Here is a 115,343-nt window from a genome sequence, read left to right as displayed (position 1 = left end):
AGCGCCAGCAGACCGCCGGTAAACTGCTCGCTGAGCGTCAGGCTCAGCTGCCGCTCCTGCAGGCAGCGTGCAATCTGCGCCGGTAACCCTTCAGTGCCTTCGAAAATCAGGCTGTCGCCAGCCACTTTACGCACTTCCGGCCACAGGGCCAGCATGGCGTCACGCTGCTCAGCCGGTCCGGTCAGCTTCAGCTCAATGATCGGCATCGACGAGCGGTAGCCCATCACTACGCCAGGCGGTAACGTCAGCGGATTGAGGTTTTGCGCCAGCTCGCTTTCCGAGCGGCCAAAAGTGGTCAGCCGCAGGCATACCGGCGGTTCCGGCAGCGTAAAGCGCTGGCGCAGGCGCGGTAAAATCTCCTGCTCGACCATCACTTTGAATTCAGAGGGAACGCCGGGGGTGAAAAACATCAGGCAGCGATTGAGCTGGATGGCAAAGCCGCAGGCCGTGCCCACCGGGTTATTGATCATCTCGGCGCTGGCGGGGATTTCCGCCTGCTTACGGTTGCTTTCCGCCATCGGCCGCCCGCGTTCAGCAAAGAAGCGGGTCATGGTTTCCAGCCACTCCGGATGCAAAATAAGTCCTTCGCCTTTCGCGGTGGCCGCGGCCAGCGCGCTCAGGTCGTCGCTGGTTGGGCCGAGGCCGCCATTGACGATCAGCACATCCGCCTGTTCGCTGCGTTCGCGCAGCATCGCCACCAGCGCATCGAGATCGTCGCCGACGGTATTACGGCGCGTTAATGGTAAACCCTGATTAAAAAAGAAATCCGCCAGCCATGCTGCATTGGTGTCAACGATTTGACCATGCAACACTTCATCGCCAGTGGACAGCATTTCCACATTCAACATTGCTCACTCCTTGCCTGCCAGGTGGCAAATACTATAACGCAAAGCGGGAGGCTGACGAGGAGGAAAATCTGGCGCGGCAAGAAGAGACCGCGCCGGAGGAGATTAGAAGCTGGCGCTGGCGCCGATGTACGGGCCGTCGGCGATGGTGTTATCGCGGTTGCCATCTTTGCCCGCCAGGTTCAGATAGCGATAGCCTGCCTGGATGCTGAGCGGACGCATAATGGTCCAGCTGGCGCCGACGTTGGCTTCCTGATAGCTGTCAATGCCGCTGGAGAGGGAATCTGGAGAGTAGTAGTAGTCGCCATACAGACGGAAGCTGTCGCCGATTTTCCACTGCAGGCCGCCGCCGACCGCGGCCGCATAACCTTCATCACCCTGTTTCGGGTTGGTGTATACCCCTTTACCGCCCACGGTCGCCAGGAACGGCCCCAGCGGAATATTCAGGCCCAGGCCTAAACCCGCGGCGTCGCCGTCGTTATCGCTGTGCAGCCAGTTACCCGAAACAGCCAGACCGGTGGACTCGGTGCCGAAGCCGACCCCAAGGTTGGTGTAATGCTCGCCTGCTTCGCCGGTAACGCTGATCGCATGGGCCGCCGAAGAGACCAGCATGACGCCAGCCAGCGCCATAAAAATGCTTTTTTTCATTATTTACTCTATCCAGAAAATTAAAATCAAAGAAGTCCCGAAAAAACCTGAAAATTCTACTGCGCACTCGTCAGGAATCAATGACCTGGCGAAATGATTTTTCACAAGAGTGTAACCAGTTGCGTCTTTTTACAGCAATACCGCCGCGCATTTGCGAAAGAATGTAAATTTCACCGCATTCATATTCAGTAGAATTATATTTAATTAGGTTGTATTGATTGAATAAATCTATATTTACCTGCGCAATCGCCATTGCGCAGGCTGTTTGAAGGAAGCAGAAAAATTAATGGGCGAGCAGGGCCAGGCGCTCCGGCGCAAGCCCCGTCAGCTTCGCCACCAGCGCCAGATCAAGCCCGTTTTCCAGCATCGCCTTGGCAATACGTTGCGCAGCCAATTGTTCTCCTTGTTCAAGACCTTGCTGCAGGCCCTGCTGATGGCCGCGTTGTTCCAGAAACTGGGCAATGTTCATTAGCGTCTCCTTATGCAGCCGTCTGGGGACATTTTGCGCAAGATTACGTAAAAAGGCGACCGGATCGGCGGCATTTCCTGCCTGTAATAAATAGTGAAGCAGCGTCCTGAGCTGTCTGCGGCTAGTGTATCCCAGCGCCAACAGGCTGGCTAGTTGCTCCTGCAGTTCCATCATATCGCGTTGCCGGATATGCTTTTGCAGCAACTCAAGCATCGCGACCCGTCGGTGCTGCATTATTGTATCGTCAGGAAGCACCGTGATATCGATTAAGTGAAAATCCTGATTGTATACTTGCCGCGCGGTTTGCGGATGAGCAAATCCTTCCAGCCAGCACATGGGATACGGCCAGGGCGAGACTTGCCCATGATAAAAAAGCAGCGGGATCACCAATGGCAGTTGCGTATGTCCTTTATCCAGATGGCGCTGCATCGCTGCTATCGCATAACGCATCAGGCGAAATGCCATATGACGGTCCGCAGAGCTTTGATGTTCGATAAGCAGATAGATATATCCGTCCCCCGCCTGGGTTTGCAGCGAGTAAAGAATATCGGAATGGCTGGCGCGCAGGTCTTCATCGATAAAACTTCCGGACTCCAACTGCAGCGTTTGCAGATTGCATAATTCTCGCAAATGTTCAGGAAGGTGAATGTCCAGAAAATCCCGCGCCGTCGCCCGATGCGACAGTAGGTGTTTAAACACGGCGTCATGTGGGGAATGGGTGGTCCTTTCCATGGTGGCTCTCCATACGATAATTTTCGCTTAACTTATCACTCTGTAAAGCCAGCGCCGTATTTCCCTTGCGGTTTGCCGAGGCGCCTCGCAAACTGTTTCCTCGATACCCGGCCCGACTTACTGCGAAGGAGAAAAATCATGCGTCAAAGGACGATTGTTTGCCCGCTAATCCAAAATGATGGCCATTACCTGTTGTGCAAGATGGCTGCCGACCGCGGTGTTTTTCCCGGACAATGGGCCTTGTCCGGCGGCGGCGTGGAGCCGGGGGAAAGTATTGAAGAGGCGCTGCGACGCGAAGTCCGCGAGGAGCTTGGCGAAAAACTGCAGTTGGCCCGTATCACGCCATGGAGCTTCCGCGACGATACCCGCGTGAAAACCTATCCCGACGGGCGCCAGGAAACGATCTATATGATCTATCTGATCTTCGACTGCGTTAGCGCCAATCGCGACGTAACGATCAACGAGGAGTTTGACGATTACGCCTGGGTGAAAGCGGATGAGCTTAAAAACTACGATCTCAATGCCGCCACCCGCCTCACCCTGAGCATGAAGGGGCTACTCTGACGCCACGGTCAGCAGGCGCAGCGTCGCCTTCAGTCCGCCCAGGCTTTCGCTGCGCGAAAGCTGCAGGTGGCTACGATGCAAACGAGCAATATCGTTAACCAGCGCCAGGCCCAGCCCGGCGCCGGGAATCGCGCCCGCGTTATCGAGGCGGCGAAACGGCATCAGCGCCTGGTGTACCTGGTGGTCGTCAATTCCCGGACCGCTGTCTTCCACGCTAAGCAACACGGCGTCGCCATCGCGATGCAGGCTAAGCGTGACCGTTCCATATTCCGGGGTATAGTGAATGGCATTGTCGAGCAGGTTAGCGCACAGCTCCCCCAGCAGAACGCTATCGCCTGCCACATATACCGCCGACTGCTCGCCCTCGTAGCCAAGATCGATATGTTTGCTCCGCGCTTGCGCGATACGTGAAAAGCAGCTGTTGCGCACAATCTCCGGCAAGTTAATCACCGCAAACGCCTGCTCCCGCTGTTTTACCGTCGCCAGCTGCAGCAACCGCTCCGTTAACAAGACCGTATCGTCCAGCGTGGCGCGCATCGCCTGCAGACTTTCGCGCCACAGTTGCGGATCGTCGCTGGCCAGGGCTACCGAAGCCTGCGTTTTCAGCACCGCCAGCGGTGTTTTCAGCTGATGGGACGCATCGGCGCTGAAGCGCTCCTGGCGGGAGATCATCACCCGCAGACGGTCGATGTAGCGGTTGAACGCGACAATCAGCAGCCGCGTTTCCGACCAGGGCAGCAGCTCCGGCAGCGGCGTCAGCAGACCGGGTTCACGGCGCACCATCAGCGCGGAGAGCTGACGCATGGGCCGCAGCACGCGGCGCAGCAGCCAGGCTGCCAGCACCAGCGTCAACAGGACCAGTAACCCCTGCGACACCCAGGATGAGAAGAGTAATTGTCCGGCCAGCCAGCGGCGGGACTGCAGCGTTTCGGCAATATATATCTCCGCCATGCCAACGATGCCGCCTTCGTTGATGGGCTGCAGCAGGCGCGCCACGCGGATTGCCTGACCGCGATATTCGGTATGATAAAACCACGCCAGCGCCGGATAGAGCTGAGTTCGCGAGGTGGAGGGCGGCATCGCGGGCAGATCGTCATAGCCGGAAATGACCTTCCCCTGCGGGTCGAGCACCTTGTAATAGAGACGATCGTTCATATTGAGCTCGAAGCTGTCCAGCACCACCCAGGGCACATTCACCTCCAGTTGCCCTCCGCGAACCACCAGCTGCTCGGCCACCGTCCGCGCCGACGACAGCAGGGTACGATCGTAGGCTTGCGTCGCCGCCTGCAGCGCGCTGACGTAGCTGTTAAACGCGGAGAGTCCCCACAGCAGGACCAGCGGCAGGCCGAGAAACAGCAACAGTTGGGCATAGAGCGATTGCGGCTTACTCCATCTCATGGCGCTCGCACTCAAGCAGATAGCCTAAACCGCGCAGGGTGGTTATACGCACATTGCTCGCCTGAAGTTTCTTGCGCAGACGGTGAATGTAGAGTTCGATGCTTTCCGGACTGACGTCATCGCTGAGGCTGAACACCTGTTCGAACAGCTGCTGACGGGAAACCGGGCGAGTGCGGCGAAACATCAGCACCTTCAATAGCGCCAGCTCGCGCGGCGTCAGAGACAACATCTGGCCGCGGAGTAAAAAATAGCCTTCGTCACAATACGCCAGCTCGCCAAGCTGCTGCACCTCATGCACCTGCCCTTCGCTGCGCCGGAGCAGCGCCCGCAGGCGGGCGTCGAGCTCTTCCAGCTCAAAGGGCTTAGGTAAATAGTCATCCGCGCCGGCATTTAAGCCCTTCACCCGGTCCGCTACCGCGCTGCGGGCGGTCAGCAACAGCACCGGCAGGGTCTGCCCGCGCTTGCGCAGCCGCTGCACCACTTCAAGGCCATCGAACCCCGGCATACCGATATCCAGCACCGCCAGCGCATATTGCTCGCTTTGCAGCAGATGGTCGGCCGCACGCCCGTCAGCGACGCAATCTACGGCAAAACCGCCCTGCACCAGCGCTTTTTCCAGCCAGTGAGCCAGCTCACGATTATCCTCGGCTAATAAGAGACGCATATCACATCCTGTAACGTTGCTGCTGCATTGAAAGGGAAATGAAAGGTAACTGTTTTAACAATCATGCAACCGAATCGCCATATGTCGGTTCACATAATCAAAAAAACCTGCCCTGTACCTGCTGAGGAAGCCTATGAAAACGCCATTTTTCCGCCATCTGAGCGCCATCGCGCTGTGCCTTTGCACCACATCCGCCTTCGCCGCGGAGGCCCCGTCCCGCACCGAATGTATCGCGCCCGCTAAACCCGGCGGCGGCTTTGACCTGACCTGTAAGCTGATTCAGGTGAGCCTGATGGAAACCGGCGCTATCGAGAAACCGATGCGCGTCACCTATATGCCCGGCGGCGTGGGCGCGGTAGCCTACAACGCCATTGTCGCCCAGCGCCCGGCAGAGCCGGGGACCGTCGTCGCCTTCTCCGGCGGCTCGCTGCTGAACCTGTCGCAGGGTAAATTCGGCCGTTACAGCGTCGATGACGTGCGCTGGCTGGCGAGCGTCGGCACCGACTACGGCATGATCGCCGTGCGCGCCGATTCGCCATGGAAAGATCTGAAGTCGTTTATGACCGCGATGGAGAAAAATCCCTCCAGCATCGTGATTGGCGCCGGGGCCTCCATCGGCAGCCAGGACTGGATGAAAGCGGCGCTGCTGGCGCAAAAAGCCAACGTCGACCCGCATAAAATGCGCTATGTCGCCTTTGAAGGCGGCGGCGAGCCGGTGACCGCGCTGCTCGGCAACCATGTGCAGGCGGTCTCCGGCGATCTCAGCGAGATGGTGCCCTATCTGCAGGGCAATAAAATCCGCGTGCTGGCGGTCTTCTCCAGTGAACGATTGCCGGGCGCGCTCGCCGATGTCCCTACCGCTAAAGAGCAGGGCTACGACCTGGTCTGGCCGATTATTCGCGGCTTCTTTATGGGCCCGAAAGTCAGCGACGCCGAGTACCAGTGGTGGGTCGATGAATTCACTAAACTGCAGCAAACCGAAGCGTTCAAAAAGCAACGTGAACTGCGCGGCCTGTTTGAATTCAACATGAACGGCAAGGAGCTCGATACCTACGTTAAGCAGCAGGTCAACGACTATCGCGAACAGGCGAAAGCCTTTGGCCTGGCAAAATAATCCGCGGAGGCGCTAATGAGCGATCGTATTTTTGCCGGAGTGTGGCTGTTGTTATGTATTGGCGGTCTGTTTATCGCCTGGCAGATCCACAGCGAATACGCCTATGAACCCGTCGGCCCGCGTCCCTTCCCGCTCGGGATCATCGGCCTGATGCTGCTGTGCTCGGCGTTAATGTTGCTGCGTCGCCCGGACGCCGTCGAGTGGCCGGGACGGCATGTGCTGCAGCGTCTGCTGACCATGGTCGTGGTGCTGGTGGTCTACGCCTGGGGGTTTGAATGGCTCGGTTTTCCGCTGGCCACCGCGCTGCTGACGGCGATCATTGGTCTGCTGTTCGGCGCGACGCTGCCGGCAGCGGGCATTGCCGGCGTCGCGATGGGCGTGTCGTTATGGTACGCCTTCGACACCCTGCTCGATGTCACCCTGCCCCTTGGCATCTGGTTTAATTAACGGAGGCGTTTATGGATACCTGGATCTATCTCTCGCAGGGCTTCGCCGTCGCCATGACGCCGGAGAACCTGCTGATCGCCCTGATCGGCTGCTTTGTCGGGACTATCGTCGGCCTCCTGCCGGGGCTGGGGCCTATCAACGGCGTGGCGATTCTGCTGCCGCTGGCTTTCGCCCTGCATTTACCCGCGGAGTCGGCGCTGATCCTGCTGGCGACGGTCTATATCGGTTGCGAATACGGCGGGCGTATTTCATCAATTCTGTTGAACGTGCCCGGCGATGCCGCCGCCATTATGACCGCCCTCGACGGCTATCCGATGGCCCAGCAGGGTCGCGGCGGCGTTGCGTTGTCGATTTCCGCCGTCAGTTCCTTCTTTGGCTCAATGATCGCCATCGGCGGTATTATTTTGTTCGCGCCGCTGCTCGCCCAGTGGTCGCTGGCGTTCGGTCCGGCGGAGTACTTCGCGCTGATGGTCTTCGCCATCGCCTGTCTTGGCAGCATGATGGCGCAGAACCCGCTGAAGTCGTTCCTCGCGGCGTTAATCGGCCTGGGTCTGGCGACGGTAGGGGTGGACGCCAATACCGGGGTTTACCGCTTCACCTTCGACAGCGTCCATCTCTCGGACGGCGTACAGTTTATTGTGGTGGTGATCGGCCTGTTCTCGGTTTCAGAGATCCTGTTGATGCTGGAGAGCACCAGCGGCGGACAAACGCTGGTGCGGAAAACCGGACGGATGCTGTTTAACACCAAAGAGGCCGCGCAGTGCGTCGGCGCGACCCTGCGCTCTTCGGTGGTGGGTTTCTTCGTCGGCATTCTGCCCGGCGCCGGGGCGACCATCGCCAGCGCCATTACCTACATGACGGAGAAAAAACTCAGCGGTAACAGCGATAACTTCGGCAAGGGCGATATTCGCGGCGTGGCGGCGCCGGAAGCGGCCAATAACGCCTCCGCCTGCGGTTCCTTTATTCCCATGCTGACGCTCGGCGTGCCGGGGTCCGGCACCACCGCGGTGATGATGGGCGCGCTGACGCTGTATAACATCACCCCCGGCCCGGCAATGTTCACCGAGCAGCCGGATATCGTCTGGGGGCTGATTGCCGCCCTGCTGATCGCCAACGTGATGCTGCTTATTATGAACATTCCGCTGATCGGCCTGTTCACCCGTATGCTGACCATTCCGCTGTGGTTTCTGGTCCCGGCCATCGCCGCGGTCTCCGCCGTCGGCGTCTACGCGGTACACAGCACCACTTTTGACCTGCTGCTGATGGTGGGGCTCGGGGTGCTCGGCTACATCATGCGCAAAATGCACTTCCCGATGTCGCCGCTGATCCTTGGCTTCGTGCTGGGGGAGATGCTGGAGCAGAACCTGCGTCGCGCGCTGTCGATCAGCAACGGCAATCTGGCGATCCTGTGGCAAAGCGGGGTGACCAAAACGCTGCTGGTGCTGGCTATCGCCGTGCTGGTGGTGCCGCCGCTGCTGCGTCTGCGACGTAAACAGCGCCAGCGTCGCGCCGAAGCCAATATCGGCTAAGCCGGCGAATTGACCCATTCGCGCAGCGCCCGGCGCGAGATCTTAATCCCACCGTTCTTTAACGTTTCCGGCAGCCGCAGCCAACGCACCGGCTGCTGGAAACGCGCCAGCCGTTCCGCGCTCCATGCCGCCAGCACGCTCATTTCGCAGCCGTCATCGCATTCCACCACCGCTACCGGACGCTGGCCATATTCCGCATCGTCCAGCGGCACGACAAACGCCTGCTGTATCTGCGGATGCGCCCCGATGATCCGTTCCACCTCCTCCGGCTGGATCCCTTCCCCACCGCTGAAAAAGAGATTATCCAGGCGCCCGAGGAGAGTAAGCCGTCCATCGATGATCTCGCCGCGATCGCGGGTGGCAAACCACCCTTCGTCGTTGGTCAATGGCAACAATTGACCGTCGCGCCAGTAGCCCGCGGCCATGCTCGCCGCCCGCAGCCAGACCTCGCCGGCAACGATTTTCATCTCCCGCCCCGGCAACGGCGCGCCCACATCCGCCGCGCCGTCGGCCTCTTTAGCGCAGACGGTGGAAGCGAATTCGGTCAGGCCGTAGCCGCAGTAGGTGCGTACCCCCTGCCCCCGCGCCCGCTCGGTCAATTCGACCGGGATCGCCGCGCCGCCGAGCAGCACCGCCTTGAGGGTAAGCGCAGCATCGTCATTCAGCAGGCGCCACAGCTGAGTCGGCACCAGCGAAGCATGGGTACAGCCCTGCAGCATCTGCGCCAGCGGCTGTTTATCGCGCACCGTCAGCCGCGCGCCGGCCAGCAGCCAGCGCCACATAATCCCCTGGCCGGAGACATGAAACAGCGGCAGCGACAGCAGCCAGTCATCTTCTGCGGCAAACGGCATCAGCGCCAGCACGCCGGCGGCGCTGGCCAGATGGGCGCTGGCATGATGCACTGCCGCCTTCGGCAAACCGGTCGACCCCGAGGTCAGCGTCATTGAGGCGAAACGATCCCCACGCCACGGCACAGCATGGGTTCCCGCTGTCGCCTGCAGGGTTAACGCCGGTAAATCCCCCGGCAGCGCATCGCCGTTAAGCACCAGCTGATGCTGGACGGTCAACGCTGGCAGCAGTTCCTGCAGCAACGCCGTCGGCAGCTGCGGATTCAGCGGCAACACCCGCGCGCCGCATTGCAGCAGCGCCAGCCAGGCCAGCAGCGTCGACGGCTGGTTAAAAGCCTGCAGGGCCACCCCGTGACCTTCGGTTACGCCCTGCGCGGCAAACCCGGCCGCCAGCACGTCAACGCGGGCGCACAGGTCGCGCCAGGTCAGCGGCTGGTCATTCAGGCGCAGCGCCTGCGCCTCTCCGCGCCGCTGGCGCCAGTGGCGCCAGGGCCAGTCGCGAAAGGTCACAGCAGCGGCTCCAGCGTATCGATGCTGATCATCGGCAGGGTGCTTTCCGGCCACGCCCGCACCAGCTGGGCGCCCATCAGCGACAGGGTGTCCAGTCCGGGGATGGTCTGCGGCGTCAGCCAGGCGGCAACCCGCGCCAGCTGGGTTAACCCGAGGCTGGACTCGATCGACGAGCTGATCACCGCGCTCAGCCCCAGCGCATGGGCCGCGGCGACCTGCTGCTGAACCCGGTGTAAACTGCCGGTTAGCGTCGGCTTGATCACCACCGCGCGCACGCCAGGCTCGGCGACGAAGCGAAAATCCGCCTCACGCAGGCTTTCATCCCAGGCGATAGCGATCCCGGTTTCGCGGCTAAAGGCCCGCGAGTCCTCCCGCGTTTTACAAGGTTCCTCAAGAAAGGCAATGCGCTGGCGATACACCGGATCGACATATTTCGCAAACTGCTGCGCTTTCAGCGGCGTCCAGGCCCGGTTGGCATCCAGACGCAGCTGCAGGTCGGGGATGGCTTCCAGCAGTAGATTAACCACCATGCCGTCGCGGACCGCCTCCCAGAGCCCCACTTTCACCTTAGCGACTTTCTCGCCGGGCATCGCCGCCAGTCTGGCGAACAGCTCATCCGGATCGCCGGAGCAGAGCGGCGCCGCGCGATAATCCGCGGCCTGCGGCAGCTCGCCGCTGAGCTCCGCCTGCGCGCAGCTGATGCCAAAGGCGACAGAGGGCAGCGCAGGAAGCGCCGGCTCCGCGCCGTCGCGCCAGGCCTGAGCCCAGGGCAGCAGCGCCGCCTGCGCCTCCGCCAGGGTCTCTGCGCTGAATCCCGGCAGGGGAGAAATTTCCCCCCAGCCCTCCCGCTCACCCTCCCGCAGGTGGATGAACAGCCCGTCGCGGGTTTTTAACCGCCGTTCTCGCAGCACCACGCCCGCGTCCATCGGTATCTGCCAGCGGTAAACCTGCGAAACGCGCATTAGGGATTCCGTTTAAATTTGCTGAAGTCCGGCTGACGTTTCTGGTTGAAGGCATTGCGGCCTTCCTGTCCCTCTTCCGTCATGTAGAACAGCATAGTGGCGTTGCCCGCCAGCTCCTGCAGACCGGCCTGGCCGTCGCAGTCGGCGTTCAGCGCCGCTTTCAGGCAGCGCAGCGCCATTGGGCTGTTCTGCAGCATTTCACGACACCAGCGCACCGTCTCTTTTTCCAGATCCGCCAGCGGCACCACGGTGTTCACCAGCCCCATGTCCAGCGCCTGCTGCGCGTCATACTGACGGCAGAGGAACCAAATTTCGCGCGCTTTTTTCTGCCCGACGATGCGCGCCATATAGGAGGCGCCCCAGCCGCCGTCGAAGGAGCCGACTTTCGGCCCGGTCTGACCGAAGATGGCGTTTTCCGCCGCGATGGTCAGATCGCACATCATGTGCAGCACGTGGCCGCCGCCGATAGAGTAGCCGGCCACCATCGCTACCACCGGTTTCGGGCAGGTGCGGATCTGGCGCTGAAAGTCGAGTACGTTGAGATGATGCACGCCGGAGTCGTCCTGATAGCCGCCGTAATCGCCGCGGACTTTCTGATCGCCGCCGGCGCAAAAGGCTTTCTCACCTTCCCCGGTCAGGACAATCACCCCGATATTGTCGTCATAACGAGCATCCGCCAGCGCCTGGATCATCTCTTTGACGGTCAGCGGGCGGAAAGCGTTGCGCACCTGCGGGCGATTGATTGTGATTTTGGCAATGCCGTCGGCCGATTTGTGATAGCGAATATCGGTATAGCCTTCGGAACAATCGTGCCATTCAACAGGGGCATAGAGCATTGCTTCATCAAGAGAGATCATAGAATGTCCTTCAGTTAACTTGCCAGAATCTGCGCCAGACAGGCAATCACCGCCGCCGGGTTGTCCCGGTGCGCGTTGTGTCCGGCATGGTGAATAAGATGGAGATCCGCCGCGAGCGCCTGCGCGATGGCGCGAAACTTCGCGTCGCGCTCGCCGCACAGGTAGTGAAAGGGGAAATCGCGCGCCTGCAGGGACGCGCGCAGATCGGCCTGCCCGGCAAGGGAGGTCGCCTGCAGCATCTCGGCCAGCGTCGCGCCGTTGTTCCGGCTGCGTAAGGCGACCAGCGCCGCGCGCTGCCCGGCATCCAGTGAAGCGAAGACCGGCTGCTGATACCAGTCGGCAAAGACCTGCGCCAACGGCTCATGGCGAAAACGTTCCGCCCAGGCGCTGTCGTTGCTGCGCCGCGCCTGCCGCGCTTCGGCATCCTGCAGCCCCGGATGGCCGCCCTCAACGACGAGGCCGCGCAGGCCCGCGCGCGGCTGGCAGGCGAAGTTCATCGCCACCCGGCCCCCCAGCGAGTAACCGATCAGCCAGTAGTTAAGTATGTTGTAACTATTAAGCGTAGCCTGCAGCAAAATATTGACCCCGGCAAAGTCCTGCACCGCGATATCCGCCGAGCCGCCGTGGCCCGGCAGATCGAGATACAGCCGCGGCCAGGCGCGAAACGCGTCGCCTACTTCCCGCCACTCATGGCGGTCGCCGGAAAAACCGTGCAGAAAGACCAGCCAGGGATAACCCGGCTGGCCATGTTCGACTGCAGCGCTGAGGGTCACAGGCGACTTACCTGCGCCAGCAGCTGCTGGAGGGTCTGCGTGCCGTCGGTCTCATTGACCGCCAGCTCAATCACCGTCGCCCCTGCCCTGCGCCAGGCGCCGGCCAGCGCCTCATCCAGCGCCTGCCAGTCAGCCGGGCGATGATAGACCAGGCCGAACATCGCCGCCGCGTGGCTGAAATCAACGTCCTGCGGCATTAAGTAGAACTGGCGCCGCTCGTCCTGCGGCGTCGGCAGCATGGAGAAAATCTGCCCGCCGTTGTTGTTCACCACGATCAGCACCAGCGGCGCCGACGCCTGGCGCAGCAGGGCCAGCGAGTTGAGATCGTACAGCGCCGAAAGATCGCCGACGATAGCCAGGGTTGGCCGGGCGCTGGCGCGCTGGACGCCGGCGGCGGTGGCGATCAAGCCATCAATGCCGCTGGCGCCGCGGTTGCTGTAAACCGGGTAGCCAGCCGGCAGCTGCGCCAGGGCGTCGATCAGGCGCACCACCAGGCTGTTGCCGACAAACAGTTGCCCCTGTTCCGGCAGATAGCGCCGAATTCGCTGCGCCAGCTGCGCTTCGCCAAAGGGTTCGTTGCTGGCGACCGCCGCCTCCCACGCCTGTCGGGCCAGTTCAGGAATAGCCGTCGCCCACGGCTGGCGTTTCTCCGCCGGGTGAAGCTCAAGCCAGCGGTCAATGCTGGCGAGCAGACGACGGCCGCGGTGCTGCGCCGGATCGAGACGGCCGGGCAGATTATCCACCAGCCAGTATTCATCAGGCTCGCAGGTGGCCTGCCACTGCAGGACCCGCTTGCCGGTCAGGCTGCTGCCGAGCTGAACCACGATCTGCGCCTGCGCCAGCTCGCTCACCGCTTTGCCGTTGCCCAGCCACAGGTCAGCGCACGGCAGCGGCTGCCCGGTCTGCGACAGGACATCGCCGATCAGCGGCCAGCCGAGGGTTTGCGCCCACTCGGCCACTTTTTTCCCTTCGGCGGCGCTCATTCTGCCCGCCACGACCACGCCGCGCTTTTGCCGCCAGAAGAACCAGTCGCGCTGTTTCTCACTTTCCATCTGCAGCGCCTGACGTAACCAGGGTTTATCGCTCTGCCACCAGTTGCCGAGCTGCTGCTGCCACTCCACGCCGGTATCATCCATATCGCCATACAGCGGTTCGGCGAACGGGCAGTTGATATGCACCCCGCCGGCGTGCAGCTCGCCCAAGGCCTGGTCGAGGGTCGAGACCAGCCAGCGGGCGGAAATATCCTGCGAGGGACGCGGCAGAGAAATCGTCTGCGACGGATGGGAGGCGAACATCCCCGGCTGACGAATCGCCTGATTGGCGCCGCAGTCGATCAGCTCCGGCGGACGGTCAGCGGTCAGGAGAATCAGCTTTTCCCCGGTAAGCCCCGCCTCAATCAGCGCCGGATATAGGTTCGCGGTGGCGGTCCCGGAGGTCACAATAACCGCCACCGGCTGACGACTGGCTTTCGCCAGACCGAGCGCCAGGTGGCCAAGGCCGCGTTCGTCAAAATGGGTATGATGGATAAAGGCGCGGTTTTCCGCCGCCGCCAGGGTTAAGGGTGTCGAGCGCGAGCCCGGCGCAATGCAGATATGCTGCACGCCGTGGCGCGTTAAAGCTTCCAGGATCACCGCCGCCCAGCGTCGGTTAAATGCGCTTACTGACATGAAATTGTCCGGTATCAAATATTGATGCTAAGTATAGATAAGGCAAAGTGACGGCGTTTTGATATGCATCGTCATTCCCGTCTTATGGACACAGCAGCGAGCGCAGCCCGGCCGCTTTGTTGTCAATCTCCTGCCACTCCTGCTGCGCATCGGAGCCGCTGACGATCCCCGCCCCGGCATACAGTCGCAGAGTGTCGTTGTCCACTTTCGCCGAACGCAGCGCCACGCAAAACTCGCTTTGCGCCAGCGACAGATACCCGGCGGAACCGGCGTACCATTCACGGGAAAAAGGTTCATGGCGCTGAATGAATGAGAGCGCCGCCCGCCGCGGCAGGCCGGCCACCGCGGCGGTGGGCTGGAGCTGCAGCAGACAGCGGCTGTCGTCAGGCTCCGCCAGCTCGGTCCAGATGCAGCGTCGGAGATGCTGCACCTTGCGCAGCCTCACCACCTGCGGCGGCAGAACGTCCAGCGTCGAGGCCTCACTTTGCAGGCGCTGGCAGATATCCTCCACCACCAGCATGTTTTCCCGCTGATTTTTGTCGTCTTTCATCAACCAGTCGGCCAGCTGCTGCGCCTTCGCGTCATCCTGATGATTAGCGACGGTGCCCGCCAGCGCTTCGGTGCGCAGCAGCGCGCCGCGCCGGCGCCACAGCCGCTCCGGCGTGGAGCCGAAAAACGCCTGCCGGGCATTGAACGCCATCAGGAAATGAAAACAGTTAAGATTGCGGCTGCGGCTGGCGGCCATGATGCTCACGGCATCCAGCGGGGCGGCAAACTGCAGGTCGGTTGCCCGCGCCAGCACCACTTTATCCATGTCGCCGGCGGCGATGGCCTGCGTCGCCTGGTCTATCATTGCCTGCCACTGGGGATAATCGGAGGAGTGGCGCTCGCTCAGCAGCGGCGGCACGCCGCCAGGGGTCGCCTGGGCGGTGGTCAGACTGGCGAGAAAATCACCCGCCGTCACGGCATCGTCGCGCAGGGAGAGGTCGCTGTGCAGCACCAGCCGCATCACGGCCCTGCCGCCGCACCGACGCCACTCCAGACGCGGCAGCACCAGCCGGCCCTGCTGCGGGGCAAACGCATTCAGGCCGCAGATGCGCAGATCCTGCCGCCCGGCCTGGTGTAAAAAGCGGTTTGCGGCGTCGAGCGAGGGAAAGCTTTTTACCGCCCCCAGCGCCGCCAGCTCCTCGTCGCCATTGCGCTGCTGCCAGTAGAACTGCGGCCACTGCGGCTGCTGGCCGCACCATAGCAGCGGATCGAAGGCATCATTCAGCGGAAAGGCAATATCGATAATTCGCGTGCCGGGTGAGTCAGGAAAGGGCTCACTCAGGCCGTCACGTAAACGGGCCAGCGCAGTGGAAACAGACAGCACGCAAACCTCCACGGTAGTAAAACCCCACATTATAAGGGGTTCAACGGCGGAATAGCAGTACCCATGACGAGGGAGCGGGTTTTAACTCACCCGCTCGCCGGCCCGGAACAAGGTTGGGACGCGAGTGTTCAGGGGTCAGAGAGCGCGGCTTTCCCGCGCCATGCCGATGTGCGGAATGCCGTCCTCATCATAGACCTCAGTCACTGGCGTAAAACCGAAGTGGGCGTAAAAGGCTTGCAGATGCGCCTGCGCCCCGAGGTAAATCGCCTTTTGCGGCCAGTGCCGCTGACAGCTGGCCAGCGCCTGCGCCATCAGCTGATGGCCGAGCTTTTCGCCGCGCGCGGCGGGGCTGACGATAACCCGGCCAATCACCACCGGATCGTACGTCTCTTCGCTTTTAAGGATCCGCGCATAGGCCACCAGTTCGCCATCGCGCCAGCCGAGCAGATGGCGATTTTCCCCGACCAAATCATCGCCGTCGACATCCTGATAGGCGCACTGCTGCTCCACGACAAAGACTTCGCTGCGCAGCTTCAGCAGCGCATACAGCTGGGCAACGGTCAGTTCACTATGATGGAGATCCTGCCAGGTCATCATCTGCTGCTCCTTATTGATATACTGATACTTTGCGACTCGCCCTGAGGACACTGGACGATGGAATTAACTTTTTTGGGGACATCCGCCGGGGTGCCGACCCGCACGCGTAATATGACGTCGATAATACTCAATTTGCAACAGCCAACCCGCGCCGAAATGTGGTTGTTTGACTGCGGCGAAGGGACCCAGCATCAATTTCTGCATACGCCCCATCATCCTGGCAAACTGAATAAGATCTTTATTACCCATCTGCACGGCGACCATCTGTTCGGCCTGCCCGGCCTGCTGTGCAGCCGCTCGATGCAGGGGAATTCGCTGCCGCTGACGGTCTACGGACCAAAAGGAATAAAGGAATTCATTGACACCGCGCTGCGCCTCAGCGGTTCGTGGACCGATTATCCCCTGACCATCGTCGAAGTCGGCCCCGGTCTGGTGTTCGACGAAGAGGGCTATCGGGTCACCGCGTTCCCGCTCAGCCATCCGGTGGAGTGCTACGGGTATCGCATTGAGCAGCATGACAAGCCCGGCGCCCTCGACGCCGCCCAGCTGATTGCCGACGGCGTGCCCCCCGGACCGCTGTTTCACCGGCTTAAGCGCGGTGAACAGGTCACGCTGGCGGATGGCCGGACGATCGACGGCAGCCGCTACCTGGGGCCCGCTACGCCGGGTAAAACGCTGGCCATCTTCGGCGATACCGCCCCCTGCCCGCAGGCGCTGGAAATGGCGCGCGGGGCGGATGTGATGGTGCACGAAACCACGCTGGAGCAGGCGATGGCGGAGAAAGCCAATAGCCGCGGCCACTCTTCCAGTCAGCAGACCGCAGCGCTTGCCAAAGAAGCGGGGGTCGGCACGCTAATCGCCACCCACTTTAGCTCACGCTACGATGCCGAAGGCTGCCTGCGGATGCTGGCGGAATGCCGGGAGATTTTCCCGGACACCCTGCTGGCGGAAGACTTTATGGTCTACAGGGTGGCGTAACATTCCGGGCATAAAAAAACCGCCATTCCGGCGGTTTTTTTATTGAGGCAATCAACTTACATCAGCGGCGTCGCCAGCTGCACGATGCTAATCAGCGGCTGCGGCCAGATACCGAGCACCAGCACCAGCAGGGCAGAGATCAGCACCACGATACCGCCCGCGCTGTACTGCCAGTTCGACGGCGCATCACGGTTCAGCTGCTCCGGCGCGCTCAGGTACAAACTCACCGCCACGCGCAGGTAGTAGTAGAGACCGATCGCCGAGCCGACAACCACCGCGGCAACCAGCCACCACAGATGGGCGTGAACACCGACGGCCAGCACATAGAACTTACCGATAAAGCCGAGCGTCATTGGGATACCGGCCAGGGAGAGCATCATCACCGTCATCACCGCCGACAGGATCGGACGGTGCCAGAACAGACCGCGGTAGGAGAACAGCGAGTCCGCGTCCGGGCCACGGTATGGACTGGACATCAGGCTGACCACGCCGAACGCGCCGAGGCTGCTGAACAGGTAGCCGGCCAGGTAGACGCCAACGGCTTCCATCGACATTTCGCCGCTTTGCAGGGCGATCAGCGCCACCAGCAGATAGCCGAGGTGGGAGATAGAAGAGTAACCGAGCAGACGTTTGATATTGGTCTGGCTCAGCGCCATCAGGTTACCGAAGATGATAGAGGCGAAGGCGATCAGCCCCAACACCACGCGCACCGCTTCGCTGTTGCCCACCGGCATGTACAGGAACAGACGCATCACCACGCCGAAGATAGCAATCTTGCTGGCGGTCGCCAGGAAGGTGGAGACCGGCGCAGGCGCCCCCTGGTAAACGTCCGGCGTCCACAGGTGGAACGGCACCAGCGACAGTTTAAAGCCAAGACCGACGATCATCAGGCCGAGCCCTGCCAGCAGCAGCGGCTCGTGCAGGGTGTTGTCCGCCAGGCTCTTGCCCAGCGCAAGGAAGGACAGGTTGCCGGAGTTCGCATACACCAGCGCCATACCGAACAGCAGGAAAGAGGAGGCTGCCGCGGAGAGGATGGTGTATTTGATGCTCGCTTCCAGCGAACGCTTCTGGCGGAAGGCGTAGCCGACCAGGCCGAACAGCGGCAAGGAGATCAACTCGATGCCGAGGAACAGCGCCGCCAGATGATTCGCACCGGCCAGCAGAATGCCGCCCAGGGCGGCAATCAACACCAGCAGGTAGAACTCTTCTTTGTTGTCCTTGTAACCCTCAAGCCACGGGTAGGCGAAAGTACAGGTCGCGAGGCTCGCCAGCAGCACCAGCCCGGTATAGAGCATAGCGTAGCCGTCAACGCGGATCAGCGGCGTGACGTCCATCGCCCCGTTCTGGCCGACGAACCAGAGCGAGACCAGCGCGGCGTTAAGCCCGAGAACCGACAGCGTGGCATTGAGAAAATGATTGCGTCGCCACGCAATGGAGAGCATCACAACCACCACCGTCAAGCCGACGATCAGCAGCGGTAGCAGTGCGATCAGTTGTTGTGGAGTTATTGTCATGGCGAATTACGGCCTTGTAGTAGAAACAGAATTAACAAACCACTGCTGAATGTTGCTCATCGCAGCATGCGAGGTGTCGAGGATCGGCTGCGGGAAGAAGCCCAACAGCACCAGCAGCACCACCAGCAGCAGGATGATAGACAGTTCACGCAGGGACATCCCCGGCAGCGCTTTCGCCGCGATTTCGCTTTTCGCTTTACCGAAATAAGCGCGATGCAGCATCGACAGCGAGTAAACGGACGCGAATACCAGACCAAAGGTCGAGATTACGGTGATCACCGGCACCACTTTATAGCTGCCGAACAGGATCATAAATTCGCCGACGAAGTTACCCGTGCCCGGCATCCCCAGGGTGGCGACGGCGAAGAACATCGACATCGCCGGCAGCCATTTGATTTTGCTCCACAGACCGCCCATCTGACGCATGTCACGGGTATGCAGACGTTCGTACAGCTGGCCGCAGAGAATAAACAGACCCGCCGCGGAGAGACCGTGAGCAATCATCTGGATCACCGCCCCCTGATACGCCAGCTGGCTGCCGGTGTAGATAGCAATCAGCACGAAGCCCATGTGGGACACGGAGGTGTAGGCGATAAGACGTTTGATATCCGTCTGCGCAAAGGCCATCCACGCGCCGTAGAAGATCCCGATCACGCCCAGCCACATCGCGATGGGCGCAAACTCGGCGGAGGCGTTCGGGAACAGCGGCAGCGCAAAGCGCAGCAGACCGTAGGCCGCGGTTTTCAGCAGGATCCCCGCGAGGTCGACGGAACCGGCGGTCGGCGCCTGGGAGTGGGCGTCCGGCAGCCAGCCGTGCAGCGGCACCACCGGCATTTTCACCGCGAAGGCGATGAAGAAGCCGAGCATCAGCAGGTATTCCACGCCGTGGGACATCGGGGTTTTCAACAGCTCTTCATAGTTGAAAGTCCACACGCCGGTGGCGTTGAAGTGGACGAATGCCAGCGCCAGAATGGCGATCAGCATCACCAGGCCGCTCGCCTGGGTGTAGATGAAGAACTTAGTGGCCGCCGTGATACGCGTTTTACCGTCAGAGGCTTTGTGGCCCCACAGCGCGATCAGGAAGTACATCGGCACCAACATCATTTCCCAGAAGAAGAAGAACAGGAACATGTCGATGGCGAGGAACACGCCGATGACGCCGCCCAGGATCCACATCAGGTTGAGGTGGAAGAATCCCTGGTATTTTTCGATTTCGCGCCAGGAACAGAGCACCGCCAGCACGCCGAGCAGGCCGGTCAGCACCACCATCAGCAGCGACAGGCCGTCGATCGCCAGATGAATGCTAATGCCGAAGCGTGGGATCCACGGCAGCACGAACTCAGACTGCCACTGCGGAATACCCGCGGATTGCGTCAGAGAATAGCCGCCCTGCATCCACAGCTGCAGGCCAAGCGCCAGCGTCAGTCCCATAGTAATCAGCGCGATCCAGCGCGGCACTTTCACGCCAAAGCGTTCGGTCTGCCAGCACAGGAAGCCGCCGATAAAGGGGATTAATATCAACCAAGGCAATAACATGGTGATTTTTATTCCTTATTTAAGTCCGGTTCAGGCTATCTTACTCGTCATAGTGAACTCCGGCTGTGCTCACAATCCTCACGTACTTTAATACGCTCCGGTTGCTCCGCGCAGGCGGCGTCCACGTTGACTTCGCCGATAATGCCTGTCCTTTACGACCTGATTTTCAACGAATTCTCACAGAAAATTCACTTCGGTTTGAGGCTTGTTTTGTCGGGTGGCGCTAACGCTTACCCGACCTACGGTCCCGTAGGCCCGGCAAGCAGCGCGCCGCCGGGCAACACAATGGTTCTCAAACTCAACGCAATACCATCAGCAGCGCCAGCACCACCACCGCGCCGATGCTCATTGACGCCACATACCAGCGCAGATAGCCGTTCTCGCTCACCAGCAGGCCTTTACCTGCGAAGCGGGAGAGGATCGCCGGGATGTTCATCAATGCGTTCAGCGGATCGCTCTTCAGCAGCCAGGCAATGCCGAGGAATGGCTTAACGAAGACTTTGTCGTATAACCAGTCGAAGCCCCAGGCATGGAACCACCAGGTACCGAAGAAGCGGCCAGGCGCACTGTTGGCGATAGAGGTCACCAGGGTGCGTTTGCCCAGCCACAGCCATGCGGCGATCAGGATGCCGGCAATGGCGATGATCCCGGAGGCAATCTCCAGCGTCATCACGTTGCCATGCGCCAGTTCAGTGGTCTGCGGCAGGACGCCTTCCAGCGGCGGCACGATCAGCGCGCCAACGAAGGTGGACAGCACCAGCAGCACAATCAGCGGCAGATGATGGGTGATCCCCTTCCCTGCGTGCGCGTGAATTTGCTCTTTACCGTGGAACACGATGAAAATCATGCGGAAGGTGTACAGCGAGGTCATAAAGGCGCCGACCAGGCCCGCCACCATCAGGTTGATATGGCCGTTGGCCATCGCCCCCGCCAGAATCTCATCCTTACTGAAGAAGCCTGCGGTAATGAGCGGCAGAGCGGACAGCGCCGCGCCCCCCACCAGGAAGCAGACGTACACCAGCGGAATAGATTTGCGCAGGCCGCCCATCTTGAAGATGTTCTGTTCGTGATGGCAGGCGAGAATCACCGAACCCGACGACAGGAACAGCAGCGCTTTAAAGAACGCGTGGGTCATCAGATGGAAAATCGCCGCATCCCATGCCTGCACGCCCAGCGCGAGGAACATGTAGCCAATCTGACTCATGGTGGAGTAAGCGAGAACGCGTTTGATGTCGGTCTGCACCAGCGCGGCGAAGCCCGCCAGCACCAGCGTTACCGCCCCGACGATCCCGACCAGATGCAGCACTTCCGGCGTCATCAGGAACAGACCGTGGGTACGGGCGATCAGGTAGACGCCCGCGGTAACCATGGTGGCGGCGTGGATCAGCGCGGAGACTGGCGTCGGACCCGCCATCGCATCGGCAAGCCACGTTTGCAGCGGCAGCTGGGCGGATTTACCGACCGCGCCGCCGAGCAGCATCAGCGTCGCCCACTGCAGCGTGGTGCTGCCGTTAGCGAAGTGCTGCGGCGCCAGCTCAACCATTTCGCGGAAGTTGAGGGTACCCAGTTCGTTATAAAGAATGAACAGCGCGAAGGCGAGGAACACGTCGCCGACGCGGGTCACCACAAACGCTTTCATCGCTGCGGCGCCGTTCTTCGGATCGGTGTAGTAGAAACCGATCAGCAGGTAAGAGCAGAGACCCACCCCTTCCCAACCCAGGTACATCAGCAGCAGGTTATCGGCCAGTACCAGAACCACCATGCTGGCGATAAACAGGTTGGTGTAGGCGAAGAAGCGGGAATAGCCCTCTTCACCGCGCATATACCAGGAGGCGAACATATGGATCAGGAAGCCGACGCCGGTCACCACGGAGAGCATGGTCAGCGACAGGCCGTCCAGCACCAGGTTGAAGCCGATGTTGAAATCCCCAACCGACATCCAGGTCCACAGCGGCACGCTGACCGCCTGTTTGCCGTTAGCGAAAAAGTCAACGCCGACGTAGGCGGTGACCAGCGCCGCCAGGCCTACCGAGCCCATGCCAACGGTGGCGGAAAGGTTTTCCGACCAGCGCCCGCGGGAAAAGGCCAGCAGCACAAAGCCAATTAATGGCAAAAGAATGGTTAAGGCAAGCATGTTCATCCACGCAACTCACTTACTGAATCGATGTTCAGGTTCTGGCGGCGACGATGGAGCTGCAGCAGCAGCGCCAGACCGATACTCGCTTCCGCAGCCGCGAGGCTGATAGCGAGGATATACATAATCTGACCATCAGTCTGGCCCCAGTAGCTGCCCGCCACCACAAAGGCCAGCGCGGCGGCGTTAATCATGATTTCCAGGCTGATCAACATAAACAGCAGATTGCGGCGGATCACCAGCCCCGTCAGACCAAGCACAAACAGGATGGCCGCGAGGATCAGTCCATGTGTTAAGGGGATCATGCGTGTTCCTCCGTTTTTCTTTTGTCGCTGTCGTTCACGCGGTTGCTCAGCACCTCGCCGGCGCGCTCTTCGCGGCCGATATGGAAGGCGACCACCAGGCCCGCCAGCAGCAGCATGGAGGCCAGCTCCACCGCCAGGACGTACGGCCCAAACAGCGCAATACCCACTTCTTTGGCGTTGATCGCCGCGCCGTCGATACCCTGGTCGTTAATCCCCAGGATGGCGTAAACGATAACCACCAGCAGCACCGCGGAGAGGATGGCCGGGCCAATCCAGATCCCCGGCTGCAGCCATTTGCGTTCCTGTTCGATTTCGCTGCCGCCCAGGTTGAGCATCATCACCACGAAGACGAACAGCACCATAATGGCCCCGGCGTAGACGATAATCTCCAGCGCCCCGGCGAAGTAAGCGCCCAGCGAGAAGAACACCCCGGCAATCGCTAACAGCGAAATGATCAGGTACAGCAGCGCATGCACCGGATTGGTGTGGGTGACGACCCGCAAGGTTGCGAGGATGGCGATCAGGCCACAGATATAAAAAGCGAATTCCATTGCCCTCTCCTTACGGTAACAGGCTCTTGACGTCGATCGGCTTAGCTTCGTTTTCCGCTTCGCCCTTATCTTTGCCGTCGATTGCCATACCCGCCATCCGGTAGAAGTTATATTCCGGGTATTTGCCCGGACCGGAAATCAGCAGATCCTCTTTTTCGTACACCAGATCCTGACGCTTGTATTCACCCAGCTCAAAGTCCGGGGTCAACTGGATCGCCGTGGTCGGGCACGCTTCTTCGCACAGACCGCAGAAAATGCAGCGTGAGAAGTTGATGCGGAAGAACTCAGGGTACCAGCGGCCGTCTACCGTCTCTGCTTTCTGCAGAGAAATACAGCCCACCGGGCAGGCTACCGCACACAGGTTACAGGCGACGCAGCGCTCTGCACCGTCCGGATCGCGCGTCAGCACGATCCGGCCGCGATAGCGCGGCGGCAGATAGACCGGCTCTTCCGGGTACATCCGGGTTTCACGTTTGGCGAAGGCATGCAGGCCAATCATCCAGATACTCCGGACCTGGGTGCCGAACCCCACCAATAATTCTTTTAAGGTCATGTTCAATTCACCCCTTATTGCGCCTGCCAGAGAATGACAGCCGCCGTTACCAACAAGTTGACCAGCGTTAACGGCAGGCATACCTTCCAGCCAAAGGACATTACCTGGTCATAGCGCGGACGCGGTAATGATGCGCGGATCAAAATGAACATCATCATGAAGAACGCGGTTTTCAGCGCGAACCAGATGAAAGGAGGTAACCACGGGCCATTCCAGCCGCCGAAGAACAGCGTGACGATCAGCGCTGAAACGGTGACGATACCGATGTATTCACCGACGAAGAACAGACCGAACTTCATGCCGGAATATTCAATGTGGTAACCATCGGCCAGCTCCTGCTCCGCTTCCGGCTGGTCGAACGGGTGACGGTGACACACCGCCACGCCGGCGATGGCGAACGTCACGAAGCCGAAGAACTGCGGAATAACGTTCCACAGATGCGCCTGGTTGTTGACGATATCGGTCATGTTGAATGACCCCGCCTGCGCCACCACGCCCATCAGGGAGAGGCCGAGGAACACTTCGTAGCTCAGGGTCTGCGCGGAAGCACGCATCGCCCCCAGCAGCGAGTATTTGTTGTTGCTCGACCAACCGGCGAACAGCACCGCGTATACCGCCAGGCCTGCCATCATCAGGAAGAACAGGATCCCGATGTTCAGATCGGCCACCACCCACGTCGGGCTGACCGGCACAATGGCGAAGGCCAGCAGCAGCGAAGTAAAGGCGATCACCGGCGCCAGAGTAAAGATCACGCGATCCGAGAAGCGCGGAACCCAGTCCTCTTTAAAGAACATTTTGATCATGTCGGCGACCAGCTGCAGCGAACCGCCCCAGCCCACCCGGTTTGGCCCGTAGCGGTTCTGGAACAGACCGAGCAGACGACGCTCGCCGAAGCTCATGAACGCGCCGCAGGTGACCACCACCAGCAGAATGACCACGGCCTTCAGGATGCTTAACAGAATGTCGATAAGATCCGGCGTTAACCAGCTCATGCTTGCGCCTCCTGCAGTGAATCAATACGCGATCCGGTCAGTACCGGCGCAATGCCCGGCATGCCCATCGGTAAGCCAACCTGTCCTGCGGTCAGACCTTCAGAGATAACCAGCGGCAGACGCAGGGTCTGGCCTTCCACGCTAAAGGAGAGCATCGCCCCGGCGTTGACGCCAAGCTTCGCGGCATCCGCCGGGTTCAGCTTGATGTACGGCTCAGGCATCCGGCTCTGGAACACCGGCGCGCGCTGTGACAGCTCATCGCTGCCAAACAGGTGGTAGTACGGCGCGATACGCCATTTCCCGTCTTCCGCCTGGAAGCTGGCCGGCACCGCCGTGAAGTATTCCAGCCCGCTGGCGGACGCTTCAAACAGACGGACGCCCGGATCGCCGTGGCGCAGTTTCCCGCCCACTTCATCCTGGAACTTGTTCCATGCCTGCGGGGAGTTCCAGCCCGGCGCCCAGGCGAACGGGATCTGCGAACGCGGGGCGGACGGCTGGTTGTTCCCTTCCATGGAGAAGGCGAACATGGTGTCTTTATCCTGCGGCTGACGCGGTTCGTGGACGCTGATGTTGGCGCGCATCGCTGTGCGGCCGCTGTAGCGGTGCGGTTCACGCGCCAGCTTCTGACCGCGAATGCGGAAGGTCGCATCCGGCGCGGCGTCTTTAATGCCCGCCAGCTGCGGCAGGGCGGCAATCGCGGCATCGATGACGTGGTCCAGCTGCGTCCAGTCAACCTGACGGTTGTTAACGGTGCTGTGCAGGGAATGCAGCCAGCGCCAGCTTTCCAGCATGACGGTTTTCGCGTCGTAGTAGGCCGGGTCGTAGACCTGGAAGAAGCGCTGAGCGCGGCCTTCGTTGTTGACCACGGTACCGTCGCTTTCCGCAAAGCTTGCCGCGGAGAGCACCAGGTGCGCTTTGTCCATAATCGCCGTGCGCTGATGGTCAACCACCATCACCAGCGGCGCTTTGGAGAGCGCTGCGTCGACGCGGGCGGCGGAAGCATGACGGTGAAGGTCGTTTTCCAGCACGATAACCGCGTCTGCGGCGCCGCTTTCCAGTTCGTCCAGCGCCTCTTCAAGCGAGCCGCCGCCGATCATACCCAGACCGACGCTGTTCACCGCGCGGGCAACCATCGTCACGCCGACGTCGGCGCCGCGGCCTTTCAGGGCTTTCGCCACGTTAGCGGCGGCCTGGATGATCTCCATGCTGCCGGCGTTGGTCCCGGAAATAATCAGTGGTTTTTTCGCCCCGGCCAGCGCCTGGACGATGACATCGACTTTCCCCTGCAGTTCACGGCTCAGGCCGTCAACCACCGGCGCGCTGTCGTCCAGCGCATGGGCGATGGCGAAGCCGAGACGCGCCTGATCTTCCACCGGCGCGCGGTAGGTCCACGCGGCGATGTCATCCAGGCGGGTGTCATCGATGTTGGTGACGAATAGCGGGTGTTTGGCGCGCTGGCCGATGTTGAGGATCGCGGCGATCTGCCAGTCGGCCACTTTCTGCGCCGCCGCCATTTCGCGTGCTTTCCCTTTCACCGCCTGACGCACCGCCAGCGCGACGCGCGCGCCGGTCTGGGTAATGTCTTCCCCCAGCACCAGTACCGCGTCGTAGGATTCGATATCGCGCAGGCTTGGGGTGTGGATCCCACCTTCGCGCAGCACTTTCAGCATCATCTGCAGGCGCGCTTGTTCGCCTTTGGCGATGCCGGTATAGAAGTTGTCGGCGCCCACCAGCTCGCGCAGCGCGAAGTTGCTTTCAATGCTGGCGCGCGGGGAGCCGATGCCGATCACTTTCTTCGACTGGCGCAGAATATCCGCCGCGCCCTGCATCGCCTGCTCGGCGTTCAGGGTAATCAGATCGTCGCCGCGGCGCTGAACCGGCTGACGCGGACGGTCTTTCAGGTTCACGTAGCCATAGCCGAAACGACCGCGGTCGCAGAGGAAGTAGCGGTTAACGGTCCCGTTATAACGGTTTTCGATACGACGCAGTTCGCCATAGCGTTCGCCCGGACTGATGTTACAGCCGATGGAACACTGCTGGCAGATGCTCGGCGCAAACTGCATGTCCCATTTACGGTTATAGCGCTCGGAGTGGGTTTTATCGGTGAAGACGCCGGTCGGGCAGACTTCCACCAGGTTGCCGGAGAATTCACTCTCCAGGGTGCCATCTTCCGGGCGGCCGAAGTAGACGTTGTCGTGGGCGCCATAGACGCCCAGATCGGTGCCGTCGGCATAATCTTTGTAGTAGCGCACGCAGCGGTAGCAGGCGATGCAGCGGTTCATTTCGTGAGAAATAAACGGCCCCAGATCCTGATTGCGGTGGGTACGCTTGGTAAAACGATAGCGGCGGAAGCTATGGCCGGTCATCACCGTCATATCCTGCAGGTGGCAGTTGCCGCCCTCTTCGCAGACCGGGCAGTCGTGCGGGTGGTTGGTCATCAGCCACTCCACCACGCTTTCGCGGAACTGCTTCGCTTCGCCATCGTCGATAGAAATAAAGGTGCCGTCGGATGCCGGAGTCATACAGGACATCACCAGGCGACCACGCGTGTCTTCCGCGTTCTGATATTGCTTCACCGCACACTGGCGGCAAGCACCGACGCTCCCTAGCGCCGGGTGCCAGCAAAAGTAGGGAATATCAAGCCCAAGAGAGAGACAAGCCTCCAGCAGGTTGTCCGCTCCGTTGACCTCGTATTCTTTGCCGTCTACATGAATCGTAGCCATTAGCGTGCTTCCAAAAATAAAAAAACCTTTAGATTACCAGCGCGTCTTAAGCAGGTTCGGCTGAATCCCGTTGATTGCATGGGTATTGCTGAACTGCTGCTTAATGCCAGCCTCGAATTCTTCGCGGAAATATTTAATCGCGCTCTGCAGCGGCTCAACCGCGCCCGGCGCGTGCGCGCAGAAGGTTTTACCCGGGCCCAGGAATCGACACAGTTGCTCAAGGGTTTCGATATCGCCAGGCTGGCCTTCGCCGCGCTCCAGGGCGCGCAGGATCTTCACGCTCCACGGCAGCCCATCGCGGCACGGCGTACACCAGCCGCAGGACTCGCGGGCGAAGAACTCTTCGAGGTTGCGCACCAGCGAGACCATGTTGATCTCGTGGTCAACGGCCATCGCCAGCGAGGTGCCCAGACGGCTGCCCGCTTTACCAATGCTTTCGAACTCCATCGGCAGATCGAGGTGCGCTTCGGTGAGGAAGTCGGTCCCTGCCCCACCCGGCTGCCAGGCTTTAAACTTCAGGCCATCGCGCATGCCGCCGGCGTAATCTTCCAGGATCTCGCGGGCAGTGGTGCCGAAAGGCAGCTCCCAGACGCCCGGGTTCTTCACGCGGCCGGAGAAGCCCATCAGCTTGGTGCCGGCATCTTTACTGGTGGAGATGTTCTGGTACCACTCAACGCCGTTGGCCAAAATCGCCGGCACGTTGCACAGGGTTTCCACGTTGTTGACGCAGGTCGGCTTACCCCACACGCCGGAGCTCGCCGGGAACGGCGGCTTGGAGCGCGGGTTAGCGCGGCGACCTTCCAGGGAGTTAATCAGCGCCGTCTCTTCGCCGCAGATATAGCGCCCTGCCCCGGTGTGGACAAACAGCTCGAAGTCAAAACCGGTGCCGAGGATGTTTTTCCCCAGCAGGCCCGCCTCGGTGGCTTCGGCAATCGCGCGGCGCAGATGCTGGGCCGCTTCGATATACTCTCCGCGCAGGAAGATGTAGCCGCGGTAGGCCTTCAGCGCAAACGCGGAGATCAGCATGCCTTCCACCAGCAGGTGCGGCAGCTGCTCCATCAGCAGGCGGTCTTTATAGGTGCCCGGCTCCATTTCATCGGCGTTACACAGCAGGTAACGGATATTCATGGACTCGTCTTTCGGCATCAGGCTCCACTTCAGACCGGTGGAGAAGCCCGCGCCGCCGCGCCCTTTCAGGCCAGCGTCTTTTACCGCCGTGACGATTTCGTCCGGCGCCATGCCGGTCAGCGCTTTTCGCGCCCCTTCATAGCCATTTTTGCTGCGATACTCGTCCAGCCAGACCGGCTGCTTGTCGTCGCGCAGGCGCCAAGTGAGCGGATGCGTTTCCGCAGTACGAATTACGGTTTTCATTTGTACTGCTCCAGCAGGTCAGGAATTGCCTCCGGCGTCAGATGGCTGTGAGTGTCCTCATCAATCATCATGGTCGGTCCCTTGTCGCAGTTGCCCAGGCAGCAGGTCGGCAGCAGGGTAAAGCGGCCATCAAAGGTGGTCTGCCCTGGCTTGATGTTCAGCTTCTTCTCGATGGCGGCCTGAATTCCCTGATAGCCGGTAATGTGGCACACCACGCTGTCGCAGTAGCGGATCACGTGACGGCCAACCGGCTGGCGGAAAATCTGGCTGTAGAACGTCGCCACGCCTTCGACGTCGCTGGCCGGGATGCCCAGCACATCGGCAATGGCGTAGATCGCGCCATCCGGCACCCAGCCGCGCTGTTTCTGAACGATTTTCAGCGCTTCGATGGACGCCGCACGCGGGTCTTCGTAGTGGTGCTTCTCGTGCTCAATAGCCTCACGCTCTGCCGCACTCAGCTCAAAAGCCTCGGTTTGTGGTTGTTGATTCTCGTGCATAATTAGCGGTCCACGTCTGACATAACAAAATCGATACTACCCAGATAGACGATCAGGTCGGATACCAGGCTGCCGCGGATCGCCGACGGGATCTGCTGCAGGTGCGCAAAGCTCGGCGTGCGGACGCGGGTACGGTAGCTCATGGTGCTGCCGTCGCTGGTCAGGTAGTAACTGTTAATCCCCTTGGTCGCCTCAATCATCTGGAAGGATTCGTTGGCCGGCATGACCGGGCCCCACGATACTTGCAGGAAGTGGGTGATCAGGGTTTCGATATGCTGCAGCGTGCGCTCTTTCGGCGGCGGCGTGGTCAGCGGGTGATCCGCTTTGAACGGCCCTTCCGGCATATTGTCGAGGCACTGCTGAAGAATGCGCAGGCTCTGGCGCAGCTCTTCGACTTTCAGCATCACGCGGGTGTAGCAGTCAGAGACGCCGCCCCCGGTCGGGACTTCGAAGTCGAAGTTTTCATAGCCAGAATAAGGACGCCATTTACGCACGTCGAAGCCGATACCGGTGGCGCGCAGGCCTGCGCCGGTGGTGCCCCACTCCAGCGCCTCTTTAGCGGTATAGGCTGCCACGCCGACGGAACGGCCCTTCAGAATGGTGTTGCGCAGGGCGGCTTTTTCATAGGAGTCCAGACGCTTCGGCATCCACTCGAGGAACTCACGCAGCAGACGATCCCAGCCGCGCGGCAGATCGTGCGCGACGCCGCCGATGCGGAACCACGCCGGGTGCATACGGAAACCGGTGATCGCTTCCACCAGATCGTAGATTTTCTGCCGATCGGTAAAGGCGAAGAAGACCGGGGTCATCGCGCCGACGTCCTGAATAAAGGTAGAGATATACAGCAGGTGGCTGTTGATGCGGAACAGTTCGGAGAGCATTACGCGGATCACGTTGACGCGATCCGGCACGGTGATCCCGGCCAGTTTTTCCACGGCCAGCACGTACGGCATCTCGTTGACGCAGCCGCCAAGGTATTCGATACGGTCGGTGTACGGGATGTAGCTGTGCCAGGACTGGCGCTCGCCCATCTTCTCGGCGCCGCGGTGGTGGTAACCGATGTCCGGCACGCAGTCGACGATCTCTTCGCCATCCAGTTGCAGAATAATGCGGAACGCACCGTGCGCGGAGGGGTGGTTCGGACCGAGGTTGAGGAACATGAAGTCCTCGTTGTCGGTGCCGCGCTTCATGCCCCACTCTTCCGGTTTGAAAGTCAGCGCTTCCATCTCCAGATCCTGTTTGGCTTTGGTCAGCTCAAACGGATCGAATTCGGTGGCGCGCGCCGGGTAGTCTTTACGCAGCGGGTGGCCTTCCCAGGTCGGCGGCATCATGATGCGACGCAGGTTCGGGTGGCCATCGAAGGTAATACCAAACATTTCCCAGGTTTCACGCTCATACCAGTTGGCGTTGGGGAACAGTTTGGTGAAGGTCGGCAGATGCAGATCGTTTTCAGACAGCGCCACCTTGAGCATGATGTCGCGGTTGCGGTCGATGGAAATCAGGTGATAGAAAACGGAAAAATCCGCGGCGGGCAGGCCATCGCGGTGCGTGCGCAGACGTTCGTCCATGCCGTGCAGGTCAAACAGCATCACGTAAGGCTTCGGCAATTTCTTCAGGAAATCACCCACCTCAAGCAGCTGCTCGCGCTTGACCCATACCACCGGTACGCCGGTACGGGTTGGCTGAACGGTAAAGGCATCCGGCCCAAAGCGGTTGCGCAGTTCGCCGATCACCGGGTCATCAAGGTGATCGCGGGTTTGCCAGGCTGGTGCGGCGTCATGCGCGGTTAAATCGGTCATATTGTTCACCATTGCAAAAGGTCCGTGGTGACTGCCGGGCGAGACTTCGCGCTGTTGTAGATTGATTTGCGAAGTGGTTCTCCCGCCCGCAGGCGCAAATTAAATCTCGTCCGGCGTCCGCAGATTGGTCACTGCAATACGTTCGCCGCGTTTACGCTCGCGTTCCGACTGCATATTGGCGCGATAGACGCCCTGATCGCCAACCACCCATGAGAGCGGACGACGTTCTTTACCAATGGACTCCTGCAGCAGCATCAGCGCCTGCATATAGGCCTCCGGACGCGGCGGGCAGCCCGGGATGTACACATCGACCGGAATAAACTTATCCACGCCCTGGACGACGGAATAGATGTCGTACATTCCGCCGGAGTTCGCGCAGGCGCCCATGGAGATCACCCACTTCGGCTCCAGCATCTGATCATAGAGACGCTGAATAACCGGCGCCATTTTGGTGAAGCAGGTTCCGGCGACCACCATCAGGTCCGCCTGACGCGGAGAGGCGCGCAGAACTTCGGCCCCAAAGCGCGCAACGTCATGCACCGCAGTGAATGACGTCACCATTTCCACATAACAGCAAGAAAGGCCGAAGTTATACGGCCAAATTGAGTTCTTACGGCCCCAGTTCACCATGTCATGCAGCGCGTGTTCGAGTTTCCCCATATACACGCTTTTGTTGACTTCCTGCTCCAGGGGGTCGGTAACGATCTCCTGTTTCTGCAGGGGGTAACGGTCGTTCTCACCGTTAGGATCTATGCGGGTGAGCGTATAATCCATCTTATTGCCTCGCTTTTACTGCATATGACGGTTAGTGGGACTGTCTGTTTCCGGGTTAACCAGCGTGCGACGGGAACGCGCAGGCGTCCAGTCCAGTGCGCCGATGCGAACGAGATAAACCAGACCAGCCAGTAGCACTAAAATGAAAATTGCGGCTTCCACAAAGCCGACCCAGCCGCTCTCGCGGATGGAGGTCGACCATGCGTAGAGATACAGGGCTTCCACGTCGAAGATCACGAAGAACATGGCAACCAGATAAAACTTCGCAGAAAGACGTAAGCGGGCCGAACCAACGGAGTCGATCCCCGATTCAAACGGCGTGTTTTTGCTACGCGCGCGCGCGCGACCGCCAAGGTACCAGCCGCCGACGAGCATCAGGCAGCACAGACCGATAGCGATGATGAGAAATATAGCGAATGCCCAGTGATGAGCGATGACTTCAGTGGATGTTGACATACGCATTGCTTAACCAAAAAAGTGTAGCGCCAAAACCCTCTGCTCTTACTGGCAGATGAACGCCACAGCGTTTCACGGGAGGAATAAAAAATAACCGTGCAAAAAAGCGTCCCTGGAAGATGTGAGAAGCCCAGATGCCGTGGCTTTTTACCCCTTTCTTTAACCTTTTGTCAACTTTAACAAAAGTTTTCATAACATTAATTTACATTGGAATCTTTTCATTAACATTAAATGCCCTTTTATGCGAAATAACCTTGCATACTGTTCGGTTTTAGTGTTGTTGAATCGTGTCCGTTTCCGTCGTAAATCAAAAATCCCTGCTATTTTGACAGGATTTAGCCTCGATTCCTCCCCCCAAAGAGGGGTATTTTCTTGATCTGCGACACGGTTTTGTTAATTACCCCAGGAAATCGGCAACAATCCATCCGGTTTTTTAACATTAGCAGGAAGTGTTGAAAGTGCAGGAAAAAGTCGGCAAGCTGAGCGTCCGGTCACGCCAATGTGCTGATTTTTCTGCAAAGAAATAAAAAAAAGATTCAAAACATCAATAAGAGTGCAAAAAAAAGAGCCACCAGACGAGAAACCCACCCCTGAGGCTCTTTTTGGACACTTACATTCTGTTACCAGTTTTTGTGATCTTTGTTAGCAAAATAACCTCACAAAATGAAGGCGCTTCCTCCCTCTTCCGGAGTAAGTGCCGGCCCCGCGCGCCAGGGATCGCTCTCCTGGCTCAGAGACTGAAAAATCGCCTGCGGTAGTTCGCTCACCGTCTGCGGATTGCAGCTGACGACGTACCGGGTATCCGGCAGGACCGGCAGGCCATCGCTAATGCCGGCCACGCGCAAATCCGGGCTCATCATTTCGACCGGACGCGCGGTGACCCCCAGTCCGGCTTTCACTGCCGCTTTCACCCCGGAGAGCGACGAGGCGCCGTGGGCCAGATGCCAGGAGACGCGGGCAGCCTCCAGCGCGGCGATGATGTCCTCACGGAACGGGCCAGGCTCTTCGAGCAGGATCAGGGGGATCGACTCCCCTTTCGCCAGCACGTAGTCCGCCGCACAGTACCAGAGGGTAGGCGATGTTCTCAGCGTGAAAGCGGTAAAACCGGGAAGCTGATGGGTGGTTAATGCCAGATCGACCTCTCCCCCGCTCAGCATCGCCATGATGACGGCGTGGGGATGGACTTTAATCTCCAGCGTCATTCTGGGATAGAAGCAGCCGATGCGGTTTAACAGAAACGGCAGGATAGTATCAGCGGTTTCTTCCGACGCGCCGATAGTCAGTCCCCCCTGCAGACTGCCATACATCAGCGACATGCAGGCTTCATCGTTAAAGCGCAGGATTTTGCGGGCATAGCCCAGCAGCTGAATGCCCTGCTCGGTCAGCAGTTTATTGCGTCCGTGACGAGCGAAAAGCTCCTTGCCAACCAGCTGCTCCAGGCGTTGCATTTGCTGGCTGACCGCGGACTGGGTACGGCACACTGCGGCGGCGGCGGCGGCGAAGGTGTTCAAATCAGCGACGGCTACAAAGGTGCGCAGCAGATCGAGATCGAGGTTGAGTATCGGACGTGTTGTATTAATCATCTTTCTTCACTTACAGGTGGCTAACGCTGACCTGCCTTGTTGATGCTTTACGCCAGGTTTCCGGCTATTCCCTGAGCCTTGTGCTCACCGTCAGATGGCGGATAAACAACTGGACGAACGTTATTACATGCCAAAGTACTCATCTGAGCAAATGCGCAGAACACCGGAGTAATATATTGTTCGTATTCCTCATTATTATTAATTACCACGGCCAGCAAGGCGTCATACGTCGCCCCGGGAAATCGCACAGTGGTGGTGAGAAAGCCTCTCTTTCGCCGGACGTCTTTTTTGGCGAAAAACGAACAATAAAATTCTGTAATAACAATATATTAGATACCAGTTCAGCCGTAAATCATACCGACTAGCACTGATATTAACGGCGATATTCTAACCGATTCCCATCCTTTTTATAAGCCTTAATAAGGATTAACTGAGTTAATTTTAAATTTTTTTCAACATTTAATATAAATTAACAAACCTCAGATTATTACCTGTCAAAAATAATAATAATGCGCTTGCGCACAGTTTTTTATTAAAATTACTTAACATCAAGATTACAAATCAACCGCTATTACATTAAGGATAGCGTTTTTTTGCGGCCATCCATTCTTCAGCCCCCCGTTTACCCGACAAACAAACCAGATAAATGATGGTAAAAAAGGCACCACCTCAACATAGACGACCGAAAAAATGCCATGAAAAGGCATAAACCACAGGAAAAATCAGCAAGCAGCAGATAAATCAATTACGCTTAAAATCCTGCGTTAACAAAATCTTCTCCTGCAAAGCCTTCAAAACAGCGGGGAGGCGGAGTACATTGTTCCGTGCTGACTTCCACGGCAGGGAGTGGCGATAACAGCTAAAAGGTCAAGATTCATGTCCCCCATCGAAAAATCCAGCAAGTTAGAGAACGTCTGTTATGACATCCGCGGCCCGGTTCTGAAAGAAGCGAAACGTCTTGAAGAAGAAGGCAATAAGGTTCTGAAACTGAACATCGGCAACCCGGCGCCCTTCGGCTTCGAAGCCCCTGACGAGATCCTCGTCGACGTCATCCGCAATCTGCCTACCGCCCAGGGTTACTGCGATTCGAAAGGATTGTACTCGGCGCGTAAAGCCATCATGCAGCATTACCAGGCGCGGGGAATGCGCGATGTCACCGTGGAAGATATTTACATCGGCAACGGCGTGTCCGAACTGATTGTCCAGGCGATGCAGGCGCTGTTAAACAGCGGCGATGAGATGCTGGTTCCCGCCCCGGACTACCCGCTGTGGACGGCGGCGGTGTCCCTTTCCAGCGGTAAAGCGGTGCACTATCTGTGTGACGAATCCTCTGACTGGTTCCCGGATCTTGACGATATCCGCGCTAAAATTACGCCTCGCACCCGCGGGATCGTGATCATCAACCCCAACAACCCCACCGGCGCGGTCTATTCCAAAGAGCTGCTGCAGGAGATCGTCGAGATCGCCCGCCAGCACAACCTGATTATTTTCGCCGATGAGATCTACGACAAGATCCTCTACGACGAAGCCCAGCATCACTCGATCGCCGCTCTGGCGCCCGATCTGCTGACGGTGACCTTCAACGGACTGTCGAAAACTTACCGCGTCGCCGGCTTCCGTCAGGGCTGGATGGTGCTGAATGGCCCGAAAAAACACGCGAAAGGCTATATCGAAGGACTGGAAATGCTGGCGTCGATGCGTCTGTGCGCCAACGTGCCGGCCCAGCATGCTATCCAGACGGCGCTGGGCGGCTACCAGAGTATCAGCGAATTCATCATTCCCGGCGGGCGTCTGTATGAACAACGCAACCGCGCCTGGGAGTTGATCAACGATATTCCGGGCGTCTCCTGCATGAAGCCAAAAGGCGCGCTGTACATGTTCCCGAAAATCGACGCCAAACGCTTCAATATTCACGATGACCAGAAAATGGTGCTCGATTTCCTGCTGCAGGAGAAAGTGCTGCTGGTGCAGGGTACTGCCTTTAACTGGCCGTGGCCGGATCACGTACGCATTGTGACCCTGCCTCGCGAAGACGACCTGGAGATGGCGATCTCCCGCTTCGGCCGCTTCCTCTCCGGCTACCATCAGCTGTAATCGTGCCGCCGCCGGCATTTGCATCCGGCGGCGATCCCTGCGCACAATGGAACCCGATGTTGTCACTGATTAAGGGTTCCTATGAGTCAGAGTCATTTCTTTGCCCACCTCTCCCGTCTGAAACTGATTAACCGCTGGCCGCTGATGCGCAACGTGCGCACTGAAAATGTCTCCGAGCACAGCCTGCAGGTGGCGATGGTCGCCCACGCGCTGGCGGCGATCAAAAACCGCAAATTCGGCGGCCAGGTCAACGCCGAGCGTATCGCCTTGTTAGCGATATACCATGACGCCTCGGAAGTCTTAACTGGCGATCTCCCTACCCCGGTGAAATATTTCAATTCGCAGATTGCCCAGGAATATAAGGCGATTGAGAAAATCGCCCAGCAGAAGCTGGTGGATATGGTGCCTGACGAGCTGCGCGATATTTTCGAACCGCTGATTGACGAGCATCACTACAGTGAGGAAGAGCAGTCGATCGTCAAACAGGCTGACGCCCTCTGCGCCTACCTGAAATGCCTCGAAGAGCTGTCGGCGGGCAACAACGAATTTCTGCTGGCCAAAGGCCGTCTGGAAAAAACGCTGGCGTCGCGGCGCAGCGCGGAGATGGATTACTTTATGCAGGTGTTTGTCCCGAGCTTCCAGCTGTCGCTGGATGAAATCAGCCAGGATTCGCCGCTGTAATTTTTCAGGCCGGGCCGCGGTCGCCCCCTACCCGGCCTGCATACCTTAAAACGGGAAGAGCACCGGGATCAGCAGGACGCAGACCACCATTACCAGCACGGTAAAGGGCACGCCAATCTTTACAAAGTCGCTGAAGGAATACTTACCCGGGCCAAGCACCAGGGTGTTGACCGGCGAGGAGACCGGGGTCATAAACGCCGCCGAAGCCGCCATCGCCACCACCATGGCAAAGGGATAGGGCGACACGCCCATCGACTTCGCCGCCGCTAAGGCAATAGGCGCCATCAGCACTGCGGTGGCCGTGTTAGAGATAAACAGGCCTATCGCCGCGCACATCACAAACAGGCAGCCGAGCATCAGATAAGGCCCCTCGCCTCCGGCAACGTCCATCAGTCCCTTGACCACCAGATCCACCCCACCGGTTTTCTGCAAGGCCAGGGCAAACGGCATCATCCCGACAATCAGAATAATGCTCGGCCAGTGGATCGCCTTGTAGGCGCTTTCGGCGTTGATGCAGCGGAATTTGCCCATCAGCAGACAGGCGATGATCGCGGCGATAGGGTTGGGGATTTCATCCGTCAGCATCAGGGCCACCATCAGCACCAGACAGAAAATCGCGTGCGGAGCCTGGCTGTGGGCCGGCGAAGCGTCATCGACCTCAACCGGCATATTGAGCACCACGAAATCCCGACCGCGCTTCGCCAGCAGGGCAATTTGCCGCCAGTTGCCGACCACCAGCAGGATATCGCCGAGCTGCAGCGGCTCATCGACTACGGAACCATCCATCGCTTTGCCATCGCGCTTCATGCCGACGATATTGAGACCAAACCGGGTGCGGAAGGCTATCTCACGCACCGTTTTGCCTATCATCTCTGAATCCGGGATCAGCGCCACCTCCGCCATCCCCACATCCAGCGCCTGATCGGCAAAATACTCGCCGCGCAGCACCATCGGCTCGAGCATTTGCTCGCCGCAGAACTGGCGCAGGTCGACATCGGAGGCGGACATATCGATCAGCAGGACGTCGCGGGCGCGAAATTCCGATACCCCGTTGACGTTAACAATCACCCGACGGAACCGCCGCCAGCGCTCAACGCCGATAACGTTGGCACAGTAGCGCTCACGCAGCTTTAAATCATCCAGCCGCTGACCGATCATCGGCGAACCGGGTCGGATCGCCAGTCGGCGGGCGCGGCCGGTGAGGTGATATTCGCGAATCAAATCGCGGAAGGTGCTTCTTTTTCGTCCATCGCGCGCGGATTCGCCATTATCCGTCTTCAGCATAAAGCGCACCGCCAGCATATAGACGATGCCCAGGATCAGCACCACCAGGCCAATCGGGGTGACGCTGAAAAAACTGAAGCCGTGCAGCCCTTCGCGCAGCAGTTCGCTGTTGACCACCAGGTTGGGCGGCGTCGCCACCAGGGTCATCATCCCGCTGATAAGCCCGGCGAAGCTCAGCGGCATCATCAGCCGCGAGGGGGAGGTATTCATCCGCGCCGAGACGCTAAGGACCACCGGAATGAAAATGGCGACCACGCCGGTGGAGCTCATAAATGCGCCCAGCCCGGCGACAGTGAGCATCAGGTAGATCAGCATTTTGGTTTCGCTGTTGCCTGCTACGCTCACCAGCCAGGCGCCCATCTTGGTGGCTACCCCGGTACGCACGAGGCCGTCGCCGATAATAAACAGGGCGGCAATCAGGATCACGTTAGGATCGCTGAACCCGGAAAAAGCTTCGGTCAGCGTCAGCGTGCCGCTGAGGACAAAGGCGACAATGACCATCAGGGCGATAGCATCCATGCGCACCTTGCCGGTAGCAAACAGCACAACCGCGATGGCCAGGAGGGATAAAACCCAAATCAATTCACCGTTCACAACGTTTCCTTGTCACAAGTGGGAGTCGACATAGTGGCATAAAAAAGCCCCGACGACGCGGGGCGAAATCATGGGTTTACGCTTTAAGACGCACATTCACCACGCCGTCGGCCTGGCGTTCAACCAGCAGATCTTCCAGGCTGCTCAGCACGAGGTCGGCTTCATCCAGACGGGGGGCATCGGCAGGCACCTTGACCGCGATGGTGCGACAGCCTGCCGTCAGCCCGGAGAGCAGCCCCGCCGGCGCATCTTCCACCACCGCGCACTCCCCGGCAGGCAGCCCCAGCCGCTCGGCGCCCAGCAGATAGGCGTCCGGCGCCGGCTTGCCGTGCTTCACTTGCTCTGCGGTGACAAACACCTCCGGCATCGGCAGGCCCGCCGCGCGGTGACGCGCGTGCGCAACCGGAATCGAGCCGGAGGTGACAATCGCCCACGGGATCCCAGCCTCATTGAGCGAATTCAGCAGGGCTAACGCCCCCGGCAGGGCGACGATGCCTTCGATATCAGTGGCTTCCATCTGCTCGAGATAACGGAATTCGGCCTGGATATCCTCCTCGCTGCGACCCGGCATAAAATGGCGAATGGAGGTAATGGCCTGCTTGCCGTGAATAAAACTGAGAATTTCATCATGGTCGATGGCGAAACGATCCCCCCACTTGCACCATGAACGCTCCACCACCGGCAAGGAATCCACCAGCGTCCCGTCTAAATCGAACAGGAAACCTTTACACTGCACGGGCACCTCCCTCAGGCATTGATGATTTGGTTAATTTCGTTACTGCTCAGATGATACTGGCGCGGGCAGGCGTGCCAGACGCTCAGCATCCGCTGATATTTCTCCCACATCGGGGTCTGCGAGTTAAAGCCATGGGTGCCGGCGTCAAAGTGGCTGTAACGGCCTTCAACATTGACCATAAAGCGCACGTAGCCGAGAAAACGCGCTTCGGTGGCGGCATCAAAGCCGAGGAAGGTGACCCGACGCTCGTCGATACCCTCCGCGTCTTTCAGGTTGGTCCAGGAGACGTGTAGCGCGTGGTACATCTCCATGATGTCGATAACGGTACGGCAGGTTTCTTCCGTCAACTGGCCGAACTCGCGGTCCAGTTCACGCATCTGCAGCCCATACCCACGCTCAATGATGGTTTGCAGACGACGGTAGCGCTCCGCATTGTCCGGGTCGAGCATCGTCATCATTTTGTACTGATTGGATAAAATCAGACGCTGCGCATTGGTCATTTCCATGTTGTGACTCCTGTAGCACGGTAGGGCGTGAAATAAAGAAGGCGCATAAATCATGCGCCTTCTTTTATATGCGTTTTCCGTAGTGAATTACAAATCATCAAGGAAAGTTTTATCGAGTTGTTTGAAGGCGCGCTTAAGCGTGTCAGCCAGCGCCTGATAATCGGGCTTGCCTTCGACAGGCGCCAGCGCCTGCCCCGCCTCCTGCAGTTTGCCGCGTACTTCGTAGAACCAGTTAAGAATGGAAGGCGGCAGCGGCGTCACTGAACGTTTACCCAACCACCATAACCCCTGCATCGGCAGGCTCAATGCAAACAGCGCGGTGGCCACGGCGGGACCCAGCTGGCCGCCCAGCGCTATCTGCCAGCAGAGGGTGAAAATGGCGATCGGCGGCATGATGCGGATGGCGTAGCGGGTGGCACGAATGATGCGGTTTTCGATAAATACCGGCGCGAGGCGCTTGTCGAGAGGCCAGGTCTTGGCGTAGTGCTGCCCGCGGTTGAACAAGCTAAAGAAGCTAACGGGGCGTTTCTCAGGGGTCGACATGGCTTTACCTCAACTTTACATATAAAACTTAAAAAATTCGTGCAAAACACCAACTATGCATGACATCGTTCAAAAGATTTTGGCAAAGGATGCCGCAATCAGGTATCCTGTGCCCGCCTGAAAGGGCGGATAGACTCTTTTGCCAGGCTAGTCAAATTATCGCATATTCTGCCATTGGCTGAAAATTATGCAAAATGGCATAAAATCAAATGTACTTATCTCATCGTGCCTGAAAACAGAACAAGGCATGATGTTAATCATAAATGTCGAGGTCATCCTGCGCTACGCTAATGACACACTGACGTTTTTTTAGCCACGTATCATAAAAAGGTACTTCCATGTCGAGTAAGTTAGTACTGGTTCTGAACTGCGGTAGCTCCTCTCTGAAATTTGCTATCCTTGACGCCGTGAACGGCGACGAATACCTGTCCGGTTTAGCGGAATGCTTCCACCTGCCGGAAGCCCGTATCAAATGGAAAATTGACGGCGGCAAACAAGAAGCCGAATTAGGCGCGGGCGCCGCGCACAGCGAAGCACTGAACTTTATCGTTAACACTATTCTGGCACAAAAACCAGAACTGTCTGCTCAGCTGACCGCAATCGGCCACCGTATCGTCCACGGCGGCGAAAAATACACCAGCTCCGTAGTCATCGACGAGTCCGTGATTCAGGGCATTAAAGACGCCGCGTCCTTCGCCCCGCTGCACAACCCGGCACACCTGATCGGCATCGCTGAAGCGCTGAAATCCTTCCCGCACCTGAAAGACAAAAACGTGGCAGTATTCGATACGGCGTTCCACCAGACCATGCCGGAAGAATCCTATCTCTACGCCCTGCCGTACAGCCTGTACAAAGAGCACGGCGTTCGTCGTTACGGCGCGCACGGCACCAGCCACTTCTACGTGACTCAGGAAGCCGCTAAGATCCTGAACAAGCCGGTTGAAGAGCTGAACATCATCACCTGCCACCTCGGCAACGGTGGTTCGGTTTCCGCTATTCGTAACGGCAAATGCGTTGACACCTCCATGGGTCTGACCCCGCTGGAAGGCCTGGTGATGGGTACCCGCTCCGGCGATATCGATCCGGCCATCATCTTCCATCTGCACGACACCCTGGGCATGAGCGTTGACGCCATCAACAAAATGCTGACCAAAGAGTCCGGCCTGCTGGGCCTGACCGAAGTCACCAGCGACTGCCGCTACGTGGAAGACAACTACCAGGAAAAAGCCGACGCTAAACGCGCGATGGACGTCTACTGCCACCGCCTGGCGAAATACATCGGCTCCTACACCGCGCTGATGGACGGCCGTCTCGACGCCGTGATCTTCACCGGTGGCATCGGTGAAAACGCCGCGATGGTGCGTGAGCTGTCGCTGGGCAAACTGGGCGTACTGGGCTTTGAAGTTGACCATGAGCGTAACCTGGCTGCCCGCTTCGGCAAGTCTGGCTTCATCAACAAAGAAGGCACCCGTCCTGCCGTGGTTATCCCGACCAACGAAGAGCTGGTCATCGCGCAAGACGCCAGCCGTCTGACCGCATAATTCCACACCGCCAGCCCTGACCCGCAATACTTCGAGCTGCAGGAAGGCGGCGACACAGCAGATCCCCGGCGCGTACAGCGCGTACGCGACCGGGGTGAGCAAGTAGAGCCAACGCACGTGCAACGTGGAGTATGACAGGTCGCTGGTGGTGCTGTTTTGTATCCCGCCTGATACTGGCGGTAACGAAAGAGGATATACCGTGTCCCGTACTATCATGTTAATTCCTACCGGTACCAGCGTAGGCCTGACCAGCGTCAGCCTCGGTGTGATCCGCGCTATGGAACGCAAAGGCGTTCGTCTGAGCGTCTTTAAACCTATCGCCCAGCCGCGCTCCGGCGGCGATGCCCCGGACCAGACCACCACCATCGTTCGCGCCAGCTCCTCCACCACCACCGCTGCTGAACCGCTGAAGATGAACCACGTTGAGTCTCTGCTCTCCAGCAATCAGAAAGATGTGCTGATGGAAGAGATCATCGCCAACTACCACGCGAACACTCAGGACGCGGAAGTGGTACTGGTGGAAGGCCTGGTGCCGACCCGTAAGCATCAGTTCGCCCAGGCGCTGAACTTTGAAATCGCCAAAACCCTGAACGCGGAAATCGTCTTCGTGATGTCGCAGGGCACCGATACGCCAGAACAGCTGAACGAGCGTATTGAACTGACCCGCAACAGCTTTGGCGGCGCGAAAAACACCAGCATCACCGGCGTTATCATCAACAAACTGAATGCGCCGGTCGACGAGCAGGGCCGTACCCGTCCTGACCTGTCAGAAATCTTCGACGACTCATCCAAAGCGAAAGTCGTGAAGATCGATCCGGCTCAGCTGCAAAACGGCAGCGCGCTGCCGGTGCTGGGCGCCGTACCGTGGAGCTTCGATCTGATCGCCACCCGCGCGATCGACATGGCCCATCACCTGAATGCGACCATCATCAATGAAGGCGACATCAACACCCGCCGCGTCAAATCCGTGACCTTCTGCGCGCGCAGCATCCCGCACATGCTGGAGCACTTCCGCGCGGGCTCGCTGCTGGTTACCTCCGCAGATCGTCCTGACGTGCTGGTTGCCGCCTGCCTGGCTGCGATGAACGGCGTGGAAATCGGCGCCATCCTGCTGACCGGCGGCTATGAAATGGACGCGCGCATCAGCAAACTGTGCGAACGCGCCTTCGCCACCGGCCTGCCGGTATTCATGGTCAACACCAACACCTGGCAGACCTCCCTGAGCCTGCAGAGCTTCAACCTCGAAGTACCGGTTGACGATCACGAGCGCATTGAGAAAGTTCAGGAATACGTCGCCAACTACATCAACGCCGACTGGATCGAATCGCTGACCGCGACCTCCGAGCGCAGCCGTCGTCTCTCCCCGCCAGCCTTCCGCTACCAGCTGACCGAGCTGGCGCGTAAAGCCGGCAAACGCGTGGTTCTGCCGGAAGGCGACGAGCCGCGTACCGTGAAAGCCGCCGCTATCTGCGCCGAACGCGGGATCGCCACCTGTGTGCTGCTGGGTAACCCGGATGAGATCAACCGCGTTGCGGCAGCGCAGGGCGTTGAGCTGGGCGCCGGTATCGAAATCGTCGACCCGGAAGTGGTACGCGAAAGCTACGTGGCTCGCCTGGTCGAACTGCGTAAGAGCAAGGGCATGACCGAAGCGGTCGCCCGCGAGCAGCTGGAAGATAACGTAGTTCTCGGCACCCTGATGCTGGAACAAGACGAAGTCGACGGCCTGGTGTCCGGCGCGGTACACACCACCGCCAACACCATTCGTCCGCCGCTGCAGCTGATCAAAACCGCACCGGGCAGCTCGCTGGTCTCTTCGGTGTTCTTCATGCTGCTGCCGGAACAGGTTTACGTTTACGGCGACTGCGCGATCAACCCGGATCCGACCGCAGAGCAGCTGGCGGAAATCGCGATTCAGTCCGCTGACTCCGCGATTGCCTTCGGCATCGAACCGCGCGTGGCGATGCTCTCCTACTCCACCGGTACTTCCGGCGCGGGTAGCGATGTAGAAAAAGTCCGCGAAGCGACCCGCCTGGCGCAGGAAAAACGTCCTGACCTGATGATCGACGGTCCGCTGCAGTATGACGCCGCGGTGATGGCTGACGTCGCGAAATCCAAAGCGCCGAACTCGCCGGTAGCTGGCCGCGCGACCGTGTTCATCTTCCCGGATCTGAACACCGGTAACACCACTTACAAAGCGGTACAACGCTCTGCCGACCTGATCTCCATCGGGCCGATGCTGCAGGGTATGCGCAAGCCGGTCAACGATCTGTCTCGTGGCGCGCTGGTAGACGATATCGTCTACACCATCGCACTGACCGCGATCCAGTCAGCTCAGCAGCAGAAGTAATCGCTCGCTGAGAGAAAAGCAAAAGGCAGCCAGATGGCTGCCTTTTTTTGTCAGGAGGCGAACAGCGTTTGCTGCCACGCGTTCGCGCGATTATTCGCGCTCGCTCTCTTCCGCGTCATCATACTCGTTACCGGCGTTGCGGGTCATCCACAGCGCCAGCGCTTTCAGGGAGTCGGGCGTGAACTCATCGCAGCGGGCGGTGATCTCTTCCGGCGTTAACCAGCACACCTCGCTTACCTCTTCTTCCTGCAGGGCAAACGGCCCGTGGGAAACGCAGCTGAACAGGCTTCCCCAGACGCGGCAGAATTTATCTTCGTAGTAGAACTGGCCGTGATCGGCGAACGGCACCCCGGCGATGCCTAACTCCTCTTCCGCCTCGCGGCGGGCCGACTCCAGCAATTGCTCATCAGCCTGCACGACGCCGCCGGCGGTGGCATCCAGCATGCCCGGATGAAAGTCTTTTGTCTCGGTGCGTCGCTGCACCAGAATTTTCCCCATTCCGTCGTGAACGACGATATAGGTCGCCCGGTGGCGCAGGCACTGCGCGCGCATCTGCTCGCGGCTGGACTGTGCTATCACCTCATTGTTTTCATTAACAATATCGACCCATTCTGTGCTTGCCAAATGATTCTGTTCCGCCATCAGGAAACCTTACTTTAAAAGCGCTCTTGCGGCGCGTCTTTATGATTGAGGGCTAAATTACGGGTAAATTGCGACCTCTGCAATAACCTGATTATCATTGAGTGCTAAAACCTGCAGACGCCCCTCATCCAGTAGTCCATAGCTGGCGGAATATCCCCCTTTCGGGATACTCACTGAGCCTGGATTAAACAGAGAGATCGCCCCGCGTTTTTCAGCAACCGGAATATGAGTATGGCCATACGCCAGGACATCGCCAGCGGCAAGTGGCGGCAAATTGTCCGGGCTATACAGATGACCGTGGGTCAGAAACAGGCGATAGCCTTCGCCAAGCACCTGCTGCCAGGGTGCGGTCATGGGAAAACGAAGCAGCATTTGATCCACTTCGCTGTCGCAGTTACCGCGGACGGCAATGATGCGCTCCGCCACGCTGTTCAGCCGCTCGGCCACCTCCGCCGGCGCATAGCCTTCCGGCAACGCGTTGCGCGGTCCGTGATTAAGCACATCGCCGAGGATGATCAGCCACCTGGCGCCACTTTGCGCGAAACGTTCAAGCACGCGTTCCGTGGCGGGCAGCGAACCATGAATATCGGAGGCAAACATCAGCTTCATAGGTTCCAACTCCACTGGTTACGATGCCTCTATGATAGCGGAAGCGCAGCGGGTTATCAGCCTCCGCGTTTGGCGGAAAGCGCCACGTAACGCTGGATTGAGGCCCGCTGCCACTGGAACGCCGCATAATCCGCCAGCGCCTCCGGCACCTCATCGCCATTGAGAACCAGACGATTGAGCATCAGCGCCAGGTCGGCGTCGGCTATAGACCATTCGCCGAATAAATTTTGCCCGCCGTGGGCCAGCAGTGTGGTCGCGGTGGCAAACAGTTTTTCCGCCGACCGCTTGCCTGCCTCGCTGAGCGCCGGCATTTTCACTCCGCCAAACACCACGGCGGTGGATCGCTCTTCACGAATGGGCACCAGATCGCTGCGCAGCCAGGCCTGGATCTGCCGGGCGCGGGCCCGCTTTTGCAGATCGTGTGGATAAAGGCGCTCCCACTCAGGCGGCGCGAAACGTTCATCCAGATATTCGGTAATGGCCGAAGACTCGCTCAGCGCGAAATCGTCAACCTCCAGCAGCGGTACGCGACGGGTGGCGGCATAGCCCGTCCAGCCGGCCTGCAGATGTTCGCCGCGGTTCAGGTCGATGGTTTTAAGGCTAAAAGGCAGGCTCTTTTCCTGCAGCGCGACATAGACAGACATCACGTACGGTGAGAAAAAATCGGCATCGGACCACAGGGTAATCACAGGCTGGCTCATAGCTTCCTCAGGGTTGGTAGACAGGGCAATAAACCAACATAGCCTGTCTTACAGGCGATGTCACTGCTCGGCCGCTGCGTGGCTGGCGACAGACCGACGCGCCGCTCGCGGATTTTCTCCCGGGTCGCGCAGCTTCACCTATACTCGATCAGTTTGCGACCCACGACGGCGGGAAATATTATGATCGATCTCTACTATGCGCCCACCCCAAACGGCCACAAAATCACCCTCTTTCTCGAAGAGGCGCAGCTGGCCTATCGGCTAATTCGGGTCGATATCGGTAAAGGGGAGCAGTTTCATCCGCAGTTTCTGGCGATTTCGCCGAATAACAAAATTCCGGCTATCGTCGACCACATGCCTGCCGACGGCGGCGCGCCGTTGAGCGTCTTTGAGTCCGGCGCCATTCTGCTCTATCTGGCGGAAAAAAGCGGCAAGCTGCTGAGCGGGGAGCTGCGGGCGCGCTATACCACCCTGCAGTGGCTGTTCTGGCAGGTCGGCGGCCTGGGACCGATGCTGGGGCAAAATCAGCATTTTTCCCACTCAGCGCCGCAAACCGTGCCCTACGCGATTGAGCGTTTTCAGGTGGAAACCCAGCGACTCTACGGGGTACTGAATCACCGCCTGGGATCCAGCCCGTGGCTGGGCGGGGACCACTACAGCATCGCCGACATCGCCGCCTGGCCCTGGGTGAACTGCCATGTCCGCCAGCGGATCGATCTGGCGAACTATCCGGCGGTGCATAACTGGTATGAGCGCATTAAGCAGCGGCCGGCGACGGTGGAAGCGATGCTAAAAATTCAGTCTTATTAACCCCCTGCTCGCCCGTCGCGCTTTGTTGTATGATTGCAGGACTTACACCACGGAGGAAGCCTGCAATGTCTCAACCAGACGCCATTATTCGTATTAAGAACCTGCGCCTGCGTACTTTTATTGGTATTAAAGAGGAAGAGATCGCCAATCGCCAGGACGTGGTGGTGAATGTGGCCATTCACTACCCTGCCGATAAAGCGCGCGACAGCGAGGACATTAATGATGCGTTGAACTACCGCACCATTACCAAACGCATCATCAGCCATCTTGAGAATGGTCGTTTTTCACTGCTGGAAAAATTAACTCAGGATGTGCTGAATATCGCATGCGAACATCACTGGGTCACATATGCTGAAGTGGAGATCGATAAACTTCACGCGCTGCGCTATGCCGACTCGGTATCCATGACCATGAGCTGGCGGCGCTAACCATGTCAGGGAGGTGGTATGAAGATCCTGCTTACTGGTGGTACCGGCCTGATTGGCCGACATCTGATACCCAGATTGCTGGAGCTCGGGCATAGCGTCACGGTCTCCACCCGGCATCCGGATACCGCCCGCGCCCGTCTCGATCCACGCGTCACGCTGTGGCGCGATTTCGAGGGCCATCACCACCTCAATGACATCGATGCCGTCATCAATCTGGCGGGCGAGCCCATCGCCGATAAACGCTGGACCACCGAACAGAAACAGCGCTTATGCCATAGTCGCTGGGATCTCACTCAGCGGTTGGTAGGCCTGATCCACGCCAGCGACACCCCTCCCTCCGTGCTGATCAGCGGGTCAGCCACCGGCTATTACGGCGACCTCGGCGAAGTGGTGGTGACCGAAGAAGAGCCGCCGCACAATGAGTTTACCCATAAGCTCTGCGCCCGCTGGGAGCAAATTGCCTGCGAAGCGCAAAGCGAGCGCACTCGCGTCTGTCTGCTGCGCACCGGCGTGGTACTGGCGCCGCGGGGCGGTATTCTCGGCAAAATGACCCCAGCCTTTAAGCTCGGCCTCGGCGGGCCTATCGGCAGCGGCAGACAGTACCTGGCCTGGATCCATATCGACGATATGGTTAACGGCATTCTGTGGCTGCTGGATAACGATCTGCGCGGCCCGTTCAATATGGTTTCGCCCTATCCCGTGCATAACGAGCAGTTCGCCCACGCGCTGGGTCATGCGCTCAATCGACCGGCGATTTTCCGCGTCCCCGCCGCCGCCATCCGCCTGCTGATGGGCGAATCCGCCGTCCTGGTGCTCGGCGGTCAGCGCGCGCTGCCTAAGCGGCTGGAAGCCGCCGGCTTCGCCTTCCGCTGGTACGATCTCGACGAAGCGCTAAAGGATGTGCTGAGTTAATGGCTGACACGGGGGGGCATTGGCTCCCCTGATTCCATTCTGCTGGCTAATGCCCCACGCCTGGATGGTCTCAGCCTGGCGCTGCAGCGTCGCCCTATCCCGGACAACCCTCGCCCTGAAGCGCCTGAGTTCATCGCCAGCGGGCCGGTTCGCCGGTGTTACCAGGCGGAGTAAAGTGCTAAGGTAGGCCTTTCCTTCTTTGTATTGACTGCTTTATGACGACCATCACCACGCCTCGCCTTTCGCTTACCCGCTTTGTTACCGATGACTGGCCCTTTTTTCTGCGCCTGCGCCAGGATCCGCAGGTGATGCGTTTTATGGGCGAAATGTTAAGCGAGGAGGCGTTGCGCAGCGTGTTCGCCAGTCGCTGCGCCGATCCCGGCGTGTATGTTCTGCGTAATCAGCACGGCGATGCGCTGGGCGATATTGGGCTTCGCGTCAGCCCTAAAAATCCGCACGAGGCCGACGTCGGCTATGCGCTGCTGCCCGAGGCTCAGGGAAAAGGGTATGCCAGCGAAGCGCTGCGGGCGATCTGCGATTATGGTTTCAGTACGCTGGGGGTGCGGGCTATCAATGCCTGGGTTTTGGCAGAGAATCGTGGCTCATCGCGCCTGCTGGAGAAGCAGGGCTTTGTACGCACGCAGGTGCTGGAGAAAGCCTATCATCTGAACGGCGTCGATTACGATGACTGGATCTACCGGCTGGAGCGTGGATCCCACCCGGCGCCCGCGGACGCCGGGTGAGCCGTTTATTTTAGCGAACCTTTCAGAAACTGCTGCAGGCGCGGGCTTTTCGGCGCGCCGAATAACGCGTCCGGATGCCCTTCTTCTTCAATTTTTCCCTGATGCAGGAAAATGACATGCGAAGAGACGTGGCGGGCAAAGCCCATTTCGTGGGTCACCACCACCATGGTTTTCCCCTCTTCCGCCAGCTGCTGCATAATGCGTAACACTTCGCCCACCAGCTCCGGATCCAGCGCGGAGGTCGGCTCATCAAACAGCAGCACCTCCGGCTCCATCGCCAGCGCGCGGGCAATAGAGACACGCTGCTGCTGGCCGCCGGAAAGATGCACCGGGTATTTCGCCTGCTGACGTTCGTCTATCCCGACCTTGGCCAGGTATTTTACCGCCCGTTCGCGCGCTTCCTGTTTGCTTAAGCCCAGCACCTGAATCGGCGCCTCCATGACGTTCTCCAGCACCGTCATATGGCTCCACAGATTGAAATGCTGAAACACCATGGTCAACCGGGTGCGCAGCAGGCGCAGCTGGTTCTTGTCGGCTACCTTCAGCTGGCCGTCTTTATCCCGTACCAGGCCAATATTCTGGCCGCTGACGATGATCGTGCCTTCGCTCGGTTTTTCAAGGAAGTTAATACAACGCAAAAAGGTACTTTTCCCGGAACCCGATGAACCGATGATACTGATAACGTCCCCGGCTTTCGCCTGCAGCGAGACGCCCTTCAGCACCTCGTGTTCCCCATAGCGTTTATGCAGATCGATAACGTTTAATTTATTGTCGGACATGGCGTTCTCAATGCGTTGAAGAAGGTTTGATATGCTGCAACCAGCGCTTTTCCGCTTTGCGGAACAAGCTAATCAGCACATACGAGATAATTAAATAGAGCACCGCGGCGATGCCGAAGGCGGTGAACGGTTGATAGGTGGCAGAGTTGATATCGCGGGCGATTTTCAGCAGATCCGGCACCGTGGCGGTAAACGCCAGCGCCGTTGAGTGCAGCATCAGGATCACTTCGTTACTGTAGGCCGGCAGCGCAATCCGCAGCGCGGAAGGCAGGATGATGCAGCGGTACAGTTTGACCGAAGAGAAGCCGTAGGCCCGCGCCGCTTCAATTTCGCCCGCCGGTACCGAGCGGATCGCGCCGGCGAAAATTTCGGTGGTATAGGCGCAGGTGTTCAGGGTCAGCGCCAGCACCGTACAGTTTAACCCGCTGCGGAAAAAGGCGTTCAGCAGTTCAGTGCCTTTGACGATTTCCAGGGTGTACATGCCGGAGTAAAAGACCAATAGCTGCACGTACAGCGGCGTGCCGCGAAATATGTAAGTAAACAGCCAGATGGGAAACTGGATGAACTTATTGCTCGAAACGCGGCCGATTGCCAGAAAGACCGCCAGGATGCCCCCCATGACCACCGAAGAGATCAGCAACCATAAGGTAATCGCCACGCCGGTAAAGCGATAGCCGTCGGTCCACAGCAGTGATTTCCAGTACTCCTGAATAATTTCAATCACAGGTCAGCCCTCTTCACGCCAACGGTATAGCGGCGTTCGAGCAGCAGCAGTACGCCATTAGACAGGGTGGTAAACACCAGATAAATCAGACCGCAGACGATGGCGAAGTAGAACGGCTGCCAAGTGCTTTTGCCCGCCAGCTGCGTGGCTTTGACCACATCCTCCAGCCCCAGCAGCGAGACCAGCGCCGTCGCCTTGAGGATAACCTGCCAGTTGTTGCCGATCCCCGGCAGCGCGTAGCGCATCATCGCCGGGAACAGGATGCGCCGGAACGTCTGCCCGCCGCTGAAGCCAAAGGCGGTGGCCGCTTCGATATGCCCCTTCGGCACCGCCAGGTAGGCGCCGCGGAAGGTTTCCGTAAAATAGGCGCCATAGATAAAGCCAAGGGTAATTATCCCGGCGATCATCGGGTCAATATCAAACTGCGACATGCCCAACGCGTCGGTGACGCTGTTGAGCGCAATTTGCAGGCCGTAGAAAATCAACAGCATCAGCACCAGGTCGGGGACGCCGCGGATCAGTGTGGTATAGCCTTCAAACACCAGCGCCAGAGGACGGTTGCTCGATAGCTTTGCGCCCGCGCCCGCCAGCCCGATCAGGACGGCGAGGACGACCGAGCTGAGCGCAAGCTCCAGGGTGACGAGCGCACCCTGCAAAATAACCTGTGAAAACCCATACAGCATGCTGCCTACCCTGTCTGTCATCCACCACTGCGCGTGAATCGGACGCGCAGTGGTGAGGCGTGAGAATTATTCGCCGTATACGTTAAAATCGAAATATTTTTTCGCCAGCTTGTCGTAGGTGCCGTCCTTACGCATCTCTGCAAACGCCTTATTCAGCGCTTCACGCAGTTCGTTGTCTTCCTTACGCAGCCCCATACCGGTGCCGACGCCGAACAGCTTTTCGTCTTTAATCGACGGACCGCCAAACTGGTAATCTTTACCGATAGGCTGTTTCAGGAACCCTTCGCTGGCCGCGACCTCATCCTGGAAAGCGGCATCAATACGGCCGGCGGTCAGGTCGGAATAGATATTGTCCTGTCCCTGATAGGAGACAATCTCGATACCTTTTGGCGCCCAGTGCTCATTACCATAAGTTTCCTGCGTCGTGCCCTGCAGCACGCCCACGCGCTTACCCTTCAGGGTGGCGAGGTCCGGCGTCACGGAGCTGCCCTTTTTCACCACCAGACGCGAATCAGCCGCATACAGTTTGTCGGTGAAAGCGATTTCCTGCTGACGCTTTTCGGTAATCGACAGCGAAGACATAATCGCGTCGATTTTCTTCGCTTTTAAAGAGGGGATCAGCGCATCCAGCGGGTTTTCCACAAAGGTACATTGGGTATTAATACGCTTACACAGCTCTTTTGCCAGATCGATATCAAAACCCACCAATTCCCCCTGCGCATTCTTCGATTCGAAGGGAGCATAAGTCGGATCGGTACCGATACGAATTTTTTGCGGAATAGCGGCAAAGACCGTGGAAACGCTGGAAAGGGCCAGCGCTAAAGAGAGAGACAACGCCAGTTTTTTCATAACTATCCTCGACAGACTGTCATTCTAACGGGTTTATTAGAACTATTAACACCAGTTATCGTGCCATTATTCGCCCCTTGAGGGCAAAGATTTATGCACCAGAAAGGCCATTTTTTTGCATCACAAACGCTTAACTATGCATTTTTTAGCCACAAAAGCGGCCGCCTTTGCACTAAAATGATCCACAGCGTCTGGCGATGCACCTTTTCAGGGCTTTTACACGAGCATGGCGGCAGGCCCACCCGATAGCGCGGGCCTGCGGCAGTCTTAGTCGCCGTAGACGTTAAAATCGAAGTATTTCTTCGCCATTTTGTCGTAGGTGCCGTCTTTGCGCATCTCGCCCAGCGCTTTATCAAACGCGGCTTTCAGCTCGGCGTCGTCCTTACGCAGGCCGATACCGGTGCCGTCGCCAAAGTACTTCTTGTCTTTAACCGACGGGCCGGCGAAGGCGAAATCTTTCCCGGCGGGCTGTTTGAGGAAGCCTTCGCTGGCGGCGACTTCATCCTGCAGCGCCGCATCCAGACGACCCGCGGAGAGGTCGGAATAGATCAGGTCCTGGTTTTGATAGGCCACCACGTCAACGCCCTGGCTGCGCCAGCGATCGTTAGCATAGGCTTCCTGCGTGGAGCCCTGCAGCACGCCGACGTGTTTACCTTTCAGCGCCTCCAGCGTCGGCTGGATCGGCGAGCCTTTGGCCGCGATCAGACGGGAGTCGGCGGCATAAAGCTTGTCAGAGAAGGCGATCTCTTGCTGGCGCTTCTCGGTGATGGAGAGCGAGGAGATGATGGCGTCAATTTTCTTCGCCTTGAGGGAGGGGATCAGGGAGTCAAAATCACTGCCGACCCAGGTACATTTCACCTTAATACGGGAGCACAGTTCATTACCTAAATCGATATCAAAGCCAACAAAGTCCCCTTTCGCGTCTTTCGACGAAAACGGCGCATAGGTCGCGTCAGTGCCAATGCGAATGCTCTGCGGCAGAGCAGCGAACACGCTGGCCGTGCTGCTCATTCCCACGAGTAAAGAGAGAGCCAGAATCGTCTTCTTCATACAGTACCCTTAAGTGTCGTGATGTGGTGCGTTGCTTGTTATGGTGATTGCCGAGCAATCCTGCAGTTTTTGTGCCATCTTCCCGGTGCGTGCCGGGAATAGGGTTAAATTTGTTAAAATAAAGTTGCAGAATTGTCTTAAAAGGGAAGATACCAGCATTACTGGCGAAACCGCAGCGCCTGAGCGCAAAAAGACGAAATAAATGTCGAGGATTTGATCGGGGCGACAAATTTGCACCACCGCAGCGCAAGCGTACATTTCACGCACCTATTTGGTGCAATCCTGAGCCCCTTGCCAGCGAGTAAACAAGTCTTGTTCCAGGCTAATGTCGAACTGATCGAGCACCCGGTTGACGGTCTGGTTGATAACATCATCCAGGCTTTGCGGCCGATGGTAGAAGGCCGGCACCGGCGGCATAATCACCGCCCCCAGCTCCGCGGCCTGCACCAGCAGGCGCAGATGGCCAAGATGGAACGGGGTCTCCCGCACGCAGAGCACAAGCGGACGACGCTCCTTCAGCACCACATCCGCCGCCCGCGTCAGCAGACCATCCGTGTAGCTATGGACAATACCCGAGAGCGTTTTCATTGAGCAGGGTAAAATCACCATCCCGGCGGTTTTAAACGAGCCGGAGGAGATGCTGGCGGCGATGTCGCGGGCATCATGCACCACATCAGCCAGCGCCTGCACTTCACGCACGGTAAAGTCGGTCTCCATCGCCAGCGTCTGGCGCGCCGCCTGGCTGAGGATCAAATGGGTTTCAATATCCGGCACATCCCGTAGCACCTGCAGCATCCGCACGCCATAGATGGCGCCGCTGGCGCCGGAAATGCCAATAATCAGTCGTTTCACGTTCAGTTACCCCTTGCGCGTCGTGCCGCAGACTTTGCCGGATTATAGCCGTTGGCGCAACCATTGACGCACGGTTGCCGGGCGAAAAAAAGGCCCGCCGTCCATCAGAAACGGCGGGCCCGCGACGCGCGAACGGCTTAACCCTCGTTGTGCATCTCGAGGTTTTCGACTTCGTTCTGCAGCTGGACCGCTTTGGCATCATCGTTACGCAGGGAATCGAGGTAATCGAGGTACTGCTGGTCGACATCCCGGGTGACGTATACGCCGTTGAACACTGAGCATTCAAACTGCTGAATATCCGGATTTTCCGCGCGCACCGCTTCGATCAGATCGTTGAGATCCTGGAAAATCAGGCCATCGGCGCCGATGATCTGGCGGATCTCATCCACTTCGCGGCCATGGGCGATGAGTTCGTTGGCGGTCGGCATATCGATACCGTACACGTTCGGGAAACGAATTTCCGGCGCGGCTGAGGCCAGATACACTTTTTTCGCCCCTGCTTCGCGCGCCATCTCGATGATCTGCTCCGAGGTGGTGCCGCGGACGATGGAATCGTCCACCAGCAGCACGTTCTTATCGCGGAACTCCGCACGGTTGGCGTTGAGCTTGCGGCGCACAGACTTACGACGCAGCTGCTGACCCGGCATGATAAATGTGCGGCCGACGTAGCGGTTCTTCACGAAGCCCTGACGATAAGGCTTGTCAAGGATGCGGGCGATCTCCAGCGCGATATCGCAGGAGGTCTCCGGAATCGGGATAACGACGTCAATATCCAGATCTTCCCACTCGCGGGCAATCTTTTCGCCCAGCTTGGTCCCCATATTGACGCGGGCGCTGTAGACGGAAATTTTGTCGATAAACGAGTCCGGACGGGCAAAATAGACATACTCGAACAGGCACGGGTTGCTGACCGGGTTATCGGCGCACTGACGGGTAAACAGCTGGCCCTTCTCGGTAATATAAACCGCTTCGCCCGGCGCCACATCGCGCAGGAATTCAAAGCCAAGGGTGTCAAGCGCCACGCTTTCCGAGGCCACCATATACTCGGTGCGGCCATCGCCTACGTCACGTTTGCCCAGCACCAGCGGACGAATGCCGTTCGGGTCGCGGAAGGCCACCATGCCATGACCGATGATCATCGCCACGCAAGCGTACGCGCCGCGGATCAGGCGGTTGGTCGCCGCAATCGCGGCAAAGATGTTGTCCGCTTCCAGTGGGTAGTGACGGAAGTTATCCAGCTCACTGGCGAAAATATTGAGGAGGATTTCGGAATCTGAGGTGGTATTGATATGGCGGCGTTTTTCTTCAAACAGCTTTTTACGCAGCTCATGGGCGTTGGTCAGGTTGCCGTTATGCGCCAACGTGATGCCATACGGCGAGTTGACGTAAAACGGCTGCGCTTCGGAGGCGCTGGAGCTGCCCGCCGTGGGGTAACGCACGTGGCCAATCCCCATATTGCCCTGCATACGCTGCATATGGCGGGCTTCGAATACGTCGCTTACCAGCCCGTTAGCCTTACGCAACCGGAAGCAGTTGTTGGCATCAATGGTGATGATGCCAGCGGCATCCTGTCCACGGTGCTGGAGCACCGTTAGCGCATCATAAATCGACTGGTTAACCGGCATAACACCGGCGATACCGACAATACCGCACATACGTCTTTTCCTCGTTCAGCAACGACCCAAAGTCTATACTTTAGGCAAGAAACTTGACGAGCTTTGCAGGTATTCAAAAAACCATCTGATGACGGGGGTAAAATAGGGAATAAACTGCGACTGCTGCCAGTCATCGCTCTTCGCCATCCCGGTAAAGGTGTCAAGGAAGAACAGGATAGCGGCGATGATCAGCACCCCACGTAGCGCGCCGAAGCAGATCCCCAATACCCTGTCGGTACCTGACAAACCGGTCTTCTCCACCAGCTGGCCTATCACATAGTTCACGATAGCGCCAACGATGAGCGTCACGATAAACAGCGCCGCAATAGCAATCCCATTTCGAACCCGTTCATCCTCAAAGCCCGTAAACCAGACAGACAGGTCAGCGTAGTAGTGGCTGGCGACATAAAACGCGCAACCCCACGTGACTAACGATAAAGCTTCGCGAACGAAGCCGCGGATCAGGCTGACCAGGCAAGAAAGACCCAGCACCGCCATAATGGCGTAATCAATCCAGACCATATACGTCCCACGATTTTACGCCCTGTCGTCCAGTTCGGGGCGCATTCTAACAGAAAAAGAAAACGTTTGCGTAGGGATTTCCTTGCCCTACAGAAATAAAAATGGCGCTGAAAAAACATTCAACGCCAGACTGCCTTTCGCCTCTTCAGGGCGGCTGAGACAGGGTTTGCGGGGCGTTTAGCCCCGCCGCGTTCTCTCCGCATGGCGGAAAAAAACCATCAGTTCGGGGTGAAGCCCATCACCACCCCGCTGAGCCCGGAGATCTGTTGCAGATCGCCCAGCTGGCCCTTCAGCTTGTCTTTTGACGCATCCGGGCCGACGAGGATACGGGTAATTTTACCCTGTACCGGCGTCGAAGGCGACGTATAGACTTTGAAGCCCGATGCCCGTAGCTTACCGACGATCTCGTTCACCTTATCGGCGTTCTTCAACGCGCCCAGCTGGACCACATAGGCCTTGCCGGTCGGCGCCGGCAGGGCCGCCTGCTGCTGCGGTGGTTGCTGCTGCTGAGGCTTAGCCGGCGGAGGGGTAGGCGTCGCAGCCTGCTGTTGCGGCTTCGGCTGCGGCTTCGGCTGGGGTTTAGGCTGCGGTTTCGCGGCAACCACCGGCTCCTGAACGTCATCGAAGCTGTTGCTGTTCACCGGGATACGCGACGGATCTAACGATGGCGCAGCGGCATCGCCAGCCCGCACCTCCTCCGCCGCCCCTTCCGGCGGCTGCGAAGGCAGCGCCTGAGTCGCCGCCGGCAGCATATCCGGTTCATCGCGATCGCCGGGTTTCGGCACCAGCGGGATCGCGGCAAACTCATCCTGATAATGCTTTTTCTGCCCGTCCAGCAGCCCTGGCAGGATAATCACCCCCAGCGCCACCAGCACGATTGTCCCGACTAAACGGTTCTGAAACTTACTCGCCACCGATTCTCCCCGCGTCAATCTCTTCCATTACCTGCGCTACCGTGTGAAATGAACCACACACCAGCACTGTATCTTCCGCTTGAGCGTCAGCCATGGCCGCGCGCCATGCCTGCGCCACGCTGCTATAGACTGTGCCGCCACGCAAATGTTCCACCAGCTGCTCCGCCGTCGCCCCGCGCGGACCCTCCAGCGGCGCGCAGTACCAGACGTCAACTTCCGGCGTCAGATTGGCCAGCGTACCGGCGATGTCCTTATCATGCAGCATACCAATAACCGCCAGCACGCGTCCCGTTTTCGCTAACGTTTTGAGACGCCCGGCGAGATAAGCCGCCGCGTGCGGGTTATGCGCCACATCGAGGATCACCCGCGGGGCGTCGCTGATTATCTGAAAGCGTCCCGGCAGCATCGCGTCGCGGATCCCCGCGCGCAGGATAGCGTCATCGACGGCAAGGCCGCTGGAGCGCAGCGCCGCCACGGCCGTGGCGGCATTCGGCAACGGCACCTGAGGCAGAGGCAGGCGGCTTAACGCCCCGCCCGCGTCGCGGAAGGACCATGTCTCGCCTTCCACCTCATAGCGCCAGTCGACGCCGCGGCGCTGGAGCAGCGCGCCCTTCTCGCGCGCCACTTCAGCAATGGTGTGCGGCATATCCGGCTCCCCTACCACCGCCGGTTTACCGGCACGGAAGATACCGGCTTTCTCCCGGCCGATACTGTCGCGATCCGGTCCCAGCCAGTCGGTATGATCGAGGGCGATGCTGGTGACCACGGCGACGTCGGCATCCACGATATTGGTAGCGTCGAGACGGCCGCCGAGGCCCACCTCCAGGATTACCACATCCAGCTGCGCCTGCTTAAACAACCATAGCGCAGAGAGCGTGCCGTACTCAAAATAGGTCAGCGAGATGTCGCCCCGCGCCGCTTCAATCTCCGCAAACGAGGCCGTATGCGCCGCCTCCGGCAGTTCCGCGCCCTGAATGCGCACGCGTTCGGTGTAGCGCACCAGATGCGGAGAGCTGTAGACCCCCACTTTATAGCCGGCCGCCATCAGGACCGTTTCCAGCGTGCGGCAGGTGGTGCCTTTGCCATTGGTGCCCGCGACCGTAAAGACGAACGGCGCCGGTTTGACGATATCCATCTGCCGCGCGACCTCGCTGACGCGCGCCAGCCCCAGGTCGATGGTTTTACTGTGCAGATGTTCCAGATAAGAAAGCCACGTAGCCAGGGGCGACGTGGCCTGAGGAATAGGATCTTTTTCCATGATGCCCGCAAGAATTGACGGTTAACGCGTTTGAATAAAAAAGGGCAGCGCCGCCAGGCCCTGCCCTCTGCTTTATCAGGCCTCGGGTTCCTGATCCGGTGCCGGCGGCACCACCACGCCTTCATGAGGCGTTTCCGAAGCGGCAACCGGCGCCGGCAGGTTCATCAGCTTCGCCAGAATGCTGGCCAGCTTGAGACGCATTTCCGGACGGCGAACGATCATATCGATCGCCCCTTTTTCAATCAGGAACTCACTGCGCTGGAATCCCGGCGGCAGCTTCTCACGTACGGTCTGCTCAATGACGCGAGGACCGGCAAAGCCGATCAGCGCTTTCGGCTCGGCAATGTTCAGGTCGCCCAGCATCGCAAAGCTCGCCGATACGCCGCCCATGGTCGGGTCGGTCAGCACAGAGATGTACGGTAATCCGCGCTCCTGCATTTTTGCCAGCGCCGCGGAGGTTTTCGCCATCTGCATCAGCGACATCAGCGCTTCCTGCATACGGGCGCCACCGGAGGCGGAGAAGCAGATCAGCGGGCAGTTATCTTCCAGCGCCTGCTCCACCGCGCGCACAAAGCGTGCGCCAACGACGGAACCCATCGATCCCCCCATAAAGGAGAATTCAAAGGCCGCGGCCACCACTGGCATCGCGTAGAGCGTACCTTTCATCACCACCAGCGCGTCTTTTTCGCCCGTCTCTTTTTGAGCGGACGCCAGGCGGTCTTTGTATTTTTTTGAATCGCGGAACTTCAGCACATCTTTTGGCTCAAGTTCGCTACCCAGTTCCACCAGGGAACCTTCATCCAACAGGCTATGCAGGCGATTACGCGCCGACATGCGCATATGGTGATCGCACTTAGGACAAACCTCCAGGTTGCGCTCCAGCTCGGCGCGGTAGAGTACCTGACCGCAGCTGTCGCACTTGGTCCATACACCCTCAGGAATGCTCGCCTTGCGGGTGGGAGTGATGTTGCTTTTAATTCGTTCAATCCAGCTCATTGATAACCTTTCTGCCTGAACCTGGTCGATGCCAGTTTTGTCGTAAGGGGCGCATAATGCCATTTTTGCCTCTTACAGACCATGAATGTTGCACATTAAATCATATCATCCCGGAACATGGGATAAAAAAGTGGTCAAACCGCTGCGCGTGACGCTCGTGCACCGTCACGCGCAACGCAGGCTAAACTACTTCGCCTGCTTCGCCGCCGCCCGCTTATGGCGAATAATCTCAATCACGCCCGGCAGGACGGAAAGCACGATGATCGCCACGATCAGCAGCTTCAGGTTCTCCTGCACCACCGGCAGATCGCCAAACAGATAGCCGGCGTAGGTGAACAGCAGCACCCACAGCAGCGCCCCGACGACGTTATAGGCCGCAAAATGACGATAGGACATATGCCCCATTCCCGCCACAAACGGCGCGAAGGTTCGGACTATCGGCACAAAGCGCGCCAGGATAATGGTTTTTCCGCCGTGACGTTCGTAGAAGCTATGGGTTTTATCCAGATAGCTGCGACGGAAAATCTTCGAGTTCGGGTTGCTGAACAGCTTTTCGCCGAACAGCCGGCCAATGGTGTAGTTGACCGCATCGCCGACGATAGCCGCGATGACCATCAGCAATACCATCAGGTGGACATTCAGATCGTTGGTGGGCAGGGCCGAGAGCGCGCCCGCGACGAACAGCAGGGAATCCCCCGGCAGGAACGGCGTTACCACCAGCCCGGTTTCGCAGAACAGAATCAAAAACAGAATGGCATAAACCCAGACGCCATACTGGGCGACCAGCTCGGCCAGGTGCACATCAATATGCAGGATGAAATCAATTAAAAAGTGAATCAAGTCCATGTTTGTCTTTACCCTTAATGACCCTATTAGTCCGCCAGAAACAGCGGGCCCATTGGCAGCACCGGTAAATCATAATGGGCCGGGTAATCCACCGACACCAGATACAACCCTTCCGCTTTTGCCGTTGCCGCAGCGAGCGTCCTGTCTTTTGCTGCCAGCAGTTCTGCCATCCAGCTCTCCGGCTGGTTTCCGGCCCCGATTTCCATCAGGCTGCCCACAATATTCCTGACCATATGATGTACAAAGGCATTCGCTTTGATATCCACCACCACATAAGCGCCGTAGCGGGTAACGTTAATGTGCATCACGTTGCGCCACGGGGTACGCGACTGGCACTGCACCGCGCGAAACGAGGTAAAGTCATTCTCCCCCAGCAAACACTGTGCGGCACGCTGCATGCGCGCGGCGTCGAGCGGCTGGTGAAAATGCGTGACGCCCTGACTTAATACCGCCGGACGCAGGCGATGATTATAGATGACGTAACGATAGCGGCGCGCCGTGGCGCTGAACCGGGCGTGAAAATCCGCCGGGACATGTTTGACCCAACGCACCGCGATGTCACCAGGTAAATTCGCATTTACCCCCAGCGTCCAGGCGGCATCTTTACGCTGCGCCCGGGTTTCGAAATGCACCACCTGGCCGGTGCCATGGACACCGGCGTCGGTGCGGCCGGCGCAAAAGACGGTAATGGGTTCGTTCGCCACCTGCGAGAGCGCCTTTTCCAGCTTCTCCTGCACGCTGCGTACTTCGTTTTGCCGCTGCCAGCCGTAATATTTGCTACCGTCGTACTCGATGCCCAGCGCGATTTTACAGACCGGCTGTTGCTCCATCTCAGACATCAGTACAGGTACTCCTCAATCAGCTTCTCGGCGATCTTCACCGCCATCAGCGCGCCGCCGAAGCGGACGTTATCCGCCACCGACCAGAACTGGACCTGCTCCGGCATACCGTAATCATTATGCACGCAGCCGATGGAGAGACGGGCGTTGCCGGAAGCGTCGCCAACCTGAGTGGGGAATTCGCCCTCTTCAGAAAGTTCGATCTCCTCGCCGCGGGTAAAGGCGTCACGCGCCTCTTCCGCCGCCAGCGGACGCATCGCTTCAAAGTTCACCATCTGCGCATGGCCGTAGAAGACCGGCGACTGGACGACGCTGGCGGAGATCATCAGCCCGTCATCCTGAAGAATTTTGCGCGCTTCATCGACGATACGGCGCTCTTCGCGCACGCTACCTTCACGATCCGGCAGCAGCGGCAGCATGTTGAAGGCCAGCTGGCGGCCAAAGAAATCGTCTTCATCGATGGGGATGCCGTTCAGCAGCTTGGCGCTCTGCCCTGCCAGCGCATCCACCGCTTTTTTCCCCTGCCCTGAGGCGGAGAGCAGGTTAGTAACGCTAATTCGCGACAGTCCACCCTGATCGATAAGCGGCTTCAGCGCCGTCAGCAGCTGGCTGGTCAAACTATTGGGCACCGCAATCAGATTGCGGTTACGGTAATCGCCTAACACGAACGGGTTCACGTCCGGCACCACCAGCGGTACGTCCGGCTCCAGCGCAAACAGGCCGCTGAGATCGATAACCAGACATCCGGCGTTTGTCGCATCTTCGACATACGCTGCGCTGGCTTCGACGCCTGCGGCAAAGAAAGCCAGCTGGGCCTGGGTCCAGTCAAACTCGGCGGCGTCCTTGACGATCACCGACTTGCCACCAAAACGCAGATGTTCGCCCGCGCTTTCATTGCGCGCCAGAGCAAAAATCTCCCCCACCGGGAACTGGCGTTCAGCGAGAGTTTCGAGCAGGGCTTCGCCTACGGCGCCCGTTGCGCCCAGTACGGCAATATTCCAGCCTTCAGACATGGTGGTTTACTCCAGAAATAAAGCGGCCCTGCCGGAGTATCCGGCAGGGGCATTAAGAAGACATTAACGAACAGGATGATGCACGGCGTTAAAACCGAGCTGGCGCAACAGCGTCGCCGCCTGCTCATCGCTGCACTGCACGTACAGCGAAGACCATTCGCGACGTTCCTGATAATTTTTACGCAGCTTGTCGAATTCACCGGCGACGCCCGCCACCTTCCGCAGCGGCGCATCATCGCGGCGCACATCATACACCAAATGAACCAGTCTTTTCAGCGTCGGCTGATCGAGCGGGCCATGCAGGGTGATGCGGCCAAACTCCGGGGCCGGCAGCAGGGTATCCAGCGCCACCTGCTGCGGATGACCGATAAAGGCGCTATAGGCTTCGAATACCTGCGTCGTCCCGCGCGCCTTCCCTTCAAGGGTGTAGCCGGCGATATGCGCCGTGCCGATATCCACCCGCTTGAGAAGCGCTATGTTGAGATCCGGCTCCGGCTCCCAAACGTCCAGCACCACGCTCAGGGACTGACCGGCTTCCAGGCGTTTCAGCAACGCGGCGTTATCCACCACCGGCCCGCGGCAGGCGTTGATCAAAATCGTTCCGGGCTTCAGGCGGCTAATCAGCGCCTCATCCGCCAGATGCAACGTTTTATATTGTCCTTCTTTATACAGCGGGGTATGGAAGGTGAGGACATCGGCCTGCTGGACCAGATCGTCAAGGGAGCGGAAGTCGCCTTCGTCGCCGCGGTCAGCGCGCGGCGGATCGCAGAGCAGAGTTTTGATGCCCAGCGCCTCCAGACGCTTTTGCAGCCGCCCGCCGACGTTACCGACGCCGACAATCCCGACGGTGCGATCGCGCAGCGAGAAGCCGTCACGTTCGGCCAGCATCAGCAGCGATGAAAAGACATACTCCACCACCGCAATGGCGTTGCAGCCTGGCGCCGCGGAGAAACCAATCCCCGCCTGCTGCAGCCACGCCTGATCGACATGATCGGTGCCTGCGGTCGCGGTGCCGACGAACCTGATGGCCTTGCCGGCAAGCAATGCTTCATTGACCCGGGTGACCGAGCGCACCATTAAGGCATCCGCATCGGTCAGGGCATCGGCCGGGACCGGGCGGCCCGGGATCGCCTGCACGTCGCCTAAACGGCTAAAAAGCTCACGGGCATAGGGCATATTTTCATCAACGAGGATTTTCACAGTTCAGTACCTGTCTGAGAACGAGAGTTAACCGGGGAAGTGTGCCATAATCTGGCCGCCAGGCATACTCATCACCTGGTTCCAGCACCGCGATATCGAAAGGATGAATCATGACGCACCCCCTTGCAGATATGCCAGACCGTCCTCCAGGGCGAGGCCCATCAGGCACTGCCGCCACCGGCGAACCTTCGCTTTCCATGCAGCAACGCACCGTCCTGGAGCGACTGATCACGCGCCTGGTGGCGCTGACCTCGCAGCAGAATGCGGAAGTGTGGGCCTGCGTCAAACATGACCTCGGACTGAAAGGCGACACGCCCCTGCTGGCCCGCCATTTCAGCGCCGCCGAGGCCAGTCTCAACCAGCGCCTGGCCGCCGCGCAGGACAATCATCATCATCGCCAGACCCTGGCGCAGCTCAGCGATCTGCTCGGCCAGGGCAATAACCGCCAGGCGGTGAGCGATTATATTCGTCAGCATTATGGGCAAACGGCGCTGCATGCCCTCAGCCAGTCGCAACTGGAGAACATTCTGCATCTGCTGCAGCGCGGTCAGCTGTCGATCCCGCAGCCGCAGCAGCGCCCGCCGACCCTTCGTCCACTGCTGCCGGCCGAGCACAACACGCTCAATCAGCTGGTGACTAAGCTGGCGGCCGCCACCGGCGAACCAAGCAAACTGATTTGGCAGTCCATGCTGGAACTTTGCGGCGTCAAGTCCGGGGAGCTGATCCCGGCGACGCACTTCACGCCGCTTTCGTACTGGCTGCAGGCGCGGCAGACGCTCAGCGCGCAAAGCGCGCCCACGCTTACCTCGCTGCAGGGGGCGCTCAAGCAGCCGCTGGAGGCCGCGGAGTGGCAGAAGATTGTCGACTTTGCCCGTCGCAACTGGCAGGTCACGCCGCAGACCACGCTGAGCCCGGCGCAGATCCTGGCGCTGCTGAATAAGGTGTTTGTGCTGCGGGTGGCCCGCGCCCAGGAGACGCTGGCGATCCCGCAGGAGGAGCCCGCGACCCGGCGGACATGGGCCGCTAAGCCCTGGCAGCTGGCGCTGGGCGCGGTTGTCCTGCTCCTGGTGCTGTGGCTCCTGCTGTAGCCCAGCAGGCACTGGCGGCGTTCACGGCACCCTTTCATGCCAAACGCCGCAGTGTTTACTACGGCGGTTTCTGGTCTGACAACAACCTAGCGGCGAAATGAGATGAGGGTGACGAGGATCCCCAGCGCCGCGCAGAGGGCGCCGGCAAGGAATACCGACGAGTAGCCCAGCGAAGTGGCCAGCAGACCGGTCAGCGGCCCGGTCAGGCCATAAGAGATATCCTGAAAGGCCGCATAGCCGCCGAGCGCAGTGCCGCGCACCTGCGCCGGGACACGCTTCACCACCTCCACGCCAAGCGACGGGAAAATAAGCGAACAGCCGCATCCGGTCAGCGCCGCGCCGGCCAGCGCCACCCAGACGCCGGGCGCCAGTCCCAGCAGCGTCAGACCGACCGCCTCTATCAGCAGCGAGACCATCGCCACTTTAACGCCGCCAAACCGATCCGGCATCCAGCCAAACAGCACCCGCATCAGCACAAAGGCGCCGCCAAACGCTGTCAGGGTAAATCCGGCCATCGGCCAGTTCTGACTGGCAAAATAGAGAGAAACGAAGGTGCCGATCGCCGCAAAGCCGACGCCCTGCAGGCCCAGGCCAATACCCGGCCGCCAGATCATGCCGATGACGCTCCACAGTGAAGGCCGCTCGCCGCCGTGCGCCGCCACTTTGCGCACCGTGCCGTTGATGAGCAAGGCGACAAGCGGTAGTCCCATGGTGACGCAGGCCAGGACCGCCACGCCAAAGTGGCTGTAAATTAACAATCCCAGCGGGGCGCCCACCGCCAGCGAGCCGTACATCGCCATGCCGTTCCATGACATCACTTTGCCGGAGCGGGCCGGCCCCACCAGCCCCATCCCCCAGCTCAGGTTGCCGGTCAGCAGCTGGCTTTCGCCAAACCCGAGGATCAGGCGGCCCAGCAGCAACAGGCCCAGCTTCGCGAACACCGGCAGTGGCAGCAGCGCAGCGGCCAGCCAGGCCGCGCCGGCCAGGGCGCAGGCCAGCATCCCTTGCAGGACGGAGCGTTTGGCGCCGTACTGGTCTGCCAGGCGCCCGGCGTAGCCGCGGGTAAGAACGGTGGCGAGGAACTGGATCCCCACCGCTACGCCGACCATGGTGTTACCCAATCCCAGCTCCTGATGGACAAACAGCGGGATCACCGGCAGCGGCAAACCGACGGTCATATAGGTCAAAAAGACGGCGAGCGTAATGCGAAAAAGCGAAAAATTCGCGGAAGAATGAGATGTTGTTTCAGTGACTGCGGACATGCATTACTCCAGATTCGCAGAGTAAGGCGAGCAAAGCGACACGCCCCCTCCACCTGACTATCAGGGTTAAGGCGCGTTGGTTGACGTTAAACGCTTACGCATTAGTGGAGAGACTAATGGCTCCGCCAGCAGTGTGCCTGCGGGCTCTTACCCTGTCAAGATGACAAAAAAGGGGAGCCGGTGGCTCCCCTCAGTGCATCGCGTGCCGATTAAGCGTTGTATTTACGCATCACCAGCGTGGCGTTGGTGCCGCCAAAGCCGAAGCTGTTGGACATCACGGTGGTCAGCTTAGCGTCAGTCGGTTTGGTGACGATGTTCAGGCCAGCAGCCTGCTCGTCCAGCTCTTCGACGTTGATGCTCGGCGCGATAAAGCCGTGCTCCAGCATCAGCAGGGAGTAGATTGCTTCCTGCACGCCAGCAGCGCCCAGCGAGTGACCGGTCATTGCTTTGGTCGCCGAGATAGCCGGGCTGTTGTCGCCGAACACTTCGCGGATCGCGCCCAGCTCTTTCACGTCGCCGACCGGCGTGGAAGTACCGTGGGAGTTCAGGTAGTCGATCGGGGTATCAACGCCGTGCATCGCCATCTGCATGCAGCGCACTGCGCCTTCACCGGATGGGGCTACCATGTCTGCGCCATCGGAGGTTGCGCCGTAGCCGACGATTTCCGCATAGATGTGCGCGCCACGCGCCAGGGCGTGTTCCAGCTCTTCCACCACGACCATACCGCCGCCGCCGGCGATAACGAAGCCGTCACGGTTGGCGTCATAGGTGCGGGAGGCTTTTTCCGGCGTGTCGTTGTATTTGGTGGACAGCGCGCCCATGGCGTCGAACTCGCAGGCCATTTCCCAGCACAGCTCTTCGCCGCCGCCGGCAAAGACGATATCCTGTTTGCCCAGCTGGATCTGCTCTACCGCGTTACCGATGCAGTGTGCGGAAGTGGCGCAGGCGGAGCTGATGGAGTAGTTAACGCCGTGGATTTTAAACGGCGTGGCGAGGCAGGCGGAAACGCCGGAAGCCATCGCTTTGGTGACCACATACGGACCCACGGCTTTCAGACCACGCGGGCTGCGCATGGCATCGGCGCCGAAGACCTGGAATTTCGGGGAGCCGCCGCCGGAGCCTGCGATCAGGCCGACACGCGGGTTATTCTGGTATGCTTCCGGCGCCAGACCTGCGTCGGCAACGGCCTGTTCCATGGACAGGTAAGCATAGATGGAGGCGTCGCTCATGAAGCGCACTACTTTGCGGTCAATGAGGCCAGTGGTATCCAGTTTGACGTTGCCCCATACGTGGCTGCGCATCCCTGAATCTTTCAGCTCCTGAGAGAAAGTGATCCCTGAACGTCCTTCACGCAGAGATGCCAGGACTTCCTGCTGGTTATTACCGATGCTGGAAACGATGCCCAAGCCAGTAATCACTGCACGTTTCATTAAATACCTCTGTAAGTCGCACTATTTTAAGTTTCGTGTCGCACGATAGCGTACACTTGTACGCCGAACAAGTCCGATCAGACATTTTGTGTATAAATTTGCGCCCTCAGGCACACATCGCTAAGATCGCGCTACGCCTTGTGATTCGAGTAACTTACGTGAAACAAAACGCTATACAACCCGCCAACCTGGAATTCAATGCTGAGGGTACACCTGTTTCCCGAGATTTTGACGATGTTTACTTTTCCAATGACAACGGTCTGGAAGAGACACGCTACGTCTTTCTCGGCGGAAATCATCTGCCGGAGCGCTTCTCCAGCCACCCTCGCCCGCTGTTGATCGTCGCGGAGAGCGGCTTCGGCACCGGGCTCAATTTCCTCACCCTCTGGCAGGCGTTTGACGTTTTTGTTCGCGATAACCCGGACGTTACCCTGCAAAGGTTACATTTCATCAGTTTTGAGAAATATCCGCTGAAGGCGGAAGATCTCCGCCTGGCGCACCAGCGCTGGCCAGAGCTGGCTCCATGGGCGGAACAGCTGCAGGCGCAATGGCCTTCGGCCTTCGCCGGATGCCATCGTCTGCTGCTCGACGGCGGACGGGTCACGCTCGATCTGTGGTTTGGCGATATCAACGAGCTGACCAGAGAACTGGATGATTCGCTGAATCAGCAGGTGGACGCCTGGTTTCTCGACGGCTTTGCCCCGGCGAAAAATCCCGACATGTGGACCCAGGATCTGTTCAATGCCATGGCGCGCCTGGCGCGTCCCGGCGGGACGCTGGCCACTTTTACCTCCGCCGGTTTTGTCCGCCGCGGCCTGCAGGAAGCCGGGTTTACCCTGCGTAAAACCAAAGGCTTCGGCCGCAAACGGGAGATGCTGACCGGCGAGATGGCGCAAACGCTGACCTTTCCGGCGCGCGCGCCCTGGTTCGCCCGCCCCGGGAGCGAGGCCCGCGAGGCGGCCATCGTCGGCGGCGGTATCGCCAGCGCCCTGCTCTCCCTGGCGCTGCTGCGTCGCGGCTGGCAGGTGACCCTTTACTGTGCGGACGACGCCCCGGCGCAGGGCGCCTCCGGTAATCGCCAGGGCGCGCTCTACCCGCTGTTAAGCCAGCACGATCCGGCGCTGGCGCGCTTTTTCCCGGCCGCCTTTACCTTCGCCCGCCGCACCTACGACGCGCTGCCGGTGCTGTTCGATCATCAATGGTGCGGGGTCACCCAGCTTGGCTGGGATGAAAAAAGCGCACACAAAATCAATCAGATGCTGTCCCTGGAGCTGCCCCCTGATATCGCCTGCGCGGTGACGGCGGAGCAGGCCGCGGAGCTGACCGGCGTCGAGACCGGCTGCGGCGGCATAACCTATCCAGCCGGCGGTTGGCTGTGCCCGCAGCAGCTCACCGCCGAGCTGCTGGCGCTGGCGGCGACTCGCGGACTGCACGTGCATTATGGTTATCAGGTCGAGACGTTGAGCGCGGAGGGCGATGGCTGGCTGCTCAACCGGCAGCGCTATCATCAGGCGGTCGTGCTGGCCAACGGCCACCGCATATCGGATTTTGCGCAAACCGCGCCGTTGCCGGTCTACCCCGTTGGCGGCCAGGTCAGCCATATACCCACCACCCCACGGCTTTCCGCCCTGCGCCAGGTGCTGTGCTACGACGGCTACCTGACGCCGCAGAATCCGCAAAATCAGCAGCACTGCATTGGCGCCAGCTACCATCGCGGCAAAACCGACACCACCTTCAGCGAAGAAGATCAGCAGCACAACCGGCAACGGCTGATCGACTGCTTCCCGGGCGCGGAGTGGCCGCAGGACGTGGATATTAGCGCCAGTGACGCCCGCTGCGGCGTGCGCTGCGCCACCCGCGATCATCTGCCGATGGTCGGCAACGTGCCGGACTATGCGGCGACATTGACGCAATACGCCAGCCTCCACGAACGGCAGGATAACGCCGGTAGCGCGCCGGTCTTTCATAACCTGTTTATGCTTGGCGCCCTCGGATCGCGAGGCATTTGCACCGCGCCGTTAAGCGCTGAGCTGCTGGCGGCGCAGATGAGCGCAGAACCGCTGCCGCTGGATAGCGGCACCCTGGCGGCGCTGAATCCGAATCGGCTATGGGTGAGAAAACTGCTGAAGGGAAAAGCGGTGAAGTAACAGCGCAAGGGGAGAAAAATCCCTGGGAAGCACGACATTCCCGGCCTCATCCGGGCGACCAACACGGTAGCCCGGCGAAGCACAGCGCAAACAGGGTAAATCCTGGTTGCGCCGTTAGCGTGTCGGATGGCGCTACGCTTATCCGACCTACATCATGGATCAGGCCTGATTTTTCGCCTGCTGATACAGGTTTTCCCACATGCCCTGCACCAGAATTTGGTCCGGCGGCGACAGTTCGCCAGCGCCGATGGCTTTCTCCAGGCTATGGCTGACTTTGCTGTGTACCGCTTCCGCTGAATGTTCGCCCTCACCTTCCAGCTCAGCCACCGCCAGCGTCAGGTGGCCGCGCAGATAACCGCCGGCAAACAGTTCATCATCACTGGCGTGGTCTACCATGTTGTCAATCAGCGCCAGAATGCGTGATTCAAACTCCGCGATCATCATCTTACCTCTTGTCATGTAATGTGTGGCCTTAGTGCAGGTCTTCCGGCCACGGAAAGTGTTCTGCCGTCAATGGCGGCGTTTGATAATAGTGTTGTAATGCGCGAATAAGACGCGCCGGACGTTCGGGGATCCCTTGTTCAAGCAGAGTCATCACCCGGGCATGTACCCGGCGCTGAAAGGCGATGCGATCGGGTTCAACGTCACCTTCCAGATTGTCGCAGCTGACGTTAAACGGAAATCCCGCCGCCACGCAGAACAGCCACTCCAGGGCCTGCGGTTTCACCTCCACGTCCTCAAACTGGCTTTGGGTCATCGCATCGCGGCCGTCCGGACAGTACCAGTAGCCAAAATCCACCAGCTCGCGGCGGGCTTTGCCGGCGATGCACCAGTGGGAGATCTCATGCAGAGCGCTGGCAAAAAAACCGTGCGCGAAGACGATACGGTGATATGGCGTGTCATCGTCCGCCGGGAGGTAGATCGGCTCATCGTCGCCTTTCACCAGGCGAGTATTAAAATCTGCGGCAAAGCAGCTGTTGAAGAGGTCAATAAGCTGCTGATAATGGTGTTGCTGTTGCATTAATGAATTCCCAACCACTGCAAAATCTCAGCCCCGTGGCTGTCGTAGAGAAGTTTCGCGCTCATCACCGCCGAAACGATAACGATCATCGGTCGGATCAGCGATTGCCCTTTGCTCAGCACCAGCCGGGAGCCGGCGCGGGCGCCAATAAACTGGCCGGCCATCATCACAAAGCCGGTGGCCCAGATAACCTTTCCGCCGATAATAAACAGCAGCAGGCCGCCGACGTTCGAGGTGGCGTTGAGCAGTTTGGCGTGGGCCGTCGACTTCGCCAGGTTAAACCCGGCCAGGGTGACAAACGCCAGCGCATAAAACGAACCGGCGCCGGGGCCGAAAAAGCCATCGTAAAACCCGACGCTGCCGCCGGCGACCAGCGCAAACGGCAGGCCGTAGAGCCGACGCTGTCGGTCCGCTTCGCCCAGTTTCGGCATCAGCAGAAAATAGAGACCGATGCCGATCACCAGCAACGGCAGGATCTGCTTAAGAATATCGGACTGCACGTGCTGGACCAGCAGCGCGCCGGCGGTTGAACCGATAAAGGTCATCAGAATATTCAGCTTCTGATCGGCGAGATTGACCACCTTGCGGCGGACAAAATAGAGGGTCGCCGACAGCGATCCGCCGCAGGCCTGCAGCTTATTGGTCGCCAGCGCCTGGGCCGGCGGCATACCGGCGGCCATTAGCGCCGGCACGGTCAGTAAGCCCCCGCCCCCGGCCAGTGAGTCAATAAAACCGGCCAGGATGGCGACAAAGAAAAGCACCACCAGCACCAGCGGCGATACGGAAAACAACTCGATAAAACTATCCATTACAGCACATGCTCATCCAGTAGCGCCTGGCAGGAAGGCGGCAACGGCGGCGGCGTCTTCTTCACAGGTGGGGTAGACCCGGGTTTAGGTGGCTCGAACCAGCTCTGCAGCTCCGCACCGCAGCCATCGCCGGCCGGCGGCGGCGCCTGATCTTCGCACTCCAGGCTGCCCGCCGGGCAGCGCAGACGGACGTGCATATGGGCGCGATGCTGGAACCAGGGACGAACTTTGCGCAGCCACTGGCGGTCGTTGCCCGCATCCAGACACAGCTGCTGTTTAATCGCCGGGTTGACGAAGATGCGGGTCACTTCGCTATCTTCCGCCGCCAGCTTGATCAGCTGGCTGATTTGCGGACTCCACAGCGACGGCACCACGCGTTTGCCATCGCTGGCGACCAGATCCAGAGCCTGCGGCTTCAGCAACTGGGACGAAGTCCAGCGCGTCTGCGGCAGCTGGAGGAAGATATCGACATCGAGGCCCGTCTGATGGCTGGCGTGGCCGCCGTTAAAGCGGCCGCCTGCCGGCATCCCCATGTCGCCAATCAGCACGGTCCCCATGCCTTTATTGTGCACCTGATTGCTCAGGCGCTGAATAAACTGAACCAGATCCGGATGACCGAAGTAGCGACGCTGATCGGTACGCATCACCTGATAGCCGGCGGCGTTCAGCGGCAGCGCCTCGGCGCCAACGATACAGCCATTGGAGAACGCGCCAATCGACTGCGCGCTGCCGCCAATTGGCTGGGATATCTTCTGCCATGGCGTGGCGGCCAGGCTGCCGGCGCTGGCCAGCAGCGCCAGCAGGGCGATAACGGTGTTTTTCATGGTTACCAGCGTGGAATTGTCGTCGTCACGTCGCCATTCTGCGCGCGCTGACGCATAAAGTGATCCATTAAGACAATCGCCAGCATCGCCTCAGCGATCGGTACGGCGCGTATGCCGACGCACGGATCGTGACGCCCTTTGGTGATCATCTCCACCTCTTCGCCAAAGCGGTTAATGGTATGACCGGGAACGGTAATACTGGAGGTCGGCTTCAGCGCGATGTTGGCAACGATCTGCTGACCGCTGCTGATGCCGCCAAGAATGCCGCCGGCGTGGTTGCTCTGGAATCCGGTTTTGGTGATCTCATCGCGGTTTTCGCTGCCGCGCAGCTTCACCACGTCGAAACCGTCGCCAATCTCCACGCCTTTCACGGCGTTGATGCTCATCAGCGCGTGGGCGATATCGGCGTCAAGGCGGTCAAAGACCGGCTCGCCAAGGCCCGGCGGTACGCCGTCGGCGACGACGGTCACTTTGGCGCCAATGGAGTCGCCCTCTTTTTTCAGACCGCGCATCAGTTCATCGAGAGCGTCGATTTTCTCCGGGTCCGGGCAGAAGAAAGGATTCTGTTCAACCTGATCCCAGTCTTTAATAGCCAGCGGAATGTCGCCCATCTGCGTCAGGCAGCCGCGAATGACGATGCCGAACTTCGCGGCGAGGAATTTTTTGGCAATCGCCCCGGCCGCCACGCGCATCGCGGTTTCGCGGGCGGAGGAGCGACCGCCGCCGCGATAGTCGCGCAGACCATACTTTTGTTCGTAGGTGTAATCCGCATGGCCAGGACGGAACAGATCTTTGATCGCGCCGTAATCCTGCGAGCGCTGATCGGTGTTCTCAATCAGCAGCCCGATACTGGTCCCGGTGGTGACGCCTTCGAAGACGCCGGAGAGGATTTTGACCTGATCCGGCTCGCGACGCTGCGTGGTGTAACGCGAGGTACCCGGGCGACGACGATCGAGGTCGTGCTGCAGATCGGCTTCGGTCAGCGGAATGCCCGGCGGCACGCCGTCAACGATGCAGCCCAGCGCCAGGCCGTGCGACTCGCCGAAAGTGGTGACGCGAAAGAGTTGTCCAATTGTATTTCCTGCCATCACGGCTCCATTCTTTGTCGTTATGTTGGCGTGTTGTTTTTTTTAGTCTTTATAAATACCGAAGTGCGCGCGAGCGTCAATCAGCTGCTGTTTGGTCAGCATAAAGACGCCGTCGCCGCCGTTATCAAACTCAAGCCAGGTAAACGGCACGTCCGGATACTGCTCCATCAGATGTACCATGCTGTTACCGACTTCACAAATCAGAATCCCGTCGTCGCTGAGATAATCCGGCGCATTGCCGAGGATGCGGCGCGTCAGCTTCAGGCCATCGCTTCCGGAGGCCAGACCCAGAACCGGCTCATGCTCATACTCTTCCGGCAGATCGGCCATGTCCTCTTCATCGACATACGGCGGATTAGTGACGATCAGATCGTATTGTAGCTTCGGCAGGTCGCGGAACAGGTCGGAACGGATCGGCGTCACGTGATGGATCAGGCCATGGGATTCCACATTGTGCTCGGCGACGGCCAGCGCGTCCGGGGAGATATCCACGGCGTCGACTTCGGCTTCCGGGAAGGCATAGGCGCAGGCAATGGCGATGCAGCCGCTGCCGGTGCACATATCAAGGATATGCTGCGGCTTATGGGTAATCAGCCCGGCAAACTGGTTATTGATCAGTTCGCCGATCGGGGAGCGCGGCACCAGCACTCGCTCATCGACGTAAAACTCATGGCCGCAGAACCACGCTTTGTTGGTCAGATAGGCGACGGGAATACGCTCGTTCACGCGGCGAATCACCCGCTCTACAATGCGGTGTTTCTCGCTGGAGGTCAGGCGCGCAGTGCGCATATCTTCCGGAATATCCAGCGGCAGATACAGCGAAGGCAGCACCAGCTGTACCGCCTCGTCCCATGGGTTGTCAGTCCCGTGACCGTACCAGATATTAGCAGCGCTGAAACGGCTTACCGCCCAGCGCAGCATGTCCTGAATGGTATGCAGCTCATTGACTGCCTCATCAACAAAAATTTTATCCACGACATCCTCCAGGGCACACTCTGCTATAAATTCGGCGGCTAGTGTGCCATGAAGACGGCGATAAATCAGCATTCTTGCGTGGGGTGGCGGGGGAAAAAACAGGTTTTCCTTGCCCGAAGGGATATTGAGTCGGGTAAACTAGCGCAAAGTATTAATGAGAGCGGACAATGAAAAAGAAGACATCGCTTAGCGAGGAGGATCAGGCGCTGTTCCGTCAGCTGATGACCGGCACGCGGAAGATCAAACAGGACACCATCGTTCACCGCCCGCAGCGCAAGAAAATCACCGAGGTTGCCCCTAAGCGTCTGCTGCAGGAACAGGCCGACAACAGCCACTATTTTTCCGATGAGTTTCAGCCGTTACTGAATACCGAAGGCTCGACAAAATATGTCCGCGCCGACGTCAGCCATTTTGAGCTGAAAAAGCTGCGCCGTGGGGATTATTCCCCGGAACTGTTTCTCGATCTGCATGGGCTCACCCAGCAGCAGGCCAAACAGGAACTGGGCGCGCTGATTGCCGCCTGCCGCCGCGAGCATGTGTTTTGCGCCTGCGTGATGCACGGGCACGGGAAGCACATTCTCAAACAGCAAACCCCGCTGTGGCTGGCGCAGCATCCGCACATCATGGCTTTTCATCAGGCGCCAAAAGAGTACGGCGGTGACGCCGCACTGCTGATTCTGATTGAGGTCGAGGAGTGGCAACCGCCGGAGCTGCCTTGACGGCGAGCTCCGGGGTCGTCAGATGGCGTTGGCCATCTTGAGATTGCAGGGGCTTTTCTGCCAGAGGTATTCACCCTTGCCGTCGGCGTCCAGATTAACGCAGGCGATAGCCGAGGTGGTGAACATCGGGGGCGTTTCCCCCGGGCACAGCTCTGAGACCAGGTACCCCACCAGCGGCAGGTGGGAGACGACCAGCGCCGTCGCCACGCCTTCATTTGCCAGCGCCTGCAGATAGGCGCTCACCATTCCCACATCGCCGCACGGCGTGAGTTCCGGCATCACGTCGACATGTTTCGGCAGGTTCATGCACTCCCCAACAATATCCAGCGTTTGTTCCGCACGCAGATAGGGACTGACAAGAACGCGCTCAATATCCACTTTTTGACCTTTCAGCCAGGTTGCCATCTGACGAGACTCATCACAACCGCATACGGTTAATGGACGAACCGAGTCGCTGGCTGCATCGAGGGCAGCGTCGCCGTGACGCATAATAAAAACTTGCATATTGCACCGCTTTTGTTAACCAGAAGCACCGTAGTTTGGCCTGCGAAGACAATACGCAGGTGACCCGGTGGCCGGGCATTGTGCCTGATCCATTCAACGAATGAAACGCTGTTTTTTACCTCAATGGCGTAAGTATAGTCAATGATTGTTTACAAAACAGCCAATCAACAGCGTCATCCGCAGCCGGATTTACCTTCTTTGACCATAACTTAGGTCATCCGTTCATCCGCTGGCCAAAAGGTGGTCCCCTGTTCGGCCATGCGTAATAAAGTGTCACAGGGTGTAAAACGTGGGCCGTACTGGGCGGCCAGGCGCTGCAGGATCGCGGCAACTTCACCCGCGCCGATAGTATCCATATACCGGAACGGGCCGCCAAGAAATGGCGGAAACCCTATACCAAATACGGCGCCGATATCACCATCGCGCGCGCTACGGATAATCTGCTCATCAAAGCAGCGCGCCGCCTCGTTAAGCATCATCATCACACAGCGCTCCGCCACCTGCTGCGTGGACAACCGCGACTGGGGGCGGTCGATGCCCAGCAGCGGATAGACTGCCGGGTCGGGCCGTTTTTTGCTTTTACGCCCTTTTGTCTCATAAAGATAGAAACCACGATTATTTTTTCTACCTTTGCGATCGTCCTTCAAAATCGCGTCAATGATGTTTGCAGGCGGGCTGAAACGCTCTCCAAAGGCATTCTCCAGCACGGGAATAATTTTGGTGCCGGTATCAATACCTACTTCATCCAGCAGTTGAACCGGTCCCACCGGGAAACCAAATTTCACCAGCGCCTTATCAATCACCTCAACCGGTTCTCCCTCCACCAGCAGGCGCATCGCTTCATTTATATACGGCGCGAGGATGCGGTTTACATAGAAGCCCGCTTTGTCCGCCACCACGATCGGCGTTTTCCCCTGACGTTTAGCCAGTTGCACCACCGTGGCGATAGTCTGCGGATCGGTTCCTTTATGCGGGATCACCTCAACCAGCGGCATTTTCTCCACCGGACTGAAAAAGTGCAGGCCGATCACCCGCTCAGGGTGGCTGGCATGGGCGGCTATATCGCCTATCGGTAACGACGAGGTATTCGAGGCAAAGATAGTCTGCGGCCCGCCGTTTTGCTCCACTTCACTGACCATCCGCTGTTTCAGCGCCAGGTCCTCGAATACCGCCTCAATCACCACGTCGCGATGGGTAAAGCCCTGATAGTCGGTAGTGCCTGTGATCAGCGCCAGTTGACGATCGCGCTCACTGGGGCGCAGTCGACGCTGGCGAACCTGTTTGTTCAGCAGATCCCAGCTGTACTTTAAGGCGTGGTTGATCCCGCCCGGCTGAATATCTTTGATTCGCACTGGCAGTCCGCCTTTACAGGCAGTCACATAGGCGATCCCCCCACCCATCAGGCCGCCGCCCAGGACGGCAACGCTTCTCAGCGGAGCGGGTTCCGCCTCAGCGCCACGGTCTTTTTTCAGATCGGTACTGGCAAAGAAGATCGATCGCAGCGCCTGCGACTGCGGGGTCATCGCCAGTTCGCCAAACGCGCGGGCCTCTTCGGCGTAACCGCTGCTGCAGCCATGGGCCAGACCATTCTCGACGACCTGCAAAATTCGCTTCACCGCCGGGTAGTTGCCCTGGGTCTTGCGCTGCGTTTGCTTGCCGACGTACTGGAATAACAGATGGCGACCCAGGGGGCCCGCCAGCACGCGTTCGCGAACAGGCACCTCGCGGCTGGCCGGGCGCCCCTTCAGCGCCAGCTCCACCGCCGCCTGCAGTAAAATTGTCTGCGGAACCACCTCGTCCACCAGACCGGCCTTCAGCGCCTGGCGCGGCCGTAACTGCCTGCCGGTGAGCATCATATCCAGCGCCGTGCTGACGCCGATCAGCCGCGGTAAACGCTGCGTCCCGCCGGAACCCGGCAGCAGGCCAAGCTGTACCTCCGGCAACCCGAGTCGGGTTTTTTCGTCATCGCTACAAATGCGGCCATGGCAGGCCAGCGCCAGCTCCAGTCCGCCGCCCAGACAAGCGCCATGGATGGCGGCAATGACCGGAATCGACAAGCCATGGATCTCGGCCATAATCTGCTGCCCCTGGCGCGCCAGCGCTTCCGCCTCCTGCGCGCTGCGGCAGCGGGCAATCATGTTGATATCTGCGCCGGCGATAAAGTTATCGGCTTTGGCGGAGATAAATACCACGCCGCGCACCGACTTATCGTCGCGTATCTGGCGTATCAGTCCCCGCACCTGATTGCCGAACTCGGCCTTCAGGGTATTCATTTTTTCACCCGGGGCATCGATGGTAATCACCGCGATGTTGTCCGCACGGACCTCAAGCTTAAAAGCGGAAACCGTATCCATTATTCAGCCTCCACAATCATCGCCGCGCCCAGACCGCCTGCCGCGCAGGCCGTCACCAGACCAAATCCCCCTCCCCGTCGCCGCAGCTCATGCAGCGTCTGGGTGATCATCCGCGCGCCGGTGGCGGCAAAGGGATGACCGTAGGCGATAGAGCCGCCGAGGACGTTAAATTTACTCTCATCCACCTCACCGGTGGCCTGCGCGCGGCCCAGCACCTCGCGGGCAAAGCGGTCGCTTGCCAGACACTGAAGATTGGCCAGCGTCTGCGCGGCGAAAGCTTCATGCATATCGATAAGCGTGAGATCCGCCAGCGTCAGGCCAGCGCGCTCCAGCGCCAGCGGCGTGGACCATGCGGGCCCCAGCAGCATATCCTGCCAGACGTCGATGGCGGTAAAGGCATAGCTGCGCAGATAACCCAGCGGCGTCAGCCCCAGCTCTTTGGCCCGCGACTCGGTCATCAGGATCACCGCCGCCGCGCCATCCGTCAGCGGCGTGCTGTTGGCGGCGGTAACGGTGCCATGTTTACGGTCGAAGGCCGGGCGTAACTTTTGGTAATCTGCGAGGGTTGAATTTTTACGGATGTTGTTGTCCTGCTCCAGCGGCTGGCGGAAGGGGGGCGCATAGGCGGTCATCACCTCCGCGGACAACTTTCCCTCTTCCCAAGCTTTAGCCGCCAGCTGATGTGAACGATGCGCCAGCGCATCCTGTTGTTCCCGGCTGATCCCCCAGCTTTTCGCCATCTGTTCGGCGGTATCGCCCATCCGTAAGCCGGTTGAATATTCCGCCACCGCCGGGGGGACCGGTAGCAGGTCGCGCGGCCGCAGGCGGGAAAACAGCTTCAGTTTCTGGCTCAGCGTGCGGGCTTTGTTCGCATCGACCAGCGCGCGGGCCAGCGTTTTGCTGACGCCGACAGGCAGCACAGAGGAGGAATCGGCACCGCCGGCGATACCGGCGCGGATGGTGCCGGCCATCAGGCTTTCAGCGACATTCGCCACGGCCTGGAAGCTGGTGGCGCAGGCGCGACTGACGCTGTAGGCGTCGGTGTGCACGCTCATTCCGGTACCGAGCACAATTTCCCGGGCGATATTCGGCGCCTCCGGCATCTGCACGACCTGACCGAAGACCAGCTGTTCAATGGCTTCCACAGGAATGTCGCTGCGCGCCAGCATTTCGCCAACCACCATTTTTCCTAAATCAACGGCAGGAACGCCATGAAATGCCGTCGCCTGACGCGCAAACGGCGTGCGTAACCCTGTGACAATGGCAATGCGATCGCCCTGACGGGTGATAAGCGGTAATGCCTGACTCATAACTCTCCCCTGTTAACCAAGACAACCAAGTGGTCTGACCTGATAGCATTGTTAACTAATTTTTTACATTAAGCCAATCGGGGAAGCGAAAAATTGCGAGCCAAAACACATTGAACAGAAAAGATAACGCCCCTTTCACGGGGCGCTAAGCGGAGGGATTAACGCAGACCCAGCTGGAAGATGAGGGATTCGGCTTCACAGCTAAACACAAAATCGATATCCAGCTTTACGCCGCCGTCAACGTCGGCGAAGACGGGATTAATTTTGCACGGTTCAGATTCCACACTGCGGGCTTTTTCGCTCAGCGCGGCGAGCATTTGCTCTGCTTCCGCGCGGTTGGCGAATACGCGGCTGTATGAGGCGGTGCAGTCGGTGTTGTCGACAATGGTCCCAACATCCATACAGCAGCAAACCGGGGTTTCATCAGCGCTACATTTACTCATCGTAGATTTCCTCTGGATATGCACCTGCGGTGCCAGACAATTAATGTGCCTATTTTACGCCCGCCCTCCGGTTTGCCTCCAGCCGATAATCGCTATCACCGCGTTAAGTGACAGAAATCACACTTAAAAATGATCTAAAACAAAAATCACCTTTTCTCCGTCGCCTTCCCCCCGACAATTTTGCCAGCTGGATCGCGTTTCTGTTATCACAATTGAAAAACTTCATAAACAAACTTGCAACAACTCATCTGGTCAGACCTATACTCAGCGCACTGGTCTGATTTCTCTGTTGTACCGCAGACCCTACACTTCCGCGCTTCTGTTACGGCATGTAACATAGTTTAAAAAAAAATAACTCAATGAGGTTATGGGCATGAGCCAGAAAACCCGCTTTACCCAATCTGCCCTTGCAGTGGCTGTCGCACTTGTTTCCACCCAGGCCTGGTCAGCAGGCTTCCAGCTCAACGAATTCTCTTCATCAGGGCTGGGTCGGGCCTATTCCGGTGAAGGGGCTATCGCAGATGATGCAGGCAATGCCAGTCGTAACCCGGCATTAATTATGATGTTTGACCGTCCGACTATGTCGGCGGGCGCCGTTTTTGTCGACCCGGGCGTCAATGTCTCCGGCACTTCCCCCACCGGCAAAAGCCTGAATGCGGACAATATCGCCCCGACGGCGTGGGTACCCAACTTCCACTTTGTCGCGCCGATTAACGATCAGTTCGGTTGGGGGGCGTCCATCACCTCCAACTACGGCCTGGCAACAGAGTATAACGATGATTATGCGGCCGGCAGCATGGGCGGTAAAACAGACCTGACTACGGCTAACTTCAACCTGAGCGGCGCCTATCGCCTCGACAGCAACTGGAGCTTTGGCTTAGGTTTCGATGCGGTCTACGCTAAGGCGAAGATCGAGCGCTATGCAGGCGATCTGGGCCAGATTGTCGCTGGCTCTGGCGCGCTGCCGCCGGCGCTGGCAGGTCAGGTGGCGAAGATCCCAGCCGACACGCAGATCGCCCATCTTAACGGCAATGCGTGGGGCTTTGGCTGGAACGCCGGTATCCTCTATGAGCTGGATAAGAACAACCGCTACGGTTTAACCTACCGTTCCGAGGTCAAGATCGATTTCGACGGTAACTATCGCAGCAGTCTGCCAGCGGCCTATAACCAGATCCTTGGCAACTTCGGTCTGCCGGCGGGTACTAACGGCCAGACCACCGGCGGTTCACTGACCCTTAACCTGCCGGAAATGTGGGAACTGTCGGGCTATAACCGCGTGGCGCCGCAGTGGGCGGTCCACTATAGTCTGACCTACACCAGCTGGAGCCAGTTCCAGGAGCTGAAAGCCACCGGCAGCAACGGCCAGACGCTGTTCTATAAAGAGGAAGGCTTTAAGGACGCCTACCGCGTAGCGCTGGGGACGACCTATTATTACGACGATAACTGGACCTTCCGCACCGGTATCGCCTTCGACGACAGCCCGGTACCGGCCAACAATCGCTCCATTTCCATTCCGGACCAGGATCGCCTGTGGCTGAGCGCGGGTACCACCTACGCGTTCAACAAGGATGCGTCGGTTGACGTCGGGATTTCCTATATGCACGGGCAGCATGTGGAAATCAAGGAAGGCCCGTATACCTTCCGCTCCGAAGGGACCGCCTGGCTGTACGGCGCCAACTTCAACTACCGCTTCTGATAAGCAGCGCGCAACAAAAAAGGGTGAACATCATGTTCACCCTTTTTTTATTCGCAGATTACTGTGAATCGATATCTTTCAGTTCATCCTGAATGGCCTGGGCGTTCGGATTGTCCGCCGGGGTCAGCTTACCGCCGTTGGCGATAAAGTCATGACGCTGGAAGTAAGCCTCACGCACCAGAATGTAAGGATCGGAAGACTGACGCAGCAGGCCGTCGGAATCCAGCAGCTGAGCGCGTGTCTCAATCCCTTCTACCGCCCATTTGCCGATCGACATCGGCCAGGTCAGCCAGGAGAGCACCGGATAGAGGCCATCGGCCATATCGCCGCCTTCGTCACGCAGGGTAAAGCTGCCGTAGAATGGCAGTTGCACATACGGGCCATAGCCGACGCCATAGTGGCCGAGCGTGCTGCCGAAACGATGCGGTTCAACGCGCTGCAGCTGCGGATTAGCCATCCCGGCGACATCGATCAGACCCCCCATCCCGAGGATGGTGTTCAGGAAGAAGCGGGTAAAGTGGACCATACCTTTATACGGGTCGCCCTGCAGGAAGGAGTTCACCATCACCGCCGGCTCTTCCAGGTTGCTGGTGAAGTTGCTTAAGCCATTGCGCGCCGGCTGCGGAACATAGTCACGCCATGCCACCGCGACGGGACGAAGCACGTAAGGATCAACCACGTTAAAGTTGAAGTCAAACATCGTGCGGTTAAACCCTTCTAACGGGTCTGAGCGCCCCTGCGGCCGATCGCCAGAGCTGGAACTGGCACATCCCACCAGCAATGTGGCGCCAAGCGCAAGCGCCGACAGGCGATAATTCATAGATGTCTCCCTGGTTTTTATGGCTATCGCGAGTTGCCATCCATGACGGAAAGACAACGTTTCCGCCCGTACAGATGTGAGCGATTGTAACAGCACGTTGAACGATGTCTATATCACCCAAGTTGTTGATTTGATCATAGCCTGGGAATAACGAGATCGCGGGGCTCCTATTCTAGCGGAGCGACAAAAATCTGACGTTACCATTTTTGCGATTTCAGAGTATGCCCAGCCAGACGCCAGGTAAAGCCGCTACGCTATTACAATACAGAGTGATAGCGAGGGCCACGAAATGGATGAACTTGATGATAACAAATTAAAGCCAGCGGACGACGAACGTGAGGTCGAAAGTGAAGAAAAGCAGCGCGGGGAGGAGATAGAAGTGGATGAAGACCGTCTTCCCTCGCGGGCGATGGCGATCCATGAACATATTCGTCAGGAAGGGGAAAAAGAGATGGAGCGCGATGCGCTGGCCCTGCTGTGGTCTGCGATTGCGGCCGGTCTGTCGATGGGCGCCTCGTTGCTGGCGAAAGGGATTTTTCACGTCAAGCTGGAGGGGATCCCGGGAGGGTTTTTACTCGAGAACCTCGGGTATACCTTCGGCTTTATTATCGTGATTATGGCCCGCCAGCAGCTGTTCACGGAAAATACGGTCACCGCCGTACTGCCGGTGATGCACAATCCCACCCCCGGAAACGTCGGTTTACTCATGCGGCTATGGTCTGTGGTGCTGGCGGGCAATCTCATCGGCACCGCGGTGGCCGCATGGGCCTTCAATTATATGCCTGTTTTTGATGAGCCGACCCGCCAGGCCTTCGTCAGCATCGCCGAAGATGTGATGAAAAACAGCCCGACGGAGATGTTCGCCAATGCGATTATTTCCGGCTGGCTGGTCGCCACCATGGTCTGGATGTTTCCCCTCGCCGGCGCCGCCAAGATCGTGGTGATCATTCTGATGACCTGGCTTATCGCCCTGGCGGATACTACCCATATCGTGGTGGGCTCGGTGGAGATCCTTTATCTGGTGTTTAATGGAAGCCTGCCCTGGAGCGACTTCATCTGGCCTTTCGCCCTGCCGACGCTGGCGGGTAATATCTGCGGCGGGACCTTCATCTTCGCACTGCTGAGCCATGCGCAGATCCGTAACGACATGAGCAACAAGCGAAAAGCGGAAGCTCGCGCGCAGGCCGCTGCAAAAGCCAAAAATGCCGACCGGGCATAAAAAAGCGCTCAGAATGGCGAGGGTTTAAGCAGTCAGACGGTATAGCTCTTACTCAGGCGGGCGAAAAACGCTATACTCGTGCCGCCTTGTCCCCTTAGTTAAATGGATATAACGAGCCCCTCCTAAGGGCTAGTTGCAGGTTCGATTCCTGCAGGGGACACCATAACCAGCCGCAATAGTCTTCTCCCTCAGCCCCCATTGCGTTACATCAACATTCCGTGCGAAAACATAAACCTACACTCTCCTTTCCCTATCGCTTGTAAGCATCCCTGTGAACCAAACCATTCACTTTTAGAGATCTTCCGTCATATTGATGATGTCCTTTGAGGAGCTCGCCACGCGTAAAGCACGATTCACCGAACACCAGATCATCGCCGTTCTCAAGTCCGTTGAAGCCTGACGTACCGTCAGGGATGTCTGCCGCGAAGCCGGTATTTCTGAAGCCAACTATTACAACTGGAAGGCGAAGTAGGCGGTATGGAAGCCTCAGATATCAAAAAGATGAAAAACCTGGAGGAAGAAAATCGCCGTCTCAAACAAATGTTCGCCAATCTGAGTCTGGAAAATCGTGCGTTAAAAAACGTAATCGAAAAAAGCTTTAAAACCAGCGATAAAGCGTGAACTCGTCAGCTATCTGACGGCGCAATTTGCCATGAGTTTACGCCAGGCCTGCAGGACGTTATCGCTGAGCAGGGCAGTGTATTTTTATCAGCCCGATACCCGGCGTGATGAGCCGGTGATCCATGTGCTAGCTGAACGCTATCCGCGCTACGGCTTTAAGAAGCTGTTCCAGCTGCTGCGCAGGCAGGGCCATACCTGGAACCATAAACGTGTTCACCGGATTTACTGCCTGCTGAAACTGAATTTTCGCCGTAAGGGAAAGCAACGGCTGCCAGTACGTAATCCAGCACCATTGACGACGCCGCAAGCGTTAAAACAGAGCTGGTCCATCGATTTTATGCACGACGCGCTGGTGTGCGGTAGACGCTTTCGGACCTTCAATGTGGTGGATAATTTTTAACCGTGAGGCACGGGCGATAGAAATCAACCTTAATATCCCGGCTCAGCGAGTCGTCCGGGTGCTGGACAGGATCGTGATAAACCGCAGCTACCCGCTGAAGATGCGGATGGACAACGGGCAAGAACTGGTCTCATTTACGCTGGCACAAAGGGGCGAAGAACATAGCGTACAGCCGAATTTATCAAGCCGGTAAACCAACACAGAATGCGTTCATCGAACGGTTCAAACGGACATACCGGACAGAAGTTCTGGATTTTTACCTGTTCAGAACACTGAATGAAGCACGGAAAATGACAGAGCGCTGACTGATGGAATATAACAACCAGCGGACTCATGAATCCCTGAACAACCTGACGCCGGAAGAGTACCGGCTGATGGCAGAAAAAACCGGGAATCTCAAAAAGTGCGTGGAACTAAAACGGGTGTGCTTACACAATTGTGCGGGGTTTGTCCGGGTCGAGGTCGTCACGAGTCAGCACCAGTCGCCAGCGGTTATCCTTATAATCCGGCCGGTTAAACAGCCCCACCACCGCCACGAACTGAGCGTCTTCATCCATAGGCACATTGAGCGTCACGCAGCCCTTGGGCATCACCAGCAGCGATTTTAACGCCAGTACGTTGTCTTTAAGTACCGTATCGGCATTACGCAGCAGCGTCTGGTAATCGGCGGCATCAACCGCTTTACGATCCCTGAGCTAACAGGTCTAACACTAATAAAGGACACTATAAATTTTATGTAGACAATTTCAGATAACCAAGGCGAGTAATGTTGTAAATTTTTTAGTTAATGACGGCACTCCAAAAATTCAATAGTATCAACCGAAAAATTACTTCGTTCGAGATATTGTTTTTTTTCATCTTCCCTCAAACTATTCCAAAATGGTTCCCAATATACATCCCACCAAAACGCCATCTCTCCTTGCAGACTACCATAATCACCAAGGTTTTTATCAGGGAATACCGTTTCTGGCCCTGGCGGCTCTAAGCCTTTCTCACAAAGACATTTGACAAATTCATTATCATTAGTGATAAGCCTTACTATATCCTGTCCAAACTCTTTAAATTTATAACAAATGAGAACTTTATTATGATCTACAATTTTCTTTTTCCTCTCATTTATTTCCACTTTTTCATTAAAAAACAACCTAATTAAACACTCAATAACTGATAGATCTTCAGGATTAATCATAAATCGCGCTGAGTGAGCATATATATTGTTTTTTTCTAAAGAAACAAATGAAGGATATACATCCCATCCCTTTGGCAAAGCACTAAATTGTACAAAAGGAAATTCATCCTGGAATTCATTCTTTTTTCTAAACAAACTAAATAAATTAATTTTCATCAATATAATCCGCCACCCAATCGGCTCCAAAGTAGCCTGCAGTTCCGAATATAATTCCGCCAACGAGTCCTGTCAGAACCGCCCCTGGCCCTGTCTCAATACCAACCGCCGCACCTGCCACTGTACCTATTTTTGCTCCGGCAACTGCCATCCCCCATCCTCCTGCTTGTCTGATGACCTCAGCAGCTATCGGTTTCACGCTACCGTTTTTAAGCGATTTTTCAGACGCCTGCTCTAGATCATAGGCTGTGAAGACAATCCCTGTTACCTGTACCACACGAGCACCGCGCGTAAAATACTTTGTGTATTTTAATGTTTCTGGAGTAAAAACTGCAGCAGCTGGTATTTTTTCACCGTGCAGCAATACTTCTTTATCTATATCCTTAACATAAGTTGCTATTTTATCAATGCGTTTCTCCAGGTGGGGATATTGTTTCTTATAATCGTCAAGACTCCTAAGTATCTCTTCTGTAGTAATTAATTTTGCACCTGATTTAACAGCTTTATCAATATCAACGATAATTGTTTTACCTTCAAATCTTGGGGATCCTTCCGGAAATGCAGAACTAGTAGAGATATACGCTGATGCATTATCCCCCATCACATGCTCTGCTACAGAGTAGGGAGCAGAAAAATTCTTTGGAATTAAACCATATCGTTCCGGATTAGTCTCTGAAAGTATTTTCGCTTCTGACAAATCCATTTTTGAAAGGTAAGAATCAGAGTTTGAAGCATATATTTTTCTAACTAAAAAACCGTCTTTACCTGGCTCATCAACAACAGTAAAAAAAAACGCTCGAGCGGGCATTAACAAACCAGTTACGTCGTACGTTGAATGTGGAGTTTCATTAGTTAACGTTGAATACTCAGTCATCTACCATTTCTCCAGAGCCTGGACACCTAACCAGATGGTAAGTTTGGATGATTCCTTTGAAAAAACGCGTTTGCATAGACCTTGATTGTCGGTGACACCTTTAAATGTTTCACCACTTTCGCTAGAGATAAAATACGGAACATTGGCCATAGGCTTACCACTATCATTCAAGATCCGGAATTGTTCATCGAAGAATCCATCCCTGATTAAATCTTCAACTAATGGCATCGATATTGGTGACGTTGGTGTTGAATTTGCACCAGCCGCCATCGTCCGCTTCACCTTCCTTATATACGTCGCTGTCGTGCCATACTCGACCTTCCCGGCCTCAAGCCGCAGATAGCTTCCTCCGCCGATCAGCGTGATGCGTTTTTTTCCTGCAAAGGAGATGTCACTCGCTGAGCTCAGCGTCAGCTTCTTCTCCGCAAACAGCCTCATATTGCCGTTCTGCGCCTGCGCCTCCGCGGGGCCTTCCCCGGATTTCAGGCTCAGCTGTCCGGTGCGGGCAAACAGGCCGAGCTTTTCTCCGGCCAGGGCGGTCATGTTACCCATGACGCCGGTGCTGATGTCCCCGCCCGCACTGATGGCGACGTTTTTGCCGGCGGCCAGTTGCAGATGTTCGCCGCTGGTCAGAGCCATCCCTTCCGGGGCGGACATCAGCAGCGCCTTATTGAGAGGCTTCAGCCGCTGCTCAAACATCCGTATCTGGCTGTCAACATCCGCCTTCAGCGCCTGCGCCTGCTCCGCCGCGATTTCCAGCTGCTGTAGCTGCTGGTTGAGCCGGTCTATTTCCTTCAGCGCAGCGCTCATATCCAGTGCGTCACCCTGCGCTTTCGCCTGCGCATCCGCGCTGACAAACAGTCCCTTTCCTGCTCTCAGGGTTCCCCACTCATCGGTGCGCAGCTCTGCGCCCGTGCCGCGACGTTGCCCCTGCGCATCCACCAGGTGCCCGCTGTTGAGCTGCGTCCTGCCGTATTCCGTGGCGAGCTTGATGTGCTCCTGACTGCGCTTGTCTTCCATCCGCAGCTTGTTGTTCGCCGGGGTGCGCAGCACGTTGCGGGTGTGATTGTCACGGGTGATGTGGTCCGGGTGCGCCGAGTCGTGCAGCGCATACGCGATATACGGCAGGTCTATATCGCCGTTGCTGTACGCAATCGCCACTTCGGTCCCGTCGGTGAGGGGGGTGTGCCAGCCCAGCGTTTCACCGGCATAAGGCTTGGCCATCCGCAGCCACAGGTAGCCGTAACCCGGTTCCGTACCCTCCCGGTCGAAGTCCGGCTTCACCCGGTAGCGCCCCTGCTCGTCCAGATGGGCGTAGATATCGTTCTTTTCCCGGCTCTCAATCCGGGCCGGAAGTGTGCCGTGGATTTCCGGTCGCGGGATTTCCGCCGGGCGGAAACAGTATCGTTCGGTATAAGGCATGCCCCATACCGACACATGCAGGCGGGAATCACGGGCGCCACGAAAGGTCACCAGCGTGAGGATAACGCCTTGTTTCAGGGCCGTAATGACATTCCCCTGCGGCTCCAGCACCTGCCCGGGCGCGAGATGTGAAGCGTTGCTGAACAGGTGAATGCGTGCCGACCTGTTGAGCTCCCGCTCGTGGTGAAGTCGGGCCCAGAACGCGCCGGATTCGGTTTCCGGCTCCGGGTCGCTGTCATCGCCCGCTTCCCGGTACGGCTCCTGGTAGCGGTAGTGTTCGCCCGTCGTCACCGCATCACTGCGCACGCTGACCACCGTATCCATCGGCGTGGTGGCGGTGCGGTAGTTGTAATCCCGCGTGACGACGGTGCCGGTGGCGATATTGTGCCAGGTCCGCACATCCCAGACCGATTCTGCCGCGCCGTCGAACAACCCCGATGGCTCGCTGTACGGCAGGCGCACATCAAACTGGTAGTTAAGCTGGCTGTCGGCAAAAATAAACGTATCCAGACCGCGCACATCGTCCATCTCCGTACGCCAGTAAATCCCCACCTCAGACAAAATACGCTGGATGAATTGCAGGTCCGTCTCCTGCCACTGGGTGATAATTTCACGCGGCGGGTAGGTGCGCTCCAGGCGGAAGTCAAAATCAGGTCCCTCCAGCCCGTGTTTACGCAGCACCTGCTCAACCACCTCAGGAACGGACTGATTCTGATATACCGCGCACTGTCGGGTGTATCCCAGAAGCGCCAGGCGGGAACTGAGCGTAAGCCGGTAACGGGACTGGTCCCTGGATGTGGAAAGCCATTCCAGGCGGGTCACCATGCCGTGGATATTTTTGCCGCCACGCATGCGGAAGGAGGCATATTTCATCAGCACCTCTTCCGGGGGGATGTTCGCCTGCAGCGTGGTGAACTCGATGTCCCATCTGAATGGTTCGCTCAGTGCTTCCCTGCCGTAAAAACGCAGAACATCCGGCTTCACTGAACTGTCATTGATATCCAGAAAATATCGGGTCTGTCCGTCAAAAAGCGCTGACCAGTTATCCATCACGTCACTCCTTCACCGGCACGAGGCTGAGCCAGCCATCAGCCAGTTCAATCGTGCGGGGTTTGTCCGGGTCGAGGTCGGCACGGGTCAGCACCAGGCGCCAGCGGTTATCCTTCTGATCCGGGCGGTTAAACAGTCCCACCACCGCCACGAACTGAGCATCTTCATCCATGGGAACATTGAGCGTCACGCTGCCGTTGGGCATCACCAGCAGCGCTTTTGACGCCAGCATATCGTCCTTAAGTACCGTATCGGCCTTGCGCAGTAGCGTCTGGTAATCGGCGGCATCAACCGCTTTACGATCCCTGAGCTGATAGACTCTCACCATGGTCGCCAGCGGCGTCTGTGCGCCATCGGCGTTAATGGCCGTACGCGGGGTAAAATCCAGATGCAGCGTTTTAATTTTCCTGTAGAAGATGGATTTCGTGATGCTGACCGTACCGTCCGTGACGGTCTGCGTCAGACCGCAGCCTGAGAGCAGACCACAGGCAATAAGCGTCAGCGCCCACCAGCGGGTTATTGTTGCCATTCAAAAGTTCCTTTATTGAGAGTGGGAGTACGTGATTATTCGAAGCGGTAGTGCCCGTCTTCAGCGGACGGTAACGCAGAACATTGCAACCCTTCATAGCAGCCCAGACTGACGGTCAGACTCTCCCGACTATTGCTGAGCTTGCCAGCTTTCAGCCCCAGCAAACCGGTGCGGCCCAGCTGGATACGCCTGCCTTTGCCAAGGCGGGGCTCAGGCAGCAATCGTACAGGTACGGTGAGACGCAGTCGGGCGTCACTGCGGTAGCCGAGATAGACGCGCAGCAGGACCAGCAAATCGGTATGGAGGACACCACCGGGTAACCAGCCTTCCGCCTCGTCCGGATCCGCTGTCTCCAGCGTCACCAGTACCCGGCTGCATGCTTCCCTGGCCGTTTTACCCAGCGTGGCCCGCTGCGAAAGACGGATACGGTTTCCGCCCCCCAGCCCACTGCGGTTATCGATACGAACCTTAACCGGATCCGGTTCGGTGATTATTGCCCGGGTATTTGGCGCCAGCAGGCTCACCACAGCCCGGATGCCTTCGGCGTTACGCGTGGGCAAACGCATGGTGCCCAGCAGGGCCAGAAAGCGGGACACCGGCGTTGCCACCTGCTCAGACGTACCCGGTATACCGAGTCCCACCAGCCCCAGCAGACACTGTGATGTGGCATCTCGCCCACCGGCCTCGAAGGTTGCCGGATACGCGTATTTTCGCCAGATCCGGTAATACTGCGTAGTGATCCGGTGGCTGAAAATGTCCAGGAATGAAGTGACCGCCTCGTGTCCTTCACGGCGCTGCGCGATATCGTCCAGCCAGGACGTCGGCAGAGGGGAGTCCACCCCATACACACCAAGAAATGTCGTGCGGACCGTTGGGGGCAATGTCGGATGGTCTTCGTCGGTCTCCACCGCTTTCAGGGTACTGACCGGGAACCCCATACCTGGCCAGGGCCTGAATCGTACCGGGTCGTCGCCCGGATGGCTGGTAGTGCCCAGTTTCGGCGCGTCCGGATTTTCCTGTTCCAACAGCTGGCAGAAACGATAAAAATTGGCCCGCCAGATATCTTTGTTAAGGGCCAGCGTCAGCCCGGTACGTGCTGGCTGTGATTCTCGCGCCATCTCAGTCGTTTCCCTGTCGGTTGCAGCACCAGCGTGAGCTGGTTAAAGAGGTGAATATCGGCATAGCGCGCGAAGAATCGGTGCAGCATCTCGCCAAAGAGATTTACATCGCCCTCGCCTGCAAAATTATCCGTATTCAGCGTGACCTCAATGCCAACGCCCCTGAGCATAAAGCCCTTCTCAAAACGGCGGATCAGGGTGTGCTTCACAGCGACGATGGCTTCAAGCCGACGGCGATTCATTTCATCGTCGGTCCAGTCATAGAGCGCCAGCGTGCCCCGCAGCACTTCCGGATTGTCCATCATGCTGAGGAAGTTTGATCCGAGGTGACTCATCACCCGCCAGTGAAAACGATCGTTTGCCGGGGGATATAACGGCATTGTCGGTGCTGTGACGTTCAGTACCCTGACGGGCACTTTGCCGGTTTTGACCACCCTGTCCAGCAGAGTGCTTTCCAGTGCCTTACGCGGAAGCTGGCCGTTGGTACCGGTTATTCGCATCGAAAGGGATTCTGGTTTATCGGACAGCTGCTCCAGCTCGAACGAGCGCCCCCCGAGAATTAACCAGGTGTCATACAGACCAGAGGGGCCGCGTTTCACGCGAGTGTGGAAATAACGCTCAGGAGCATCGTGGCGCATCATACCGCCCCGGTGCCGAAAGCTGGTGAACGGCACATAAGGATGTTTGCCATTCTTCACCGCGCCATGGATGTTATCGACGCTGTAAATCTCGGTGTGACCATCCTGAAGACGCAGCGGCCTGAGCAGGTATTCGTTCTCCAGCGGGTTAAGCGTCAGCGGGTCGGCTTCCAGGGTGAAGAGGTTGATGACCGGCGCACAGTGCAGCCGGAAGTTTTCCGTTTCAAAAGGCAGATCGGATGACCAGGCTTCACTGAGCACGATGTCGATTTCAAACCAGGTGCTGGCCGCAGTGAGCCCGATGGCCTCGAGGCCGCGCATTTCCACAAACATAAACTTCGGACGGAAGCTGAAATACTCCAGCAGTAGCTGGTAACCGCTGAAGGCTGTATCGGCTTTCTTCCACAGGCCGTCATTGTCATCAAAGCCCATGGGTTTGCACCAGCCATCAAACTGATGACGTTCGGTGTATGTCCCTGCATGGCGGGCATACATGGCGTGGACTCGACGGGTCATTGCCAGATGCAGCGCAGAGCTAACCGGACTCTCTGCGTTGAGGAATATGGCGACCTTGTCGATCCCGGCTTTACGCCAGTCCACTTTTTCAGGGCATTCGAAGCGCAGACGGATAGCAGAGCGGCCATCGGTTTCCGTATGCAGGCGGGCGTCAGCAAGGTGCAGCGGTTGTAGCGGCACATCGCGGGTTGTCCGGTACTGACAAGCTGTTTTATACGGCCCGACAGGACGTGACAGAACGGAGAAGCCTTCCGCCAGCATTTCGGCCTGACGCAGACTACGCCAGTCAGGGGAGAACTCAACGATGGCCAGCGACGGGATGGTGCGCATATAGTGCGGCCACAGCAGACTCACCAGCCCTTCGGTGAGCTCTGGCAGATCATCATCCAGCTTTTCACGCAAACGGCCCATCAGGAAGGCAAAGCCTTCAAACAGACGTTCCACATAGGGATCGCGGGCGCCAGGTTTATCCAGATTAAGCATTGCTGCTCGGTCCGGATGAGCCCGGGCAAACTCTTTACCGGCTTCTCGCAGGTAGCGCATCTCTGCTTCGTAATAGCGCAGGGTTAAATCATCCATGAACGGCATTCCTGAAAATTATTAAAGAGTACATTAGCCACAGAGCGCCATGGCACGGGCCGGGTCGATGGCGATCAGGCGCGCCAATAGCGTATCCATCTCAGGCATCAGACGGGATTTATCAGATTCGCTGCGACCGGCTTTCAGGCGCAGCAGCTTCATGCGACGAGCCTGGACTTCAAACAACAGTGCGGGTTCCCAGTCTTCCAGCGTCAGCTGTGGTGCACTGGTGGTCAGTTCGCCAAGCAGGTGAAGCGCCATATCGTTTCGACCATACTGCTCTGCCACCCGGGCCATCAGCAGGCGTATCAGCCAGCGATGGCGTGGTGTGTCCATTCCTGGTCGGGACTGGAGCCAGGCAAGCGCCGCCTCGGGTCCTTCCGCGTCGCCTTTTGCCATAGCTTCGGATTCAAGAAGCAGCACATCATCAGCCTGGCCATTAACGACGGTTGCGGGTTCATCGCCATACAGCAGGCCTTCTTCATTCACTTTTCCAGCGATCCAGGCGGAGGTGACTTCATCAGCGAAGGGAGTACCGTCATTCCATGCCAGGCCTTCAAGTCCCGGAAGGCGCTGAAGTAGCAGTCGCAGATCAAGAAGAACGGAATCTGTCCAGGCATCCCACGGGTGACCGGCATGACTGAGCCCCTGCCAGAGATACCATTGAAGATCGAGCTAGAAATGATTCACGCCCTCGCAAAACATCTGACTGGTCTGCTCAACCAGTTCAGTCCAGTTTTTTTGAAGCCAGAGCCGCTTTAGTTGAGCCCGATACTCGACCTTCGGCGGTAACAGGCGGGTGCGCCCGCTACTGTCCAGCGGAGGGATCTGATCGACCGTGTCCCAACGCACGGTCTTTATCAGCCGGTAAGAGGCCAGCCAGCCCTGCGGCTGCTCGCTCAGCCAGCGGGAAAGTAACTTTGCCTGGTCGAGTAAATCGCGGCCCGATTTTACCGCTGACAGTTGTGGTGAATCCGAGTGGGCCGGTTCGCGTCCGTGCTCCTGAGTACTGCTGTTCTGGGGGACCAGTGCTTCCATCCCCCCCGAACGTGCCAGGCGGTTTTCAAGAGTGGTACAAAGCCCTGCAAAAGACGGTTTCTCGGCTTCCGGCCAGTCCGCCACTGTGGATTCAAGCAGGCTTATGGCGCCCGCCGTAAGACCGGCATCATTGCGGTCTACCTCAGGCCATAACAGCAGTGCATCAATCACTTTTGCACTGTTCAGCCACTGCAGCGCAGCTTTACGTGCTGCGGGACGCTGAGGATGACATGCCTGCCCGTAGCGAGTCAGCATTGCGACAAGCAGCAATAAACCTTCAGCCAACCCTTTTTCACCGTCGCGGCTGAGTCGGGCCTGCACATACCAGGTCACCACACGAATGTCTTTTGCGCATTCGTAAAGACACTTTCGGGCCAGCTCGCACAACCGCGCTGAATCGGTACCCGATATCTTATTGATCTCTTCACGCATCAGCAGAAAATTATCATCGTATGCGGGATCGTCCCCGGTTTCAGACCCCGGGGTGAACGGGTGCAGCCAGTTATCCCATAATAATAGGGCGCTGGAGGCTTTTCCGATAAGATGCTGCTGCTCTTCCTGATTTGTGGTACATGCCGATAACAGTGCCTGGGGTGAACTCATGTTTTTCCTTGTCTCATCTTTATTCGACCTCTTCAGCGCTGGCTGCAACCGTAAATATGGTTTCAGGCAGCGTGAAACCCTGAAGCTTCAGTAACGCCAGAGGACCGTCGCCCAGCTCGTTGCGCATCACAAACTTCAGTGGATTCCCATCGGGCGTGATCCACATCAGCTGCATGCGGCTCGCATCAAGAGGCGTGATTAGGGCTTTGTCCAGCAGGCGAATGAAACCCCAGTTACCCTGGTTGTTTGCATAGAGCTGCATACCGCTGTTGACGCTTCGCCAGCTGAGCGATACGCCGGGGTAGTAAGTATTCCCCGGCCAGGTGAATTTCTGCCAGCTTTCCATCTGGTTGAAAAAGTCCAGATTCTGCTCATCGAGGATTAACTGCACTCTGGCAACATCCCGTGTAGGTCGCGCCATCAGTTCGAAGTGAACACCCGCATCGCCCTGAGAGAACACGATATCTGACAGTTCCGCCAGCTGATTAATCGCCCGGAGGAAATCCGGACTGACAACCATCCCCTGACTTGTGGAAGGGTTAACGATCCAGCGATTCCCCTCCAGGTGGATGATCCCGCCAAGATTAGTTTTCAGGAAAGTAGTGATTCGACCCGAGTCGCTACGCAGGAACTGAGCCAGTAACGGCAGCGAGGCATCGCTGCCGGTGGCTTTAAAGGGGTATCGTCCCGCAAAGGCCTTATTCCACTGTTCGACAATAGTTGTCTGCCAGCGGGCATTGAGGCTACGTGCAGCCGGGGCAAGTACCTGCCGCCAGGCCAGATCCAGCGGTTGCACAAATAACGACTGGCCAAATCCATTCCACTCCTGACCCAGACTCGCCGCAACCAGACTGCCGTAATCGCGGGTATCGGTCAGATCGATGGCTTTGCCCTGGAATACTGTCTGGGCCAGCATCTGCGACATAGCCTGCGGATCCGGGGCGCTGGTGACCTGCTGAAGCTTGAGCCGCACCTGGGTTACGCGAGCCAGCCAGGACTGGAAACTGAGGTTACCGTTGGCACCTGTGCCGTCTTTACCTTCCATCAGCCCCATCAGCGGTCCAAACACGCCATCGAGCGGACCTTTAGGGCCCTGTGCCTGTTCAATAAACTGTCTGGCATTTTTTTTCTGACCGATCAGTTTTTTCGCTGAGTCCACTATCGAGTCGGCAAGTCGTTCTCCCTTCCCCCCCGTTTTCCCCTGCCAGGCCAGCGTGTTCATTAGGGCAACCAGCGGTGACTGGCGGACATCGCCTATCAGATTGAGCTGGGCAATCGCTTCGGAAAGTGACGTAGCTTCCTGCCACTGAATGCTGTTGACCATGTTCAGCCAGGCGTTACCAAAATCGGTAAAATAGCGTTCAGTCAGGCGGGCCTTTAGCGCCTCCGGGGAGATATCGCTCCTTGTCTGGTGCGTCTTATCCGTCAGTACCCAGTCAATTTCATCGCGGCGTGTCTTGACGACCTCGTTAATCGCATCCTGAACCTGCTCTTCCCAGGCCTGACGCGTAAACATTCCCGGGACGACTTCGTCAGTGCTGAATACCGTTGAGGCATCAGTGTCGCCGGTCATATCTGCAAGCGTTAAATCAGGCCAGTTGCTGGCCACGCGCTTCAGCATGTCCTGATATAACCCGGACTCAGCGTTCCGCTGGCCAATCTGCTTGAGCAGGATCTGACGGACCGTGCTGATTAATTCCGCGTCAGGCTTAATTTTCCATTCCGGATGAGCCGGGAGGTTCTGTGCGTAGAAACCCAGCAGTTTCGGTGCCAGGTCCTGCCATGTGCCATCCGCCACATTCTGACGCTTCGGCCAGGCTACCAGTACGTTTTTTGCCAGCCAGTCTGCGTCTGCTTTGTCAGGACGGGCCAGCATCAGATAACTTTTGAGCACGTCATAGGTGTGCTGTGTGCCCTGCGTACGGGCATCACTGGCAGGAGGCAGTTGCACAAAAGCATTCAGCAACTGCTTGAGATAATCTGCGGTGGCATCCCTCATCAGCTGTGCGTTGTTTATCGCATACAGCGGCCAGAGAGCAGCCAGCGTTTCACTGTCCTGATTAAGACCAAAGCGCGTGTACCATGGGGCGCCGGTCGCCTCACGATGTTGCCGACGGGCAATGGCTTGCTGTAGTACAAGCTGGTTGTGCAGGCGTTCAGCCAGTGGTTTTGCGGTATCCGCTGCCTGCCTCGCCGTTTCCTGTGCCTCATAAATCTGGGTACGGTTAACGATCAGGGACAGCAAGGTACCGGCCCCCCACAGGACAATCAGGGAAAGCAGAATTAACCTCAGCATCTTCAGCCAGTCGACGCCCAGCTTCCTGCCGCTGACGGCATCACAGTCATCAATGACGGCTTTCCATGTCGGCGTGTCGAGGCGCGTGTTCGGCACCGTTCCGGCAACGGCCATCTCAGAGCTGAACATGACTCCGCGTAAACGCCAGGCCGCAGATCCCTGCATCAACCCGCTGAGCAAAACGGTCAGACTGGCTTTCAGTTCGTGTTGCAGGCGGAAAGATAACTGGAGCAGGCCGTTATGAACCGGATTGTTCAGTATCTGTGCCATGCCGGCTTTTTGCAGGCGCTGAGACAGCGTAGTCAATGCCTTATCCGCCTCTTTTACAGTGCCTTCCGGTCCGAATATCACCCCTGTCGCAGCCGTGTCCGCGTCCTGCTGAGCACCTTTGGCTTTGTCAGTCAGCCACAGCCAGACAGGCGCCTGCCAGCCCAGCTGATGATCGGCTTTTTGGCGGCAACGCAAGAAAGCATCCCGTTCGCTATCTGTCGGGAGGGCTGAAGTACTCATCACCTGAATAATGCCATCAACCGGCTGGCGAGATCGCAGGCGCTTCAGTTTTGAAAGGAAGTTCTCATCCGGAAGTGACTGCGCATCACCGCCATAAATCAGTACGTTGCCGTCGCCTTCCTGCCAGAGGTCATGACGCAGACCCGGTGCCGCTTTCTCGACGTCGTCCGGGTTGCCCATCACCAGCAGGAGTCGCACTTTACGCTGCCAGCGGCGTCCATAGCGAAAGCGCAGGTGTTCAGACACGGCGTCTTCGCTGAAGACCAGCTCATCGTCATCTTCTTCACTGAGAATGGTGTTTGCCACCGGAGTGATACTCTCAGCCTTTTTCTGCCCCCACTGGAAATACAACCCGGATTTACCGGCGAAGTCGAAAGCCTTCTCTGTCAGCCAGCCGAGTAAAAACATCGCCGCAACCATAATGGCGCAGAATGTGAGTATTTGTTGACTGTCATACGGCCCGAAGCCGGTGGCTGAGGCCACATTTTCCGGAAAGGCATAAAACAAAAATGCCACGATGGCTGTCAGGAAAAAGGCGACAGTCACAATGGAGCCGATGAGTGTTTTTACTTTTACCTTAGACATTCTTAGTCGATTCCTTGCGAACTTCTTCTTTGGTGATGACGGCGACCCAGATGTCGTCCTTGTCAGCGACGGGTTGGGCGGCGATAACCTGGGGGCCTCGTTGTTCAAAAGCCGCATCGGCAAGCGTGATGGCCAGCCATGGCGCAGCATGGCCGGTATATCCCAGCACGGGATCGATACTGGAATTGTCTTCTGAAAGGCTAAATTCCACTCCGCTCTCTTCGCAGGCATTATTCCAGCCGCTGCCCGACGTCAATGTGGGACCGGAGATCCAGCCTCCTTTGAGTTCATTGGGCAGGGTCTTCGACCAGATCAGCGCCCGGGTAAGTGTCTTTGTGAGCGTTGTTTCTGTTCCCCTTTCGGGGCGATGAAGGCGAAGCGCATCCGCCCAGGCATGGGCTTTGCGGTTGCTCAATACCACCATTGAGACAGCATCAGCATCTTCTTCCCGGGGAGACGCCGGTAACGACAGCGTGATGGCAACCAAAATGCCCGGAGTATCCCATCGCTTATCCAGCCAGGCATCAAACGCCCCCAGCCCTTTTCCGGCCATCAGGCGAAAAATCCTGCCCGTCTTGTGTGAGAGCTTGGCTTTAAGCTGCTCTTCAAACAGGGGATAAAGATCGTTATCACAATCCAGCACCAGCCAGCATGGCAGCTCGGGCGGAAGCGGCTTAACTATCCCCTCTACACGTGTGGTCAGTTTATTAACCGCTGCTTTCAGGGCCTTCGTTAAATCAGTCTGATATTCTGGTAATGCCGCGTATCTGACCGGTTTGTCACATCCTCTTGGGCGAGAGAATTCGATAACAGGAGCTGCGACTTTCATTGCCTTCAGCAGGTCATCGACTTTGTTTCCGGCCGGACTCTGAATATAAGTACCGAGGATCCAGGCGCAGCGCTGACCGCGCAGAATTTCACTGTCGATGAGTGCTTCCCGCTCGGCATTGCGTGATTCCGCACCGACCTGTTCTGCTTTATAGGCAAATCGGCGTAAGCCGAAAATAAGCCCCCAGGTGCAAAATGGAAGACCCAGAGCGGTGAACCAGAAGACAAATCCGGTTCGCTCTGACGTCCAGCACCATAGCGTGAGCGCTATGCCCCCCAGCATGACAAACGCGAGGAATAGCAGCCAACGACCGGTGCCGGGACGTGCTACCTTAGGAGCCTTTTCAGGGATGGCATCCAGCCAGACGGGCATAATCAGGCAACCTTTGCTGCGGCAAATGAACTGATCAATGTGCAACCACAGGCACATTTGTGACCGTGAAAGGCAACCGGGATACCATGATCAAGGTAATCAGGGTTGCCTTCTACGATGGTTGTAGGGCCATGTCCCGGAACCGGGCAGGACACTTTGTCACCTTTACGGGCAACGCCAATACCGCCGAATTTCATCGTATCGGAAGCGGTCAGGACCGAGCCGCCGTGAGTGGTTTTATCGCCTTTTCTGATTATCTGAAGCATTTTATTCCTCTCCAGGGATAGGTATCCCCATGTTAATTGATGCTACTTTGTTAGCTTTTAGTGTGAAATCCAGATACATATCACCTAGCGTGTAACTGATTTTTTCAGGTGTAATTTGTGCCTGATTCGCAGGATAGGCTTTAAACACTTTATCAGCAGGGTCGCCAACTTTTATTCCACGTAAGGTAGAATACGCTGGCGTTTCTACGTTAATTGCCGAGATTATATAATCATCATCAATTGTATATTGTCTCTTATCATAATTAGCATTTGAGGAAACCAAACTGATATCTTTATAAATATGCATTGTGTATTTATACAACCCTCCGACAGCATTAGGGAAGTCTCCTATATAAGAAGAACCTGTTTCGTCTTCATCTATGCCAGAAAGTTTATTGCTATAGAAAGAACCAATCCCAATCCATCTCTTATTTTTATAACGATAAAGTCAACAATATTAATTTGAGTGTTATTATAAAGTGTGATGGTTGGATTGAACTCTTTTAGTTCTGATTGGGGAATCCAGCCGAAAACATCTTTCCCCGACGTTGTCACATACTGCGCCAAAATGAAATCTGCATATTTTTTGAGGGCATATACATTGTCGCCTTTGATAATAAAGGTGTTTTCTTTTTGGCAGATTCGGTCAGGTGCATTATAGAGCATAACCTTTGTCTTAGCCGCTGTTGAGAATGCATTGCTTGGTATCTTGAGCCCTCCGCTGAAAGCCTGTGTGGCAGCTAAATCGGAAACTAATTCACAATGATTTTTTATAGGGTGATTGTTTTTTATGTCGAGGTGTTTTAGTTGTGATTTGTCAAGCCATCCAGTGACTGACCATGAATCATTTTTTGCATAAGAAGCAGAAACATAACCGTTGTATTCTGTATGCCCGGTTATAATGTCTCCTGGCACCAGGAAAAGATCATTTATCTTGAAAGCCTTATTCGGGGAGCTAAAGAAATAAAGCCGCTTTGTGGAAGCCACTTCAAAATAATTGTTATCCGGATTAATGTAAGTTTGCGATGCTTCAGATTTTCTTCCATAATTTTCACATTCGTCGTTCGCAAATGCAATACTTGAGTATAAATAAATTGAGATTATGAAGATACACTTCAGAATTAGGGATTCCTTCATTAAAAGTCCTTTTATCGCTTTGAAGTATGGGCTCTACCTTGAGCCAGAATGTATCATCCGTATATATATGCTGAATCAGCAATAACTGCTATGGTTTTGTCGGGTAGTTTTCAAGCGAAATAGAATGCACAATATTCGATGAGTCAAGGCAGAAGCTTAGCTTCATATCAAAGTACTGATAGAATCTGCAACCGTCTTCAGTATCTTTATGACTACCCATTCCATATTTTGACGTTACCATATTCCAGCTGTCGCCGACTTTTATACCTCGTGTGGTTTTGTATTTATCATCAATAAATGTGATCGCTGATACATACGTATCATCAAAACCTAATCTTTTCTCTATTATCTCATTGGCCTGAGATATTGTCACAATTTCGTTTTTAATTGTTAAAGTCCAAGATTCGAACCCATTATTAAAACCGTGATTGTCGGGATCAGGAATTTTTACACCAGACTCTTTAGCCCACTTATTTAATTCAGGCGTGGCCTTTCCTAAAAGAAAGGTTTCTTTGCCATTTACTATCCATGCAAAATCACCGTAAGTTAACTCATTATTCTGTTCATCACTAGAGGCAATTTCTTCGTTCTTTACCCATCCATCAACGACAGCACCATTTTTATTAACAAAGTTTACGAAACTATATTCCTTGTTTTCTCTATACTTAAGCACTTTATCATTATTGATTATAAAAGTGCTTGTCTTACAATCGCTTTTGGGTAAAGAATAAAAATAAACTCTTCCTTTTGACGTAGCTTCTTTGGGAACTGGTTCTTGAGAGAGATTGTAAGAATAAAAATTTTCGCTTGATGTGCAGGTAGTTGCAGCGATTGAACTACCTGCAAATAACAACAATGACAAACACAAACTTAAATTGAGATGCTTCATTAATTGGACCCTTTATAAACTGGGACATCAAAAATTAGTTCATTGTCGAATTCATGGTAGTCACCACAAATTTCATACATTCTTGCTGCAATATGCTCAGGCCAATTCACCGCAGTAGCATATTGATGTGACGCAGGACGGAGTGGGTTCCAACGCATTTTGTAGAGAGTGTTTTGCTTTTGATGAACAAATTTTTGCGAAATCCACTCAGCTCCGCCTCTAATTGCTAGCTCCGGAGAGAACCAGCCACGAGAATAAGCAGTTGCCTTTCCACCACCAACAGCATTGCCGTCCACGGCAGCAATTCCGTACATATTATAAACAGTTCGCGATGGTTGATGGTTGTAGGAAAACGATGAGCCTCTTCCGAGGACACTCTGACCATTTCCTGTTTCTATTGCCGCATGAGCAGCGAGATAGCATTCATTTATACCAAAATCGTTAGCAGCCTGAATAAATGCATCAGCAGTACCCTCAAGAGATCCTTTCCCTTTCAAAAATGCGTCTAACTTTTCGACGGAAACACCCATCGGCCTATCTATTTCTAAAAATTGGAGCATATTAGTATTGCTAGTTAGGTTTGAGGGAGTTATACGCTGTTCAACTTCGCTACGAGTAGCATTTCTTGATATGCCCCACTTAGGAGCAGCGCTCCCGGGAATGGCCATCTGTTTATTAATTGCTTCTTCGAGCGTATTGGAATAATTAGTATAATTAATTATATATTTTTGCTTTTGTTTTATTGCATCTATAAACATAATTGGATGCATATGCCATAATGAAGGCCCCAATTTTTCTGTGGTCACATCCTGCATCCATGCCATTTTATCAATGAAATCTTCGCTATATTTCTTCCATTCTGGAGCTTCTTTTTTCAGCGCATTGAGGAAAGGTTGCCAGATAGCATCACCTTTTTTGAAGTACCAATCGCTGGGATGTTTAACGATTGTTTTCTGGATGGTGTCACGATAGTCGGGATTATGAAGTGCTCTCCAGTACTCCATCGGAGAGTAACGGTCGCTTCCACTATCAATTTTATCCAGCAGGCGCTGATAATTATGCTTAACCAGGGCATGACTGGTTCGCGTATCACCGGTCGCAGCTTCATAGAGCGAGTTGATAAGGCTGCGGAAGAATCCAACAGGCTGGTTTTTTCCATCCAGGTAATCAAAACTGGTAGGCTCTGAGGTTTCAGTTCTGAAGCCTAGCTTCGCCAGATCATACTGTGACAGAAGTTGAGGCTCCGCCAGGCCTTTGGGCACATAGGCATTTTCTGGTCGCAGCTGCCAGTATTCTTGCTTTGTTGAGGTATCAGTTTCAGTTGTGACCTTACTCAACGGTAGAATGCCTGTCCGCGTTGTCGACGTCGAGCCCTTTGCGAAAGTGCCCTTCGCAACATCTTTTGTGAAAAGAGCAAGGCCAGGAGAATACTTCAACCAGAGCGGGTTTTTCTCCCCCACTTTTTCTGGGTTGGTCAGGAAATTCTCCAGATTATCATCCATGCTCGTGCATTCGATATGTACCTGGTATCGTGCCTCATAACCGCCATCTTTTGGTGCCTGATAGTAGCCCATGTGGCCAATCGGGTCACCGGCCTTAATAGCAAATGGAGAACTGAGACTTACTGTCTTATCGAATACCATGACTTCCTTTGCGGGAGGACGCAAATGCCGCCACCAGCCTGGACCGGCCCCCGGCGCTGGCTTAATATTGTTATTATCCACAACAACCCAATAGCGCTGACCAGGTGTGAGGGTACTACTGGTTTCTTCTGGTAATCCTTTCAGTGTTACAAGACCATATTTTCGCTTGTTATTTCCTGTGGCGTTAAGATTGCTGTCTGCTGGATCCCACTCCACCCTTGCCCCCTTAGGCATGTGTCCGGCAATTTGTGGAGAAGTTTTATCTGAAGTCAGTTTCGCCGTCAGCCAGTCCATTTCAGAATATGCTCTTAGAGTATCCTGAATGACCCACTGATTTTCTGATTCAGCTTCATAAGCTGAATACGGCGCAAGATGCATATAAAGGGTGTAGAAATGCAGCCCGCTGGATTCTTTCTCCCCTAGTTGAATAAAGTGTTTAACCAGAACAAACGAACCGGAAAAGCTCAGTGGGCCGGATTCCCATGCAAGCGTCAGATAATCCTTGCAGACACGATAAGCAACCACTACGCCGTCAGCCATGCATCGCACAGCCTGCTCGCCTTTAAAGAGGACCGGGAAATCCAGTGCTTCAAGACGAGACTTGCCACTCAGAGCACACCACGGGGTCGTTGCTTCCGTGATATGGATCCCGCCATGCCACATCCCACTTCGGCCAATCATATACTGCCCGGTGGATTCCCCCCCGACATGAGAGAGGATCTCTTCCTGATTATTGAACTCACTTCCCCGGTTATTAGAAGGGATCGGCCAGACAATCTTAATTTTTCCTTTTTGGGTAGCCGTGGCGTTCTGCTCTGATGTGGTATTATCGTCATAACGATAAAGTGTATAGCGTATGTTTTGATCACGATATATCTGGGCAGGATAGAACCCCCTTTCCTGGACAAAATCAGATACCCAGTGTGTACCATTAAACATCGCCATATGACCATGCACATGATGTGGTGCTGCCTGGATTACGACAACATCCCCCGCTTGCTGACCAGAAATTGTGAATACACCGCCAGTACGCACTGTTGTAGCGCTATCCACAATTTTAAAGTTATTTTCAAGCAACCATGGGCCATAATTTTTAGCTGATTCAATTCCTGAATTTTTTGCAGATACCCCTCCAGCTATTAATGCTTTTTTAACATAGCGGGCACATTTTGACTCGCCATATTTAAGTTTTTTATCTATGCCATTTTTAAAATTTTCAGCGTTAATTTTCGCTCTGGCTTGGGCCTGAGTGTTTAAAACACTAACTGCTACTTTCTTGTCCAGCATTTATTCTTCCCCCTCTGCTTGCCGAGGGCAATAAATACTACTATGAGATATGGGCTTAACAGAATCCATTAACCAGTTCCCTTTTTCTTTAACCAGGTTAACGGCATACAGGGATACGCCCTTACCATATCCTAATATTAGCTTCACTTGTGCGACCTGGTCATTCTCTGAAACAGTTTCCACATTAATGCTGTCTTTCCATTCTTCACAAATATCCTGAGCATCGACAAAATAATCAGCACCTGATTCATCATTATCCCGCAGACTTCTGAGATGCTCAGTTGTATATTCAAAAATAGCTTTTTGAGTTAGTTTATCAGCTGATTCCATATCAGGCATTTCAGATGCGACGAGGTAATCATGATAAAAATTTGCAACAATTTCCCGAGGCATTGAACTATCGTTCGCTGAAGCTGAGGCTATATTGGCCACGCAGAATAAACAGCAAGCAAAAATAATCTTCTTCAACATGAACGTCTCTCCGTAGATATGTTGGTATTTGTATAAGTAGTCGAGGTGAGAAATTTAGAAAATGACTACATTCTTATTGTTCCGTTACGCTGGTGATTTTCCACTCCCCATCAATTCTTTCCAGCACAACCTTAAATTTAACTTTAGGCTCGGAATCTGCTCCTAAAATAACGTTAACTGAAGAGTCATTCTTTTTCTGATATACATCAAAGGTACTTATACTTACTTTCCATGAAGGATAAACATCTTGTGATTTTGTAAAATAATCAACATCAGTATCAACCCAAGCACCATGCCAGTTACAAATATAGCGCCCTTTAAACTGCTTGCATTCGCGATTTTGTGAACATTTCCCTTCGCGTTCTTCTGCCGACACTGAATCATCAGAATCATAATTACACATCATTGAGTCATTAATGCTTTTCATTAATTCATCAGAAACATATTGGCTGAGAAATCGACTATTGTCCGATGATTCTTCTTTCAAATATGATTTATAAAAATTGTACACGATGCTTTCTGGGCTTGTTTGCCCGGATGCCTGTGTAAAATTTGATAAACAAAGCAAAAATGCAAATAAAAACACATTACGCATATGAGGAATTAATGGATCCATCATCAGCCCTTAGTCATTGAAAGATTTGCTGCTGATTTTGCTTTCCTGAGTGATATCCGTCAGCCTGAAATTGGGTGTTTCGTTGGGGAGATTTGCGCCCGATCCTGGTACCAGATAGTCAGACGTCTTCATGATAAACTCACCAGATGAACCATGCTCAATACCGTTCTTACTCAGTCTCAGGTAAGACCCGCCACCGTTCAGTGTCAGGGTTTCCGGGGTGCTGATAATAATTTCGTCTTCACTGCTGGTCACCGTCAGCTGCTTTTCAGAAAACAGGGCCATCGTGTTGTGCTGAGCCTGAATCTCGATATCTCCCTGGCTGGCAACCAGCTTCGCCCCGTCTTTATGCACAAACATACCCAGGGCTTTTTCTACCGTTACAGAAAGATTTTTCATCGCACCGATATCAAGATGTTGACCGGCATTGATCATGGTATTGCGGGTGCTGCTGAGCTGAAGATGTTCACCTGAGGTCAGTGCCACTCCCTGCGGAGCACTACCCAGCAGGACCGAAGACTGGAGGTCTTTGATTTTGTCGGTCACAAAACTAATCTGGGTATTGATGTCGCAGACCAGGGCTCCGGCGGCTTCAGCTGCGCTGTTCAGCGCCTGCATCTGGCTGTTCGCCTGGTTTATCTGGTTGATGGCAGGGGCCATTTCCAGCACCGGGCCCCGGGCTTTTGCCTGGGCATCAGCCGTCAGGAACAGCCCTTTTGCCGCACGTACAGCGCCATGCTCATCCGTTCGCAGTTCAAAACCGGCCCCGCGTTTTTCACGCTGGCCGTTAACCAGGTGTCCCAGGTTCAGCTGCGTTTTGCCGTATTCCGTCGCGAGCTTGATATGCTCTTCCTGGCGCTTATCCTCCATCCGCAGCTTATTGTTCGCCGGGGTACGCCACACGTTCCGCGTATGATTGTCACTGGTGACAGGGTCCGGATGTTCTGAATCATGCAGGGCATAAGCGATGTAGGGACGATCCGGATCTCCGCCGTCAAATACGACGGCCACTTCCGTTCCGTCGATAAGCGGGGAGTGGAATCCGTACGTATCACCGGCATACGGTTTCGCCAGCCGCAGCCACACACAGGCATCTAGGTTGCCCGATTGCCTAAATGTCCTATCAAAAACTCCATCATATCTAAGACTGATGTTGGCGTATTATGTCCTTTCTATAGCAATCAGCATTTTATGTGATTCGATTTTTAACTTGACTCAATTGGGTGAAATTTATCAATTTCATCCCCTTGGTTTGTGTACATTTCTTGGGTTCCTTTTTTAACCAAAATGCTAAATGGAGTGAGCTGAACGTCTTTACATTCCTCAAGTGCTTCTTTGGTTATAGCGAATTTATAGTATTTATTGTCAGTATCATCGCCACTGATGTTGATACATTTTTCAGGCGCTGTAGTTAGTTTGTTCTTCCTTATGATATCTGGAATAATATTAAAAACAGTTTGTTCGTCACTTGATGGACCACTTGTATATCCGGTATTTTTTAAATCTGATAGTTTGAGCCATCCATCGACCGAATCGCCATTTTTCTTGAAATATGATGCAAACAAATATCCATTAAGAGTGGTGTATCCTGAAACAAGATCACCATTAACTAAAAATAAATTATTAATCTTGCATTGTTCACTTGGTGCGCCGTTGAAGTAAAGTCTTGTCTTCGATACAACCTTAAATATATTCATAGCATGATCTACATATGCTTGTTCCTTCTCGGCTGTTTTGGACAGTTCCGAACAAAAGTCGGTAGCATAGGAATAGCAACAAAAACCATATAATAAGATGGATAGCATGATCTTAATCATTTCAAACCTCTGCTTTTCATATAACTACCTTTCATTATAGAAATCAACTTTGAAGCATAATTAGGGTCTGTGGCATAGCCTTTATCCTGAAGACCATGAGCCCATTTTTCAGGATCATCGCTTTCAAATAGTGAGGCATATCTCTTGTTTTCAGTTAAGAATCTAGTTCTGTCGGCAATACTTTCTTCAAAAGAGTTATATGCTGCAAACTTATCCTTAATTTTAATGTTACTTCCATTGATATGCTCAGTGGTCCATATCTCAACAAATTCCTGTCCACTTTTAGCCTTTATTCCAAAGAGATTAAAACTATATGTCTTATTATTTAAATCAACTGGAACCTTACGCCCATACCCCGATTCATCAATGGCCTGAGCCGTTGTTATTGCCGCTGGAATACCTGATTTTTCTTGTTCTTTAAGAGCGGCCTCATAAACAGCATCAGTAAACTGTTGTTTGGTCAGCTTGCTCCAATCTATATCAATTCGTGGTTTTAGAGCACCAAGGAACATTATTGGATGCATATGCCATAACGATGGGCCTAGCTTCTCCGTAGTGACATCCTGCATCCATGCCATTTTATCAAGGAAATCTTCGCTATATTTCTTCCATTCCGGAGCGTCTTTCTTAAGTGCATTCAGGAATGGTTGCCAGATGGAATCACCTTTTTTGAAGTACCAGTCGCTGGGATGTTTTACGATTGTTTTCTGAATGACGTTACGATAGTCAGGATTATGAAGTGCTCTCCAGTATTCCATTGGCGAGTAACGGTCGTTTCCACTATCAATTTTATCAAGAAGGCGCTGATAATTATGCTTCACCAGTGCATGACTGGTCCGGGTATCACCGGTCGCAGCCTCATAAAGTACGTTGATAAGACTGCGGAAGAATCCAATAGGCTGGTTTTTCCCATCCAGGTAATCAAAGCTGGTAGGCTCAGCGGTTTCAGTTCTGAAACCCAACTTTGCCAGATCATACTGTGACAACAGTTGAGGCTCAGCCTGACCTTTGGGGACGTAGGCATTCTCTGGCCGTAGCTGCCAGTATTCCTGTTTTGTTGATTTATCCGTTTCAGTTGTGACTTTGCTCAACGGAAGGATGCCTGTCCGCGTTGTTGACGTCGCCCCCTTTGAGAAGGTGCCTTTCGCGACATCTTTTGTGTACAGAGCAAGGCCAGGAGAATACTTCAGCCATAGTGGGTTTTTCTCCCCCACTTTTTCCGGATTGGTCAGGAATTTTTCCAGATTATCGTCCATGCTGGTACATTCAATATGCACCTGATATCTCGCCTCATATCCCCCATCCTTCGGAGCCTGGTAGTAGCCCATGTGCCCAATCGAGTCACCGGCCTTAATAGGGAGAGGTGAACTGAGACTGACTGTTTTATCAAAAACCATGACTTCTTTTGCTTGTGGAACCAAATGCTCCCACCACCCAGGGCCACTTCCTAGCGCCGGTTTAATGTTGTTATTGTCGACCAGCATCCAGACTCTTTGGCCCGATTTCAGTTTTCCGCTATCCGCATTCAGCGTCGCCAGTCCATAAGTACGTCCCCCCTGGGTGGCGGTGAGGGTAGTATCTGAGGCATCCCAAGTAACAACTGTCCCTTTGTTGACATTACCTGCACTTGCTGGCCTCTGGTCGCTGCGGCTCAAATCCATAATCAACCAGTCGGCCTCTGAATAACCAGAGAGCGTATCCTGAGTTATCCAGTGGATTTTTTTTTCACATTCATAGGCCGAATATGGCGCAAGATGCATAGACAGGGTGTAGAAATGCAGTCCGCTGGATTCTTTCTCACCTGGTTGAATATAGTGTTTAACCAGGACAAATGACCCCGAAAAACTCAGCGGACCGGACTCCCAGCCAAGCGTCAGATAATCCTTGCAGATACGATAAGCAACAATTTCCCCATCAGCCATGCAACGTATTGCCTGCTCGCCTTTAAAGGCAACCGGGAAATCGAATGCCTCCAGAGGGGCTTTGCCACTGAGAGCACACCACGGGGTCGTTGCATGTGTGATATGTATACCGCCATGCCACATCCCGCTACGGCCAATCGCGTACTGTCCGGTTGACTCCCCACCCAGATGAGCGATTATTGTTTCCAGGTTACTGAATTCTTTCCCTCGGTCGTTAGAGGGTATTGGCCAGACAATATTGATCTTCCCTTTTTGGGTTTTAGGAGAACTCTGGGTTGCACTATTGTTGTCTGAATAACGGTATAGCTTGTAGGCTATATTGTTATTTCGGTAGGCTTGGCCGGGGTAAAACCCTTTTTCCTGAACAAAGTCAGATACCCACTTTGTCCCATTAAACATAGCCATATGCCCATCTGAATGACCCGGTGCAGCCTGGATTATGACAACATCACCCGTCTGTTGGCCTGAAATTGAATAGACATTGCCAGCATGTACTGCCACTGCATCATCAACAACCTGAAAATTGTTTTCAAGCAACCATGGACCATAATCTTTGGCAGAGTTTATTCCTGAATTTCTTGAAGATAATCCCCCCTGGATTAATGCTACTTTAACATAATGGGCACACCGGGATTTCCCATATTTGAGGTATTCATCTAACCCACGATTAAATCTATTTAAGTTGTCTCTTGCGATGACCGCAGCGTTTGCGTTCAGCGTGCTAATGGCGCTTTCTTTATTAAACATATTATTCACCATTAGTTATCGTTGCAATGACCTGTGGCACTGGAAACAAATAACACTGAATCCATGAGCCATCTATCATCATTTTTGACAAGGTTTATTTTATATTTAGATTCGCTGTCACTGTGACCAAGACTCAGTTCAACAATGGCTTTTCTATTATTTAGCGATGAGATATGTGTAGTTATCTCACTGGCCCACTCAGGGCAGATTTCCTGCACATTTGTAAAATAATCAGCTCCTGAATCATCATTGTTTTTCAGATTCTGAAGGTGCTTTGTTGTATATTTATCAATGGCCTGCTGGCTTTTTTCCAACCCACGCCCAACATCTGAGTCATTCCAGGCAGTGAGATAGTCAGAATAAAAATGGCTGATAACAACTTCCGGAGAGTTATTTATATCTGAAGAACCGAAACCAAACGTTGCAAAAAAAACAAAATAGAATGGCACAGATTATCGTACGTAATTTCAAATGGTACTTCATGGTATACGTCTTTCCTTATTCAGAGTTAGTGTATCTTCTTAACGCGCAAAAGGTCAGTCGTTAAAAGATTTGCTGCTGATTTTATTTTCCTGGGTGATATCCGTCAGGCTGAAATTGGGTGTTTCGTTGGGGAGATTTGCGCCCGATCCTGGTACCAGATAGTCAGACGTCTTCATGATAAACTCACCAGATGAACCATGCTCAATACCGTTCTTACTCAGTCTCAGGTAAGACCCGCCACCGTTCAGTGTCAGGGTTTCCGGGGTGCTGATAATAATTTCGTCTTCACTGCTGGTCACCGTCAGCTGCTTTTCAGAAAACAGGGCCATCGTGTTATGCTGAGCCTGAATCTCGATATCTCCCTGGTTGGCAACCAGCTTCGCCCCGTCTTTATGGACAAACAGTCCTAACGCTTTTTCCACCGTCACAGACAGCTGCTTCATCGCACCGATATCAAGATGTTGACCGGCATTGATCATGGTGTTGCGGGTGCTGCTGAGCTGAAGGTGTTCACCTGAGATCAGCGCCACTCCCTGCGGCGCGCTACCCAGCAGAACCGCCGACCGGAGGTCCCTGATTTTGTCGGTCACAAAATTTATCTGGGTATTGATGTCGCAGATCAGGGCCCCGGCCGCTTCGGCGGCGCTGTTCAGGGCCTGCATCTGGCTGTTCGCCTGGTTTATCTGGTTGATGGCAGGGGCCATTTCCAGCACCGGGCCCCGGGCTTTTGCCTGGGCATCAGCCGTCAGGAACAGCCCTTTTGCCGCACGTACTGCGCCATGCTCATCCGTTCGCAGTTCAAAACCGGCGCCGCGTTTTTCACGCTGGCTGTTGACCAGGTGTCCCAGGTTCAGCTGCGTTTTGCCGTATTCCGTCGCGAGCTTGATATGCTCTTCCTGGCGCTTATCCTCCATCCGCAGCTTATTGTTCGCCGGAGTGCGCCACACGTTCCGCGTATGATTGTCACTGGTGACAGGGTCCGGGTGTTCTGAATCATGCAGGGCATAAGCGATGTAGGGACGATCCGGGTCTCCGCCGTCAAAAACGACGGCCACTTCCGTTCCGTCGATAAGCGGGGAGTGGAATCCGTACGTATCACCGGCATAGGGTTTCGCCAGCCGCAGCCACACACAGGCATAACCCTGTTCAGAACTGCTGCGGTCAAAGTCCAGCTTTACCCGGTAGCGTCCTTCCGGGTCGAGCCAGGAACAGGTGTCGCCTTTCTGTGCGCTTTCCACCCGGGCAGGCAGCGAGCCGGATATCACCGGGCGACTGAGCAGTGCCGGACGATAACAGACGGTTTCACTGTAGGGGATACCCTCAAACGTCAGCGTAAAGCTACTTTTGCGCGAACCGCTGGTGCGCACCGTGGTGATGACGATGCCTTCCCTGACGGCATCGGGAAGCGTGCCGTCCGTTTCCAGTACCTGACCCGGAGCCAGATGAAGGCTGGAGGAGTGCCCGCTGACGCGATACTGCGCGTTCAGAATGCGTTCGTGACGCAGGCGGGCGAAGTATGCCCCGGTCTCCGGGCTATCAGCGTCACCTGCTGTCAGGAAGGGTTCCGCATAATGGTACGTTTCCCCGGCGGTGATCCCTTCCTTGCTGAAAATGTACTCGGCACTGTCCTGAGGTTGTAGCGCTTCGCGGTAGTTGTAGTCCCGGGTGGCCACCCTTCCGCTCACAACATTGTATGCAGCCTGAATATCCCAGATGCTCTCCTGCCCGCTGTCACTCATCCCGGCCTGGTTGCGTAGCGGCAGCGTGATGCCAAACTCATACTGCTCCTGGCTGTCCTGGAAAATCACCACGTCCTGTTCAAGACGGCCGTCCATTTCATAGCGCCAGTAAATGCCCACCTCCGCCAGCAGGCGCTGGATAAACTCAAGATCGGTTTCCCGCCACTGGGTGATGAGCTCCCGGGATGGGTATTCCCGGGAGAGCCGGAACTCAAAATCAGGCCCTTCCAGCCCGTGTTTACGCAGCACCTGTTCAACCACTTCAGTGACCGACTGGTTGAGGTAGATCGCGCTCCCTTTCGTATAGTCCAGAAGGGCAATACGGGGAACGATCGTCAGTGCATAACGGGTCTCATCATTCGAGGTGGACTCGCGGCGAAAGGACTCCACTACGCCAAAAACCGTCCGTACCGGCAGAGCTGGTGTCCCGTCAAACATCGGGGTCTGGAAAGTAAATGACGCCGGTTTCAGCAATAACGACTCACAGGCAATATCTTTAGAGGAGCAGGTAACCGCCACGTCATAGCGCCATGGCTGGCTAAGTGATTCCACCGCGCTGTAACGAAGAACATCAAGGAAATCGCTGCATTCATGTACATCAACCCGATAACGTGACTGCCCTGACAGCTGTTGCACCGCGTCGGTGGCCTTCCTGATAAGTGTTCCGCTCATGACGCCTCTCCTTCTGCCTGTTCATCTAATTCCAGCACAATGCTGTCTTCCTCTTCCCAAGTAGGGTATGACTACGAAATCCCGCAGCCCGACGCATCTTTCTCTTTAAACTCGCCTTAAATCCTTTGATAAGTAGCACCAAAGCTTTCCAGCATTAATTATAATGAGACTGCAGATATGTCTTGATTTTTGCTGCATTTTTATAATCGAAATGTAATTCCTGACCATTAAACTCTCCATCAAGGCCATTAAGATTCTGATCCTTTTTTATAGAAGGATTTATAGAAAGGTTATTAAGGGAATAGTTATAATCATAAACCTGATACGCAGTTCCATTTATCTTTTCCGCAAAGTGCCGTTGCTCTCAGGAGATTAATACAATTACTTTTTTTTAGTAAAGAAAACTGTTTCCACATGAGGTTCACTACCATCGACCGCATAAGATTCCACTTTGGAACTATTGCCATTACTTTCGAGATAAAGAGCTAGCGGATAATTAACACCACCCTCTTTCTTAATATTAATACTACTATTAGCATCTAACTTTAATGGCCCTTGTACGATGTCGGATTTAGCTAATGCATAAAAAGAAAAAGTCAACGAAGACAACCCCGAAATAAAGCCACGCATAAATCACTCCTTATCAACTCTCAACAATGCGGCTACTGCATCAAACCTCTGCAGGCGATCAGAGTAACCATTCTGCCCACCATTAACTTTTTGTGTGACATCTTGGACACTCAATGTCTTGGCAGTTTTGTTTAATCCTTTACTTACCCAGAAGGAAAAATGCTGACTCTACACCATATTCAGTATTGCTTATCACTAAATCAGGTTGTTCCAACCTTGATCTTTTACACAGTAGATATAAAATCACATACTATACTTAACGCGCAAAAAGTGTTTTATTTTCTCGGCATTACCCAATGGAAAATTTTTGATATTTCCGTTCCTTTTAATTTGATAACCAGATAATTCAGAATCTATTTCTCCATCCAAATTTTTTATATACCCTCGCACCTCGTCATGTTTATATGTTTTAACCTCATAATAATATGGGTATTCGACGCCATTACTTTCATAATTCACATGCCATCGAAGAAGAGCAACAACATTTCTATGTCCATTTACTTGCATAAAGAAAATGGTCATTAATTCCACTGGAGCGTCAGAGTAATGGAAGGTATCGATTTTAGAGTTATCTAACTCACCATCCTTGGTGCGACTTAGATAAAAATCTATATCCCTTTTATCAGGTGCATACTGAAAACAAATAAATCCATTAGTGAAGGAATTATCTTTAAATGGCCCCTGAACAAGGGCATTAGGGTTATCGCCGCAAGCACAAATCACACTTGAAAAAAAGAACAATGCAAGAACCAACGTTCTTATAATAAAATTTTTCATTTTATCCTCAATTGGAAATTTCATTTTCCATTAACTTCGCTTCGCCATCTCTACGTAGACCAAGCCCTCGCTGATTCGGCCATAAACGCTTCATACTTCTCAAGCGCTCAGGGATGCTTTTTATATTTCCCTGTTCAAAATCATCACGAATCTCTCTCATTTCACGACGCCTATCGATTGGGTCCCCAGGCTTAGGAAGTGCTAATGATGGCCCACGATTATATACTAATGATAATATGGCCCCGGCACTGTCTGGAGGAAGACTTATTGCCTGGGGATAAGTATCAACAACGGTCTGACAATATCGCTCTTTTAATACCATGGCCATGTCTAATGCTTTATCTTTTTCAATTGTAATATCAGACAACTCATGGACAATTGCTCGTGCCTCGTTACCTTTCTTACCAATTGTAGAAAGTAACCTTTCAACCTGTGAGTCCGAGTAATACTCAGATAACAATGCCCTTGCCGATGAAGTAGTTTGCTGCCCCAAATCATATCCATATCCGACAGTAACACCACTTGATTGATCTCCTGCTGGGACATATGGTTTAGGCATATATGCCTCCCAGGATAATATGAATTCCGCTGATTTCTTTGAAATTCTATAAACGCCCATAGTTGTTTGGAATTCAATCACATCTGTAAATTTATCAGTAATAGTATCCAAAAACACCACCGGATGAAAATGCCACACCGCCTCATCCTTATCAAACGGCGGCACCTTGCTCATCCACTCCAGGTCCGCCTGCCATTTCTCACAGTATTTCACTTCCAGCGAGTCCAGATCCTTATAAAACCCTTCCCAGCGCCCCGTCGAACGGCCACCGCACCACTCGCTGTGATGTTTTACCACCAGACGGTTGACCACATCTTTCACCAGCGGATCACGAACTGCCAGCGCCTGTCTGATCTCCTCTGTCGTCACTTTCCCGTCCCGGTTGCTGTCCATCTCCGCCATCAGATCACGATAAAATTGTGGCACCTGTCCGTACTGCCAGGAGACCTCCTGCTCTGCTGAACGGCTTATCGCCCCAAACGCCTCCGGTACCCAGCTCTCATACGGGCTGTTCATCACGTCACTATTACCGTCTTCCTCCAGCGCCTGAAACCCGAGTTTTAACAGATCGTACTGACTTACTTCTTCAACATCACTTTGCGGCAGCCAGCCGCTTCCGCTGACCTTATACCACCATTTTTGTGCTTCATCCGCGACAGGCATTGCTGACTCACGGAGGAGCCGGCACTGCGCGCTCAGTCGCGCTGATGTCGCTGTAAAGACGGGCTGTCCCGTAACATCCTGCCGGGTAAACAGGGCGCTTCCCTTTGCTGCCAGAACGGACCGTTTATCACCTTTCACTTTTTCAGGGTTGGCTAAAAATCCAGGCATGTTTGGATCTGTACTCAGCACTTCCAGATGCACAAACCACTCTTTATCCAGGAGATTATTTCCCTCACCCGGCGATTCCATACATCCCATAAATCCGACGGGCGTTCCGGCGCTGACCTTCCATTCTTCTGTTTCGCCCGTTAGCTCCACAGAGTCGACCCCCCCTTTTTGTTTTGCCTTCTGCATCCATTCCGGCAATAATCCCTGCATTTCGCCGTCCGGCTCCATCAGCTCCGGATCCAGCGTCACCCAGTACTGTTCTTTTCCCGGAACATTTTCTTTCAGTAAACGAACCAGGCCAAAGGTTGTCAGGGTTGCGTTTCCGTTCTTCGTGACATAAAAACGCCCCGTCCGGGAGGAGACAAAACGATCGCCTGCCTTCAGGCTTTTTTTCGTTTTCGCTGGGGCAGGATATGTTCCGGCTTCACCGTTATCCGGCTCCCCCTCCGGCAACCCGTTTTGCCCGGCTTTATATTGACGTAACAGTATGCCGCTGTGCCCGTCCCTGACTTTATAGCAGGGAGATGAAGGATAATCAGACACCGGGGCCAGATGCATATACAGGCTGTAAAACGCCAGCCAGCTTTTTTCCTTTTGCGGATCGGGCTGGCACTGCGACTTCACCAGCACAAAGCTGCTGCTGTAACGCAGCGGCTGTCCACAATACGGGGCTGTCAGGTACTCGTTGTTTAACCGGTACGCCACAATAG

Annotated in this window: 103 protein-coding genes, 1 tRNA gene and 4 pseudogenes (1 of these 108 running past the window's edge); 21 read left to right on the top strand and 87 right to left on the bottom strand. The window is 56.3% G+C overall.

All coding sequences use genetic code 11. From position 1 onward, the window contains the following. The 3 genes from ABLV52_RS04200 to ABLV52_RS04190 all read right to left on the bottom strand — a co-directional run. Positions 1 to 848: the 5' portion of a nicotinamide mononucleotide deamidase-related protein YfaY gene (locus ABLV52_RS04200; RefSeq protein ID WP_032453562.1), read on the bottom strand. It extends 349 nt beyond the left edge of the window; 848 of the gene's 1,197 nt are visible here — the first part of the coding sequence; it begins with the start codon at positions 846 to 848; its stop codon lies beyond the left edge, outside the window. A 102-nt stretch (positions 849 to 950) separates the two neighbouring features. Beyond that, positions 951 to 1,493: a YfaZ family outer membrane protein gene (locus tag ABLV52_RS04195; RefSeq protein WP_004201712.1), complete on the bottom strand. Its 543-nt coding sequence runs from the start codon at positions 1,491 to 1,493 to the stop codon at positions 951 to 953. Positions 1,494 to 1,776: 283 nt separating this feature from the next. Further along, positions 1,777 to 2,694, bottom strand: a complete 918-nt coding sequence (locus ABLV52_RS04190; protein WP_023290496.1) for an Rpn family recombination-promoting nuclease/putative transposase — start codon at positions 2,692 to 2,694, stop codon at positions 1,777 to 1,779. Positions 2,695 to 2,832: 138 nt separating this feature from the next. Here ABLV52_RS04190 and nudI point away from each other — a divergent pair, with 138 nt between their 5' ends. Next, positions 2,833 to 3,258, top strand: a complete 426-nt coding sequence (nudI, locus tag ABLV52_RS04185) for a nucleoside triphosphatase NudI (RefSeq protein ID WP_049013197.1) — start codon at positions 2,833 to 2,835, stop codon at positions 3,256 to 3,258. Here the strand turns inward: nudI and ABLV52_RS04180 are convergent. Beyond that, the gene (locus ABLV52_RS04180) at positions 3,250 to 4,656 is read right to left on the bottom strand and encodes a sensor histidine kinase (protein ID WP_348890042.1); all 1,407 of its coding nucleotides are present in this window, start codon (positions 4,654 to 4,656) and stop codon (positions 3,250 to 3,252) included. The genes nudI and ABLV52_RS04180 overlap by 9 nt on opposite strands. Beyond that, positions 4,643 to 5,320 (bottom strand): transcriptional regulator TctD, encoded by a 678-nt coding sequence (gene tctD, locus ABLV52_RS04175; RefSeq protein ID WP_032453566.1) that lies wholly within the window; start codon positions 5,318 to 5,320, stop codon positions 4,643 to 4,645. Before tctD ends, ABLV52_RS04180 begins: the two co-directional genes overlap by 14 nt. Before the next feature lie 133 nt (positions 5,321 to 5,453). Between tctD and ABLV52_RS04170 the strand changes: the two genes are divergently transcribed. The 3 genes from ABLV52_RS04170 to ABLV52_RS04160 are packed head-to-tail and all read left to right on the top strand — an operon-like array spanning position 5,454 to position 8,410. Beyond that, a complete protein-coding gene (locus tag ABLV52_RS04170) occupies positions 5,454 to 6,434 on the top strand; it encodes a tripartite tricarboxylate transporter substrate binding protein (protein ID WP_023290500.1) in 981 nt (326 codons plus the stop codon). 15 nt (positions 6,435 to 6,449) lie between these two features. Beyond that, complete coding sequence (locus tag ABLV52_RS04165) at positions 6,450 to 6,881, top strand: tripartite tricarboxylate transporter TctB family protein (protein WP_023290501.1); 432 nt, start codon at positions 6,450 to 6,452, stop codon at positions 6,879 to 6,881. An 11-nt stretch (positions 6,882 to 6,892) separates the two neighbouring features. Beyond that, positions 6,893 to 8,410, top strand: a complete 1,518-nt coding sequence (locus ABLV52_RS04160; protein ID WP_023290502.1) for a tripartite tricarboxylate transporter permease — start codon at positions 6,893 to 6,895, stop codon at positions 8,408 to 8,410. Here ABLV52_RS04160 and menE read toward each other — a convergent pair. The 7 genes from menE to ABLV52_RS04125 form a co-directional block, all read right to left on the bottom strand. Next, positions 8,407 to 9,768, bottom strand: coding sequence for an o-succinylbenzoate--CoA ligase (gene menE / locus ABLV52_RS04155; RefSeq protein ID WP_348890041.1), 1,362 nt, complete (start codon positions 9,766 to 9,768; stop codon positions 8,407 to 8,409). The two genes, ABLV52_RS04160 and menE, sit on opposite strands and share 4 nt — an antisense overlap. Continuing rightward, positions 9,765 to 10,730: an o-succinylbenzoate synthase gene (gene menC / locus ABLV52_RS04150; protein ID WP_348890039.1), complete on the bottom strand. Its 966-nt coding sequence runs from the start codon at positions 10,728 to 10,730 to the stop codon at positions 9,765 to 9,767. The genes menE and menC overlap by 4 nt, the downstream gene beginning before the upstream one ends. Further along, on the bottom strand, positions 10,730 to 11,587 hold the full coding sequence (gene menB, locus ABLV52_RS04145; RefSeq protein WP_004201730.1) for a 1,4-dihydroxy-2-naphthoyl-CoA synthase: 858 nt from the start codon (positions 11,585 to 11,587) through the stop codon (positions 10,730 to 10,732). Before menB ends, menC begins: the two co-directional genes overlap by 1 nt. A gap of 14 nt (positions 11,588 to 11,601) precedes the next feature. Then, the gene (menH, locus tag ABLV52_RS04140; protein WP_044524260.1) at positions 11,602 to 12,360 is read right to left on the bottom strand and encodes a 2-succinyl-6-hydroxy-2,4-cyclohexadiene-1-carboxylate synthase; all 759 of its coding nucleotides are present in this window, start codon (positions 12,358 to 12,360) and stop codon (positions 11,602 to 11,604) included. Continuing rightward, a complete protein-coding gene (menD, locus tag ABLV52_RS04135) occupies positions 12,357 to 14,027 on the bottom strand; it encodes a 2-succinyl-5-enolpyruvyl-6-hydroxy-3-cyclohexene-1-carboxylic-acid synthase (protein WP_048297927.1) in 1,671 nt (556 codons plus the stop codon). Before menD ends, menH begins: the two co-directional genes overlap by 4 nt. Positions 14,028 to 14,109: 82 nt before the next feature. Then, complete coding sequence (gene menF, locus ABLV52_RS04130; RefSeq protein WP_348890037.1) at positions 14,110 to 15,399, bottom strand: isochorismate synthase MenF; 1,290 nt, start codon at positions 15,397 to 15,399, stop codon at positions 14,110 to 14,112. 135 nt (positions 15,400 to 15,534) lie between these two features. Next, a complete protein-coding gene (locus tag ABLV52_RS04125) occupies positions 15,535 to 15,996 on the bottom strand; it encodes a GNAT family N-acetyltransferase (RefSeq protein ID WP_048336241.1) in 462 nt (153 codons plus the stop codon). Between the two features lie 57 nt (positions 15,997 to 16,053). Between ABLV52_RS04125 and rnz the strand changes: the two genes are divergently transcribed. After that, positions 16,054 to 16,974, top strand: coding sequence for a ribonuclease Z (gene rnz, locus ABLV52_RS04120; RefSeq protein WP_044524264.1), 921 nt, complete (start codon positions 16,054 to 16,056; stop codon positions 16,972 to 16,974). Positions 16,975 to 17,030: 56 nt separating this feature from the next. Here the strand turns inward: rnz and nuoN are convergent, their stop codons facing one another. The 14 genes from nuoN to ABLV52_RS04050 all read right to left on the bottom strand — a co-directional run bounded on the left by nuoN (position 17,031) and on the right by ABLV52_RS04050 (position 33,762). Further along, positions 17,031 to 18,488 carry an NADH-quinone oxidoreductase subunit NuoN gene (gene nuoN, locus ABLV52_RS04115; protein WP_004201737.1) on the bottom strand — a complete coding sequence of 486 codons (1,458 nt, stop codon included), beginning with the start codon at positions 18,486 to 18,488 and terminating at the stop codon, positions 17,031 to 17,033. A gap of 6 nt (positions 18,489 to 18,494) precedes the next feature. After that, entirely contained in the window at positions 18,495 to 20,024 is a 1,530-nt protein-coding gene (gene nuoM, locus ABLV52_RS04110; RefSeq protein WP_048297929.1) for an NADH-quinone oxidoreductase subunit M, read from the bottom strand. Positions 20,025 to 20,322: 298 nt separating this feature from the next. Continuing rightward, positions 20,323 to 22,164 (bottom strand): NADH-quinone oxidoreductase subunit L, encoded by a 1,842-nt coding sequence (nuoL, locus tag ABLV52_RS04105; RefSeq protein WP_032453592.1) that lies wholly within the window; start codon positions 22,162 to 22,164, stop codon positions 20,323 to 20,325. Then, positions 22,161 to 22,463, bottom strand: a complete 303-nt coding sequence (gene nuoK / locus ABLV52_RS04100) for an NADH-quinone oxidoreductase subunit NuoK (protein ID WP_004865088.1) — start codon at positions 22,461 to 22,463, stop codon at positions 22,161 to 22,163. Before nuoK ends, nuoL begins: the two co-directional genes overlap by 4 nt. Next, positions 22,460 to 23,014: an NADH-quinone oxidoreductase subunit J gene (gene nuoJ / locus ABLV52_RS04095; RefSeq protein WP_004201743.1), complete on the bottom strand. Its 555-nt coding sequence runs from the start codon at positions 23,012 to 23,014 to the stop codon at positions 22,460 to 22,462. The genes nuoK and nuoJ overlap by 4 nt, the downstream gene beginning before the upstream one ends. A gap of 10 nt (positions 23,015 to 23,024) precedes the next feature. Beyond that, on the bottom strand, positions 23,025 to 23,567 hold the full coding sequence (gene nuoI / locus ABLV52_RS04090) for an NADH-quinone oxidoreductase subunit NuoI (RefSeq protein ID WP_002913152.1): 543 nt from the start codon (positions 23,565 to 23,567) through the stop codon (positions 23,025 to 23,027). Between the two features lie 14 nt (positions 23,568 to 23,581). Next, entirely contained in the window at positions 23,582 to 24,559 is a 978-nt protein-coding gene (gene nuoH, locus ABLV52_RS04085; RefSeq protein ID WP_023290510.1) for an NADH-quinone oxidoreductase subunit NuoH, read from the bottom strand. Next, positions 24,556 to 27,282 carry an NADH-quinone oxidoreductase subunit NuoG gene (gene nuoG, locus ABLV52_RS04080; protein WP_348890035.1) on the bottom strand — a complete coding sequence of 909 codons (2,727 nt, stop codon included), beginning with the start codon at positions 27,280 to 27,282 and terminating at the stop codon, positions 24,556 to 24,558. The genes nuoH and nuoG overlap by 4 nt, the downstream gene beginning before the upstream one ends. Before the next feature lie 33 nt (positions 27,283 to 27,315). Then, the gene (nuoF, locus tag ABLV52_RS04075) at positions 27,316 to 28,653 is read right to left on the bottom strand and encodes an NADH-quinone oxidoreductase subunit NuoF (protein WP_002913158.1); all 1,338 of its coding nucleotides are present in this window, start codon (positions 28,651 to 28,653) and stop codon (positions 27,316 to 27,318) included. Continuing rightward, positions 28,650 to 29,150: an NADH-quinone oxidoreductase subunit NuoE gene (gene nuoE / locus ABLV52_RS04070; protein ID WP_002913160.1), complete on the bottom strand. Its 501-nt coding sequence runs from the start codon at positions 29,148 to 29,150 to the stop codon at positions 28,650 to 28,652. The genes nuoF and nuoE overlap by 4 nt, the downstream gene beginning before the upstream one ends. A 2-nt stretch (positions 29,151 to 29,152) precedes the next feature. Next, positions 29,153 to 30,961, bottom strand: coding sequence for an NADH-quinone oxidoreductase subunit C/D (gene nuoC / locus ABLV52_RS04065; RefSeq protein ID WP_004201746.1), 1,809 nt, complete (start codon positions 30,959 to 30,961; stop codon positions 29,153 to 29,155). A gap of 87 nt (positions 30,962 to 31,048) precedes the next feature. Then, a complete protein-coding gene (nuoB, locus tag ABLV52_RS04060) occupies positions 31,049 to 31,723 on the bottom strand; it encodes an NADH-quinone oxidoreductase subunit NuoB (protein WP_002913178.1) in 675 nt (224 codons plus the stop codon). A 15-nt stretch (positions 31,724 to 31,738) separates the two neighbouring features. Beyond that, positions 31,739 to 32,185, bottom strand: a complete 447-nt coding sequence (nuoA, locus tag ABLV52_RS04055) for an NADH-quinone oxidoreductase subunit NuoA (RefSeq protein WP_002913181.1) — start codon at positions 32,183 to 32,185, stop codon at positions 31,739 to 31,741. Positions 32,186 to 32,835: 650 nt separating this feature from the next. Further along, positions 32,836 to 33,762 carry a LysR family transcriptional regulator gene (locus tag ABLV52_RS04050; RefSeq protein WP_121935837.1) on the bottom strand — a complete coding sequence of 309 codons (927 nt, stop codon included), beginning with the start codon at positions 33,760 to 33,762 and terminating at the stop codon, positions 32,836 to 32,838. 876 nt (positions 33,763 to 34,638) lie between these two features. Here ABLV52_RS04050 and alaA point away from each other — a divergent pair. Both alaA and yfbR read left to right on the top strand, forming a co-directional pair. After that, positions 34,639 to 35,856: an alanine transaminase AlaA gene (alaA, locus tag ABLV52_RS04045; RefSeq protein ID WP_004201748.1), complete on the top strand. Its 1,218-nt coding sequence runs from the start codon at positions 34,639 to 34,641 to the stop codon at positions 35,854 to 35,856. An 81-nt stretch (positions 35,857 to 35,937) separates the two neighbouring features. Continuing rightward, entirely contained in the window at positions 35,938 to 36,537 is a 600-nt protein-coding gene (gene yfbR / locus ABLV52_RS04040; protein WP_080923860.1) for a 5'-deoxynucleotidase, read from the top strand. A 45-nt stretch (positions 36,538 to 36,582) separates the two neighbouring features. On the opposite strand, the gene ABLV52_RS04035 is transcribed toward yfbR, so the two are convergent. From ABLV52_RS04035 to yfbV, 4 genes are all read right to left on the bottom strand, one after another. Next, entirely contained in the window at positions 36,583 to 38,415 is a 1,833-nt protein-coding gene (locus ABLV52_RS04035) for an SLC13 family permease (RefSeq protein ID WP_044524269.1), read from the bottom strand. 76 nt (positions 38,416 to 38,491) lie between these two features. Beyond that, complete coding sequence (locus tag ABLV52_RS04030; protein WP_023290514.1) at positions 38,492 to 39,151, bottom strand: sugar phosphatase; 660 nt, start codon at positions 39,149 to 39,151, stop codon at positions 38,492 to 38,494. Positions 39,152 to 39,162: 11 nt separating this feature from the next. Beyond that, entirely contained in the window at positions 39,163 to 39,657 is a 495-nt protein-coding gene (locus ABLV52_RS04025) for a YfbU family protein (protein ID WP_023290515.1), read from the bottom strand. 87 nt (positions 39,658 to 39,744) lie between these two features. Next, the gene (yfbV, locus tag ABLV52_RS04020; protein ID WP_002913194.1) at positions 39,745 to 40,200 is read right to left on the bottom strand and encodes a terminus macrodomain insulation protein YfbV; all 456 of its coding nucleotides are present in this window, start codon (positions 40,198 to 40,200) and stop codon (positions 39,745 to 39,747) included. A gap of 338 nt (positions 40,201 to 40,538) precedes the next feature. Between yfbV and ackA the strand changes: the two genes are divergently transcribed. Together ackA and pta are read left to right on the top strand one after the other, a co-directional pair. Further along, positions 40,539 to 41,741 carry an acetate kinase gene (gene ackA / locus ABLV52_RS04015; RefSeq protein WP_008803940.1) on the top strand — a complete coding sequence of 401 codons (1,203 nt, stop codon included), beginning with the start codon at positions 40,539 to 40,541 and terminating at the stop codon, positions 41,739 to 41,741. Between the two features lie 199 nt (positions 41,742 to 41,940). Next, positions 41,941 to 44,088 carry a phosphate acetyltransferase gene (gene pta / locus ABLV52_RS04010; protein WP_032453599.1) on the top strand — a complete coding sequence of 716 codons (2,148 nt, stop codon included), beginning with the start codon at positions 41,941 to 41,943 and terminating at the stop codon, positions 44,086 to 44,088. A gap of 90 nt (positions 44,089 to 44,178) precedes the next feature. Here the strand turns inward: pta and yfcD are convergent, their stop codons facing one another. The 3 genes from yfcD to yfcF are packed head-to-tail and all read right to left on the bottom strand — an operon-like array spanning position 44,179 to position 46,040. Beyond that, a complete protein-coding gene (yfcD, locus tag ABLV52_RS04005) occupies positions 44,179 to 44,730 on the bottom strand; it encodes an NUDIX hydrolase YfcD (protein WP_002913197.1) in 552 nt (183 codons plus the stop codon). Positions 44,731 to 44,787: 57 nt separating this feature from the next. Next, a complete protein-coding gene (yfcE, locus tag ABLV52_RS04000; protein WP_023290517.1) occupies positions 44,788 to 45,339 on the bottom strand; it encodes a phosphodiesterase in 552 nt (183 codons plus the stop codon). Positions 45,340 to 45,395: 56 nt separating this feature from the next. Continuing rightward, on the bottom strand, positions 45,396 to 46,040 hold the full coding sequence (gene yfcF / locus ABLV52_RS03995) for a glutathione transferase (protein ID WP_032453600.1): 645 nt from the start codon (positions 46,038 to 46,040) through the stop codon (positions 45,396 to 45,398). Between the two features lie 180 nt (positions 46,041 to 46,220). On the opposite strand from yfcF, the gene yfcG reads away from it, so the two are divergent. From yfcG to ABLV52_RS03980, 3 genes are all read left to right on the top strand, one after another. Next, a complete protein-coding gene (gene yfcG / locus ABLV52_RS03990) occupies positions 46,221 to 46,850 on the top strand; it encodes a GSH-dependent disulfide bond oxidoreductase (protein WP_023290519.1) in 630 nt (209 codons plus the stop codon). Between the two features lie 65 nt (positions 46,851 to 46,915). Then, positions 46,916 to 47,278 carry a dihydroneopterin triphosphate 2'-epimerase gene (folX, locus tag ABLV52_RS03985; protein WP_002913200.1) on the top strand — a complete coding sequence of 121 codons (363 nt, stop codon included), beginning with the start codon at positions 46,916 to 46,918 and terminating at the stop codon, positions 47,276 to 47,278. Positions 47,279 to 47,296: 18 nt separating this feature from the next. After that, positions 47,297 to 48,190, top strand: a complete 894-nt coding sequence (locus ABLV52_RS03980; protein ID WP_348890034.1) for a TIGR01777 family oxidoreductase — start codon at positions 47,297 to 47,299, stop codon at positions 48,188 to 48,190. Here ABLV52_RS03980 and ABLV52_RS03975 read toward each other — a convergent pair. Then, complete coding sequence (locus tag ABLV52_RS03975; RefSeq protein ID WP_032453602.1) at positions 48,170 to 48,277, bottom strand: hypothetical protein; 108 nt, start codon at positions 48,275 to 48,277, stop codon at positions 48,170 to 48,172. The genes ABLV52_RS03980 and ABLV52_RS03975 overlap by 21 nt on opposite strands. Positions 48,278 to 48,405: 128 nt before the next feature. Between ABLV52_RS03975 and ABLV52_RS03970 the strand changes: the two genes are divergently transcribed. Continuing rightward, on the top strand, positions 48,406 to 48,933 hold the full coding sequence (locus tag ABLV52_RS03970; RefSeq protein ID WP_348890033.1) for a GNAT family N-acetyltransferase: 528 nt from the start codon (positions 48,406 to 48,408) through the stop codon (positions 48,931 to 48,933). A 5-nt stretch (positions 48,934 to 48,938) separates the two neighbouring features. Here ABLV52_RS03970 and hisP read toward each other — a convergent pair whose 3' ends face one another. The 5 genes from hisP to argT form a co-directional block, all read right to left on the bottom strand. Further along, positions 48,939 to 49,712 carry a histidine ABC transporter ATP-binding protein HisP gene (gene hisP, locus ABLV52_RS03965; RefSeq protein WP_021440513.1) on the bottom strand — a complete coding sequence of 258 codons (774 nt, stop codon included), beginning with the start codon at positions 49,710 to 49,712 and terminating at the stop codon, positions 48,939 to 48,941. Positions 49,713 to 49,719: 7 nt separating this feature from the next. Continuing rightward, positions 49,720 to 50,436, bottom strand: a complete 717-nt coding sequence (gene hisM / locus ABLV52_RS03960) for a histidine ABC transporter permease HisM (RefSeq protein ID WP_002913207.1) — start codon at positions 50,434 to 50,436, stop codon at positions 49,720 to 49,722. After that, positions 50,433 to 51,119 (bottom strand): histidine ABC transporter permease HisQ, encoded by a 687-nt coding sequence (locus ABLV52_RS03955; protein ID WP_023290521.1) that lies wholly within the window; start codon positions 51,117 to 51,119, stop codon positions 50,433 to 50,435. The genes hisM and ABLV52_RS03955 overlap by 4 nt, the downstream gene beginning before the upstream one ends. A gap of 66 nt (positions 51,120 to 51,185) precedes the next feature. Beyond that, on the bottom strand, positions 51,186 to 51,968 hold the full coding sequence (gene hisJ / locus ABLV52_RS03950; protein ID WP_048297936.1) for a histidine ABC transporter substrate-binding protein HisJ: 783 nt from the start codon (positions 51,966 to 51,968) through the stop codon (positions 51,186 to 51,188). A gap of 267 nt (positions 51,969 to 52,235) precedes the next feature. Next, complete coding sequence (argT, locus tag ABLV52_RS03945; RefSeq protein WP_004180753.1) at positions 52,236 to 53,018, bottom strand: lysine/arginine/ornithine ABC transporter substrate-binding protein ArgT; 783 nt, start codon at positions 53,016 to 53,018, stop codon at positions 52,236 to 52,238. A 40-nt stretch (positions 53,019 to 53,058) separates the two neighbouring features. Here argT and ABLV52_RS03940 point away from each other — a divergent pair, with 40 nt between their 5' ends. Next, positions 53,059 to 53,220, top strand: coding sequence for a hypothetical protein (locus ABLV52_RS03940; RefSeq protein WP_286130081.1), 162 nt, complete (start codon positions 53,059 to 53,061; stop codon positions 53,218 to 53,220). 65 nt (positions 53,221 to 53,285) lie between these two features. Here the strand turns inward: ABLV52_RS03940 and ABLV52_RS03935 are convergent, their stop codons facing one another. The 10 genes from ABLV52_RS03935 to pdxB form a co-directional block, all read right to left on the bottom strand. Further along, complete coding sequence (locus tag ABLV52_RS03935) at positions 53,286 to 53,870, bottom strand: UbiX family flavin prenyltransferase (protein WP_023290522.1); 585 nt, start codon at positions 53,868 to 53,870, stop codon at positions 53,286 to 53,288. 137 nt (positions 53,871 to 54,007) lie between these two features. Next, positions 54,008 to 55,525 (bottom strand): amidophosphoribosyltransferase, encoded by a 1,518-nt coding sequence (purF, locus tag ABLV52_RS03930; RefSeq protein ID WP_004180758.1) that lies wholly within the window; start codon positions 55,523 to 55,525, stop codon positions 54,008 to 54,010. Between the two features lie 33 nt (positions 55,526 to 55,558). After that, positions 55,559 to 56,047, bottom strand: a complete 489-nt coding sequence (gene cvpA, locus ABLV52_RS03925; RefSeq protein ID WP_023290523.1) for a colicin V production protein — start codon at positions 56,045 to 56,047, stop codon at positions 55,559 to 55,561. Between the two features lie 218 nt (positions 56,048 to 56,265). After that, entirely contained in the window at positions 56,266 to 56,961 is a 696-nt protein-coding gene (gene dedD / locus ABLV52_RS03920; protein ID WP_023290524.1) for a cell division protein DedD, read from the bottom strand. Beyond that, complete coding sequence (folC, locus tag ABLV52_RS03915; RefSeq protein WP_348890032.1) at positions 56,951 to 58,219, bottom strand: bifunctional tetrahydrofolate synthase/dihydrofolate synthase; 1,269 nt, start codon at positions 58,217 to 58,219, stop codon at positions 56,951 to 56,953. The genes dedD and folC overlap by 11 nt, the downstream gene beginning before the upstream one ends. Before the next feature lie 75 nt (positions 58,220 to 58,294). Next, a complete protein-coding gene (gene accD, locus ABLV52_RS03910) occupies positions 58,295 to 59,215 on the bottom strand; it encodes an acetyl-CoA carboxylase, carboxyltransferase subunit beta (RefSeq protein WP_004201773.1) in 921 nt (306 codons plus the stop codon). 186 nt (positions 59,216 to 59,401) lie between these two features. Beyond that, positions 59,402 to 60,061, bottom strand: a complete 660-nt coding sequence (locus tag ABLV52_RS03905) for a DedA family protein (protein WP_002913221.1) — start codon at positions 60,059 to 60,061, stop codon at positions 59,402 to 59,404. 26 nt (positions 60,062 to 60,087) lie between these two features. After that, entirely contained in the window at positions 60,088 to 60,900 is an 813-nt protein-coding gene (gene truA / locus ABLV52_RS03900; protein ID WP_032453605.1) for a tRNA pseudouridine(38-40) synthase TruA, read from the bottom strand. Further along, positions 60,900 to 61,913, bottom strand: coding sequence for an aspartate-semialdehyde dehydrogenase (locus ABLV52_RS03895; RefSeq protein ID WP_023290529.1), 1,014 nt, complete (start codon positions 61,911 to 61,913; stop codon positions 60,900 to 60,902). The genes truA and ABLV52_RS03895 overlap by 1 nt, the downstream gene beginning before the upstream one ends. Positions 61,914 to 61,976: 63 nt before the next feature. Then, positions 61,977 to 63,113 carry a 4-phosphoerythronate dehydrogenase PdxB gene (pdxB, locus tag ABLV52_RS03890; RefSeq protein ID WP_048297940.1) on the bottom strand — a complete coding sequence of 379 codons (1,137 nt, stop codon included), beginning with the start codon at positions 63,111 to 63,113 and terminating at the stop codon, positions 61,977 to 61,979. Between the two features lie 110 nt (positions 63,114 to 63,223). On the opposite strand from pdxB, the gene flk reads away from it, so the two are divergent. Further along, positions 63,224 to 64,201 carry a flagella biosynthesis regulator Flk gene (flk, locus tag ABLV52_RS03885; RefSeq protein ID WP_048336253.1) on the top strand — a complete coding sequence of 326 codons (978 nt, stop codon included), beginning with the start codon at positions 63,224 to 63,226 and terminating at the stop codon, positions 64,199 to 64,201. Between the two features lie 86 nt (positions 64,202 to 64,287). Here the strand turns inward: flk and ABLV52_RS03880 are convergent, their stop codons facing one another. After that, the gene (locus tag ABLV52_RS03880; RefSeq protein ID WP_048336254.1) at positions 64,288 to 65,463 is read right to left on the bottom strand and encodes an MFS transporter; all 1,176 of its coding nucleotides are present in this window, start codon (positions 65,461 to 65,463) and stop codon (positions 64,288 to 64,290) included. A 209-nt stretch (positions 65,464 to 65,672) separates the two neighbouring features. Further along, positions 65,673 to 66,893: a beta-ketoacyl-ACP synthase I gene (fabB, locus tag ABLV52_RS03875; RefSeq protein ID WP_002913291.1), complete on the bottom strand. Its 1,221-nt coding sequence runs from the start codon at positions 66,891 to 66,893 to the stop codon at positions 65,673 to 65,675. Positions 66,894 to 67,051: 158 nt separating this feature from the next. Here fabB and mnmC point away from each other — a divergent pair, with 158 nt between their 5' ends. Continuing rightward, entirely contained in the window at positions 67,052 to 69,040 is a 1,989-nt protein-coding gene (mnmC, locus tag ABLV52_RS03870) for a bifunctional tRNA (5-methylaminomethyl-2-thiouridine)(34)-methyltransferase MnmD/FAD-dependent 5-carboxymethylaminomethyl-2-thiouridine(34) oxidoreductase MnmC (protein WP_348890030.1), read from the top strand. Positions 69,041 to 69,199: 159 nt separating this feature from the next. On the opposite strand, the gene ABLV52_RS03865 is transcribed toward mnmC, so the two are convergent. The 6 genes from ABLV52_RS03865 to prmB are packed head-to-tail and all read right to left on the bottom strand — an operon-like array spanning position 69,200 to position 73,757. Next, positions 69,200 to 69,481 (bottom strand): YfcL family protein, encoded by a 282-nt coding sequence (locus tag ABLV52_RS03865; RefSeq protein WP_023290534.1) that lies wholly within the window; start codon positions 69,479 to 69,481, stop codon positions 69,200 to 69,202. Between the two features lie 31 nt (positions 69,482 to 69,512). Further along, a complete protein-coding gene (locus ABLV52_RS03860; RefSeq protein ID WP_023290535.1) occupies positions 69,513 to 70,061 on the bottom strand; it encodes an elongation factor P hydroxylase in 549 nt (182 codons plus the stop codon). After that, positions 70,061 to 70,870 carry a sulfite exporter TauE/SafE family protein gene (locus tag ABLV52_RS03855; RefSeq protein ID WP_004201787.1) on the bottom strand — a complete coding sequence of 270 codons (810 nt, stop codon included), beginning with the start codon at positions 70,868 to 70,870 and terminating at the stop codon, positions 70,061 to 70,063. Before ABLV52_RS03855 ends, ABLV52_RS03860 begins: the two co-directional genes overlap by 1 nt. Beyond that, positions 70,870 to 71,694: a penicillin-insensitive murein endopeptidase gene (gene mepA / locus ABLV52_RS03850; protein WP_023290536.1), complete on the bottom strand. Its 825-nt coding sequence runs from the start codon at positions 71,692 to 71,694 to the stop codon at positions 70,870 to 70,872. Before mepA ends, ABLV52_RS03855 begins: the two co-directional genes overlap by 1 nt. 2 nt (positions 71,695 to 71,696) lie before the next feature. Then, positions 71,697 to 72,782, bottom strand: a complete 1,086-nt coding sequence (gene aroC, locus ABLV52_RS03845; RefSeq protein ID WP_023290537.1) for a chorismate synthase — start codon at positions 72,780 to 72,782, stop codon at positions 71,697 to 71,699. A 42-nt stretch (positions 72,783 to 72,824) separates the two neighbouring features. After that, positions 72,825 to 73,757 carry a 50S ribosomal protein L3 N(5)-glutamine methyltransferase gene (gene prmB, locus ABLV52_RS03840; RefSeq protein ID WP_023290538.1) on the bottom strand — a complete coding sequence of 311 codons (933 nt, stop codon included), beginning with the start codon at positions 73,755 to 73,757 and terminating at the stop codon, positions 72,825 to 72,827. Between the two features lie 167 nt (positions 73,758 to 73,924). On the opposite strand from prmB, the gene smrB reads away from it, so the two are divergent. Next, positions 73,925 to 74,476, top strand: a complete 552-nt coding sequence (gene smrB / locus ABLV52_RS03835) for an endonuclease SmrB (RefSeq protein ID WP_004201792.1) — start codon at positions 73,925 to 73,927, stop codon at positions 74,474 to 74,476. An 18-nt stretch (positions 74,477 to 74,494) separates the two neighbouring features. Here smrB and sixA read toward each other — a convergent pair whose 3' ends face one another. From sixA to ABLV52_RS03815, 4 genes are all read right to left on the bottom strand, one after another. Then, the gene (sixA, locus tag ABLV52_RS03830) at positions 74,495 to 74,980 is read right to left on the bottom strand and encodes a phosphohistidine phosphatase SixA (protein WP_004201794.1); all 486 of its coding nucleotides are present in this window, start codon (positions 74,978 to 74,980) and stop codon (positions 74,495 to 74,497) included. 209 nt (positions 74,981 to 75,189) lie between these two features. Beyond that, positions 75,190 to 77,334 (bottom strand): fatty acid oxidation complex subunit alpha FadJ, encoded by a 2,145-nt coding sequence (gene fadJ, locus ABLV52_RS03825; protein ID WP_186976785.1) that lies wholly within the window; start codon positions 77,332 to 77,334, stop codon positions 75,190 to 75,192. Then, entirely contained in the window at positions 77,334 to 78,644 is a 1,311-nt protein-coding gene (fadI, locus tag ABLV52_RS03820) for an acetyl-CoA C-acyltransferase FadI (protein WP_048336257.1), read from the bottom strand. The genes fadJ and fadI overlap by 1 nt, the downstream gene beginning before the upstream one ends. A 158-nt stretch (positions 78,645 to 78,802) precedes the next feature. Next, the gene (locus ABLV52_RS03815) at positions 78,803 to 79,087 is read right to left on the bottom strand and encodes a YfcZ/YiiS family protein (RefSeq protein WP_023290542.1); all 285 of its coding nucleotides are present in this window, start codon (positions 79,085 to 79,087) and stop codon (positions 78,803 to 78,805) included. 373 nt (positions 79,088 to 79,460) lie between these two features. Between ABLV52_RS03815 and fadL the strand changes: the two genes are divergently transcribed. Beyond that, a complete protein-coding gene (fadL, locus tag ABLV52_RS03810) occupies positions 79,461 to 80,783 on the top strand; it encodes a long-chain fatty acid transporter FadL (protein WP_023290543.1) in 1,323 nt (440 codons plus the stop codon). Positions 80,784 to 80,841: 58 nt separating this feature from the next. Here the strand turns inward: fadL and mlaA are convergent, their stop codons facing one another. Continuing rightward, positions 80,842 to 81,603, bottom strand: a complete 762-nt coding sequence (mlaA, locus tag ABLV52_RS03805; RefSeq protein WP_032453618.1) for a phospholipid-binding lipoprotein MlaA — start codon at positions 81,601 to 81,603, stop codon at positions 80,842 to 80,844. Between the two features lie 289 nt (positions 81,604 to 81,892). On the opposite strand from mlaA, the gene ABLV52_RS03800 reads away from it, so the two are divergent. The 3 genes and pseudogenes from ABLV52_RS03800 (at position 81,893) to ABLV52_RS03790 (ending at position 84,260) form a co-directional block, all read left to right on the top strand. Then, positions 81,893 to 82,822, top strand: coding sequence for a formate/nitrite transporter family protein (locus ABLV52_RS03800; RefSeq protein ID WP_023290545.1), 930 nt, complete (start codon positions 81,893 to 81,895; stop codon positions 82,820 to 82,822). Between the two features lie 88 nt (positions 82,823 to 82,910). Further along, a tRNA-Arg gene (locus ABLV52_RS03795) sits at positions 82,911 to 82,985 on the top strand. A gap of 153 nt (positions 82,986 to 83,138) precedes the next feature. Further along, positions 83,139 to 84,260, top strand: a pseudogene (locus tag ABLV52_RS03790) (IS3 family transposase). 11 nt (positions 84,261 to 84,271) lie between these two features. Here the strand turns inward: ABLV52_RS03790 and tssJ (ABLV52_RS03785) are convergent. The 25 genes and pseudogenes from tssJ (ABLV52_RS03785) to ABLV52_RS03665 form a co-directional block, all read right to left on the bottom strand. Beyond that, positions 84,272 to 84,538, bottom strand: a pseudogene (gene tssJ, locus ABLV52_RS03785) (type VI secretion system lipoprotein TssJ); the annotation flags it as partial. Between the two features lie 89 nt (positions 84,539 to 84,627). Further along, positions 84,628 to 85,188 (bottom strand): hypothetical protein, encoded by a 561-nt coding sequence (locus ABLV52_RS03780; protein ID WP_053065909.1) that lies wholly within the window; start codon positions 85,186 to 85,188, stop codon positions 84,628 to 84,630. Further along, on the bottom strand, positions 85,178 to 86,062 hold the full coding sequence (locus tag ABLV52_RS03775) for a glycine zipper family protein (protein WP_348890026.1): 885 nt from the start codon (positions 86,060 to 86,062) through the stop codon (positions 85,178 to 85,180). The genes ABLV52_RS03780 and ABLV52_RS03775 overlap by 11 nt, the downstream gene beginning before the upstream one ends. Then, positions 86,063 to 88,534, bottom strand: coding sequence for a type VI secretion system tip protein VgrG (gene vgrG / locus ABLV52_RS03770; protein WP_348890025.1), 2,472 nt, complete (start codon positions 88,532 to 88,534; stop codon positions 86,063 to 86,065). 4 nt (positions 88,535 to 88,538) lie between these two features. Then, entirely contained in the window at positions 88,539 to 89,063 is a 525-nt protein-coding gene (gene tssJ / locus ABLV52_RS03765) for a type VI secretion system lipoprotein TssJ (protein WP_348890024.1), read from the bottom strand. A 35-nt stretch (positions 89,064 to 89,098) separates the two neighbouring features. Further along, complete coding sequence (tssG, locus tag ABLV52_RS03760; protein WP_048336262.1) at positions 89,099 to 90,181, bottom strand: type VI secretion system baseplate subunit TssG; 1,083 nt, start codon at positions 90,179 to 90,181, stop codon at positions 89,099 to 89,101. Next, positions 90,145 to 91,914 carry a type VI secretion system baseplate subunit TssF gene (tssF, locus tag ABLV52_RS03755; protein WP_348890023.1) on the bottom strand — a complete coding sequence of 590 codons (1,770 nt, stop codon included), beginning with the start codon at positions 91,912 to 91,914 and terminating at the stop codon, positions 90,145 to 90,147. The genes tssG and tssF overlap by 37 nt, the downstream gene beginning before the upstream one ends. Before the next feature lie 33 nt (positions 91,915 to 91,947). Next, positions 91,948 to 93,555: pseudogene (tssA, locus tag ABLV52_RS03750) on the bottom strand (type VI secretion system protein TssA). A 19-nt stretch (positions 93,556 to 93,574) separates the two neighbouring features. Next, a complete protein-coding gene (locus ABLV52_RS03745; RefSeq protein WP_348890063.1) occupies positions 93,575 to 96,946 on the bottom strand; it encodes an ImcF-related family protein in 3,372 nt (1,123 codons plus the stop codon). Continuing rightward, the gene (locus ABLV52_RS03740) at positions 96,939 to 98,147 is read right to left on the bottom strand and encodes a hypothetical protein (protein ID WP_348890022.1); all 1,209 of its coding nucleotides are present in this window, start codon (positions 98,145 to 98,147) and stop codon (positions 96,939 to 96,941) included. Before ABLV52_RS03740 ends, ABLV52_RS03745 begins: the two co-directional genes overlap by 8 nt. A 2-nt stretch (positions 98,148 to 98,149) precedes the next feature. Beyond that, positions 98,150 to 98,413, bottom strand: coding sequence for a PAAR domain-containing protein (locus ABLV52_RS03735; RefSeq protein ID WP_063925123.1), 264 nt, complete (start codon positions 98,411 to 98,413; stop codon positions 98,150 to 98,152). A 1-nt stretch (position 98,414) separates the two neighbouring features. Next, positions 98,415 to 98,720, bottom strand: coding sequence for a hypothetical protein (locus ABLV52_RS03730; RefSeq protein WP_068814652.1), 306 nt, complete (start codon positions 98,718 to 98,720; stop codon positions 98,415 to 98,417). Positions 98,721 to 98,791: 71 nt separating this feature from the next. Then, positions 98,792 to 99,550 (bottom strand): hypothetical protein, encoded by a 759-nt coding sequence (locus tag ABLV52_RS03725; protein WP_348890019.1) that lies wholly within the window; start codon positions 99,548 to 99,550, stop codon positions 98,792 to 98,794. Positions 99,551 to 99,638: 88 nt separating this feature from the next. Further along, the gene (locus ABLV52_RS03720; protein WP_110244205.1) at positions 99,639 to 100,439 is read right to left on the bottom strand and encodes a hypothetical protein; all 801 of its coding nucleotides are present in this window, start codon (positions 100,437 to 100,439) and stop codon (positions 99,639 to 99,641) included. Continuing rightward, entirely contained in the window at positions 100,439 to 103,369 is a 2,931-nt protein-coding gene (locus ABLV52_RS03715) for an N-acetylglucosaminidase (RefSeq protein ID WP_348890017.1), read from the bottom strand. The genes ABLV52_RS03720 and ABLV52_RS03715 overlap by 1 nt, the downstream gene beginning before the upstream one ends. Next, the gene (locus ABLV52_RS03710) at positions 103,370 to 103,840 is read right to left on the bottom strand and encodes a DUF3828 domain-containing protein (protein WP_032428952.1); all 471 of its coding nucleotides are present in this window, start codon (positions 103,838 to 103,840) and stop codon (positions 103,370 to 103,372) included. 73 nt (positions 103,841 to 103,913) lie between these two features. Then, a complete protein-coding gene (locus ABLV52_RS03705) occupies positions 103,914 to 104,459 on the bottom strand; it encodes a DUF3828 domain-containing protein (RefSeq protein ID WP_348890016.1) in 546 nt (181 codons plus the stop codon). A 6-nt stretch (positions 104,460 to 104,465) separates the two neighbouring features. Next, positions 104,466 to 105,542 (bottom strand): annotated as a pseudogene (locus tag ABLV52_RS03700) (DUF2345 domain-containing protein); the annotation flags it as partial. A 119-nt stretch (positions 105,543 to 105,661) separates the two neighbouring features. Further along, the gene (locus ABLV52_RS03695) at positions 105,662 to 106,273 is read right to left on the bottom strand and encodes a hypothetical protein (RefSeq protein WP_348890015.1); all 612 of its coding nucleotides are present in this window, start codon (positions 106,271 to 106,273) and stop codon (positions 105,662 to 105,664) included. Further along, entirely contained in the window at positions 106,270 to 108,942 is a 2,673-nt protein-coding gene (locus ABLV52_RS03690) for a glucosaminidase domain-containing protein (RefSeq protein WP_348890014.1), read from the bottom strand. Before ABLV52_RS03690 ends, ABLV52_RS03695 begins: the two co-directional genes overlap by 4 nt. Before the next feature lie 11 nt (positions 108,943 to 108,953). Continuing rightward, positions 108,954 to 109,391, bottom strand: coding sequence for a DUF3828 domain-containing protein (locus tag ABLV52_RS03685; protein ID WP_348890013.1), 438 nt, complete (start codon positions 109,389 to 109,391; stop codon positions 108,954 to 108,956). Between the two features lie 87 nt (positions 109,392 to 109,478). Continuing rightward, entirely contained in the window at positions 109,479 to 111,836 is a 2,358-nt protein-coding gene (gene vgrG, locus ABLV52_RS03680) for a type VI secretion system tip protein VgrG (protein WP_348890012.1), read from the bottom strand. 381 nt (positions 111,837 to 112,217) lie between these two features. Beyond that, positions 112,218 to 112,466 (bottom strand): hypothetical protein, encoded by a 249-nt coding sequence (locus ABLV52_RS03675; RefSeq protein WP_348890011.1) that lies wholly within the window; start codon positions 112,464 to 112,466, stop codon positions 112,218 to 112,220. A 243-nt stretch (positions 112,467 to 112,709) separates the two neighbouring features. Then, positions 112,710 to 113,243: a hypothetical protein gene (locus tag ABLV52_RS03670; RefSeq protein WP_241514336.1), complete on the bottom strand. Its 534-nt coding sequence runs from the start codon at positions 113,241 to 113,243 to the stop codon at positions 112,710 to 112,712. A 7-nt stretch (positions 113,244 to 113,250) separates the two neighbouring features. Next, positions 113,251 to 115,343 (bottom strand): pesticin C-terminus-like muramidase (locus tag ABLV52_RS03665; protein ID WP_348890010.1); only part of this gene is annotated, 2,093 nt, incomplete at its 5' end.

The sequence above is a fragment of the Klebsiella sp. GB_Kp056 genome, assembly GCF_040064755.1.
GTDB classification, from domain to species: domain Bacteria; phylum Pseudomonadota; class Gammaproteobacteria; order Enterobacterales; family Enterobacteriaceae; genus Klebsiella; species Klebsiella quasipneumoniae.
This window is presented reverse-complemented; position numbering and strand designations above follow the sequence as displayed.

Coding starts and splice junctions, on each gene's coding strand:
- hisP (WP_021440513.1), bottom strand. CDS start 49,712: ATGTCCGACAATAAATTAAACGTTATCGATCTGCATAAACGCTATGGG.
- vgrG (WP_348890012.1), bottom strand. CDS start 111,836: ATGAGCGGAACACTTATCAGGAAGGCCACCGACGCGGTGCAACAGCTG.
- argT (WP_004180753.1), bottom strand. CDS start 53,018: ATGAAGAAGACGATTCTGGCTCTCTCTTTACTCGTGGGAATGAGCAGC.
- fadL (WP_023290543.1), top strand. CDS start 79,461: ATGAGCCAGAAAACCCGCTTTACCCAATCTGCCCTTGCAGTGGCTGTC.
- yfcD (WP_002913197.1), bottom strand. CDS start 44,730: ATGGCGGAACAGAATCATTTGGCAAGCACAGAATGGGTCGATATTGTT.
- nuoM (WP_048297929.1), bottom strand. CDS start 20,024: ATGTTATTGCCTTGGTTGATATTAATCCCCTTTATCGGCGGCTTCCTG.
- ABLV52_RS03815 (WP_023290542.1), bottom strand. CDS start 79,087: ATGAGTAAATGTAGCGCTGATGAAACCCCGGTTTGCTGCTGTATGGAT.
- aroC (WP_023290537.1), bottom strand. CDS start 72,782: ATGGCAGGAAATACAATTGGACAACTCTTTCGCGTCACCACTTTCGGC.
- ABLV52_RS03880 (WP_048336254.1), bottom strand. CDS start 65,463: ATGTCCGCAGTCACTGAAACAACATCTCATTCTTCCGCGAATTTTTCG.
- ABLV52_RS04025 (WP_023290515.1), bottom strand. CDS start 39,657: ATGGAAATGACCAATGCGCAGCGTCTGATTTTATCCAATCAGTACAAA.
- accD (WP_004201773.1), bottom strand. CDS start 59,215: ATGAGCTGGATTGAACGAATTAAAAGCAACATCACTCCCACCCGCAAG.
- ABLV52_RS03860 (WP_023290535.1), bottom strand. CDS start 70,061: ATGCAACAGCAACACCATTATCAGCAGCTTATTGACCTCTTCAACAGC.
- smrB (WP_004201792.1), top strand. CDS start 73,925: ATGAAAAAGAAGACATCGCTTAGCGAGGAGGATCAGGCGCTGTTCCGT.
- ABLV52_RS03740 (WP_348890022.1), bottom strand. CDS start 98,147: ATGCCCGTCTGGCTGGATGCCATCCCTGAAAAGGCTCCTAAGGTAGCA.
- mepA (WP_023290536.1), bottom strand. CDS start 71,694: ATGAAAAACACCGTTATCGCCCTGCTGGCGCTGCTGGCCAGCGCCGGC.
- ABLV52_RS04160 (WP_023290502.1), top strand. CDS start 6,893: ATGGATACCTGGATCTATCTCTCGCAGGGCTTCGCCGTCGCCATGACG.
- ABLV52_RS03895 (WP_023290529.1), bottom strand. CDS start 61,913: ATGTCTGAAGGCTGGAATATTGCCGTACTGGGCGCAACGGGCGCCGTA.
- yfbV (WP_002913194.1), bottom strand. CDS start 40,200: ATGTCGACCCCTGAGAAACGCCCCGTTAGCTTCTTTAGCTTGTTCAAC.
- nuoL (WP_032453592.1), bottom strand. CDS start 22,164: ATGAACATGCTTGCCTTAACCATTCTTTTGCCATTAATTGGCTTTGTG.
- ABLV52_RS03695 (WP_348890015.1), bottom strand. CDS start 106,273: ATGATTAAGATCATGCTATCCATCTTATTATATGGTTTTTGTTGCTAT.
- ackA (WP_008803940.1), top strand. CDS start 40,539: ATGTCGAGTAAGTTAGTACTGGTTCTGAACTGCGGTAGCTCCTCTCTG.
- menD (WP_048297927.1), bottom strand. CDS start 14,027: ATGTCAGTAAGCGCATTTAACCGACGCTGGGCGGCGGTGATCCTGGAA.
- nuoA (WP_002913181.1), bottom strand. CDS start 32,185: ATGCGTATGTCAACATCCACTGAAGTCATCGCTCATCACTGGGCATTC.
- ABLV52_RS03905 (WP_002913221.1), bottom strand. CDS start 60,061: ATGGACTTGATTCACTTTTTAATTGATTTCATCCTGCATATTGATGTG.
- ABLV52_RS03735 (WP_063925123.1), bottom strand. CDS start 98,413: ATGCTTCAGATAATCAGAAAAGGCGATAAAACCACTCACGGCGGCTCG.
- ABLV52_RS03980 (WP_348890034.1), top strand. CDS start 47,297: ATGAAGATCCTGCTTACTGGTGGTACCGGCCTGATTGGCCGACATCTG.
- truA (WP_032453605.1), bottom strand. CDS start 60,900: ATGTCTGAGATGGAGCAACAGCCGGTCTGTAAAATCGCGCTGGGCATC.
- ABLV52_RS03675 (WP_348890011.1), bottom strand. CDS start 112,466: ATGCGTGGCTTTATTTCGGGGTTGTCTTCGTTGACTTTTTCTTTTTAT.
- sixA (WP_004201794.1), bottom strand. CDS start 74,980: ATGCAAGTTTTTATTATGCGTCACGGCGACGCTGCCCTCGATGCAGCC.
- cvpA (WP_023290523.1), bottom strand. CDS start 56,047: ATGGTCTGGATTGATTACGCCATTATGGCGGTGCTGGGTCTTTCTTGC.
- menB (WP_004201730.1), bottom strand. CDS start 11,587: ATGATCTCTCTTGATGAAGCAATGCTCTATGCCCCTGTTGAATGGCAC.
- nuoK (WP_004865088.1), bottom strand. CDS start 22,463: ATGATCCCCTTAACACATGGACTGATCCTCGCGGCCATCCTGTTTGTG.
- tssF (WP_348890023.1), bottom strand. CDS start 91,914: ATGGATGATTTAACCCTGCGCTATTACGAAGCAGAGATGCGCTACCTG.
- ABLV52_RS03710 (WP_032428952.1), bottom strand. CDS start 103,840: ATGTTGAAGAAGATTATTTTTGCTTGCTGTTTATTCTGCGTGGCCAAT.
- yfcG (WP_023290519.1), top strand. CDS start 46,221: ATGATCGATCTCTACTATGCGCCCACCCCAAACGGCCACAAAATCACC.
- nuoB (WP_002913178.1), bottom strand. CDS start 31,723: ATGGATTATACGCTCACCCGCATAGATCCTAACGGTGAGAACGACCGT.
- tssJ (WP_348890024.1), bottom strand. CDS start 89,063: ATGGCAACAATAACCCGCTGGTGGGCGCTGACGCTTATTGCCTGTGGT.
- ABLV52_RS03690 (WP_348890014.1), bottom strand. CDS start 108,942: ATGTTTAATAAAGAAAGCGCCATTAGCACGCTGAACGCAAACGCTGCG.
- alaA (WP_004201748.1), top strand. CDS start 34,639: ATGTCCCCCATCGAAAAATCCAGCAAGTTAGAGAACGTCTGTTATGAC.
- ABLV52_RS03670 (WP_241514336.1), bottom strand. CDS start 113,243: ATGAAAAATTTTATTATAAGAACGTTGGTTCTTGCATTGTTCTTTTTT.
- ABLV52_RS03775 (WP_348890026.1), bottom strand. CDS start 86,062: ATGACTGAGTATTCAACGTTAACTAATGAAACTCCACATTCAACGTAC.
- nuoG (WP_348890035.1), bottom strand. CDS start 27,282: ATGGCTACGATTCATGTAGACGGCAAAGAATACGAGGTCAACGGAGCG.
- yfcE (WP_023290517.1), bottom strand. CDS start 45,339: ATGAAGCTGATGTTTGCCTCCGATATTCATGGTTCGCTGCCCGCCACG.
- ABLV52_RS04125 (WP_048336241.1), bottom strand. CDS start 15,996: ATGATGACCTGGCAGGATCTCCATCATAGTGAACTGACCGTTGCCCAG.
- hisJ (WP_048297936.1), bottom strand. CDS start 51,968: ATGAAAAAACTGGCGTTGTCTCTCTCTTTAGCGCTGGCCCTTTCCAGC.
- nuoH (WP_023290510.1), bottom strand. CDS start 24,559: ATGAGCTGGTTAACGCCGGATCTTATCGACATTCTGTTAAGCATCCTG.
- ABLV52_RS03955 (WP_023290521.1), bottom strand. CDS start 51,119: ATGCTGTATGGGTTTTCACAGGTTATTTTGCAGGGTGCGCTCGTCACC.
- ABLV52_RS03780 (WP_053065909.1), bottom strand. CDS start 85,188: ATGAAAATTAATTTATTTAGTTTGTTTAGAAAAAAGAATGAATTCCAG.
- nuoC (WP_004201746.1), bottom strand. CDS start 30,961: ATGGTGAACAATATGACCGATTTAACCGCGCATGACGCCGCACCAGCC.
- nuoI (WP_002913152.1), bottom strand. CDS start 23,567: ATGACCTTAAAAGAATTATTGGTGGGGTTCGGCACCCAGGTCCGGAGT.
- folC (WP_348890032.1), bottom strand. CDS start 58,219: ATGGAAAAAGATCCTATTCCTCAGGCCACGTCGCCCCTGGCTACGTGG.
- ABLV52_RS04190 (WP_023290496.1), bottom strand. CDS start 2,694: ATGGAAAGGACCACCCATTCCCCACATGACGCCGTGTTTAAACACCTA.
- ABLV52_RS04180 (WP_348890042.1), bottom strand. CDS start 4,656: ATGAGATGGAGTAAGCCGCAATCGCTCTATGCCCAACTGTTGCTGTTT.
- nuoN (WP_004201737.1), bottom strand. CDS start 18,488: ATGACAATAACTCCACAACAACTGATCGCACTGCTACCGCTGCTGATC.
- menC (WP_348890039.1), bottom strand. CDS start 10,730: ATGCGCGTTTCGCAGGTTTACCGCTGGCAGATACCGATGGACGCGGGC.
- nuoE (WP_002913160.1), bottom strand. CDS start 29,150: ATGCACGAGAATCAACAACCACAAACCGAGGCTTTTGAGCTGAGTGCG.
- ABLV52_RS04170 (WP_023290500.1), top strand. CDS start 5,454: ATGAAAACGCCATTTTTCCGCCATCTGAGCGCCATCGCGCTGTGCCTT.
- fabB (WP_002913291.1), bottom strand. CDS start 66,893: ATGAAACGTGCAGTGATTACTGGCTTGGGCATCGTTTCCAGCATCGGT.
- nudI (WP_049013197.1), top strand. CDS start 2,833: ATGCGTCAAAGGACGATTGTTTGCCCGCTAATCCAAAATGATGGCCAT.
- ABLV52_RS03720 (WP_110244205.1), bottom strand. CDS start 100,439: ATGAAGCATCTCAATTTAAGTTTGTGTTTGTCATTGTTGTTATTTGCA.
- ABLV52_RS03715 (WP_348890017.1), bottom strand. CDS start 103,369: ATGCTGGACAAGAAAGTAGCAGTTAGTGTTTTAAACACTCAGGCCCAA.
- ABLV52_RS03940 (WP_286130081.1), top strand. CDS start 53,059: ATGGTGATTGCCGAGCAATCCTGCAGTTTTTGTGCCATCTTCCCGGTG.
- ABLV52_RS03705 (WP_348890016.1), bottom strand. CDS start 104,459: ATGATGGATCCATTAATTCCTCATATGCGTAATGTGTTTTTATTTGCA.
- nuoJ (WP_004201743.1), bottom strand. CDS start 23,014: ATGGAATTCGCTTTTTATATCTGTGGCCTGATCGCCATCCTCGCAACC.
- tssG (WP_048336262.1), bottom strand. CDS start 90,181: ATGGCGCGAGAATCACAGCCAGCACGTACCGGGCTGACGCTGGCCCTT.
- purF (WP_004180758.1), bottom strand. CDS start 55,525: ATGTGCGGTATTGTCGGTATCGCCGGTGTTATGCCGGTTAACCAGTCG.
- ABLV52_RS04195 (WP_004201712.1), bottom strand. CDS start 1,493: ATGAAAAAAAGCATTTTTATGGCGCTGGCTGGCGTCATGCTGGTCTCT.
- yfcF (WP_032453600.1), bottom strand. CDS start 46,040: ATGAGCCAGCCTGTGATTACCCTGTGGTCCGATGCCGATTTTTTCTCA.
- ABLV52_RS03745 (WP_348890063.1), bottom strand. CDS start 96,946: ATGTCTAAGGTAAAAGTAAAAACACTCATCGGCTCCATTGTGACTGTC.
- yfbR (WP_080923860.1), top strand. CDS start 35,938: ATGAGTCAGAGTCATTTCTTTGCCCACCTCTCCCGTCTGAAACTGATT.
- mlaA (WP_032453618.1), bottom strand. CDS start 81,603: ATGAATTATCGCCTGTCGGCGCTTGCGCTTGGCGCCACATTGCTGGTG.
- fadJ (WP_186976785.1), bottom strand. CDS start 77,334: ATGGATACGGTTTCCGCTTTTAAGCTTGAGGTCCGTGCGGACAACATC.
- tctD (WP_032453566.1), bottom strand. CDS start 5,320: ATGCGTCTCTTATTAGCCGAGGATAATCGTGAGCTGGCTCACTGGCTG.
- ABLV52_RS03725 (WP_348890019.1), bottom strand. CDS start 99,550: ATGAAGGAATCCCTAATTCTGAAGTGTATCTTCATAATCTCAATTTAT.
- flk (WP_048336253.1), top strand. CDS start 63,224: ATGACGCACCCCCTTGCAGATATGCCAGACCGTCCTCCAGGGCGAGGC.
- rnz (WP_044524264.1), top strand. CDS start 16,054: ATGGAATTAACTTTTTTGGGGACATCCGCCGGGGTGCCGACCCGCACG.
- ABLV52_RS04165 (WP_023290501.1), top strand. CDS start 6,450: ATGAGCGATCGTATTTTTGCCGGAGTGTGGCTGTTGTTATGTATTGGC.
- ABLV52_RS04050 (WP_121935837.1), bottom strand. CDS start 33,762: ATGATTAATACAACACGTCCGATACTCAACCTCGATCTCGATCTGCTG.
- ABLV52_RS03800 (WP_023290545.1), top strand. CDS start 81,893: ATGGATGAACTTGATGATAACAAATTAAAGCCAGCGGACGACGAACGT.
- ABLV52_RS03855 (WP_004201787.1), bottom strand. CDS start 70,870: ATGGATAGTTTTATCGAGTTGTTTTCCGTATCGCCGCTGGTGCTGGTG.
- ABLV52_RS03730 (WP_068814652.1), bottom strand. CDS start 98,720: ATGCATATTTATAAAGATATCAGTTTGGTTTCCTCAAATGCTAATTAT.
- fadI (WP_048336257.1), bottom strand. CDS start 78,644: ATGAGTCAGGCATTACCGCTTATCACCCGTCAGGGCGATCGCATTGCC.
- ABLV52_RS03970 (WP_348890033.1), top strand. CDS start 48,406: ATGACGACCATCACCACGCCTCGCCTTTCGCTTACCCGCTTTGTTACC.
- folX (WP_002913200.1), top strand. CDS start 46,916: ATGTCTCAACCAGACGCCATTATTCGTATTAAGAACCTGCGCCTGCGT.
- ABLV52_RS03865 (WP_023290534.1), bottom strand. CDS start 69,481: ATGATCGCGGAGTTTGAATCACGCATTCTGGCGCTGATTGACAACATG.
- nuoF (WP_002913158.1), bottom strand. CDS start 28,653: ATGAAAACCGTAATTCGTACTGCGGAAACGCATCCGCTCACTTGGCGC.
- vgrG (WP_348890025.1), bottom strand. CDS start 88,534: ATGGATAACTGGTCAGCGCTTTTTGACGGACAGACCCGATATTTTCTG.